This is a genomic window from Pseudoxanthomonas winnipegensis, from assembly GCF_004283755.1.
GTDB classification, from domain to species: Bacteria; Pseudomonadota; Gammaproteobacteria; order Xanthomonadales; family Xanthomonadaceae; genus Pseudoxanthomonas_A; species Pseudoxanthomonas_A winnipegensis.
The window spans coordinates 56,336-170,123 of sequence record NZ_SHMH01000007.1 but is presented as its reverse complement, the minus strand read 5'-3'; the positions used below and the strand labels follow the sequence as shown (position 1 = coordinate 170,123).

General features: G+C 69.8%; 99 protein-coding genes (2 of these 99 cut by a window edge). 49 read left to right on the top strand and 50 right to left on the bottom strand.

Going from position 1 to position 113,788, the window contains the following annotated elements; translation table 11 throughout:
- The 4 genes from EAT51_RS14660 to EAT51_RS14645 all read right to left on the bottom strand — a co-directional run.
- Positions 1-237, bottom strand: partial view of a PepSY-associated TM helix domain-containing protein gene (locus EAT51_RS14660; RefSeq protein ID WP_130520942.1) — the 5' end (the start) only. 399 nt of this gene lie to the left of the window's left edge; only the first 237 of its 636 coding nucleotides appear in the window; its start codon is at positions 235-237; its stop codon lies beyond the left edge, outside the window.
- Positions 238-358: 121 nt separating this feature from the next.
- Positions 359-1,048, bottom strand: a complete 690-nt coding sequence (locus tag EAT51_RS14655) for a Fe2+-dependent dioxygenase (protein WP_130520940.1) — start codon at positions 1,046-1,048, stop codon at positions 359-361.
- Between the two features lie 107 nt (positions 1,049-1,155).
- The gene (locus EAT51_RS14650) at positions 1,156-3,546 is read right to left on the bottom strand and encodes a catecholate siderophore receptor Fiu (protein ID WP_130520938.1); all 2,391 of its coding nucleotides are present in this window, start codon (positions 3,544-3,546) and stop codon (positions 1,156-1,158) included.
- A gap of 270 nt (positions 3,547-3,816) precedes the next feature.
- Entirely contained in the window at positions 3,817-4,725 is a 909-nt protein-coding gene (locus EAT51_RS14645) for a LysR family transcriptional regulator (protein ID WP_130520936.1), read from the bottom strand.
- A 118-nt stretch (positions 4,726-4,843) separates the two neighbouring features.
- On the opposite strand from EAT51_RS14645, the gene EAT51_RS14640 reads away from it, so the two are divergent.
- Positions 4,844-6,028, top strand: a complete 1,185-nt coding sequence (locus EAT51_RS14640; protein ID WP_130520934.1) for an MFS transporter — start codon at positions 4,844-4,846, stop codon at positions 6,026-6,028.
- A 100-nt stretch (positions 6,029-6,128) separates the two neighbouring features.
- Here the strand turns inward: EAT51_RS14640 and EAT51_RS14635 are convergent, their stop codons facing one another.
- The 7 genes from EAT51_RS14635 to EAT51_RS14605 all read right to left on the bottom strand — a co-directional run bounded on the left by EAT51_RS14635 (position 6,129) and on the right by EAT51_RS14605 (position 12,646).
- Positions 6,129-6,464 (bottom strand): non-heme iron oxygenase ferredoxin subunit, encoded by a 336-nt coding sequence (locus EAT51_RS14635; RefSeq protein WP_130520933.1) that lies wholly within the window; start codon positions 6,462-6,464, stop codon positions 6,129-6,131.
- Between the two features lie 9 nt (positions 6,465-6,473).
- The gene (locus EAT51_RS14630) at positions 6,474-7,001 is read right to left on the bottom strand and encodes a GNAT family N-acetyltransferase (RefSeq protein ID WP_130520931.1); all 528 of its coding nucleotides are present in this window, start codon (positions 6,999-7,001) and stop codon (positions 6,474-6,476) included.
- A gap of 234 nt (positions 7,002-7,235) precedes the next feature.
- Positions 7,236-8,426 carry a cysteine desulfurase gene (locus EAT51_RS14625; protein WP_228257957.1) on the bottom strand — a complete coding sequence of 397 codons (1,191 nt, stop codon included), beginning with the start codon at positions 8,424-8,426 and terminating at the stop codon, positions 7,236-7,238.
- Positions 8,427-8,509: 83 nt separating this feature from the next.
- On the bottom strand, positions 8,510-9,817 hold the full coding sequence (gene sufD, locus EAT51_RS14620) for a Fe-S cluster assembly protein SufD (RefSeq protein ID WP_130561777.1): 1,308 nt from the start codon (positions 9,815-9,817) through the stop codon (positions 8,510-8,512).
- Complete coding sequence (sufC, locus tag EAT51_RS14615; protein WP_130520927.1) at positions 9,814-10,578, bottom strand: Fe-S cluster assembly ATPase SufC; 765 nt, start codon at positions 10,576-10,578, stop codon at positions 9,814-9,816. Before sufC ends, sufD begins: the two co-directional genes overlap by 4 nt.
- Positions 10,579-10,695: 117 nt before the next feature.
- Positions 10,696-12,168, bottom strand: coding sequence for a Fe-S cluster assembly protein SufB (gene sufB, locus EAT51_RS14610; RefSeq protein ID WP_130520925.1), 1,473 nt, complete (start codon positions 12,166-12,168; stop codon positions 10,696-10,698).
- Between the two features lie 16 nt (positions 12,169-12,184).
- On the bottom strand, positions 12,185-12,646 hold the full coding sequence (locus EAT51_RS14605; protein WP_130521192.1) for an SUF system Fe-S cluster assembly regulator: 462 nt from the start codon (positions 12,644-12,646) through the stop codon (positions 12,185-12,187).
- Between the two features lie 634 nt (positions 12,647-13,280).
- On the opposite strand from EAT51_RS14605, the gene EAT51_RS14600 reads away from it, so the two are divergent.
- The 4 genes from EAT51_RS14600 to EAT51_RS14585 all read left to right on the top strand — a co-directional run bounded on the left by EAT51_RS14600 (position 13,281) and on the right by EAT51_RS14585 (position 17,695).
- Positions 13,281-13,748, top strand: a complete 468-nt coding sequence (locus EAT51_RS14600; RefSeq protein WP_130520923.1) for an SET domain-containing protein — start codon at positions 13,281-13,283, stop codon at positions 13,746-13,748.
- A 188-nt stretch (positions 13,749-13,936) separates the two neighbouring features.
- Positions 13,937-16,165, top strand: coding sequence for a DUF5916 domain-containing protein (locus tag EAT51_RS14595; RefSeq protein ID WP_130520920.1), 2,229 nt, complete (start codon positions 13,937-13,939; stop codon positions 16,163-16,165).
- 96 nt (positions 16,166-16,261) lie between these two features.
- Positions 16,262-17,047 carry a 3-hydroxybutyrate dehydrogenase gene (locus EAT51_RS14590; protein WP_130520918.1) on the top strand — a complete coding sequence of 262 codons (786 nt, stop codon included), beginning with the start codon at positions 16,262-16,264 and terminating at the stop codon, positions 17,045-17,047.
- 108 nt (positions 17,048-17,155) lie between these two features.
- The gene (locus EAT51_RS14585) at positions 17,156-17,695 is read left to right on the top strand and encodes a type 1 glutamine amidotransferase domain-containing protein (protein ID WP_130520916.1); all 540 of its coding nucleotides are present in this window, start codon (positions 17,156-17,158) and stop codon (positions 17,693-17,695) included.
- A 178-nt stretch (positions 17,696-17,873) separates the two neighbouring features.
- Here the strand turns inward: EAT51_RS14585 and EAT51_RS14580 are convergent, their stop codons facing one another.
- The 6 genes from EAT51_RS14580 to EAT51_RS14555 all read right to left on the bottom strand — a co-directional run bounded on the left by EAT51_RS14580 (position 17,874) and on the right by EAT51_RS14555 (position 21,237).
- Entirely contained in the window at positions 17,874-18,494 is a 621-nt protein-coding gene (locus tag EAT51_RS14580; protein WP_205965176.1) for a superantigen-like protein SSL4, read from the bottom strand.
- A 4-nt stretch (positions 18,495-18,498) separates the two neighbouring features.
- Entirely contained in the window at positions 18,499-19,098 is a 600-nt protein-coding gene (locus tag EAT51_RS14575; protein ID WP_130520913.1) for a DUF1439 domain-containing protein, read from the bottom strand.
- A 64-nt stretch (positions 19,099-19,162) separates the two neighbouring features.
- The gene (locus EAT51_RS20680; RefSeq protein ID WP_228257950.1) at positions 19,163-19,687 is read right to left on the bottom strand and encodes a hypothetical protein; all 525 of its coding nucleotides are present in this window, start codon (positions 19,685-19,687) and stop codon (positions 19,163-19,165) included.
- Positions 19,688-19,735: 48 nt separating this feature from the next.
- On the bottom strand, positions 19,736-20,038 hold the full coding sequence (locus EAT51_RS14565; RefSeq protein ID WP_228257949.1) for a DUF3861 family protein: 303 nt from the start codon (positions 20,036-20,038) through the stop codon (positions 19,736-19,738).
- Positions 20,039-20,112: 74 nt separating this feature from the next.
- Positions 20,113-20,691, bottom strand: a complete 579-nt coding sequence (locus EAT51_RS14560; RefSeq protein WP_130520909.1) for a M23 family metallopeptidase — start codon at positions 20,689-20,691, stop codon at positions 20,113-20,115.
- Positions 20,692-20,850: 159 nt separating this feature from the next.
- The gene (locus tag EAT51_RS14555) at positions 20,851-21,237 is read right to left on the bottom strand and encodes an HU family DNA-binding protein (protein WP_130520907.1); all 387 of its coding nucleotides are present in this window, start codon (positions 21,235-21,237) and stop codon (positions 20,851-20,853) included.
- Positions 21,238-21,629: 392 nt separating this feature from the next.
- Between EAT51_RS14555 and EAT51_RS14550 the strand changes: the two genes are divergently transcribed.
- Complete coding sequence (locus EAT51_RS14550) at positions 21,630-22,064, top strand: OsmC family protein (protein ID WP_130554050.1); 435 nt, start codon at positions 21,630-21,632, stop codon at positions 22,062-22,064.
- A 135-nt stretch (positions 22,065-22,199) separates the two neighbouring features.
- Positions 22,200-22,829 carry a glycine zipper 2TM domain-containing protein gene (locus EAT51_RS14545; RefSeq protein WP_130520902.1) on the top strand — a complete coding sequence of 210 codons (630 nt, stop codon included), beginning with the start codon at positions 22,200-22,202 and terminating at the stop codon, positions 22,827-22,829.
- A gap of 723 nt (positions 22,830-23,552) precedes the next feature.
- On the opposite strand, the gene EAT51_RS14540 is transcribed toward EAT51_RS14545, so the two are convergent.
- From EAT51_RS14540 to EAT51_RS14525, 4 genes are all read right to left on the bottom strand, one after another.
- Positions 23,553-25,148, bottom strand: a complete 1,596-nt coding sequence (locus EAT51_RS14540; protein ID WP_165421994.1) for an IclR family transcriptional regulator domain-containing protein — start codon at positions 25,146-25,148, stop codon at positions 23,553-23,555.
- A gap of 147 nt (positions 25,149-25,295) precedes the next feature.
- Positions 25,296-26,174: a PhzF family phenazine biosynthesis protein gene (locus EAT51_RS14535; RefSeq protein WP_130521213.1), complete on the bottom strand. Its 879-nt coding sequence runs from the start codon at positions 26,172-26,174 to the stop codon at positions 25,296-25,298.
- 52 nt (positions 26,175-26,226) lie between these two features.
- Complete coding sequence (locus tag EAT51_RS14530) at positions 26,227-27,108, bottom strand: PhzF family phenazine biosynthesis protein (RefSeq protein ID WP_130521215.1); 882 nt, start codon at positions 27,106-27,108, stop codon at positions 26,227-26,229.
- Positions 27,105-27,995, bottom strand: a complete 891-nt coding sequence (locus EAT51_RS14525; RefSeq protein ID WP_130521217.1) for a PhzF family phenazine biosynthesis protein — start codon at positions 27,993-27,995, stop codon at positions 27,105-27,107. Before EAT51_RS14525 ends, EAT51_RS14530 begins: the two co-directional genes overlap by 4 nt.
- Before the next feature lie 108 nt (positions 27,996-28,103).
- Here EAT51_RS14525 and EAT51_RS14520 point away from each other — a divergent pair, with 108 nt between their 5' ends.
- From EAT51_RS14520 to EAT51_RS20320, 4 genes are all read left to right on the top strand, one after another.
- A complete protein-coding gene (locus EAT51_RS14520) occupies positions 28,104-30,701 on the top strand; it encodes a bifunctional aspartate kinase/diaminopimelate decarboxylase (protein WP_130521219.1) in 2,598 nt (865 codons plus the stop codon).
- On the top strand, positions 30,694-32,058 hold the full coding sequence (gene murL, locus EAT51_RS14515; protein ID WP_130521221.1) for a UDP-N-acetyl-alpha-D-muramoyl-L-alanyl-L-glutamate epimerase: 1,365 nt from the start codon (positions 30,694-30,696) through the stop codon (positions 32,056-32,058). The genes EAT51_RS14520 and murL overlap by 8 nt, the downstream gene beginning before the upstream one ends.
- Positions 32,039-33,427 carry a UDP-N-acetylmuramoyl-L-alanine--D-glutamate ligase gene (murD, locus tag EAT51_RS14510; RefSeq protein ID WP_130561776.1) on the top strand — a complete coding sequence of 463 codons (1,389 nt, stop codon included), beginning with the start codon at positions 32,039-32,041 and terminating at the stop codon, positions 33,425-33,427. Before murL ends, murD begins: the two co-directional genes overlap by 20 nt.
- Before the next feature lie 124 nt (positions 33,428-33,551).
- Positions 33,552-33,713, top strand: a complete 162-nt coding sequence (locus tag EAT51_RS20320; RefSeq protein WP_165421993.1) for a hypothetical protein — start codon at positions 33,552-33,554, stop codon at positions 33,711-33,713.
- Positions 33,714-34,142: 429 nt separating this feature from the next.
- On the opposite strand, the gene EAT51_RS14505 is transcribed toward EAT51_RS20320, so the two are convergent.
- Positions 34,143-34,970, bottom strand: coding sequence for an inositol monophosphatase family protein (locus EAT51_RS14505; RefSeq protein ID WP_130522947.1), 828 nt, complete (start codon positions 34,968-34,970; stop codon positions 34,143-34,145).
- A 163-nt stretch (positions 34,971-35,133) separates the two neighbouring features.
- On the opposite strand from EAT51_RS14505, the gene EAT51_RS14500 reads away from it, so the two are divergent.
- The 3 genes from EAT51_RS14500 (at position 35,134) to EAT51_RS14490 (ending at position 39,024) form a co-directional block, all read left to right on the top strand.
- Positions 35,134-35,916 (top strand): RNA methyltransferase, encoded by a 783-nt coding sequence (locus EAT51_RS14500; RefSeq protein ID WP_130521228.1) that lies wholly within the window; start codon positions 35,134-35,136, stop codon positions 35,914-35,916.
- 100 nt (positions 35,917-36,016) lie between these two features.
- Positions 36,017-36,901, top strand: a complete 885-nt coding sequence (locus EAT51_RS14495; protein ID WP_130521451.1) for a phosphate/phosphite/phosphonate ABC transporter substrate-binding protein — start codon at positions 36,017-36,019, stop codon at positions 36,899-36,901.
- A gap of 50 nt (positions 36,902-36,951) precedes the next feature.
- Positions 36,952-39,024, top strand: a complete 2,073-nt coding sequence (locus tag EAT51_RS14490; protein WP_130521453.1) for a putative bifunctional diguanylate cyclase/phosphodiesterase — start codon at positions 36,952-36,954, stop codon at positions 39,022-39,024.
- 26 nt (positions 39,025-39,050) lie between these two features.
- Here the strand turns inward: EAT51_RS14490 and EAT51_RS14485 are convergent, their stop codons facing one another.
- Both EAT51_RS14485 and EAT51_RS14480 read right to left on the bottom strand, forming a co-directional pair.
- Positions 39,051-39,680 carry an exopolysaccharide biosynthesis protein gene (locus EAT51_RS14485; RefSeq protein WP_228257948.1) on the bottom strand — a complete coding sequence of 210 codons (630 nt, stop codon included), beginning with the start codon at positions 39,678-39,680 and terminating at the stop codon, positions 39,051-39,053.
- Complete coding sequence (locus tag EAT51_RS14480) at positions 39,661-40,977, bottom strand: hemolysin family protein (protein ID WP_130521230.1); 1,317 nt, start codon at positions 40,975-40,977, stop codon at positions 39,661-39,663. The genes EAT51_RS14485 and EAT51_RS14480 overlap by 20 nt, the downstream gene beginning before the upstream one ends.
- A 274-nt stretch (positions 40,978-41,251) precedes the next feature.
- Between EAT51_RS14480 and EAT51_RS14475 the strand changes: the two genes are divergently transcribed.
- The 4 genes from EAT51_RS14475 to EAT51_RS14460 all read left to right on the top strand — a co-directional run bounded on the left by EAT51_RS14475 (position 41,252) and on the right by EAT51_RS14460 (position 44,911).
- Positions 41,252-41,878 (top strand): DUF47 domain-containing protein, encoded by a 627-nt coding sequence (locus tag EAT51_RS14475; RefSeq protein WP_130521232.1) that lies wholly within the window; start codon positions 41,252-41,254, stop codon positions 41,876-41,878.
- 108 nt (positions 41,879-41,986) lie between these two features.
- The gene (locus tag EAT51_RS14470) at positions 41,987-43,111 is read left to right on the top strand and encodes an inorganic phosphate transporter (RefSeq protein ID WP_130521234.1); all 1,125 of its coding nucleotides are present in this window, start codon (positions 41,987-41,989) and stop codon (positions 43,109-43,111) included.
- Between the two features lie 521 nt (positions 43,112-43,632).
- A complete protein-coding gene (locus EAT51_RS14465; RefSeq protein WP_130531725.1) occupies positions 43,633-43,980 on the top strand; it encodes an MGMT family protein in 348 nt (115 codons plus the stop codon).
- 265 nt (positions 43,981-44,245) lie between these two features.
- Positions 44,246-44,911, top strand: coding sequence for a rhomboid family intramembrane serine protease (locus EAT51_RS14460; RefSeq protein ID WP_130521239.1), 666 nt, complete (start codon positions 44,246-44,248; stop codon positions 44,909-44,911).
- Positions 44,912-44,983: 72 nt separating this feature from the next.
- Here EAT51_RS14460 and EAT51_RS14455 read toward each other — a convergent pair whose 3' ends face one another.
- The gene (locus EAT51_RS14455) at positions 44,984-47,011 is read right to left on the bottom strand and encodes a M13 family metallopeptidase (protein WP_130561775.1); all 2,028 of its coding nucleotides are present in this window, start codon (positions 47,009-47,011) and stop codon (positions 44,984-44,986) included.
- A gap of 168 nt (positions 47,012-47,179) precedes the next feature.
- Here EAT51_RS14455 and EAT51_RS14450 point away from each other — a divergent pair, with 168 nt between their 5' ends.
- Positions 47,180-47,806, top strand: coding sequence for an alpha/beta fold hydrolase (locus EAT51_RS14450; RefSeq protein WP_165422718.1), 627 nt, complete (start codon positions 47,180-47,182; stop codon positions 47,804-47,806).
- Positions 47,807-47,904: 98 nt separating this feature from the next.
- Here EAT51_RS14450 and EAT51_RS14445 read toward each other — a convergent pair whose 3' ends face one another.
- The 3 genes from EAT51_RS14445 to EAT51_RS14435 form a co-directional block, all read right to left on the bottom strand.
- The gene (locus EAT51_RS14445; RefSeq protein ID WP_130561773.1) at positions 47,905-50,031 is read right to left on the bottom strand and encodes a M13 family metallopeptidase; all 2,127 of its coding nucleotides are present in this window, start codon (positions 50,029-50,031) and stop codon (positions 47,905-47,907) included.
- A 72-nt stretch (positions 50,032-50,103) separates the two neighbouring features.
- Entirely contained in the window at positions 50,104-52,221 is a 2,118-nt protein-coding gene (locus tag EAT51_RS14440) for a M13 family metallopeptidase (RefSeq protein WP_165422720.1), read from the bottom strand.
- Positions 52,222-52,347: 126 nt separating this feature from the next.
- A complete protein-coding gene (locus EAT51_RS14435; protein ID WP_165421991.1) occupies positions 52,348-53,988 on the bottom strand; it encodes a sensor domain-containing diguanylate cyclase in 1,641 nt (546 codons plus the stop codon).
- A 123-nt stretch (positions 53,989-54,111) separates the two neighbouring features.
- On the opposite strand from EAT51_RS14435, the gene EAT51_RS14430 reads away from it, so the two are divergent.
- From EAT51_RS14430 to EAT51_RS14420, 3 genes are all read left to right on the top strand, one after another.
- Positions 54,112-55,707: a phytoene desaturase family protein gene (locus tag EAT51_RS14430; RefSeq protein ID WP_425478243.1), complete on the top strand. Its 1,596-nt coding sequence runs from the start codon at positions 54,112-54,114 to the stop codon at positions 55,705-55,707.
- Between the two features lie 107 nt (positions 55,708-55,814).
- Positions 55,815-56,267, top strand: a complete 453-nt coding sequence (locus EAT51_RS14425; protein WP_130521254.1) for a DUF2214 family protein — start codon at positions 55,815-55,817, stop codon at positions 56,265-56,267.
- A 71-nt stretch (positions 56,268-56,338) separates the two neighbouring features.
- Entirely contained in the window at positions 56,339-57,037 is a 699-nt protein-coding gene (locus EAT51_RS14420) for a hypothetical protein (protein ID WP_130521256.1), read from the top strand.
- Between the two features lie 46 nt (positions 57,038-57,083).
- On the opposite strand, the gene EAT51_RS14415 is transcribed toward EAT51_RS14420, so the two are convergent.
- The 6 genes from EAT51_RS14415 to trxA all read right to left on the bottom strand — a co-directional run bounded on the left by EAT51_RS14415 (position 57,084) and on the right by trxA (position 62,186).
- Positions 57,084-58,133, bottom strand: a complete 1,050-nt coding sequence (locus EAT51_RS14415) for a L,D-transpeptidase (protein WP_130561771.1) — start codon at positions 58,131-58,133, stop codon at positions 57,084-57,086.
- 34 nt (positions 58,134-58,167) lie between these two features.
- Positions 58,168-58,932 carry a murein L,D-transpeptidase catalytic domain family protein gene (locus EAT51_RS14410; protein ID WP_425478246.1) on the bottom strand — a complete coding sequence of 255 codons (765 nt, stop codon included), beginning with the start codon at positions 58,930-58,932 and terminating at the stop codon, positions 58,168-58,170.
- Positions 58,933-59,068: 136 nt separating this feature from the next.
- The gene (locus tag EAT51_RS14405) at positions 59,069-59,848 is read right to left on the bottom strand and encodes a queuosine precursor transporter (RefSeq protein ID WP_130521261.1); all 780 of its coding nucleotides are present in this window, start codon (positions 59,846-59,848) and stop codon (positions 59,069-59,071) included.
- On the bottom strand, positions 59,845-60,516 hold the full coding sequence (locus tag EAT51_RS14400; RefSeq protein WP_130521263.1) for a DUF502 domain-containing protein: 672 nt from the start codon (positions 60,514-60,516) through the stop codon (positions 59,845-59,847). The genes EAT51_RS14405 and EAT51_RS14400 overlap by 4 nt, the downstream gene beginning before the upstream one ends.
- A gap of 54 nt (positions 60,517-60,570) precedes the next feature.
- Positions 60,571-61,047 (bottom strand): DUF4442 domain-containing protein, encoded by a 477-nt coding sequence (locus EAT51_RS14395; protein WP_130521265.1) that lies wholly within the window; start codon positions 61,045-61,047, stop codon positions 60,571-60,573.
- A gap of 281 nt (positions 61,048-61,328) precedes the next feature.
- Entirely contained in the window at positions 61,329-62,186 is an 858-nt protein-coding gene (trxA, locus tag EAT51_RS14390; protein WP_130521268.1) for a thioredoxin, read from the bottom strand.
- 168 nt (positions 62,187-62,354) lie between these two features.
- On the opposite strand from trxA, the gene EAT51_RS14385 reads away from it, so the two are divergent.
- The 7 genes from EAT51_RS14385 to rlmH all read left to right on the top strand — a co-directional run bounded on the left by EAT51_RS14385 (position 62,355) and on the right by rlmH (position 69,209).
- Positions 62,355-62,987 (top strand): DUF998 domain-containing protein, encoded by a 633-nt coding sequence (locus EAT51_RS14385; RefSeq protein WP_130521270.1) that lies wholly within the window; start codon positions 62,355-62,357, stop codon positions 62,985-62,987.
- A gap of 94 nt (positions 62,988-63,081) precedes the next feature.
- Positions 63,082-65,715: a leucine--tRNA ligase gene (gene leuS / locus EAT51_RS14380; protein ID WP_130521272.1), complete on the top strand. Its 2,634-nt coding sequence runs from the start codon at positions 63,082-63,084 to the stop codon at positions 65,713-65,715.
- A gap of 98 nt (positions 65,716-65,813) precedes the next feature.
- Entirely contained in the window at positions 65,814-66,356 is a 543-nt protein-coding gene (locus tag EAT51_RS14375; RefSeq protein ID WP_130521457.1) for an LPS-assembly lipoprotein LptE, read from the top strand.
- Positions 66,356-67,387, top strand: a complete 1,032-nt coding sequence (holA, locus tag EAT51_RS14370) for a DNA polymerase III subunit delta (RefSeq protein WP_130521274.1) — start codon at positions 66,356-66,358, stop codon at positions 67,385-67,387. Before EAT51_RS14375 ends, holA begins: the two co-directional genes overlap by 1 nt.
- Entirely contained in the window at positions 67,384-68,214 is an 831-nt protein-coding gene (gene nadD / locus EAT51_RS14365; protein WP_165421990.1) for a nicotinate-nucleotide adenylyltransferase, read from the top strand. The genes holA and nadD overlap by 4 nt, the downstream gene beginning before the upstream one ends.
- A 33-nt stretch (positions 68,215-68,247) precedes the next feature.
- Entirely contained in the window at positions 68,248-68,643 is a 396-nt protein-coding gene (rsfS, locus tag EAT51_RS14360; RefSeq protein WP_130521277.1) for a ribosome silencing factor, read from the top strand.
- Positions 68,644-68,738: 95 nt separating this feature from the next.
- The gene (gene rlmH, locus EAT51_RS14355; RefSeq protein ID WP_130521280.1) at positions 68,739-69,209 is read left to right on the top strand and encodes a 23S rRNA (pseudouridine(1915)-N(3))-methyltransferase RlmH; all 471 of its coding nucleotides are present in this window, start codon (positions 68,739-68,741) and stop codon (positions 69,207-69,209) included.
- Between the two features lie 80 nt (positions 69,210-69,289).
- Here the strand turns inward: rlmH and EAT51_RS14350 are convergent, their stop codons facing one another.
- From EAT51_RS14350 to EAT51_RS14340, 3 genes are all read right to left on the bottom strand, one after another.
- On the bottom strand, positions 69,290-69,964 hold the full coding sequence (locus EAT51_RS14350) for an energy transducer TonB (RefSeq protein ID WP_130521281.1): 675 nt from the start codon (positions 69,962-69,964) through the stop codon (positions 69,290-69,292).
- Between the two features lie 248 nt (positions 69,965-70,212).
- The gene (locus EAT51_RS14345; protein WP_130521460.1) at positions 70,213-73,272 is read right to left on the bottom strand and encodes a TonB-dependent receptor; all 3,060 of its coding nucleotides are present in this window, start codon (positions 73,270-73,272) and stop codon (positions 70,213-70,215) included.
- Positions 73,273-73,513: 241 nt separating this feature from the next.
- Positions 73,514-74,248 carry an SIMPL domain-containing protein gene (locus EAT51_RS14340; protein WP_130521283.1) on the bottom strand — a complete coding sequence of 245 codons (735 nt, stop codon included), beginning with the start codon at positions 74,246-74,248 and terminating at the stop codon, positions 73,514-73,516.
- Positions 74,249-74,384: 136 nt separating this feature from the next.
- Between EAT51_RS14340 and EAT51_RS14335 the strand changes: the two genes are divergently transcribed.
- From EAT51_RS14335 to tldD, 4 genes are all read left to right on the top strand, one after another.
- Complete coding sequence (locus EAT51_RS14335) at positions 74,385-74,951, top strand: Maf family nucleotide pyrophosphatase (protein WP_130521285.1); 567 nt, start codon at positions 74,385-74,387, stop codon at positions 74,949-74,951.
- On the top strand, positions 74,951-76,441 hold the full coding sequence (rng, locus tag EAT51_RS14330; RefSeq protein WP_130521287.1) for a ribonuclease G: 1,491 nt from the start codon (positions 74,951-74,953) through the stop codon (positions 76,439-76,441). The genes EAT51_RS14335 and rng overlap by 1 nt, the downstream gene beginning before the upstream one ends.
- Positions 76,442-76,678: 237 nt before the next feature.
- Positions 76,679-80,611 (top strand): YhdP family protein, encoded by a 3,933-nt coding sequence (locus EAT51_RS14325; RefSeq protein WP_130521289.1) that lies wholly within the window; start codon positions 76,679-76,681, stop codon positions 80,609-80,611.
- 42 nt (positions 80,612-80,653) lie between these two features.
- Positions 80,654-82,099, top strand: coding sequence for a metalloprotease TldD (tldD, locus tag EAT51_RS14320; RefSeq protein ID WP_130521290.1), 1,446 nt, complete (start codon positions 80,654-80,656; stop codon positions 82,097-82,099).
- A 148-nt stretch (positions 82,100-82,247) separates the two neighbouring features.
- Here tldD and yjgA read toward each other — a convergent pair whose 3' ends face one another.
- Positions 82,248-82,805: a ribosome biogenesis factor YjgA gene (yjgA, locus tag EAT51_RS14315; RefSeq protein ID WP_130521292.1), complete on the bottom strand. Its 558-nt coding sequence runs from the start codon at positions 82,803-82,805 to the stop codon at positions 82,248-82,250.
- Between the two features lie 71 nt (positions 82,806-82,876).
- On the opposite strand from yjgA, the gene pmbA reads away from it, so the two are divergent.
- The 6 genes from pmbA (at position 82,877) to EAT51_RS14285 (ending at position 88,460) form a co-directional block, all read left to right on the top strand.
- Entirely contained in the window at positions 82,877-84,238 is a 1,362-nt protein-coding gene (pmbA, locus tag EAT51_RS14310) for a metalloprotease PmbA (RefSeq protein ID WP_130521294.1), read from the top strand.
- Positions 84,239-84,387: 149 nt separating this feature from the next.
- A complete protein-coding gene (locus EAT51_RS14305) occupies positions 84,388-84,831 on the top strand; it encodes a FecR family protein (protein WP_130521296.1) in 444 nt (147 codons plus the stop codon).
- 17 nt (positions 84,832-84,848) lie between these two features.
- Positions 84,849-85,451 carry an OmpA family protein gene (locus EAT51_RS14300; RefSeq protein ID WP_205956275.1) on the top strand — a complete coding sequence of 201 codons (603 nt, stop codon included), beginning with the start codon at positions 84,849-84,851 and terminating at the stop codon, positions 85,449-85,451.
- Between the two features lie 14 nt (positions 85,452-85,465).
- Positions 85,466-87,517: a CHASE2 domain-containing protein gene (locus EAT51_RS14295; protein ID WP_130561770.1), complete on the top strand. Its 2,052-nt coding sequence runs from the start codon at positions 85,466-85,468 to the stop codon at positions 87,515-87,517.
- Positions 87,518-87,583: 66 nt separating this feature from the next.
- A complete protein-coding gene (locus tag EAT51_RS14290; RefSeq protein ID WP_130521301.1) occupies positions 87,584-88,009 on the top strand; it encodes a DUF4870 domain-containing protein in 426 nt (141 codons plus the stop codon).
- Between the two features lie 190 nt (positions 88,010-88,199).
- The gene (locus EAT51_RS14285) at positions 88,200-88,460 is read left to right on the top strand and encodes a putative hemolysin (RefSeq protein ID WP_130521303.1); all 261 of its coding nucleotides are present in this window, start codon (positions 88,200-88,202) and stop codon (positions 88,458-88,460) included.
- Between the two features lie 24 nt (positions 88,461-88,484).
- Here the strand turns inward: EAT51_RS14285 and EAT51_RS14280 are convergent, their stop codons facing one another.
- The 4 genes from EAT51_RS14280 to EAT51_RS14265 form a co-directional block, all read right to left on the bottom strand.
- Positions 88,485-89,363, bottom strand: a complete 879-nt coding sequence (locus tag EAT51_RS14280) for a polyprenyl synthetase family protein (protein ID WP_130521305.1) — start codon at positions 89,361-89,363, stop codon at positions 88,485-88,487.
- Positions 89,353-89,613, bottom strand: coding sequence for an exodeoxyribonuclease VII small subunit (locus EAT51_RS14275; RefSeq protein ID WP_130521307.1), 261 nt, complete (start codon positions 89,611-89,613; stop codon positions 89,353-89,355). Before EAT51_RS14275 ends, EAT51_RS14280 begins: the two co-directional genes overlap by 11 nt.
- Before the next feature lie 35 nt (positions 89,614-89,648).
- Positions 89,649-90,944, bottom strand: a complete 1,296-nt coding sequence (tilS, locus tag EAT51_RS14270; RefSeq protein WP_130521309.1) for a tRNA lysidine(34) synthetase TilS — start codon at positions 90,942-90,944, stop codon at positions 89,649-89,651.
- A gap of 139 nt (positions 90,945-91,083) precedes the next feature.
- Positions 91,084-91,998 (bottom strand): ankyrin repeat domain-containing protein, encoded by a 915-nt coding sequence (locus tag EAT51_RS14265; RefSeq protein ID WP_130521311.1) that lies wholly within the window; start codon positions 91,996-91,998, stop codon positions 91,084-91,086.
- 133 nt (positions 91,999-92,131) lie between these two features.
- Between EAT51_RS14265 and radA the strand changes: the two genes are divergently transcribed.
- Positions 92,132-93,526, top strand: coding sequence for a DNA repair protein RadA (radA, locus tag EAT51_RS14260; RefSeq protein WP_130521313.1), 1,395 nt, complete (start codon positions 92,132-92,134; stop codon positions 93,524-93,526).
- A 255-nt stretch (positions 93,527-93,781) separates the two neighbouring features.
- Here radA and tsf read toward each other — a convergent pair whose 3' ends face one another.
- The 6 genes from tsf to EAT51_RS14230 form a co-directional block, all read right to left on the bottom strand.
- On the bottom strand, positions 93,782-94,660 hold the full coding sequence (gene tsf, locus EAT51_RS14255) for a translation elongation factor Ts (RefSeq protein WP_130521315.1): 879 nt from the start codon (positions 94,658-94,660) through the stop codon (positions 93,782-93,784).
- A gap of 131 nt (positions 94,661-94,791) precedes the next feature.
- Positions 94,792-95,574 carry a 30S ribosomal protein S2 gene (gene rpsB, locus EAT51_RS14250; protein ID WP_130521317.1) on the bottom strand — a complete coding sequence of 261 codons (783 nt, stop codon included), beginning with the start codon at positions 95,572-95,574 and terminating at the stop codon, positions 94,792-94,794.
- Between the two features lie 502 nt (positions 95,575-96,076).
- Positions 96,077-97,096 (bottom strand): Csu type fimbrial protein, encoded by a 1,020-nt coding sequence (locus EAT51_RS14245; RefSeq protein ID WP_130521319.1) that lies wholly within the window; start codon positions 97,094-97,096, stop codon positions 96,077-96,079.
- Positions 97,093-99,510 (bottom strand): fimbria/pilus outer membrane usher protein, encoded by a 2,418-nt coding sequence (locus EAT51_RS14240; RefSeq protein WP_130561769.1) that lies wholly within the window; start codon positions 99,508-99,510, stop codon positions 97,093-97,095. The genes EAT51_RS14245 and EAT51_RS14240 overlap by 4 nt, the downstream gene beginning before the upstream one ends.
- Positions 99,464-100,153: a fimbrial biogenesis chaperone gene (locus EAT51_RS14235; protein ID WP_228257945.1), complete on the bottom strand. Its 690-nt coding sequence runs from the start codon at positions 100,151-100,153 to the stop codon at positions 99,464-99,466. The genes EAT51_RS14240 and EAT51_RS14235 overlap by 47 nt, the downstream gene beginning before the upstream one ends.
- Positions 100,154-100,228: 75 nt before the next feature.
- A complete protein-coding gene (locus EAT51_RS14230) occupies positions 100,229-100,753 on the bottom strand; it encodes a Csu type fimbrial protein (protein ID WP_130521326.1) in 525 nt (174 codons plus the stop codon).
- Positions 100,754-101,088: 335 nt separating this feature from the next.
- Here EAT51_RS14230 and map point away from each other — a divergent pair, with 335 nt between their 5' ends.
- From map to asnB, 8 genes are all read left to right on the top strand, one after another.
- Complete coding sequence (gene map, locus EAT51_RS14225) at positions 101,089-101,865, top strand: type I methionyl aminopeptidase (RefSeq protein ID WP_130521328.1); 777 nt, start codon at positions 101,089-101,091, stop codon at positions 101,863-101,865.
- Positions 101,862-104,489 (top strand): [protein-PII] uridylyltransferase, encoded by a 2,628-nt coding sequence (gene glnD, locus EAT51_RS14220; protein WP_130521330.1) that lies wholly within the window; start codon positions 101,862-101,864, stop codon positions 104,487-104,489. The genes map and glnD overlap by 4 nt, the downstream gene beginning before the upstream one ends.
- A 37-nt stretch (positions 104,490-104,526) precedes the next feature.
- Positions 104,527-105,372 carry a 2,3,4,5-tetrahydropyridine-2,6-dicarboxylate N-succinyltransferase gene (dapD, locus tag EAT51_RS14215; protein WP_130522896.1) on the top strand — a complete coding sequence of 282 codons (846 nt, stop codon included), beginning with the start codon at positions 104,527-104,529 and terminating at the stop codon, positions 105,370-105,372.
- Positions 105,369-106,238 carry a hypothetical protein gene (locus EAT51_RS14210; RefSeq protein ID WP_130561802.1) on the top strand — a complete coding sequence of 290 codons (870 nt, stop codon included), beginning with the start codon at positions 105,369-105,371 and terminating at the stop codon, positions 106,236-106,238. The genes dapD and EAT51_RS14210 overlap by 4 nt, the downstream gene beginning before the upstream one ends.
- A 146-nt stretch (positions 106,239-106,384) precedes the next feature.
- Entirely contained in the window at positions 106,385-107,383 is a 999-nt protein-coding gene (locus EAT51_RS14205) for a glycoside hydrolase family 43 protein (RefSeq protein ID WP_205953635.1), read from the top strand.
- A gap of 44 nt (positions 107,384-107,427) precedes the next feature.
- A complete protein-coding gene (locus tag EAT51_RS14200; protein WP_130521333.1) occupies positions 107,428-107,787 on the top strand; it encodes an arsenate reductase in 360 nt (119 codons plus the stop codon).
- Between the two features lie 149 nt (positions 107,788-107,936).
- Positions 107,937-109,073, top strand: coding sequence for a succinyl-diaminopimelate desuccinylase (dapE, locus tag EAT51_RS14195; protein WP_130521335.1), 1,137 nt, complete (start codon positions 107,937-107,939; stop codon positions 109,071-109,073).
- A 383-nt stretch (positions 109,074-109,456) separates the two neighbouring features.
- Positions 109,457-111,145 carry an asparagine synthase B gene (gene asnB, locus EAT51_RS14190; protein WP_130521337.1) on the top strand — a complete coding sequence of 563 codons (1,689 nt, stop codon included), beginning with the start codon at positions 109,457-109,459 and terminating at the stop codon, positions 111,143-111,145.
- 205 nt (positions 111,146-111,350) lie between these two features.
- Here asnB and EAT51_RS14185 read toward each other — a convergent pair whose 3' ends face one another.
- Entirely contained in the window at positions 111,351-112,397 is a 1,047-nt protein-coding gene (locus tag EAT51_RS14185; protein WP_130561768.1) for a right-handed parallel beta-helix repeat-containing protein, read from the bottom strand.
- Between the two features lie 271 nt (positions 112,398-112,668).
- On the opposite strand from EAT51_RS14185, the gene EAT51_RS20315 reads away from it, so the two are divergent.
- Entirely contained in the window at positions 112,669-113,037 is a 369-nt protein-coding gene (locus tag EAT51_RS20315) for a response regulator (protein ID WP_165394527.1), read from the top strand.
- Positions 113,038-113,044: 7 nt separating this feature from the next.
- Here EAT51_RS20315 and EAT51_RS14175 read toward each other — a convergent pair whose 3' ends face one another.
- A protein-coding gene (locus EAT51_RS14175) for a penicillin acylase family protein (protein ID WP_130561767.1) crosses the window boundary here: on the bottom strand, positions 113,045-113,788 show its final stretch. It continues 1,686 nt past the right edge of the window; 744 of the gene's 2,430 nt are visible here — the last part of the coding sequence; its start codon lies off the right edge, out of view — the gene reads right to left on this strand; it ends in the stop codon at positions 113,045-113,047.

The window sequence follows — 113,788 nt, the reverse complement described above, 5'->3', positions numbered from 1 at the left end:
GCCGTCCTCGCGCGTGCCCAGGGCCTGGCGCAGCGCCGGCGGCAGGGTGGCGCTGCGATGCACGATCTGCGGCTTGGCCTCGATGCTGGCCGCGTGGTTGAGCGTGATGCCGGTGGCGGCGAACAGCAGCATGCCGATCAGGCAGATCGCCGAACTGATCCAGTGCCACTGATGCAGCGTGCGCAGCCAGAAGCCGCGGCGTTGCTGCGTGGAGAGCGGGTCGGCGGCCTGGGCCAAGTGGGGATGTTCCGTTGCAGCGGGAGAGACGAAATGCGCGCGGCATTACACCACGAATGAGAATCGGTCTCAATTAAATCCCGCGCCGCCTCGATGACCTTCCGGCCAGCGTGCAGTCCACTCAGACCTCGGCCCAGCCGCGCAGCAGGTTGTGATACACGCCGGTCAGCTGCACGATCGCCTGCGCATCGCCGCCGCTGGCGGTCAGCCGCTGGATGGCGGTGTCCATCTCCAGCAGCAGCCGGCGCCGGCCTTCGTCGCGCACCATGCTCTGCACCCAGAAGAACGAGGCCAGCCGCGCGCCGCGCGTGACCGGGGTGACCTTGTGCAGGCTGCTGGAGGGATACAGGATCAGGTCGCCGGCCGGCAGCTTGACCTCGTGCTCGCCGTAGGTGTCGCTGATGATCAGTTCGCCGCCGTCGTACTCGTCCGGCTCGCACAGGAACAGCGTGCACGACAGGTCCGAGCGCACCTGCTGGCGCGGCTGCCCCGGGCGGTCCACGGCCATCACCGAACCATCGACGTGGAAGCCGTACTCCCCGCCACCGGTGTAGCGGTTGAAGCGCGGCGGCAGCGTGCGCAGGGGCAGGGCGGCGGCGAAGTACAGCGCATTGCGCTCCAGGGCGGCCAGCACCTGCTGGCCCAGCTGCTCGCGCAGCGGCGAGGCGTCGGGCAGCTGCTGGTTGCGTTTGACCTTCGCGCCCTGCGCGCCGACGGTCTCGCGGCCGTCGGTCCACTCGGCCGCTTCCAGGGCCTGCCGCATGTGGCGGACCTGATCGGCATCGAGAATCTGCGGGATGTGCAGCAGCATGGAAGGGTTCCCTAAAACGACGCACGGGAAGGCGTGCCTTCCCGTGCTGGAGTGCCGGTCGCCCGGCGGTCTTGTGCCATCAGACCAGCGGCGTCAGGCCCGGCCCGTCAGAAGCGGAAGTCCGCGCTGAGCAGGAAGGTGCGCGGCGTGCCGGGAGTGTAGCGGTAGCCGCTCTTGTTGATCGCCGCCACGTAGTCCTTGTCGAACAGGTTGTAGCCGTTCAGGCGCAGGCTGAAGTTGCGCGAGAGGTCGTAGGACACCACCGCGTCGTACACCGTGTAGGACTTGGCGTACTTGGGCGTGCCCACCGCGCCGTCGCTGCCGCGGTGCATCTGGCCCGAGTAGCGCACGCCGCCGCCGATGGTGAGGCCGAACGGAAAGCGATAGCTGGTCCAGCTGGTGAAGGCGTCGTCCGGGGTGTAGCTCAGGTTGGGCGTGCCGTCGGCGCTGATCGACGGGCCCTCGGTGACCTTGGTCGACATGGAGGTGTAGCCGGCCGAGACGCTCCAGTTGTCGGTGATATTGCCCACCGCCGAGAGCTCAACGCCCTTGACCTTCTTCTCGCCGGTCTGGGTCGGATGCCCGAACTCGTCCAGCACGTTGGCATTGATCTCGTTGGTCACATCGGTCTGGAACAGCGCCAGGTTCAGCGCCAGGTTGTCCAGCACGGCCCACTTGGTGCCGACCTCGAAGGTCCTGGCCTTCTGCGGATCGGCATTGATGCTGTTGGCCGCGCCGTCGGCCGCGGCCAGGGCGAAGTTGGCCCCGCCCGGCGGCTGCTGGGACAGCGCCCAGTTGGCGTACAGGCTGACCGCATCGCCGGCCTTGTAGACCGCGCCGAGCTTCCAGTTGAACAGCGTATCGCTGGTGTCGGTGTCCACGGTGGTCACGCCGCTGCCGACCGGCGCGCCGTTGCACGGCACCGCGTTGCGGCCGGTGCCGTTGTTGCAGATGGCGCTGGCCTGGTACTCGGTCTTGTAATGATCCAAGCGCACGCCGCCGGTCAGCAGGAAGTTCTCGCCGAACTTGAGCGTGTCGAAGGCGTACACCGAGGCGGTGTCGGTCTTGCCGTAGCTGCCGGTGCCGTTGTGGTACCAGGCCAGCGTGCCGACGGCATTCCAGTCCGGGTCGTAGAGGTTGGCCGCCGGCAGGCTGCCGGTGGTGCCGAAGTTGCGGTTGAACTGCTCCTCGCGGGTCAGCTCCAGGCCGGTGCTCAGGTTGTGCACGATCGCGCCGGTGGCGAAGTCCGCGCGCAGATTGAGCTGGTCGGTGATGATCTTGTTGCGCTGGTCCTTGAAGGTCGGCAGGCTGCGCGCGACCGTGTAGGTGGACAGGTCGCCCGGATTGGTCCACTTGACGTTGCCGGCCAGGGGATTGGCCGCCGTGCCGCCGGTGGTCATGAAGGCGCTGAGCAGGTAGTCCTGCGTCGTCTCGCCCCAGCGCGCGGTGTTGGTCAGCTTGAGCGTGTCGGAGAAGTCGTGCTCGAGGATGAAGGTCGCCTGCTTGGCTTCCACATCGTCGTGGTCCAGGCGCGTGCCGTAGAAGTTCTCCGGATCGACCGGGTGGCCGGCCAGCTGCGCCAGGCCCGGCTGCGGCGTCCAGCCCGGTAGGCCGATGGTCGGCACGAAGCCGTCCGGCACGTTCTCCTGCTTGACGTAGTACAGGTTCAACCATGCGCGCGTGGCGCCGTCCAGGTTGAAGCCCAGCGAGGGCGCCAGGCCCCAGCGCTTGTTCTCCACGTGGTCGCGGCCGGGCACATCGCTGTCCTGCCACATCGCGTTGAGGCGCAGCGCCAGGCCGCCGGCCAGCGTCTGGCTCCAGTCGGCCGTGCCGCGGCGCTGATCGTCGGTGCCGCCGGAGAGCGTGCCGGAGACCGCATCGTGCAGGGTGGCGCGCTTGCTGACCATGTTGATCGCGCCGGTCGGCGCGCTGCGGCCGTTGTCGGTGCCCGCCGGTCCCTTCTCGACCTCGATCTGATCGATGTTGAACACATCGCGCGAGATCGAACCCAGGTCGCGCACGCCGTCGACGAAGATGCTGCTGGAGCTGTCGAAGCCGCGCATGTAGATGGCGTCGCCGGTGTTGGTGCTGCCGTTTTCGCCGGCATAGAACGCGCCCACGCCGGGCGAGTTGCGCAGCGCCTCGGTCAGGGTGGTGGCGCCCTGCTGGTTGAACAGGTCGCTGGTGATCACCTGGATGGTCTGCGGCGTGTCCTGCAGCGGCTGGGTGAACTTGGGCGAGGCCACGGCCTTGGCCTGGATGCGCGAGCCGTGCACGTCGATCTTGTCCAGGGTGCGCGCGTCGCCGCGGTGATGGCGCTGGCCATCGTGCTCGTCCCGGTCGTGGTCGCGCTGCTGGTCGGCGGACGCGCCCGGCGCGTCGATCCCGTCGGTCGCCAGGGCGGTGCCCGGCAGGGCCAGCGCCAGCGAGGTGGCCAGGGCGGCGGCGGTCAGCGGGCGGGCGCCCGGGAGGTGCTTGCGGGAACGGATGTGCGACATGTCAGCGGTGCTTCCAATGAAGTGAAGATTGGTTCCCCCATTGGCGACGGCTGACGGGAGTGCGGGGCCACACGCGACCAGGCCCCCAAGACCAACCGGGGAGCGAGGGCATCGCGTGAGGCGGAAGGCGGCCCGGGCGAGGCCGGGCACGCAGTCCTTAACGGGTCGTGATTGTAATGAGAACGATTTGTATTCACAACCGTTCAGCTCGGCTTGTCGTGCGTGTGAGCTGCCTCCCCCCGCGCGAAGCAGTCGAGACGCAGCGCGCGATTAGGCGATCCGCAGCTCCGAGGCGAGCACGTCCAGGATGGTGTGCACCTTGGGCAGCAACTGCCGGCCGACTGGCCAGACCAGATTCAGCGGGAGGCCGTCGGTCGTGTAATCCTGCAGGATCGGCACCAGCGCGCCGGAGGCCAGGTCCTCGCGCACCAGCCAGGTCGCCAGCTGCGCGATGCCGCAGCCGGCCTTGACCGCGGCGACCTGGGCCTCGCCGCTGCCCACGACGATCCGGCCTTCCATGGTCCGTCGCTCGACCGCGCCGGCGTCGAGCGCGATCAGCCAGGGGCTGGTGGAGCCGTCGGCCTTGCCGTACAGCACCGTGTCGTGGCGGGACAGGTCCGCCAGCGACGCCGGCGCCCCGCTGCGCGCCAGGTACTCGGGCGAGGCGCAGAAGATCAGGCGCTCGCTGCCGAGGTAGCGGTGCCCCAGCGACGCCGGCCAGTGGTCCGGACCGCCGATGCGGACCGCGACGTCGATGCCTTCCTCCAGCAGATCGACGAAGCGGTCGGTCAACGAGACATGCGGGCGCAGGTGCGGATGCTGCTGCGCGAACCGCAGCAGCAGCGGCCAGACCTGCAGCCGGCCGAACGCCGCCGGCGCATCCAGCCGCAGGCGGCCCACCGGCTCATGGCGCTGGGCCGCCAGGACGGCTTCTGCCTCCTCCAGGTCGGCGAGCACGCGCACGCAGGTGCGATAGAACGCCGTGCCGGCGTCCGTCAGCGCCAGCCGGCGCGTGGTGCGCTCGAACAGGCGGCTGCCCAGCCGGTCTTCCAGGCGCGCCACGCTCTTGCTGACGGCCGAATTGGTCAGGTTCAAACGCTCGGCGGCCGCGGTGAAGCTGCCTGCGTCGGCGGTCGCAACGAAGGCTTCGATGCCCTTGAGGCGCTCGGAAGGAATCATCTGCCGTGCCCGGATTATGGAAATTTAGTCAATATTAGGTTGAAAAATGATCCGGGATTGGAATCTGGTTCGCCAATAAGCTGGCAGGCCCACGTCTGGTACCCGGAGCCTCATCTCCATGTCTTCCCTGTCCGCGCCGAACGCGGCCGTCCCGGCCGGTCGCGGCGGTCTGTCGATCGTCATCCTCGCGGTGGCCGCCTTCGTCATCGTCACCACCGAGTACCTGATCGTCGGGCTGCTGCCGGCGCTCGCCCGCGACCTGGAGATCTCGATTTCCGCCGCCGGTCAGCTCGTGACGCTGTTCGCCTTCACGGTGATGCTGTTCGGCCCGGTGCTGACCGCGCTGCTCTCGCATGTCGAACGCAAGCGGCTGTTCGTCGTCATCCTGCTGATCTTCGCGGCGTCCAATGCCCTGGCGGCGATCGCGCCCAATGTGTGGGTGCTGGCGGTGGCGCGGTTCATTCCGGCGCTGGCGCTGCCGGTGTTCTGGGGCACGGCCAGCGAGACGGCCGGACAGATCGTCGGGCCGCAACGCGCGGGCCGTGCCGTGTCGCAGGTGTATCTGGGCATCTCCGCCGCGCTGCTGTTCGGGATTCCGCTGGGCACGCTTGCCGCCGATGCGATCGGCTGGCGCGGCACCTTCTGGATCCTGGCCGGGCTGTCGCTGCTGATGGCCTTGGCCCTGACCGTCTTCATGCCGAGGGTGGCCAGGCCCGAACGGCTGCGCCTGGCCGAACAGACCCGCATCCTCAAGGACCCGTTCTTCGTCGCCAACGTCGTGCTGTCGGTCGTCGTGTTCACGGCGATGTTCACCGCCTACACCTATCTGGCCGATCTGCTGGAGCGCATCGCCGGGGTGGCGCCGGCGCACGTGGGCTGGTGGCTGATGGGCTTCGGCGCGATCGGCCTGCTCGGCAACTGGCTGGGCGGGCGCCTGGTCGATCGCAGTCCGCTGGGCGCGACCGCGGCCTTCGCGCTGCTGCTCGGCGTAGGCATGGCGGCCAGCGTGCCGCTGGCGGGCTCCGCTGGGCTGCTGGCAGGCGCGCTCGCGCTGTGGGGCATCGCCTACACCGCGCTATTCCCCATCTGCCAGGTGCGGGTGATGCAGTCCGCGTCGCATGCACAGGCGCTGGCCGGCACCTTGAACGTCTCGGCCGCCAACGCCGGGACCGGGCTGGGCGCGGTCATCGGCGGACTGGTGATCCCGCAATGGGGGCTGGGCAGCATCGGCTATGTCGCCACCGGCATCGCCGTCGTTGCGATCCTCATGGTGGCGGTGGTCGCGCGTCTGCGGGAGCGGTGATCGGCTTCGGTGCAGGCCGGCGAAACGCGGGGCCTGCATCACGGTGCAATGAAAAGGCCGGCGCATGGCCGGCCCGGTACGGTGCGGAACCCTGGAGCGGTCAGTCGCGATCGTCGCGCGACCACACGCCGCCGTGTTCGACCTTGACCGGGAACTTGGGCACCGGCGCATAGGCCGGCCCGCACAGCGGCACGCCTTCGCGGATATCGAAGCGCGCGCCGTGCAGCACGCACTCGATGCTGCCGGTCTCGGCGTCGAAGGTGCCCGCCGCCGAAAGCTCGAATTCGGCATGGCTGCAGCGGTCCTCCAGCGCGTAGAGGTCGCCGTCCAGGTTGAACACCACGATCGGCGTGCCGGTGACCTCGTCGAAGCCGCTGCGCATCTCGCCCGGCAGCAGCTCCTCGGTGGCGCAGACGAAGGTCCAGGTCTCGCTCACGGCCGGCTCCTAGACAAGGGACTTCTCCAGCACCTCGAAGCGCAGGTCGTCGCGCAGCGGCGTGCCGAAGCGCGCATCGCCGTACGGGAAGGGCTTGAAGGTGCCGGTGCGCACGTAGCCGCGGCGCTCGTAGAAGGCGATCAGGCTCTGGCGCACATCGATCACGCTCATGCGCATCACCTCCACGCCCAGTTCCTCGCGGGCGATACGTTCGGCCTCGACCATCACGTCCTTGCCGATGCCGGCGCCCTGCAGGGTGGGGCGCACCGAGAACATGCCGAAATAGCCGGCACCGCCCTCGCGGGCCACGTGCGCGCAGGCGACCAGCTCGTCGTCGTGATAGGCCAGCAGCACGCGGCTGTCGGCGCGGCTGAGGTCGTGGGCCAGCACGTCCCGGTCGATGCGCTGGCCGTCGAGCAGGTCGGCTTCGGTGGTCCAGCCGGCGCGGCTGGCCTGCCCGCGATAGGCCGAGGTCACCAGTGCGGTGATCGCCTCGATGTCGTCCAGGGTGGCGTTGCGGAAGGTCAGTGTGGTCATCGGCCCATTGTAAAAGGCCGGCGGCTTCGTGGGAGCCGCCATGGCGGCGATGAGGCTTTACCGGTAGAGCCACTCGCCGCCATGGCGGCTCCCACCTGTAGAGCGGAGCTCGCTCCGCTGGGGCCTTCCCCACGCACCGAACGAAGCGCAGCGGAGTCAGCAAAAGGGGAGTGCCACAAGCTCCGCTCTACAGGCAGGCCGCTGCGAGATTCGAGGAGACAGTTGCTCCCACAGTCACCCCAGCAGCGTGCGGGCCTTCTTCAGCGCGGCCACGAAGGCTTCGATCTCCTCGTGGGTGTTGTAGAAGGCCAGCGAGGCGCGCAGCGTGGCCGCGACGCCAAAGTACTGCAGCAGCGGATGGGCGCAGTGCTGGCCCGAGCGCACGGCGACGCCTTCCAGGTCGAGCAGCGTGGCCAGGTCGTGCGCGTGGGCGCCGTCGATCAGGAACGACACCACCGCGGCCTTGTCCGGCGCGGTGCCGAAGATGCGCAGCCCTTCGATGCGCTGCAGCTCCTCGGTCAGATGCGCCAGCAGCTGCGCCTCGCGCGCGCGGATCGCGGCCATGCCGACGCCGTCGAGATAGTCCAGCGCCGCGCCCAGGCCGACGAAGCCGGCGATGTTGGGCGTGCCGGCCTCGAACTTGTGCGGCACCTCGTTGAAGGTGGTCTTCTCGAAGCTGACCTCCTTGATCATCTCGCCGCCGCCGATGAAGGGCGGCATGGCCTCCAGCAGCTCCCGGCGCGCCCACAGCGCGCCGGTGCCGGTGGGGCCGCAGATCTTGTGGCCGGTGACCGCGTAGAAGTCGCAGCCGATCGAGGCCACATCCAGCGGCATGTGCGGCGCGGCCTGCGAGCCGTCCACCACCGTGACGATCCCGACCTTGCGCGCGGCCTTGCAGATCTCGCGCACCGGGTTGACCGTGCCCAGCACGTTGGACACGTGGGCCACCGCCAGCAGCTTCACCTGCGGGGTCATGGCCTTGTACAGCGCGTCCAGGTCCAGCTGTCCATCGGGCAGGATCTCGGCCACCTGGATCGTCGCGCCGGTGCGCTGGGCGATCAGCTGCCACGGCACGATGTTGGCGTGGTGCTCCATGCGCGAGACCAGGATCACATCGCCGGCCTTGAGCGTGGGCAGCGCCCAGGAATACGCCACCAGGTTGAGCGCGAAGGTGGTGCCGCTGCACAGGATCAACTCGTCGCCGCGCACGCCCAGGAAGCGCGCCAGCGTCTTACGCGCGCCCTCGTAGGCGTCGGTCGCCTCGGTGCCCAGCGCGTGCACGGCGCGGCTGACGTTGGCGTTCTGGCGGCGGTAGAAGCCGTCCACCGCGGCGATCACTTCCACCGGCTTCTGCGCGGTGTTGGCGTTGTCGAAGTAGATCAGCGGCTTGTCGTTGACCGCCCGCGTCAGCAGCGGGAAGTCCATGCGGATGCGGTCCCAGTCCACGCCCTGGGCCTGGCCGGACGCGTCCGGACGCACGCCGGCGCTGCCGCTGTTCTCGTGCATGCTCATGCGGCGCCCGCCTGGCGCAGCGCCAGGTCGAGGATGGCGGTCAGCTGGCCGATCAGCGCGTCGTCCTCGAGCACGGCCAGCGGCTCGCGGCAGAAGGCGGCGGTCAGCAGTCGCTGCGCGTCGGCCTGCGGCAGGCCGCGCGAGCGCAGGTAGAACAGCGCATTGGCGTCGAGCCGGCCGACGGTGGCGCCGTGCGCGGCCTGCACTTCGTCGGCATGGATTTCCAGCACCGGCTGGGTGTCGATCTCGGCGGTGTCGGACAGCAGCAGATTCTTGTTGGACAGGCGCGCGTCGGTGCCGTCGGCGCCCTCGCGGATCAGGATGCCGCCATGGAACACGGCCCGGCCGCGGCCGGCGCCCAGCCCGCGCCAGGTCAGGCCGCAGCTGGTGTCGCGCGCGATATGGTCGATGCCCAGTCGCGTATCGACGTGCCGGCGCCCGCCGGCGAGCAGCACGCCGTTGGCGTCCAGGCCCGCGTTCTCGCCTTCCAGGCGCACGTTGAGCTCGTGCCGCGACAGCGCGGCGCCCAGCTCCAGGTCCACGCGCGTGTAGCGCGCATCGCGCGCCAGCACCGCGTCGGTGCGCAGCAGGCTGGTGGCCTTGTCCGATTCGTGCTGGGCACGGGCGTGGACCAGCTGTGCGCCCTGCGCCAGATGGACATGGGTCAGCGCATTGGCCAGGTGCGCGTGCTCGCCGGCGCCGAGGTGGTGTTCGACCACGCGCAGGCGCGCGCCGGCGCGCAGTTCGATCAGGTTGCGCAGATGCCAGGCGCGGTCGACATGCGCATCCCGCGCAGGCGCCCCCACGTCCAGGTTCGGGCTGTCCAATTCCGCCGCGCCGATGAAGACCAGCTGCAGCGCCGTGTCCGCCTGCACGCCGGCCTCGACGCGCAGCAGCACGCCTTCGCTGGCCAGCGCGGCGTTGAGCCGGGCGAAGACCTCGTCGTTGCGTTCGAAGCGGCGCGCCAGGAAGCGCGCGGCGTCGCTGCCCTCGGCCAGGGCCTCGGACAGGCGCTGCACGCTGACGCCTTCGTCCAGGCCCGCCAGGTCGGACAGCGCCTGGGCGTGGCGACCGTTGACGAACACCAGGCGCGGGGCGGGGATATGCGCCAGCAGCGCGGCATCGACCCGCGGCGCGGCGTCCACCGGCACGAAGCGGCGGCGCTCCAGCGCCCGCAGCGAGGTGTACTTCCAGGCCTCGTCGCGCTGGCTCGGCAGGCCGGCGGCCAGGGCGTCGTCCAGCACCGCGCGGCGCGTGGCATCGCCCTCGAAGGCGGACGCCAGAGAGTCCAGCAGCGTGCTCATGCCGCGGCTTCCGGCGCCACGCGGTCCTTAAGCCATGCATAGCCGTGGGCTTCCAGCTCCAGCGCCAGCTCCGGCCCGCCGGTCTGCACGATCCTGCCGTCGGCCAGCACATGCACCACATCCGGCTTGATGTAGTCCAGCAGGCGCTGGTAGTGGGTGATGACCAGGAACGAGCGCCCGGCGCTGCGCAGCGCGTTGACGCCCTCGGCCACGGCCTTGAGCGCGTCGATGTCCAGGCCCGAGTCGGTCTCGTCCAGGATCGCCAGCTTCGGCTCCAGCACGGCCAGCTGGAAGATCTCGTTGCGCTTCTTCTCACCGCCGGAGAAGCCCTCGTTGACACCGCGATGCAGCAGCTCGTCCTTCAGGTGCAGCACGGCCAGCTTCTCGCGCACCAGCTTGAGGAACTGCATCGAGTCCAGCTCGGATTCGCCGCGCGCCTTGCGCTGGGCGTTGAGCGCGGCGCGCAGGAAGTAGGTGTTGTTCACGCCCGGGATCTCGACCGGGTACTGGAAGGCCAGGAACACGCCGGCCGCGGCACGCTCTTCCGGTTCCAGCGCCAGCAGGTCGGCGCCTTCGAACTGCACGCTGCCTTCGGTGACCTCATAGCCCTCGCGGCCGGCCAGGATGTTGCCCAGCGTGGACTTGCCCGCGCCATTGGGGCCCATGATGGCGTGCACCTGGCCCGGCTTCACCTCCAGCGAGAGGCCTTTGAGGATGTCCTTGCCGGCAACGGCGGCGTGGAGGTTGTCGATCTTGAGCATGGGGATTGGGGATTCGGGATTGGGGATTCGTAAAAGCGGAAGGCAGGCGGGATGCGGGGGAGCGGGAGGCGATCGCCGATCCCGAATCTCCAATCCCGAATCCCGGCTCGACGGGCGTCAGCCCACCGAGCCTTCCAGCGACACTTCCAGCAGCTTCTTGGCTTCCACGGCGAATTCCATGGGCAGCTCGCGGAAGACCTGCTTGCAGAAGCCGTCGACGATCATCGACACGGCGTCTTCCTCACTGATGCCGCGGGCGCGGCAGTAGAACAGCTGGTCGTCGCTGATCTTGGAGGTGGTGGCCTCGTGCTCGACGGTGGCGCCGGGGTTCTTCACCTCGATATAGGGGAAGGTGTGGGCGCCGCACTGCTTGCCGATCAGCAGGCTGTCGCACTGGGTGTAGTTGCGCGCGCCCTCGGCCGAGCGGTCCACGCGCACCAGGCCGCGGTAGGTGTTCTGGCCGCGGCCGGCGCTGATGCCCTTGGAGACGATCTTGGACTTGGTGTTGCGGCCCACGTGGATCATCTTGGTGCCGGTGTCGGCCTGCTGGCGATGGTGGGTCAGCGCGACCGAGTGGAACTCGCCCACCGAGTCGTCGCCCAGCAGCACGCAGGAGGGGTACTTCCAGGTGATGGCCGAACCGGTCTCCACCTGGGTCCAGGTCACCTTGCTGCGCGCGCCCCGGCACTCGGCGCGCTTGGTCACGAAGTTGTAGATGCCGCCGCGACCCTGTTCGTCGCCCGGGTACCAGTTCTGCACGGTCGAATACTTGATCTCGGCATCTTCCAGCGCGACCAGCTCGACCACCGCGGCGTGCAGCTGGTTCTCATCGCGCATCGGCGCGGTGCAGCCTTCCAGATAGGAGACGTAGGCCTTGTCCTCGCACACGATCAGGGTGCGCTCGAACTGGCCGGTGTGGCCGGCATTGATGCGGAAATAGGTGCTCAGCTCCATCGGGCAGCGCACGCCCTTGGGGATGAACACGAAGCTGCCATCGGAGAACACCGCCGAGTTCAGCGCGGCGAAGTAGTTGTCGCCGACCGGCACGACCGAGCCCAGGTACTGCCTGACCAGCTCCGGATGCTCCTTGATGGCCTCGGACATCGAACAGAAGATGATGCCCTTCTCGGCCAGCTCCTTGCGGAAGGTGGTGCCGACCGAGACCGAGTCGAACACCGCATCCACCGCCACGCCGGCCAGCTTGGCGCGCTCATGCAGCGGCACGCCCAGCTTGTCGTAGGTGTCCAGCAGCTCCTGGGGCACCTCGTCCAGCGACTTGTACTTGGGGCCCTTGGGCGCGGAGTAATAACTCAGCGCCTGGAAGTCGATCGGCGCGATCTTCAGCTTGGCCCAGTGCGGCACCGGCATGGTCAGCCAGTGGCGATAGGCGGCCAGCCGCCAGTCGGTCATCCACTGCGGCTCGTCCTTCTTGGCCGACAGCGCGCGGACGATGTCCTCGCTCAGGCCGGGCGGCAGGGAGTCGGACTCGATCTCGGTGATGAAGCCGGCCTCGTAGCGGCGGCCGAGCTGTTCGACGATCTCGGCGTTGCGGACGGGGGCGGCGGGAACCTGGTTTGCTTCGGTGGCCATGGGGGCTGCCTACAGTTCAGTTGTCCACGCGCACGGCGATGGGGCGGCGGCGCGTATCGGGAGTGGGGGAGGGGGCGGCCGGCTGCAGCATCTGCGCCAGCGTCATGCCGCGCAGCGCGTCGGCCACCACATCGTTGATCAGCCGCCAGTTGGCGCGCACGCCGCAGCGCTGGGCGATGCCGCACTGGCTGTCGTGCTGGCTGCATTCGGTGATCGCCAGCGGCCCTTCCATGGCCTCGATGATCTGCACCAGGCTGATGTCGCCGGCCGCATGGGCCAGCCGGTAGCCGCCGTGCACGCCGCGCAGGCCTTCGACCAGCCCGGCCTGGGCCAGCGGCTTGAGTACCTTGCTGACGGTGGTGGCTTCCAGGCCCGAGGCCTCGGCCAGTTCCGTGGCGCTGAGCACTTCGCCGCTGCGGTTGGCCAGGACGGTCAACAGGACGGTGGCGTAATCGGTGAGCTTGGTGACGCGCAGCATGGTGGCGGGGGCGCCCACGCAGGGGCGACGGATGAAATTGGACCGAAATTGTACGCTTTCCCGGTGCGCGACTCAAACCCCTTGGGGCGCGTGGGCCAATGGGCTCGTACAGCTCGGCTGCACCACGGTGAGCAAGGGAGGCTGGGACCGCGGCACCGTCGACCCCTGCAAACCGGAGCCCTGTGACCTGACGCGCGCGGCAGCGGGCCGGCGGGCAGTGGCCGCGACGAGCGAGGCAGGAAGCCGAGCGCCCGAATCAGGGCAGGATGCCCTGATTGAGGGAAAAGCGGCCGCTGCCCGCCGGACCGCTGCCCTTCCGAAGCAGGCGCACTCGCCCCACCGCAGCAGGTGTACTTACATGCAGCAATCTGGAATCGGAAGAAGAGCCAAAGCAACAGCTGCCAATTAGCGTGACGCGCGGACCTCCGTGTCCTGCGCTGTCCGCGAGAAAGTCGCTGGGTTCCCGCGTTCGCTGGAACGACGAGCTTGGGCTCGGCGACGACGCTTGTAAGGGCCTCGCACCGACGGGTGAAGGCCATCCCGATCAGCGCTGCTGCGCAGACGCTCGACATGCAGTGGCACGAACTGCGGCGCGAGGCGACAATGCGGGACGACCCTCTTCATGGATGCCTCGATGCCGCGCAAGATCGCCACCCGCAAGTCCGCCATCCATGGCAACGGCATGTTCGCCGTGGCCCCGATCAAGAAAGGGGAGCGGCTGATCGAGTACCGCGGCGAGCTGCGCACGCACGCGCAGGTGGATGCCGACGAAGGCGGCGATGTCGAGAGCGGCCATACCTTCCTGTTCACGCTCAATGATGAATACGTCATCGACGGCGCCCGCGGCGGCAACAGCGCCCGCTGGATCAACCACAGCTGCAATCCCAACTGCGAGGCCCTGATCGAAGAGGCCGAGGGCGACGACCGCACCAAGGACAAGGTATTCATCGAGGCCATCCGCGCCATCAAGCCCGGCGAAGAGCTGACCTACAACTACGGCATCACCCTGGCCGAGCGGCACACGCCGCGGCTGAAGAAGATCTGGGCCTGCCGCTGCGGCTCGAAGAACTGCACCGGGACCATGCTCCAGCCCAAGCGCTGAAGCAGTCCGCGCGCGGGCCGCAAGCGGCCCGCGCGCGAAGCGGCGCATGCAACGCGCCATGGCCGTGGATGCACGCGGCGGACAAAAGGTTGCAATGACCAATGCCAGTCGGCACGCGCTGACAAGCTTCCCAACATACGCACCCGAAGGCGGCCATCGGCCCCTCAGGCTCAGAAGGAAGCAGGACCATGCGTGGCTCGGTATTGGCGACAAGCGTGTCGATGGCGTTGGCGGTGCCCGCCGGCGCGGTGCAGATCGATGGCCGGATCGATCCGGCGGAATGGGCCGGCGCCCAGCACATCACCGACTTCCGCCAGGTGCAGCCGCTGACCGGCGCACCCGGCAGCCAGCCCACCGAGGCCTGGATCCTGGCCACTCCCGAGGGCCTGGCGGTGGCGGTGCGTGCGGTGCAGCCGCCCGGCGTGCCGCGCACCCTGCAGAAGGTGCGGCGCGACTTCAAGGACCAGGTCGATCGGGTCAACCTGATGGTGGACTTCGACGGCGACGGGCGCACCGGCTACAACTTCGTGGTGTCCTCCACCGACGGCATCAACGACGCGGTGGTCACCAACGAGAACCACTTCAACACCGACTGGGATGGCCACTGGCAGCACGCGGTCAGCGCGGACGAGCAGAGCTGGTCGGTGGAGATGCTGATCCCCTGGTACATCGCGCCGATGCACAAGGCCAGCGGCGGCAAGCGGCGGATGAAGCTCTACCTGGACCGCGTGATCGGCGCAACCGGCGAGCGCGCTGCCTGGCCGGTGGCCAGCTTCGAGCGGCCGCGCTTCCTGTCCGACTTCGCGGTCGTGGAGGTCACCGACTACCAGCAGTCGCTGCTGGCCGTGACGCCGTACATCTCGGGCCTGTACGACAACGTGCACGGCGGCACCGATGTACAGGGCGGGGTGGACGTGTTCTGGAAGCCCAGCGGCCAGTTCCAGATGACCGCCACCCTCAACCCGGACTTCGGCCAGGTCGAAAGCGACGACCTGGTGGTCAACTTCGACGCCACCGAGACCTATGTCAGCGACAAGCGCCCGTTCTTCACCGAGAACCAGGGGCTGTTCGAGTTCACCACACCGTCCGACTTCAGCCAGCTGCTGTATACCCGGCGCATCGGCGGGCCTTCCGACGACGGGCGCGGCGCGGCCGACATCAACGCCGCGGTCAAGGTCAACGGCAGCCTGGGCGCGACCAAGTACGGCGTGTTCGTGGCGGAGGAGGACGGCGAGGCCGGGCGCAGCTTCCGCGCGCTGCGGCTGGTGCGCGACTTCAGCACGCAGAACCTGGGCCTGATGCTGACCCAGGTCGAGCGCCCATGGCTGGATCGCGAGGCGACCGTGCTGGGCGTGGACCACAACTGGCGCCCCAACGCGCGCTGGAACGTGCGCACGCGCCTGCTCGGCAGCCAGATCAGACAGGCCGGCCAGACCACGCGCGATGGCGGCGGCACGCTGTGGGCCGACTACGAGATGGACCACGGCTGGCGCCAGCAGTGGATCGCCATGCACTTCGGCAGCGATCTGCAGCTCAATGACGCCGGCTACCTGTCGCAGAACAGCCTCAACTACGGCCATTGGGAAGTACGCAAGCGCTTCCCCGAACAGCCGGCGCAGTCGCGCTATGCCTCCAAGGACTGGCGCTGGCGCATCAGCCAGGTCAACAACGACCACGGCGAGATGCTCGACCGGCAGCTGCGGATCAGCCGCCAGGGCGAGCTGCGCGACGGCAGCGAGGAGTTCATCCAGGTCAACTTCAACGATGCGGGCGTGGACGACCTGCTCACGCGCGGCCATGGTTCGGTGCAGCAGCCCTTCAACACCCAGCTGGTCTACGAATACAGCCGCCCGCGCAAGGGACGCTGGGCGCACGAGGTGGAGCTGTGGGCGCGGCGCGGCAGCATCACCGACGCAGGCGCGCTCAACTACAGCGCGGACTATACGGCGACCTATTTCGTCAACGACGACTTCAGCCTCTACCTGGGCGGCTATGCGGATCATTCGCCGGCCTGGTCGATCTGGCAGCGCGACAACCTGGTCGGCCTGTACAACGGCCGCGAATGGCATCTCAACGCCGGCCTGACCTGGAACCTGGCCAACCGCCAGGAGCTGCGCGTGAAGCTGCAGGCGCTGGCCATCGAGGCGCAGGCCAAGGGCGCTTACCGCGTGCTGGCCAACACCCAGCCGCTGCGCACCGACGAGGCCGTGCCGGACTTCAGCGTGCGCAACCTGGGTTTCCAGGTGCGCTACCGCTACGAGGTCGCCCCGATGTCGGACTTGTACGTCGTCTACGCGCGCGGCGGCTACCAGGAGACCGACCGCAGCGATCCGGTCGGCCGCCTGCTGGGCGATGCCCTGCGCCTGCGCGAGGACGAGCAGCTGCTGGTCAAGTTCAGCTACCGCTTCACGCTGTAGCCATGAGGCAGGCCCGGCGGAATTGCCCTTTCGACCAACGCTGAAGGGCCCGCGCATGCGGCACACTGGCGGCCCCGTTTCCTGCGAGGTTGCCCCGTGACCCAGTCCCTCCAAGGCCAGGTGGCCGTCATCACCGGCGCGGCCAGCGGCATCGGCAAGGCCCTGGCGCAGACCCTGGCTCGGGCCGGGGCGCGCGTGGCCATCGCCGATCTCAACCAGGCAGGTGCGCAGGCCACCGCCGCGCAGATCCAGGCCGAGGGCGGCCAGGCGCTGGGCGTGGCGATGGACGTCACCGACGAAGCGGCGGTCGATGCCGGCATCGGCCGGGTCGTGCAGGAACTGGGTCCCGTGGACATCCTGATCGCCAATGCCGGTGTGCAGATCGTGCATCCGATCCAGGACTTTCCCTTCGCCGACTGGAAGAAGCTGCTGGCCATCCATCTGGACGGCGCCTTCCTCACCACCAAGGCCGTGCTGCCGGGCATGTATGCGCGCAAGCGCGGCACGGTGATCTACGTGGGCTCGGCCCATTCGCATGAGGCCTCGCCGCTGAAGTCGGCCTATGTGACCGCCAAGCATGGCCTGCTCGGCCTGTCGCGCACGCTGGCCAAGGAGGGCGGGCCGCATGGGGTGCGCAGCCATGTGATCTGCCCGGGCTTCGTGCGCACGCCGCTGGTGGAGAAGCAGATCCCGGAGCAGGCCGCCAGCCTCGGCATCAGCGAGGAAGAAGTGATCAAGCGCGTGATGCTGGGCAATACGGTCGATGCCACCTTCACCACGGTCGAGGACGTGGCCGCGATGGTGAAGTTCCTGTGCGAATACCCGAGCAACGCGTTGACCGGGCAGAGCTTCCTGGTCAGCCATGGCTGGCATATGAGCTGAATGCGGCGCGTGTTCGCGTCGCGTCGAGACATCGCCACCAGGAAACGACAGGCCTCGAATGGCGCGGCGCAGAAGATGGGTTTCCTTTCTTCGACGGAGCCTTCGCTCATGACCACGCTCACCGGCAAGACCATCGCCGTGCTCGCCACCGATGGATTCGAACAGTCCGAACTCACCGAGCCCAAGCGTCGCCTGGAGGAAATGGGCGCCAAGGTCGAGGTGATCTCGCTCAAGGGCAAGGACAGCATCCGCGGCTGGGACCAGAAGGACTGGGGCGACTCGGTCAAGGTCGACAAGCAGCTCGACCAGGCCAAGCCGTCCGATTACGACGCGCTGGTGCTGCCGGGTGGTGTGATCAACCCGGACACGCTGCGCCGCGAGTCGTCCGCGCTGGACTTCATCAAGGCCGTGGCCGCCGACGACAAGCCGGTGGCGGCAATCTGCCATGGCCCCTGGCTGCTGGCGGAGACCGGGTTGGCCAAGGGTCGCAAGCTGACTTCGTGGAGTTCGCTCAAGACCGACCTGTCCAATGCGGGCAGCACCTGGGAAGACCGCGAGGTCGTGGTCGACGGCAACATCATCACCAGCCGCAATCCCGACGATATCCCGGCCTTCAGCAAGGCGATCGCGGAAGCGCTGGCGAACTGATAGCTCGAAATCGAGAAGAAAACGGGGCGCGGCCTTCGGGTCGCGCGCCCGTCTGTAGAGCGGAGCTCGCTCCGCTGAGGCTTTCCTAGGATCCGGCCGAAATGCAGCGGAGCAAGCTCCGCTCTACAACGAGGTCGCGACGTGATTAAAGAAGAGAGCTACTCGCACGATGATGCGATCAGCGTCGATCTTCCCCTGCCGAAGGCTCGTAGCCTTCCAGATCCGCCGAATCCAGATGCCAGGCCCGGTCCTTCGCCGGCGCGCCGTCCGCCATCACGGCACGCAAGGTGAAGCTGCCCCTGTAATGACGCGTACTGCCATCGGCCTGCAATGCGGCCAGGTCGACCGGCACCTGGATATAGCGCGAACCAGCCGCGCCCTCCGCATCGAAGGCCTGGCCGACACGCGCCTCGACCTGGCGAGTCTTGGCATAGCCCTTGGCGAAGACATCGAACGGCTGTCGGCTAGCGGCACCGTCCCGGCTCCAGAGCGCATAGGCGGCCGCGTAGTCGCCTGCATTGATCGCCGCGTAGTACCGACGCACGGTGTCTTGCGCGCTTTCTGCGGTCGGTTCTGCAGGGATAGCGGCGTCTGCGGCCTGCATTGGCGGCGGTTCGGCCAGCGCGTCTTCGGTTTGCGAATCGCTCGGCGCCGACGCCGGCGGCGTGGCGGGTGTCGGCGCGCTGGTGGCGGGAGGGGCGTCGCCAGAACGCGCCTGCCGATCCTTGCCCGGATCGCAGGCGGCCAGCGTCGTGATTCCGGCCGCGAGCAGGCCGAGCATCAGCGTGCGGATGCGCATCGGGTCAGGGCGCATCGCTCAGATCCGGCATGCCCACGGGCTGGTCGAACTGGACCACGATGCGGCCATCGCGCACGCGCGCGGACTGCACACGCACGTCGCCCAGACTGGCCAGCAGTTTGGGATCCAGGCGGTAGAGCGGTTCGCTGCGCGCGTAGTCCTGCAGGAACAGGCTGACCAGCTGGCGATCGCGTTCGTGCAGTTCGCCGCCGTTGGTGGCCGCGACGCGATCCACGGTGGGCGCGTCCAGGTACAGCGTCATCGCCTGCGGGTCGTAGCGCAGCCCACTGCTCAGCCAGACCCGGCCCAGCGGATTGCCACTGGCGCTGGCGTCGAACTGCATCTGGACCCGGTCGCTGCCCGGCGGAATGCGCAGCTGCGGATTGCTGGCGGTCATCGCGACCAGCCCGCCCAGCGCCTGGAAATCGCGCGGGAACTCATGCTCGAGAAAGCCCTGCACCTGTGTCGCGCTGACGGACAGCTCGTTGGAAGGCGCTTGGCTGGAGGACTGCGCCTGGGCCCACGACGCGGCCGTGATCGGTGCGATCACCAGGGCCGTGGCAACGAGGGCGGCGCGCATGCGGTGGGCGAGGAGAGCCTGCATGGAAACGTCCGAGAGAGGCGGCTGGAGGCCAGGCACACCTTAAGCACACCGGGTGAACCGGGCCTCAATCGAGCTGTGGGCGGATCGAGGCGCTGGACAGCGTCCAGCCGTCGTTGCCGATCTTGCGACGCAGGCGGTACCAGCCATCCCAGTGCTGCACACGGCCCTGCGCATCGGCGACCTGCAGATGCACGGGGATTTCCAGACTGCGCGAGGGGTACTGGTCCGGGTCCAGCGGCCTGGGCGCGTCGCTGTTGATGCGCATGGTGCGCGGGCCGAGCGCGCGCAGCGCGGCATCGTCGGGCACCGGCGCGGGCTTGCCGCCGGTCCATTGCGCATCGGCCTGGTCCAGCCGGCCCGAGGCGATGTCGGCCAGGTAGGCGTGGAGCACGCCGGCGGCTTCGAGCAGGTGGGCCTGCTGCTGCGCGTCCAGCGCCTGGCGCTTGGCCAGCGCGGCCTGATCGTCGGCGCGCGCGCCGGCCTGCGGCAGCGCGGCGGTCGTGGCCAGCTCGGCCTGCGGTTCGGGCTTGCGGCTGCAGGAACAGTTGCCCAGCAGCAGACACAGCAGCAAGGGCAGCAGCAGGCGCATGGCGGGGTCGGGCAGTGGCGGTGGCGCGCAGTGTACGCGCGGCCTGCGCTAGCGGTTGGGGTCGATCCCGGCGATGAAGCGGTCCAGCGCAGGCTCCAGCGGCGCGAACGGGTCCTCCTGCGCATCGCGGTGGCGATGGGCCAGATCGCGCAGCACGCGGCTGGCCACCAGGGTGGCGGCGCGCTCGTCCGCGCTGAGCTGACGGTGACGCTGCGACTGGTGCATCAGCCGCAGCCAGTCCTGGCTGGCGCGATGTTCGAATTCGATGCTGCAGCGGTCGCGGCACGGGTAGCCGTCGTCTTCGACTGGCGTGATGGTGATGCGATAGCGGTGCGGGCGAGGGTCCTGCATGGCGGTCACGAGGCGAAGTGCGAGTGGCCAAGGTAGGTATCCGCGCGCCGTCGCGCGAGCCGGTGGGGCGCGACTCAGTGTTCCGGCGGGCGCCAGGCGCGCAATGCCGGCAGCGGATCGCGCGCGCCCTCGGCGCCGTAGATGCCGTAGTGCAGGTGCGGCGGCGTGCCGCGCGCGTTGCCGGTGGTGCCGACGAAACCGAGCAGGTCGCCGGGCAGGACGCTGCGTCCTTCACGCAATCCGGGCGCCCAGTCGTCCAGGTGCGCGTAGTAGTAGCGCTCGCGTCCTGGTCCGAGCACCCACACCTGGCGCCCGCCCAGGCCGCCATCGCGAATCGAGACGATCACGCCCGGTGTGGCGCTGCGCACCGGCGTGCCGCGCGCGGCGAAGATGTCCACGCCGGCATGGGTGCGGTCGCGCCCGCGCGGCGCGCCGAAGGTGGCGGCGATGCGCGTGGCGCGCACGCCTTCGACCGGGATCGGCAGCGCCTGCGCCGGCGGCATGCGCGTCACGCGCCACAGCATGCGCGGGGTCTGCATGAAGGGCTGGTTCCAGGCCCAGCCCGCGGCCCAGGCCAGCAGGGCCAGCGCGATCAGCCAGAGCAGGGCGCGGCGCAGGCGGCGAGCGGGCGTGGTGGCGGACGGTGCGTGCATGTGCCTTGAGCGTGGCGTGCCGCCGATGAGCCTGCGGTCAAGGCGCGCGATGCGAGACGATCGTTCGGGCTGCGCCTTGTCCGCGATGCGGGAAGCCCAGAAACGACTCGGGACGGCCAAGGCCGTCCCGAGCAGTGAAACCGGTGGCGCCTTCAGGAATCAGGCGGCCGCCGAATCCTTCAGCGTCTTCATGAAGGTGGCCTTGAGCTTGGTCGAAGCCGGCTTGGCGGCGAACCACTGCTCTTCCTTGGTGAAGGGGTTGATGCCCTTGCGCTTCGGCTTGGCCGGCACGCTGACGGTCTTGATCTTCAGCAGGCCCGGCAGGGTGAACGTGCCCGCGCCCTTCTTGCTTACCGAGCCCTGGATGGCCGACTGCAGCGCAGCCATGACAGCGCGCACGTCCTTCGGAGCCACGCCACTGGATTCGGCGATGTGGGCGACCAGACCGGACTTGGTCAGGGCCTCCTTGATCGGCTTGGGAGCAGCCGGTTTGGCGGCGGTCTTGGCGGCCTTCTTCGGCGCTACCTTCTTGGTGGTCTTTGCCATATGTGTCCTGTGTACCGTGTTGGTGGATGTACTGGCCGAACGGTCGGCCTGCGGAATGTAGGGCAAGGCGCGGGCCCAGCCAAGAGGAATTCGGCTTTTTTCGCGGTTTTTTCGTGTTTTCTCGACCAAAGGCGCGTGGGCGAGCTTCCGGTGACGCTTTTGAAGGTGTCGAGCCCCAGTGTAGGAGCCGCCATGGCGGCGATGTGGCCTTGCCGATAAAGCCCATCGCCGCCATGGCGGCTCCCACAAAAGAAGCGGGCGATGGTCGGGGGGAAGCAATGTCTCGCGTGTTTTTGCCGCACTGCGCGATGGCCTGTGCGCGGCCGGTACGGTGCGCTTACATCGTGGCGCTTAGGCTGCGGGTCCCTTTCAAGCACACAAGAGCACATCGCATGAGTATCTCGCGTCCGGCCACCGCACATTGGGAAGGCGACCTGAAGTCCGGCAAGGGCAAGCTGTCCACGCCGCAGAGCGGGCTGCTGTCCGACACGCCTTACGGTTTCAACAGCCGCTTCGGTGCCGAGAAGGGCACCAATCCCGAGGAACTGATCGCCGCCGCGCACGCCGGCTGCTTCACCATGGCCCTGTCCAATCTGCTGACCGAGGCCGGCTCGCCGCCGACCTCGCTGGACACGCGTGCCGAAGTGGACCTGTCCATGGACGGTGGTCCGGCGCTCTCGCACATCCGCCTGAAGGTCAAGGGCGTGGTGCCGGGCATCGACGCGGCCAAGTTCAAGGAGATTGCCGAGAACGCCAAGGAGAACTGTCCGGTGTCCAAGGCGCTCAAGGCGGTGCCGGTGAGCCTGGAGACCGAGTTCGCCGGCTGAGTCTGTCTGGCGTTCTAGAGAAGGGCCTGTCGCGCGGTTGAACGCGCGGCCGGCCGCCGGCCGGGTTCAGGACCGGCTCACCGCGGCGGCTTGACGATGCGCGCATGCGCCGATCCGGCGCCGGAGACCGCCCACATGATCCGCTCCACGCTCGGCCTGTTCCTGATCGGTGTGACCTGCATCGCGCCGGCGTCTGCCCAGTCGCGCTATGCGGATTACTACGCGCAGCGCTATGGCGATGGCTACGCCTCCAACAGCCGCGACTATTACGACGGCCGCGACAGCGGCAATTACGACTATGCGCGCGTGGTGCGGGTCGATCCCATCATCGCCGCGCCGCCGCCTCCGCAGCAGCAGTGCTATTACCGCGATGCCGACGATGCCTATGCGCGCGGCGGCGATTACTACGATGGCAATGGTCAGCGCCAGGCTACGCCGGGCGGCCGCATCGCGGCGACCATCGCCGGCGGTGTGCTCGGTGCGGTCGTCGGCAGCCGCTTCGGCGGCGGGACGGGCCGGGTGATCGGCACCGCGGTGGGCACCGCCGCCGGCACCGCGGCCGGTCAGTCGGTTTACGACAACTCGCACACCGAGCGCGGCACGGTGCGCGTCTGCGAGCCGGTGTCCGACCAGCGCTACGAAGGCGAGGTGGAGGGTTACAACGTCACCTACGAATATGCCGGCCGGACCTATCAGACCCGCACTGCCTATAACCCGGGCGATCGCATTCGCGTGCGTGTGGATGTGGTGGCCGCGCAGAACTGAAAACGCTGGATCGACATCAACAAGCGAAAGGGGCCCTTGTGGCCCCTTTTGTTTTTTGGGTGGTCGCTGGACCAAGTAATTGAGGCGGTGTGTGCTTCGGCTTCGGAGGGGCAGCGGTCCGGCGGGCGGGGGCCGCTTATCCCTCGATCAGGGCATCCTGCCCTGACTCGGGCGCTCGGCTTCCTGCCTCGCTCGTCGCGGCCCCCGCTCGCCGGCCCGCTGCTGCGCGCGTCAGGTCACGAGGCTTCGGTTTGCGGGGGAGCGTTAGAACACCCTCCTTCGCGCACAACGCGATCATTGACGGGAAATGATCGACTTGAGGCCCCCTCCCATGCGCGCAGCGCAGGGGAGGGATGGGGAGGGGTCGGGGCTTTACCGGTCAAGCCACCGAAGCGAAGAGCAACAGCACCCCTCCCCGGCCCTCCCCTTCGCCTTCGGCGAAAGGGAGGGGGCAGAGCGCTGCTCGAGGCCTTCAAGTTCGAAGAAGTCCTGATCTATTCGCTGTGGAGCCTCGACCCGGGCGGGCACGCGGAGAGCGGGCCACAGGATGGCCCGCGGCGGCGAGTCCGCCAGGGATGGCGGACCGAGCCGAGGAGCCGCGCCCGACCGGGTCGAAGCTGGGCGGCGAAGTGGTACTCACCGCCACCACACGCGTGACTTCAGCAGATCTGCATGCCCGCACTCCGGCGCAGGACACGGTCGGTGGTGTACTGAAGTGCGCGACTACTTCGCTGGCGCGGGCCGTTCGAGCAGGTAGAGCCCGGTTTCCGGAGCATCGGCGTGCTGCTCGGTGGCATCGGGGCCGGCGGCGATCGTGATCGCCAGCTGCTGGCCATCGCTGCCGCCCACGGCAACGCTGGTCGGCCACGCGAGGGGCAGTCCGACCACTTCCTGCATCATCCCGCCTTCGGCCGAGACGCGCGCTACCGCCCAGCCGCCGTGCAGGGCGACCCAGACATCGCCCTGCGCGTCGGCCGCCAGGCTGCGCACCTCGCCCGAGGCCTTGGGCACCACGGCCAGGCGGCGGATGCGCGCATCGCCCGGGCGCATCTCGTAGAGCGTGCCGGTGGTGGCGCTGGCGGCGAACAGGCGCGTGCCGGCCGGGTTCCAGCACAGCGCGTCGATGCGGTCGTCGATGCGCCAGCCCGGCACGGCGATGCCTGTGTGCAGCCAGGTGGCGATGCGATAGCCGCCAGCCGGGTCCGGCGTGACCTGCCACTCGCGACCGTCGGGCTGCACGCAGGCCGCGATCGGCGCGGGCTGGCCGCGCCGGTCGAGCTGTCGTGCCGCCGGCTGGCCGTCGAAATCCAGTCGCAGGATGCCCTCGGCGTGCACCACTTCCAGGCCCATCGGCGTGGCGTGCAGGCCGCGCGCGGCCACCGTCAGCGTGGCGATGCGCTGGTCCTGTTCCTGAGTGGCGCGGTGCAGGGTGGCCGTGGCGGTGTCGATCCAGTACCAGGCGTTGCGCGCGGCCGACCAGGTGGCGAAATCGCCGCCGGTGGCGGGCGGTCCGGGCACGCGTGCGACCTGGTCGTCATGGGTGACCTCGACGGCGCCGGCCAGGCGTTCGCCGATGCGCTGGGCCGCCTCGGTCAGCTCGGTGCCGAAGGCGGCCATGCGCTCGGGTGTGAAGCGCTCGGTGGCCCCGGACAGGCTCAGCGCGCCGCGCACCACGCCCTGCATGTCGCGGATCACCGCCGCCACGCAGCGCGCGCCCAGGCGGCTCTCCTCGTCGTCGATGGCGTAGCCGCGCTCCTTGACCGTGGCGATCATGGCGTTGACCTGCTCGCGGCTGGTCGCGCTGTTGGGCGTGAACGGCGTCATCGGCAGCCGTGACAGCAGCGGATTGCGTTCGCCGGTGCGCATGGCCGCCAGCAGCGCCTTGCCGGCCGCGGTGACGTGCAGCAGCCGGCCCTGGCCGACATGGGTGTCGGCCTGCGAGCGGTGCGCGCCGCGCGCGCGTTCCAGCGCGATGACTTCCAGGCCGTCGCGCACCCACAGGCTGGTGGTCTCGCCGGTGATGGCGCGCAGATAGTTCAGCTCGATGTTGGCGGCCACGACCAGCTGCGGCGCCGGATGCGATTCGCGGCTCAGCTGCAGCGCGCCGAAACCCAGCCGGTAGGCGCGGCGGGTGGACTCGCGCCGGACCAGGTTGCGCTCGATCAGGCCGCTGAGCATGCGGTAGGCGGTGGTACGCGGCAGCTGCACCTGCTGGGCGATCTCGGCGAAGGTCACGCCCTTGGGCGAGGTGCCGATCGCCTCGAGGACATCCAGCGCGCGTTCGATGGTGCCGGTCGCCTTGCGCGTGTTCTCACTCATGTCGCCGGTCATCCTGGCCCGCTGGCCGATGTGGGGCAGTGAAGATGCCGCGGCCGGGGCGGGCCGCGCGCGGCGCATTGTCCGGCAAACCGGGCCGGGGCGCGGAGTGCGCCGGTGGATCGGTCCGTCCGCTGCGCAAGGTGGGCCTCACCAGTCCAGCGTGCCGCGCACCACGGTCTGCACCTGGCCGCCGGACCAGACCTCGCCGGCGGCGTCGATGGACAGCTCCAGCAGGGCGTCGAAGCCGACCTCGCGGCCCTGGCTTGCGACATAGCGCCCGCCGCTGCCGGGCAGGGCGCCGCGCTGGTCCAGCCAGGCCGCCAGCACCGCGTTGGCCGCGCCGGAGGCCGCGTCCTCGAAGCGCCGGCCGTTGCCGACGAAAGCGCGCACCGCCAGCTGGTAGTCGGGCTGGCCGGTCGCGCGGGCATAGGCGAACACGCCCATCGCGCCGGAGCCTTCCGCCAGGGCGGCGATCGCGTCCCAGTCCGGCGTCAGGCCGCGCAACGCGGCCTCGTCGGCCAGTTCCACCACCCACCACTTGCGGCCGCCGTCCATCAGCGCCGGCGGCAGCGCGCCCAGCGGCCAGCCGGCGATGGCCGGCGCCAGGCGCCCATCGGCCGGGTCGACCACCTCGGCCAGCGAGGCGCGCGGCACGCGGATGGCGATGCGCTGGCGTCCGTCGATGGTCTCCACTCGCAGCGGCAGGCGTCCGGCGATGCCGTCCTGGATCAGCACGCCCTCGCGCGGCACGGCCAGGCCCGCGGCCAGCACCGCGTGCGCGGTGCCCACGCTGGGGTGGCCGGCGAAGGGCACCTCCTTCTGCGGGGCGAACATGCGCAGCCGGTAGCTGGCGCCCTCGTCCTGGGCCGGGAAGACGAAGGTCGTCTCCGGCAGCTTGGTCCAGCGCGCGATGGCCTGCATGGCGGCCTCGTCCAGCCCCTGCGCATCCAGGACCACCGCCAGCGGATTGCCGTTGCCCGCTCGCGCGGAGAAGACATCGACCTGCAGGAAACGACGCGATTGCATGGGCACAGGAGCGGCTGGGAAGGGGCGTGCAGGGTAGCAGCGCGCCGTGGCCTCACCAGTGCAGCGTGCCCTCGACCACGCCCTGAACCTGCCCGCCGATCCAGACCTCGCCGTCGGCGTCCACCTGGAGGTGCACACGGCCGTCGCGGCCGACCTCGCGGCCCTGGCTGGCAACGCAGGCGCCGCCGATGCCCGGCAGCCGGCCCTGTGCGTGCAGCCACACCGCGATGCAGGCGTTGGCGCTGCCGGTGACCGGGTCTTCGGGCGCGTTGGGCGCATCGGCGGGGCAGAACGCGCGCACGACCAGGTCGTGGCCGTCGGCGGCTTCCGCGGCGAAGAGCGCGACGCCCAGGCTGGCCGTGGCGCGGGCCAGCGCGGCGATCGCGCCGAAGTCCGGGCGCGCGCGGCGCACCGCCTGGGCGTCGGCCAGTTCCAGCAGCCACCAGCCCGGGCCGTTGTTCCACAGCGCCGGCGCCGCGGCCAGGGCCCAGCCGCGGTGCGCGGCGTCCAGCAGGGCCTGGGCGTGGGGCGCGGTGGGCAGCGCCCGCGCGCGCGGCGCGCGGATCCGGGCATGCAGCACGCCATCGACCTGCCGCACCTGGGCGGGCAGCAGGCCGGCCGCGCATTGCTGGGTCAGGCGGCCATCGCGCGGGCTCGCCAGGCCCCGCGCGACGGCGGCCCAGGCCGCGCCCACGCTGGGATGGCCGGCGAAGGGCAGCTCGCAGTCGGGTGTGAAGATGCGCACGTGGTAGTCGGCGCCTTCGGCGGCAGGCACGAAGAACACCGTCTCGGGCAGCCCCAGCCAGGCGGCCAGCGCCTGCATCGCGGCGCTGTCCAGGCCGTCGCTGTCGAGGATCACGCCGAGCGGATTGCCGCAGCCCGGACGCGCGGCGAACACGTCCAGTTGCAGATAGCGCCGGCCCGGCGCGCTCACCAGGTGATCTGGCCCTGGATGACCGGCTGCACCAGGCCGCCGATCCAGACCTCGCCCTCGGCATCCACTTCCACCTCGATCAGGCCGTCGCGGCCCAGTTCGCGACCCTGGCTGACCCGGTAGCGGCCGTCGCGGCCGGGCAGGGCCTGGCGCGCGTGCAGCCAGGCGGCGATCAGGCCGTTGGCGCTGCCGGTGACCGGGTCTTCCGGGACGCCGCTGGCCGGGGCGAAGGCGCGCACCACCAGGTCATGGGGGCCGCCATGGCTGCGGGCGAAGGCGGCCAGCTTGCCCTTGCCCGGCAGCAGGGCGATCTGCCCCAGATCCGGCTGCCAGGCGCGCAGCGCGGCCTCGTCGGCCAGTTCAAGCAGCCACCAGTCCGGGCCGTTGTTGTACAGCGCCGGCGGCAGCGGGCCGCGGGCCGCGCCGAACACCTGCGGCGCCAGCAGCCAGGCCGGCGGCGGCACGTCGAAGCGGTGCACCGCGCGCGGGGTGCGCACCGAGATCCTGCGCGCGCCGTCGGCCTGGCGCACCCGCACCGGCAGCATCCCGGCGGCGCACTGCTGGATCAGGTCGACCTCGCCCGCCGCCTGCGCGTGCAGGTGCTCGGACCGCACCAGGCCCAGCGACAGCGCGGCCCAGGCGGCGCCCACGCTGGGGTGACCGGCGAAGGACAGCTCGGTTCTCGGCGAGAAGATGCGCACGTGGTAGTCGGCGCCGTAGCCGCCCAGCGGCTGGAAGAAGACCGTCTCGGACAGGTTCAGCCAGGCGGCCAGCGCCTGCATGGCCGCGGTGTCGAGCGCATGGGCATCGACCACCACGCCCAGTGGGTTGCCCGCGCCGGGGCGGTCGGCGAAGACGTCGAGCTGCAGGTAGCGGCGCTGGATCATGGTCGGGTCCTGGGGCCGCGGGGGCTTGGCTGGGCGTGTTCCATTAGAATTGCAGGTTCCGCCCGCGTGATCGGGTTTTTCCTCCCCATCGTAGACCGCAAAGTCCCCATGTCCGCTTCCCCCCCGAACGATCGCTGGATCGTGCTCAAGTTCGGCGGCACCTCGGTGTCGCGTCGTCATCGCTGGGACACCATCGGGAAGCTGGCCAAAAAACGCGCCGAGGAACACGACGCGCGCGTGCTGGTGGTGGTCTCGGCGCTGTCGGGCGTCACCAACGAGCTGACCGCGATCGCCGACGGCGCCCAGGACGCCGAGGCCCGCGTGGCCGCGCTGGAGCTGCGCCACCGCGAGTTCGTGGCCGAGCTGGAACTGGACGCGCAGGCCGTGCTCGGCCAGCGCCTGGCCGCGCTGCGCGCGCTGGCCACCGACCCGCGCGCGGCCACCCGCGCGCTGGACTGGCAGGCCGAGGTGCTGGGCCAGGGCGAGCTGCTGTCCTCGACCATCGGCGCGGCCTATCTGGCCGCGAACGGTCTGGACATCGGCTGGTGCGATGCGCGCGAGTGGCTCGATGCGATGACCATCCCCAACCAGAGCGCCTGGGCGCAGCGCCTGTCGGTGTCGTGCGATCCGCGCGGCAGCGACGACTGGCGCGCGCGCTTCCGCACCCAGCCCACGCGCGTGCTGATCAGTCAGGGCTTCATCGCCCGCCACGGCGACGGCGGCACCGCGATCCTGGGCCGCGGCGGCTCGGACACCTCGGCGGCGTACTTCGGCGCGCTGCTCAAGGCCCAGCGCGTGGAGATCTGGACCGACGTGCCGGGCATGTTCAGCGCCAACCCGAAGGAAGTGCCGGACGCGCGGCTGCTCACGCGCCTGGACTACTTCGAGGCGCAGGAAATCGCCACCACCGGCGCCAAGGTGCTGCATCCGCGTTCGATCAAGCCGTGCCGCGACGCCGGCGTGCCGATGGCGATCCTGGACACCGAGCGCCCCGAGCTGCCGGGCACCAGCATCGACGGCAACGCGGTCACCATCCCCGGGGTCAAGGCGATCAGCCGCCGCAACGGCATCGTGCTGGTGTCGATGGAAGGCATCGGCATGTGGCAGCAGGTCGGCTTCCTGGCCGATGTGTTCGCGCGCTTCAAGAAGCACGGCCTGTCGGTGGACCTGATCGGTTCGTCGGAGACCAACGTCACCGCGTCGCTGGATCCGTCCGAGAACCTGGTCAGCACCGACGTGCTGGCCGCGCTGTCCTCGGACCTGGCCGAGATCTGCCGGGTCAAGGTGATCGCGCCATGCGCGGCCATCACCCTGGTCGGCCGCGGCATGCGCTCGCTGCTGCACAAGCTGTCGGATGTGTGGGCGACCTTCGGCAAGGAGCGCGTGCACCTGATCTCGCAATCGTCCAACGACCTGAACCTGACCTTCGTCATCGACGAGGCCGACGCCGACGGCCTGCTGCCGATCCTGCACGGTGAGCTGATCGACTCGGGTGCCATGCCGGTGGAGGAGACCAGCGTGTTCGGCCCGCGCTGGCGCGAACTCAACGGCGCGCTGCGCCCGCGCCCCACGCCGTGGTGGCAGGCCCGGCGCGCGCAGCTGCTGGACCTGGCCCAGGCCGGCACGCCGGTCTACGCCTATCACCTGCCGACCGTGCGCGAGCGCGCCCGCGCGCTGGCCGCGATCAAGCAGATCGACCAGCGCTTCTACGCGATCAAGGCCAACTCGCATCCGGCCATCCTGCGCACGCTGGTGGAGGAGGGCTTCGGCCTGGAATGCGTGTCGCTGGGCGAGCTGGAGCACGTCTTCGCCACGCTGCCGCAGCTGGAGCCGCGCCGGGTGCTGTTCACCCCGAGCTTCGCGCCCCGGCACGAGTACGAGGCGGCGCTGGCGCTCGGCGTCAACGTCACCATCGACAGCGTCGAGGCGCTGCAACGCTGGCCCGAGGTCTTCAAGGGCCGCACCCTGTGGCTGCGCGTGGACCTGGGCCACGGCGATGGCCATCACGAGAAGGTCAACACCGGCGGCAAGGCGTCCAAGTTCGGGCTGTCGGCCGCGCGCGTGGACGAGTTCGTCGCGCTGGCGCGCAGCCTCAACATCACCCTGACCGGGCTGCACGCGCACCTGGGCAGCGGCGTGGAGGCCGAGGGCCACTGGCGCCTGATGTGCGACGAGCTGGCCGGCTTCGCCCGCCGCATCGGTACCATCGAGGTGATCGACATCGGCGGCGGCCTGCCCATTCCCTATCACGCCGATGACGAGCCCTTCGACCTGGACGCCTGGTCGCGCGGCCTGGAGGAGGTCAAGGCCGTGCATTCCGCCTTCCGCCTGGCCATCGAGCCGGGCCGCTACCTGGTGGCCGAGGCCGGCGTGCTGCTGGCCCACGCCACCCAGGTGATCGAGAAGGACGGCGTGCTGCGCGTGGGCCTGGATGCGGGCATGAACACCCTGATCCGCCCGGCGCTGTACGACGCCTGGCACGACATCGCCAACCTCAGCCGCCTGGACGACGCGGACACGGCCAGCTTCGACGTGGTCGGCCCGATCTGCGAATCCTCCGACGTGTTCGGCCGCCGCCGCGCGCTGCCGGCGGCGAGCGCGCCGGGCGACGTCATGCTGATCGCCGACGCCGGCGCCTATGGCTACAGCATGGCCAGCACCTACAACCAGCGTGCGTTGCCCAAGGAGACGACCCTCGATGTCTGACTGGACGTTCCAGCGCGAGACGGTCAAGCAGTTCCGTTTCAGCGGCTGCGACTTCGACCCGGCCACCGGCGTGGCGCGCCTGCGCTACGCCTTCGACCAGGGCCCGGAACTGGTGGAGACGGTGAGCTTCCCCGGCGCGCCGTTCGCGCTGGACCCCGCGCGCGAGCACGCGCTGCGGCGCGCGCTGCGCCTGCTGCACCTGATCGCCGGCGTGAGCTACTACAAGGCGGCCGTGCCGCCCGAACTGGTGATCGAGGGCGAGCCCATCGACGCGGACACCGCCGCGCTGATGGAGGACCTCTACACCCACGGCCTGGGCGAGTTCGCCTATCGCAACGGGCTGGACCTGCATGGGCGCATCCGCTTCCCCGCCAGCGAGGCGGCCGATGCCGCGCCGGCGCCCACGCTGGGCCTGGCGCCGCACGCGCTGGTGGCCATCGGCGGCGGCAAGGATTCGCTGGTGTCCATCGAGGCGCTGCGCCAGGCCGGCGTGGCGCAGACGGTGAGCTGGATCGGCGGCTCGCAGCTGATCGCCGCCTGCGCGGCGCGCACCGGCCTGCCCACGCTCAACATCGGCCGCGCGCTGGCGCCGGCGCTGTTCGAACTCAACCGCCAGGGCGCCTACAACGGTCATATCCCGGTGACCGCGATCAACTCGGCCATCCTGGTGGTGGCCGCGCTGCTGCGCGGGGTGGACCAGGTGGTGTTCTCCAACGAGCGCTCGGCCAGCTACGGTAGCCTGATCCCCGGCACCGGCGAGGTGAATCACCAGTGGTCCAAGGGCTGGGCGTTCGAGTCGCTGTTCGGCGCGCACGTGCAGCGCTTCGTCGCCGCCGACCTGCACTACTACTCGCTGCTGCGGCCGCTGTCCGAGCTGGCCGTGGCGCGGCAGTTCGCCAAGACCGACCACTACGACGCCCACTTTTCCAGCTGCAACCGCAACTTCCACATCCTGGGCGAGCGTCCGGTCAACCGCTGGTGCGGGCAGTGCCCCAAGTGCCATTTCGTGTTCCTGGCGCTGAGCAACTTCATGCCCAAGCCGCGCCTGCTGAACATCTTCGGCCGCAACCTGCTGGACGATGCCGCGCAGACCGCCGGCTTCGATGCGTTGCTGGAATACCAGGACCACAAGCCGTTCGAATGCGTGGGCGAGGGGCGCGAGTCGCGCGCAGCGATGGCCGCGCTGGGCCAGCGCCCGGAGTGGCGCGAGGACGCGCTGGTGGCGCGCTTCAACCGCGAGATCGCCCCGCAGCTGGACGCGGCCGATCTGCAGATCGCCCCGCTGCTGCAGCCCGAGGGCGAGCACCGCATCCCGCCCGCCCTGTGGGAGCAGCTGCGTGCGAATTTCGCAGCTTGAGGGCCGGCGCGTCGCGCTGTGGGGTTGGGGGCGCGAGGGGCGCGCCGCCTATGCCTTGCTGCGCAGCCGGCTGCCCGGACAGGCGCTGACCCTGTTCTGCAGCCCGGCCGAGGCGGCGCAGGCCGCGACGCTGGGCGATCCGCTGCTGTTGCCGCAGGTCGAGGTCACCGGCGCGGCGCTGGGCCGCTTCGAGCTGGTGATCAAGTCGCCGGGCATCAGCCCGTATTCGCCCGAGGCGCTGGAAGCGCAGGCCGCCGGCGCGCGTCTGCTGGGTGGCACGGCGCTGTGGTTCGCCGAGCATCCCGACGCGCGCACCGTGTGCGTGACCGGCACCAAGGGCAAGAGCACCACCACCGCGCTGCTGGCCCACCTGCTGCGCGCCGGCGGCCATCGCACCGCGCTGGCCGGCAATATCGGCCTGCCGCTGCTGGAGGTGATGGACCCGCGGCCCGCGCCGGAGCTGTGGGCGATCGAGCTGTCCAGCTACCAGACCGGCGCGGTCGCCGACAGCGGCGTGCGCCCCGAGGTGGCGGTGGTGCTGAATCTGTTCCCCGAGCACCTGGACTGGCACGGCAGCGAGCAGCGCTACATCGAGGACAAGCTCGCGCTGGTCACGCGCGCCGCGCCGCGCACCGCCGTGCTCAACGCGCGCGATCCGGTGCTCTCGCAGCTGGTGCTGCCCGACAGCCGCATCGTCTGGTTCAACCGCGAGGACGGCTGGCACCTGCGCGGCGAGCTGCTGTATCGCGGCGACGTGCAGGTGTTCGACACGCGCGCGGTGCCGCTGCCTGGCCGCCACAACCGCGGCAACCTCTGCGCGGTGCTGGCGGCGATCGAGGCGCTGGGGCTGGATGCAGCGCCGCTGGCGCCGGCCGCGCTGGACTTCCGCCCGCTGCCCAACCGCCTGCAGACGCTCGGCACGCGCGGCGGCCTGACCTACGTCAACGATTCGATCGCCACCACCCCGCACGCCACGCTGGCGGCGCTGGACTGCTTCGCCGGGCAGCGCATCGCGCTGCTGGTAGGTGGGCACGACCGTGGCCTGGACTGGCACGATTTCGCCCAGTCCATGCGCCAGCACGCGCCGCTGGGCATCGTGACCCTGGGGGCCAACGGCCCGCGCATCCATGCGCTGCTGGAGGCGGTGGCGGGCGAGGGCGGCTTCCGGTTGGCCGCCGCGCCTGACCTGTCTTCGGCGGTGCACCAGGCCGAGGCGATGCTGGAGGGGCAGGGCCTCGTGCTGCTGTCGCCGGGCGCGCCGAGTTTCGGCATGTATCGCGACTATGTCGAACGCGGCAAGGATTTCGCGCGGATCGCGGGGTTCGATCCTGAGGCGATTGTGGCGATACCGGGTTTAGGCGTGGCTTGAGGGCTTGCGCGCGGTGTGCGCGTGAGTTGAGGCGAGATCGCCGGGGCCTTTACGCTGTAAGCCGAGCGCTTTCGTGCCGCTCCGCGGACAGATCTACTTTCTTGCTTGTACAAGAGATGCTTGCATGGCCGAGCGCTTTTCAGGCTGGCCTTACGGTAGCGGCTCCTGCCTCTCCGCTTTGCTTTACAACGTGATTGAGAGCGACAGCAACCGCAACCGCAACCGCAACCGCAACCGCAAAGAGCAAAGTCCCTGGATTCCCGCTTTCGCGGGAATGACGATCTGAGAGAGCTGCTTCGGCCGTTGCCGTTGCCGTTGCCGTTGCTACTGCTGTTGCTGTTGCTGTTGCTGTTGCTGTTGCTGTTGCTGTTGCTGTTGCCGTGGTCGTTGTTGTTGCGGTTGCTTTACCTGTCTGAGCCGTAAAGCGAGCCGAGCATCGCAGGAAGTCAGGGCCGAAGAGTCGCCCTGTTTGAGCGAAGCGAGTTTGGGCGACGTGCCCTGACTTCCGAGAAGCGCAGGGGACCGCCGCGCAGCGGCGGCTCGCGTCCCGGCGAGAAGCGGTTTTGGCTACTTTTGACAAGACAAAAGTAGCTCGCGCCCGCAGGCGCGAAAGCTTTGCTCCTGCTTCAAAGCCTTGGCTTCAAAGCCTTGGATTTAGAGCTCTTGCTTCAAAGCGCTTGCTTGAAGCCTTGAAGCGCCAAGGCCGCACACCCCATCAAGCAAACGCCGCCGCATACCCCGACTGCGCCACCACCTTCTGCACCGCATCGGCCACCCGCAGGTTGCCGGCGATGACCTGGCGGCCTTCAGCCTTGGCGCCGTCGTCCATGCGCGCCAGCGCGGCGCCCTTGAAGTCGCTGGCCTTGCCGCCGGCCTCGCGCACCAGCAGCACGCCGGCGGCGATGTCCCAGGCCTTCACGCCGGCCTCGAAGTAGGCGTCGGCGCGGCCGCAGGCCACGTAGGCCAGGTCCAGCGCGGCCGAGCCGGTGCGCCGGATGTCCTCGGCGTGGTTGAGCAGTTCGCGCACGCATTCGAGCTGGGCGCCGACGCGGGCGCGCTCGCGCGGCGGGAAGCCGGTGTGCAGCATCGCGCCGGCCAGCTCCTTGCGGTCCGACACGCGGATCTTGCGCTCGTTGAGCTGCGCACCGGCGCCGCGGCTGGCGGTGAACAGCTCGTTGCGCAGCGGGTCGAAGATCACCGCATCGCTCGGTTCGCCGTTGTCCACCAGCGCGATGGAGACGCAGAAGTGCGGAAAGCCGTGCAGGTAGTTGCTGGTGCCGTCCAGCGGATCGATTACCCAGTGATAGCGGGGGTTCTTGCCGGGCAGCACGCCGCCTTCCTCGCCGATCACGCCGTACTCGGGGTAGGCGCGGCGCAGTTCCTTGATGATCGCCTTCTCGGCATCGGCATCGACTTCGCTGGCGTAGTCCATGCGGTCCTTCTGGACCACGTTGAGGCTCTCGAGCTTGTTCATGCTCCGCAGCAGCACATTGCCCCCGACGCGCGCGGCCTTGGTCATGACGGTGACGACGGGATTGAGCATGCGAAGCGACCTCGGTCAGGCGGGGCGTGTGGTACGCGGCAGATGGAAAGAGCAGGCCGGCGCGGCGGCCGGACCGCGCATTCTAGCACCGCCCTCGGCCGCGGGCCCTGTCCTGGGGTGTGCGGGGAGGACGGATGAGGGCGCGAACACCTAAAATCGCGGCATGGACACCATCGATTCCAGCGCCGCCGCGCGCATCCGCTTCGTGCTGGTCGGCACCCAGCATCCCGGCAACATCGGCGCCGCCGCGCGCGCGCTCAAGACCATGGGCCTGGCCCAGCTGGTCCTGGTGCAGCCGGAGAAGTACCCGCACGAGGAGGCCTTCCGCCGCGCCGCCGGCGCGGACGACCTGCTGGCCGATGCGCTGGTCACCGACGACCTGGCCGCCGCGCTCGCCGACTGTCAGCTGGTGCTGGGCTGCACCGCGCGCAGCCGCCGGGTGCAGCTGGAGGAGCACAGCCCGCGCCAGGCGGCCGCACAGCTGGCGCGGGTCGCGCGGCAGGCGCCGGTGGCGCTGCTGTTTGGCCGCGAGCGTACGGGGCTGACCAACGAGGAGCTGCAGCTGTGTCACGCGGCCGTGCATATCGATGCCAACCCCGATTACAGCTCGCTCAACCTGGCTGCGGCGGTGCAGGTGCTGGCCTACGAGACGCGCCTGGCGCTGCGCGAAGCCCAGGACACCAGCCCGCCGGCGGAAGCGGACCAGGCCGATCCCGGCGCCGCACCGGCCACGCACGCCCAGCTCGAGGGCTTCTTCGCCCAGCTGGCGGACACGCTGGACCAGGTCGACTTCCACAAGGGCCGCGCGCCCGAATCGGCCATGCGCAAGCTGCGCCGCCTGTATCTGCGCGCGGGCCTGGACGAAAAGGAAGTGCGGCTGCTGCGCGGCATCCTGGCCGACTGCCAGCGCATGGCGCGTCTGGCCGGCCAGGCAGGAGCCGCGTGATTGTCCGGTGATGTCAAAGTCAGCTAGGCTGACACGTCTCCATTGCGGAAGTCCCCGTTTGCGCTACTGGCTCCTTGGCGTGCTGCTGGTGTGTGCGGCGATGGCGATGCCCCTGCGGGCCGCCCCGGCACCGGGTGAGGACGATCCGCACGTGCTGGTGCTGGGACGCATCAGCGACAATCCCAAGGCCCATTACGCCCAGCTCAAGCCGCTGCTGGACTACGTGGTGGCGCGCATGGGCGATGTCGGCATCACCGGCGGCCGCATCCTGATGGCGCGCGACGCACGGCAGATGAGCAGCTACCTGCGCCGCGGCCGGGTGGACTGGGTCACCGAGACCTCGGGCACCGGCGTGGAGCTGCAGCGCCGTACCGGCGCGCAGCCGCTGCTGCTGACCGAGCGCGGCGGCGCCAGCCTCTATCACACGCTGATCTTCGCCCGGGCCGACTCGGGCCTGACCTCGCTGGCCGATCTGCGCGGCAAGTCGATCGCGCTGCAGGGCGTGGGCTCGACCAGCTCCTACATCGTGCCGGCCTCGATGCTGCTCGATGCGCACCTGCCGCTGGAAATCCTGCTCTCCCCGCGCGACCGGCCCGACGCGCAGTCGGTCGGCTACGTGTTCGCGCGCTCGGAGTTCAACATCGCCGCCTGGGTCGACAAGGGCATGGTCGAGGCCGGGGCGCTGAACGATCTGGACTGGAACGACGAGCGGCGCATGCCGCTGGCCTTCCGCCGCAACATGCGCGTGCTGGCGCAGTCCCCCGACTTCCCGCGCGCGCTGGAGATGGTCCGGCCGGGTCTAGCCCCGGCGGTGCGCGAGCGCCTGCGCCAGGTGCTGCTGCAGGCCGCGCAGGATCCGCAGGCGCGCGATGCGCTGAAGCGCTTCTTCGGCACCACGCGCTTCCTCGAATTGGATGCCCCGGCGCTCAAGGCGCTCGAGCATGTGCGCCAGGCCGGCGCCCGCGTGCGCGAGCAGGTCGAGTGAACCTGAGCCGGCGCACCCGCTTCGGCCTGCAGACCCAGCTTTCGCTGGCGATGGGCGTGACGCTGCTGATGATCGTGCTGCTGCTGGCGGTGCTGCTGCAGCGGCAGCACGCCATGCAGCAGGAGGTCGATGCGCTGGGCCGCCAGGCGGTGCAGTCGATGGCCGCCGAAGGCCTGACGCGCCGCGGCAGTGCGATGGCCGAGCAGCTGGCCGATTCGCTGGCCAACCCGATGTACTACTCGGACCTGGACGCCATCGGCGTGCTGGTGCGCGAGGCCACCCTGCAGCCGGACGTGGCCTATGTGCTGGTGTTCGACGAAGCCGGCAACGTGGTCAACGACGGCTCCTGGGACATGGCCTCCTACGGCCAGCCGATGCGCGACCCGCTGGCCGCCCGCGCCCTGGCCAGCCGCGCGCAGCTGACCCAGTGGACCGAGAAGGTGGTGGAGATCTCCCGGGTCGTCGAGCTGGGCGATTCGCGCCTGGGCGGCGTGCGCATCGGCTACTCGCTCGATTCGGTGCGCGCCAGCGAGGAGCGCGCCTCCAAGCTGCTGCGCGAGCGCCTGGAGGCGCTGGGCCGGCGCCATGCCGGCTGGATCGTGATGCTGCTCGGCGCGCTGCTGCTGGTCGGCGTGGGCATGGCCTGGTACGTGCAGCGCACGCTGGTCAGGCCGATCCGCGCGCTGGCGCAGTCGGCGCGCGCGATCGGCGTGGGCGACTACGACGTGCCGCGCCCGGTCAGCGCGCGCGAGGACGAGGTCGGCGAACTGGTGCGCGCGTTCTCGGAGATGAGCGACAGCATCTCCCGGCACGACAAGGACGTGCGGCGCATGGCCTATACCGATGCGCTGACCGGGCTGGCCAATCGGCTGGCGTTCCGCGAGAGCCTGGATCACCGCATGCTGCTGGTGCGCGGCGGTGGCCGCCAGCTGGCGCTGCTGTTCGCCGACATCGACGACTTCAAGCGGGTCAACGATTCGCTGGGCCACGAGGCGGGCGACGAGGTGCTGGTGCACTTCGCCACGCGCATCCGCGAGGTGGTCGAGCGCCTGGGCGGCGACGAGGCGATGGTGGCGCGCTTCGGCGGCGACGAGTTCGTGATCCTGATCCAGCACGGCGACGTGCGCGCGGTGGCCGCCGCGCTGGCCGAGGCGATGGTGCAGTCGCTGGGCGAGCCGCTGATGGTGCAGGGCCGGCAGGTGTTCCTGGGCACCTCGGTGGGCATCACCCTGTTCCCCGAGGACGCCGCCGGAGCCACGACGCTGATGAAGAACGGCGATGTGGCCATGTACCAGGCCAAGATGGCCGGCAAGAACTGCTACCGCTTCTACAGCCGCGCCATGGACCAGGCGGTGGAGCGGCGCGTGCGCATGGAATCCGAGCTGCGCGGCGCCTGGGACCGCGACGAGCTGAGCCTGGTCTACCAGCCGATCTACCGCTTGGCCGACAACCGCATCGTCGGCGCCGAAGCGCTGCTGCGCTGGCACCACCCCGAGCTGGGCGCGGTCTCGCCGATGGTCTTCATCGACGTGGCCGAGCAGAGCGGATTGATCGAACAGATCGGCCCGCGCGTGCTGCGCGCGGCCTGCGCGGCGGCGGCGCGCTGGAACGGCATCGCCAGCGGCGAGGCGCCGTTCGTGTCGGTCAACGTCTCCCCGCGCCAGCTGCGCAGCGGCGATCTGCCCGAACTGGTGGCCGAGGTGCTGCGCGAGACCGGTCTGGCCGCCGGCCGCCTGCACCTGGAGCTGACCGAGACCGCGGTGATCGGCGACGAGGCCCATGCCAGCAAGATGCTGGCCAAGCTGCATCGCGCCGGGGTCAAGGTGTGGCTGGACGACTTCGGCACCGGGTTCTCGGGCCTGAGCCATTTGCGCCGCGTGCCGGTGGACGGGGTCAAGATCGACCGAAGCTTCGTGGCCGACCTGCAGCGCAACCACGACGATCTGGCGCTGACCAGCGCGATCATCGCCATGGCCCATTCGCTGGGCATCGCGGTGGTGGCCGAGGGCGTGGAGAAGCAGGGCCAGTTCGACCTGCTGCGCGAGCGCGGCTGCGACCTGGCGCAGGGCTACTGGCTGGGCTACCCCCTCAATGAAAGCGAGTTCGTGCAGCTGCTGGCCTGAGCGTTCCGGGATCCCGCTCAGCGGGGCTAGAACAGCCGCTGCACCTGATGGATCACCATGTGCGCCAGATTGCCCGAGGCCACGCCGAACACCGCGATCGCCACCGCGCCCAGCATCCAGGCCGCCAGCAGCAGCATGCCGTCGCGCTCGAGCAGGGCGAAGACATAGAGCAGCAGGAGCAGGCCGAACAGGTAGTTGGTGAACGGGATCGGCAGCGCCAGCAGCACGCCCAGCAGCAACAGCAGCAGGCCGGTGAAGGCACTGGCCAGGCGGCTGTCGAGCATGCCGGGCCAGCGTGGGCGGACGACCTTCTCCAGCCAGCGCAGCGGCTTGGCCAGCGCGTCGCGGAAGCGCACCACCGAGTGCCGCATCGGGCCGCGGATGGCGATGAAGCGCGGCAGCCACGGCTTGCGCAGGCATAGCAGCAGCTGCGCGCCGACCAGCATCACCAGCGGACCGCTCAGGCCCCCGGCCACGCCGGGGATGGGAATGAAGGAGGGCAGCACGCCGATGAACAACAGCATGCCGAAGGCGCTCTGCTGGAGATCGGCCAGCAGGTCCACCAGGCGCAGGCGTTCGTTCGGATCGCCGCGGGCCATCTCGTCCAGCAGACTGCGCGTGGTGGCGGCCCCCGACTCAGCCGACGATGTCGTCATCGTCGGCGTCGTCCAGCTTCTGCAGCAGCAGCTTGTCCACGCGCGCGCCGTCCAGGTCCACCACCTCGATGCGCCAGCCGGCCCATTCGAAGTGCTCGCCCACGTGCGGGATGCGGCCGAAGTGCTCGATCACCATGCCCGCGGCGGTGTAGTAGTCCTCTTCCTGCTCGTCGGGCAGGGCCACGCCGCCGAGCAGCTCGCGCAGGTCGTCGGTGGACAGCGAGCCGTCGATCAGCAGCGAGCCATCGTCGCGGGTGGTGACCAGGGCCTTGGGATCGGGATTCTCGGCCATCTGGTGGTGGCGGCCGACCACCGCGTTCATCAGGTCGCTCAGGGTCACCATGCCCTGGATCTCGCCGTACTCGTCCACCACCAGCGCCAGGGACTGCTGCTCCTCGCGCAGGATCTCCAGCAGCTTCATGGCATGCGTGGACTCGGACACGAACAGCGCCTTGCGCAGGTCGGTGAACAGCTCCGGCGAGTGGTCGGCGATGCGGTCCAGCAGCGACTTGACCTCCAGCACGCCGACCACGTCCTGGTCATTGTGGCGGTAGACCGGGAAGCGCGAGTACTGCGATTGCCGCATGGTCTGCAGGTTCTGCTCGTAGGGCGCGGCGATGTCCAGCCAGACGATGCGCTTGCGCGGCGTCATCAGGCTGTCGGCGGTGCGGTCGCCCAGGCGCAGCACGCGGTTGACCATGTTGCGTTCGTCGTCGTCGATCACGCCCTGCTCGTGGCTCTCGCTCACCAGCATGCGGATCTCCTCTTCGGTGACCGCCTGGCGCGCGTCGTCCTTGATGCCCAGCAGGCGCAGCACGGCGCGGTTGATCGCGCCGAGCAGGGCCACGATCGGCTTGGAGATGCGCAGCAGCCCGGTCAGCGGCAGGGCCACGACCGCGGCGATCTTCTCGGGGTTGGTCAGCGCCAGGCGCTTGGGGATCAGCTCACCGAAGATCACATAGCCGGCGGTGATCAGGGTGACCGCGGTGGCCACGCCGATGCGGGCGTTGTACTGCGCCAGGCCCGGGAACCAGCCGTCCAGCCAGCCGGCGATGATCGCGCCGATGGCATCGCCACCGAACACGCCGCCCAGGATGCCGATCAGGTTGATGCCGATCTGCACGGTGGACAGCAGGTTGTCGGGATGCTCGGCCAGGGCCAGCGCCGCGCGCGCGCCGCGGCTTTCGATCGCCTGCTGCTTGAGGCGAAGCTTGCGCGAGGTCATCAGCGCCATCTCCGACAGGGCGAAGAAGGCGTTGAGGGCGATCAGGAACAGGACGGTCAGCAGCTCGAGCACGGCTTGCCCTCCACATCAGGTGACAGGGCGGAACGTGTCCGGCGGATGGCCGCGCGGGCGGCGGGGGGATAAGGGTCGTCGTCCATAAGATGCGCCCCGTACAGGGCGCCGGCGCAGTCTAGCAAACCCGACGTGAGTGCCAATAACGACGGTAAGGCAATCGGATCAAGGACTTGCGCCCAGCTGACAAGCTTGTTGCTGCCCGGCCGAAACGAAATTGTCATAATCGCGCCCTGATGGCCGTCCCTCCCGCGACGGTGGGTGCGAGCGACGCATGTTTTCCCTGCAGACGATTTTCGGTTCCGGCCAGCAGTTCTATACCCTGCTCGACGAGGCGGCCGACGCGGCCCACGAAAGCACCCAGGCGCTGCACGCGATGATGAAGAGCAGCGACCGCCAGCCGGCGCTCAACGCCTTCAAGCTCGCCCGCCAGCGCGAGCGCGCGGCCTCGGACAAGATCGGTCAGGCGCTGGTGGACAGCTTCATCACCCCGATCGAGCGCGAGGACATCGAGGCGCTCGGCTCGGCGCTGCACAAGATCCCCAAGCAGGTGGAGAAGTTCGCCGACCGCTATTCGCTGGCGATCAAGCACCTGGAGCAGATCGATTTCGCCCCGCGCGCGGCCATGCTCGAGCAGGCCGCCGGCGTGGTGAAGGACATGGTCGACGTGCTGCCCAAGATGAACCTGGATCGCACCACGGCGCTGTACGAGAAGCTGCGCGCGCTGGAGAACGAGGCCGACCGGCTGATGCTGGAACTGTACCGGGACATTTACTCGGGCCGCCTGGACTACCTGCAGATGTTCCTGCTCAAGGAGTTCTTCGAGATCCTGGAGAAGGCCATCGACCGCTGCCAGGAAGCCGGCGCGGTGGTCTATCAGATCGTGCTGAAGAACTCCTGATCCCATGCGCTCGAACGCCATGCCGCCCGGCTCCGGGACTTCGCACGCCGGCCTCGCCCGCTTGCGCCTGCATCGCCCATTGCGTGCCCCGGCAGGGGAGCGCGCGCCATGCTGACCCTGGTGCTGGTGGTGATCCTGGCCGCGCTGATCTTCGAGTTCATCAACGGCTTCCACGACACGGCCAACTCCATCGCCACGGTGGTCTCCACCAAGGTGCTGGCCCCGGGCTGGGCCGTGGCCCTGGCGGCGGTGACCAACCTGATCGGCGCGCTGACCGGCACCGCGGTGGCGGCCACCATCGCCACCGGCCTGATCGACACCAACGTAGTCGCCGCGTCCTCGCAGGTGATCCTGTGCGCGCTGCTGGGCGGCATCGTCTGGAACCTGATCACCTGGTGGAAGGGCCTGCCGTCCTCGTCCTCGCACGCGCTGATCGGCGGCCTGTGCGGCGCGGCCCTGGCCGCCGCGCACAACAACTGGGACGCGCTGATCTGGTCGGAGAGTGCCGGCACCTGGGTCAAGAACAAGGGCCTGCTGTGGAAGGTGTTCGTGCCGATGGTGACCTCGCCGATCGCCGGCTTCGTGCTGGGCGTGCTGGTGATGCTGCTGCTGTGGGCGATCATCGCCGGCATGGCGCGCGCCGGTGGCACGCTGCGCCGCCTGGCGCGCCCGCGCTGGGTCAATGCGTTCTTCGGCAAGGCGCAGATCGCCTCGGCCGCCTACATGGGCTATGCGCACGGCCACAACGACGCGCAGAAGACCATGGGCATCATCGCCCTGACCCTGATGGGCGCCCAGCAGACCGGCGCGCTGGACGATCTGCCGCCGTGGCTGGCCTTCCTGCATCCGCAGGCGGGCGCCGGCAGCGCCGATGTGGCGCTGTGGATCGTGTTGACCTGTGCGGTGGTGATGGCCGCCGGCACGGCCTCGGGCGGCTGGAAGATCATCAAGACCCTCGGCCACAAGATGGTCAAGCTGCACCCGATCCACGGCTTCGCGGCCGAGACCAGCTCGGCCACGATCCTCACCGTGGCGGCGCATTTCGGCATGCCGGTGTCGACCACGCACAGCATCTCCACCGCGATCATGGGCGTGGGCTTCGCCAAGAATCCGAAGGCGCTGAAGATCGGTGTGATCGAGCGCATCGTGTGGGCCTGGATCCTGACCATCCCGGCCGCCGGGGCGATCGCCTATGGGTTGCTGTGGGGGTTGCAGCGGGTGGGGTGGGCGTAAGCCTGTTGGCCGCTTGTGATTGGAACTGGAAGCCTTGGGGCTTCCCGTTTTTGTTTGAGCGAGGACAACGGCCTTGTACCTTCCACGCGCTTGACGGTGCTTAAGAGCGGTAGCGAAGGCAAAAGCAAAGTCCCTGGATTCCCGCGTTCGCGGGAATGACGATCTGAGGGTTCTGCTTCGGCTCTACAGTTGCTGTTTGCTGTTTGCTGTTTGCTGTTTGCTGTTGCTCTGGCCGTTGTTGTTGCTGTTGTTTTACCTGTCTGAGCCGTAAAGCGAGCCGAGCATCGCAGGAAGACGGGGCCGAAGAGTCGCCCTGTTTGAGCGAAGCGAGTTTGGGCGACGTGCCCCGTCTTCCGAGAAGCGCAGGGGACCGCCGCGCAGCGGCGGCTCGCGTCCCGGCGAGAAGCGGTTTTGGCTACTTTTGACAAGACAAAAGTAGCTCGCGCCCGTAGGCGCGAAAGCTTTTGCTCCAAGAGGGAACAGCACAAGCGCCCAAGCACGACAGGGCTAAACTCCAGCCCATGCCCCCCGACCTCTCCACCCCCGAAGCGCGCGCCACGGCCATCCTCCAGGCCATCCGCGCCGTGCCGGCAGGCCAGGTGGCGGGCTACGGCGAGATCGCGCGGCGGGCCGGGCTGCCGGGCCGGGCGCGGCTGGTCGCGCAGGTGCTGCGCAAGCACGGCGCGCCGGACCTGCCCTGGCATCGCATCCTGCGCTCGGACGGCTCCATCGCCTTCGAGGAAGGCAGCCGCGGCTGGCGCGAGCAGAGCCAACGGCTGCGCGCCGAAGGCGTGCGCGTGGTCAAGGGCAAGGTGGTCGGCCAGCAGGCCGCGGCCAGCGTGGACGAGCAGATCTGGGGCATCGGCTGAGTCCAGGCGCCGCGCCTTCTTCCCGGCCACCCGGCAGTACTGGCTGACCTCGTCCTGGCTGACCTCGTCTTACGCGGGGCTGGCCCTCGCGTGCAGAGGACACACCGCGCGTCTCGAGCCGCTGTCGCGAAGGGCGCCACCGTCGGCGCGACGCATGCCCAAACGACGGTCCGGCCCGGCCCTGGCACCCCACAGGCTTGCGCGAGCGCTCAGCCGGCCGCGCGTATCATGCGTCCCGCTTCCCACTCCCGCTTCGAGGCCTTCGATGTTTCCGCGACTGCAGCCTGCGACCCAGGCGCTTCTGATCGCCAATGTGGCGATGTTCCTGCTGCAGATGGTGATGCCCGATGCGCTCACCGCGCGGCTGCTGCTGTGGCCGATCGGGGCGGGCCAGTTCTACGACGGGGCCGGCTTCATGCCCTGGCAGCTGGTCACCGCCGGCTTCATGCATGCCGGGCTGCCGCATCTGTTCTTCAACATGCTGGCGCTGTGGATGTTCGGCTCGGCGCTGGAGATGGTGTGGGGGCAGAAGCGCTTCTACACCTACTACCTGGTCAGCCTGGTCGGCGCCAACGTGCTGCAGGTGATCGTCGGCACGCTGCTGCTGATGCAGGGCCAGCCGCCGGTGCCGGTGCTGGGCGCATCGGGCGCGGTCTTCGCGCTGCTGCTGGGCTACGGGATGCTGTTCCCCAACCAGCGCATGATCGTGTTTCCCATCCCGATGGAGATCAAGGCGCGCACGCTGGTGATCATCTACGGTGCCGCGGAGCTGTTCTTCGCCTACACCGGGCGCCAGCCGGGCGTGGCGCATTTCGTGCACCTGGGCGGCATGCTGTTCGGCTGGCTGCTGATCCGCTACTGGCGCGGGCAGCCGCCGTTCAAGCGCGGCGGTGGGCGCGGCGGCAACTCGCGCTTCCGCGTGGTGCGATAGCGCCAGGCGTAGATGCAAAAGAAAAACGCGGCCCGAGGGCCGCGTTTTTCATTGCTCAGGAAGCGAAGCCGCTCAGCGCCAGATGCCGATCTGCTCGGCCGCCGGGCGCACCATCGGATTGCCCGCCTTGCACTCGAAGGTCGCACCGAACTCCGGCTGGTTCTGCAGCGTGGCATCGCTGCGCACGGGGCCGGGGGCATGGGTGTCGCTGGCCTGGCGCAGCGTGGCTTCCTGCGGGGCGACCTGCTGGGCCCACAGCTGCGACCAGCTGCGGAAGAAGGTCTGCTTGGCGCCCGGGTTGGCGGCCGGCTGGGCGGCGCTGAAGGCGTCCCAGGCCAGCTCCACGCCGGACAGGTCGGCCAGGTCTTCGTCTCGGGTCAGCGTGCCGTTGACCTTGGTGGCGGTCAGGCCCGGGTAGGCATAGCCGTTGTACTGGCTGGTCACCCGCGCGCCCAGGGCAGTCCAGGCGGTCACATCGGCCGGAGTCCACCAGTCGCGCAGCTGGCCGCTGGCGTCGATCATGCGGCCCTTGGCGTCGAAGCCGCGGGTCATCTCGTGCCCGACCAGCGAACCGAACGCGCCGTACAGCGCCGACACATCGCGCTTGGCGTCGAACACCGGCGGCTGCAGCACCGCGGCGGTGACGATCAGGCGGTTCTGAGCCAGGTCGTAGGCCAGCGCCGGCTGCTGCGGCAGCACGTTCCAGCGGCGCTCGGCGTTGCCGCGACCGATGCGCTTCATCTCCTCGCGGTGGCGCCAGGTGCTGGCGATGAGCATGTTGCCGCCGAAGCTGCCGCGGCCCATCGGCTGCACGGTGTAGTCCAGATCGCGCTTGGGCGCGCCGATCTCGATATCCAGCTTGGCCAGCTTGGCCTTGGCCTCGGTCTTGGCCTGCGGGCTCATCCAGGCGTTGCGGTCCAGGGCGCGATCCAGCGCGTCGCGCGCGCCCTTGGCGATGGCATCGGCCTGCTCGCGGGTGGTCTGCGGCAGGTAGCGCGCGGTGTATTCGCGGCCCAGCATCGGGCCGGCGGCGGTGTTGATCGCCTCCAGGACCGACACCCAGCGCTCGTCGGGCTGGGTCTTTCCTTCCAGCACGCGGCCGCGGAAGTTGTAGGACGCATCGCGCCAGGACTTGGCCAGGTACGGCGCCATGGCATCGCCCACGCGCCAGCGCAGGTAGGCCTTCCACTGCTCCGGCGGCAGGCTCTTGACCAGCGTGTCCAGCTGCGCGAACAGGTTGGGGTCGGCCAGCGAGACGGTGTCGTCCTTCACGCCCTGGGCCTGCAGGAAGTCGGCCAGCTGCAGCGCCTTGTACTGCTTCTTCAGGTCGGCGACCGGGACCGGCGCGTAGTTGTTGAACGGGTTGGCCAGCTGCTCCAGCGGACGCGAGGCGGTGGCCAGGCGGGTCTCCAGGTCGATGACCTGGGCGGACTGCGCGTCGAGCTGGTCGGCCGGGGTGCCGGTCAGGGCCAGGATCTGCTTGACGTAGGCGCGGTAGCGGCCCAGCAGCTCGCGCGTGGGCGCGTCGCCGCGGGTGTAGTAGGCCGGGTCGGGCAGGCCCAGGCCGCCCTGCATGAAGTAGCCGATGTGGCGGTCCAGTGCCTTCAGATCCACGTCCGGGCTGAAGTTGAACGCCACCGGGATGCCGACCTGGTGCAGGGCCGCGATGGCGGCCGGCACGTCCTTGTTCTTCTTGATGCCGTTGATGCGGTCCAGCAGCGGCGCGATCGGCTTGGCGCCGTCGGCCTCGACGGCCGCCTCGTCCAGGCCGCTGGCCCAGAAGTCGCCCAGCAGCTTCTGCACGTTGCCCTGCGGGGACTGCATGGCGCCGTCCAGCAGCGCCTTCTGCTGCTGCAGGCTGTAGTCGCGCATGTTGCCCAGCGCGGAGATGGCGCCCACGCCGGCCGGCAGCGGGTTGGCCTTGAGCCAGTCGGCGTTGGCGGCGGCGTAGAAATCGGTGCACTCGGCGCTGACCGCCGGTGCCTTCTTGGCGGGAGCCTTCTTCGACTTCTTCTGGGCGAAGGCATCGCCGCTGCCCAGCGCGACGAGCAGGGCCAGGGCGAGCAGGGAGGGCGTACGGGCGTGGCGCAAAGGCGTCATCTTGAGACTTCTAGGTGGTCGAAGGCGCGGATTCTAGCAATGCGCCGCCCGGCGCTACGGTGAAAGATGCGGTTGGGTTCATGGAGCCCTCCATTTCAGCGCTCGGCGACCCGATCCCACCGGCATGGAGCTCGGATAATCTGTCGGCAGCGTCAGGCGAGCATGTTCATGCGGCAGTCGGTCTTCACCTCCAGCACGTCCGCGATGCAGGCCCTGGTCTGGGTGCCGTCGTCCGGACCGACGCCCACGCGGACGCTGCTCTATCTGCACGGGGCCGGCGGCTTCGGCAGCGGGCTGGCCGGGCTGTTCGAGCATCCCGATCTGCCGAGCCTGCTGCGCGATGGGCTCGAGATCGATGCCCGCGTCGTGGTCCCGAGTTGCCATCTGGGTACGCAGTGGGAGCTCGCTGTGCTGTGCCGATTCCTGGAAGACCTGGAGGCCGCGCACGGCCGGCCATCGCAAGGGTATGACGTGGTGGGATACAGCCGCGGCGGGCGTGGGGCGCTGGCCTTCGCCGCAGCCCACCCCGAGCGCGTCCGCAGCGTCGCCAGCATTGCCGGGCCGGAGGTCACCGAGCTGGTCGCTCGCCTGACCCACCGGCCGCTCCTGTTCTGTCACGGGCTCGCGGATCCCAAGACACCTGCCGCGCAGGTGCGGCGGATGCATGAAGCGGTGCTCGCCCAGGGCGGCGACAGCCATCTGATGCTGGTGGAGGGCGACCATTTCATCGTGGCGGACCTGTTCCGCGCCGGCCGCATCTTCCAGTGGCACAGGAGCCTCGAAGAAGCACGGTGATGCGTCCCGGCTGGGGCGCTTGGAGAAGCGCGGGCCCAACAAAGCGAAGGCCCGGACGAGCCGGGCCTTCGGTGCAGCGTTGAAGCGGTGACGCAGGCTTACCAGATCACCACGCGCTTGTCGTCCGGGCGGACCATCGCATCGCCGGCCTTGCACTGGAAGGCGCTGGCGAAGGCCGGCATGTTGGACGGGGCGGCGATGGCGCGCAGGGACATCGGCGCGTGCGGATCGGCGTTGAGGTAGACGATCGCCTGCTTCTCGCGCACCGCGCCGCGCCACACGCGGGCCCAGTTGAGGAAGAAGCGCTGGTCCGGGGTGTAGCCGTCGATCTGCTTGCCGGCCTCTTCCGGGTGCTGCTTCAGCGCGGTCTGCAGCGCGTCGTAGGCCACGTTCACGCCGCCCAGGTCGGCGATGTTCTCGCCCAGGGTCAGCTGGCCGTTGACGTGCAGGTCCGGCTTGCCTTCGATCGGGGAGTAGGCGTTGAACTGGTCCACCAGCTTCTTGGTGCGCTCCTCGAATTTGCTGCGGTCTTCCTTGGTCCACCAGTTGACGTTGTTGCCGGCGCCGTCGAACTGGCTGCCTTCGTCGTCGAAGCCGTGGCTGGCCTCGTGGCCGATGACCGCACCGATGCCGCCGTAGTTGAGCGCGTCGTCGGCCTTGGCGTCGAAGAACGGCGGCTGCAGGATCGCGGCCGGGAAGTTGATCGTGTTGTCGGTCGGGTTGTAGTACGCGTTGACCGTCTGCGGGGTCATGCCCCATTCCTTGCGGTCGGTCGGCTTGCCGATCTTGGCGATGTCGTACTGGTAGTTGAACTTCTGCGCGGCCTGCAGGTCGCCGTAGTAGTCACCACCCTTGATCTGCAGCCCGGCCCAGTCGCGCCAGGTGTCGGGGTAGCCGATCTTGGGCAGGAAGGTATCCCACTTGGCGATCGCCTTGGCCTTGGTCTCGGCGCTCATCCAGTCCAGGTTCTCGATGCGCGCCTTGAGCGCGTTGCGCACGTTGTCCACCAGCTCGGTGGCGCGGGCCTTGGCTTCCGGGGTGAACACCTTGGCCACGTACAGCTGGCCCAGGCCCTCGCCCATGGCGTGGTTGACCGAGCCCAGCACGCGCTTCCAGCGCGGCTTCTGCTGCGGCTGGCCGGACAATGTCTTGCCCCAGAAGTCGAAGCTGGCGTCGGCGAACGGCTTGCTCAGCGCGTTGGAGGCGCCATCGATGGCGTGGAAGCGCAGGTAGGCCTGCCACTGCGCGGTCGGCGCGCTGACCAGCAGCTTGTCGAACTGGGCGAAGAACTTGGGCTGGGACAGCGAGAAGCCCTGGTCGATGCTCACGCCCTGGGCGTTGAAGAAGTTCTCCCAGGAGAAGTGCGGGGTGACCTTGTCGGCCTGCGCCACGGTGACGAAGTGGTACTGGTTCTTCGGGTCGCGTGCATCCACCGGCGAGAGCGTGGCGGCGGCCAGCGACTTCTCCAGGTCGAAGACCTGCTGGGCCTGCGCCTTGGCCGCATCGGCCGGCGTGCCGGTCAGCTCGAAGGACTTGGCGATATAGGCCTGGTAGGCCTCGCGGATATCGGCGTACTTGGGATCGGTGTAGTAGTCCTTGGTCGGCAGGCCCAGGCCGCCCTCGTTGGCGTAGGCGATCTGCTTGTCGGCGTGCTGGAAGTCGGCGCCGGCGCCGAACTCGAACACCTGGCCGTCGCCCTGCGCGTAGCGCTCGACGATGTACTTGGCCACGTCCTGGTTGGTCTTCAGCCCGGCGATGGCGTCCAGGGTCGGCTGGATCGGGGTATAGCCCAGCTTGTCGATGGTGGCCTCGTCCATGCCCGCCGCGTACAGCGCGCCGATCTTGTGCTCGACGCTGTCGCTGGCCGCGCTGGTGTTCTTGGCCGCGGCCTCGACCAGCTCGTGCTGGGTGTTGAGGCTGGTCTCGGCCAGCGCGTTGAACGCGCCCCAGCTGGTGCGATCGTCGGGGATCGGGTTGGCCTTGACCCACTTGGCGTTGACGAAGCCGTTGAAGTCGTTGCAGGCGTCGATGTTCTTGTCCAGCTCGGACACGTCGAAGGACGGAGTGGCCGGCGCGGCGGCGGCCGTGGCCGGCGGCGGCGCGGAGGCGGCCGGCTCGGCGGGCTTGTCCTGCTTGCAGGCGGACAGGGCCGTGGCGACGGCCAGGGACAGGGCGATCAGTTTCGGTGCGTTCACGTCGTTGGACTCACAGCCCGCAAGGGGCATTGGAAGGTGCCGCTTGGGCACGAAGAGGGCGAAGAAGCGAGGCGCCTGCGCGCCTCGCCGTGAGGGAAGGGGCTACCAGATCACCACGCGGTGCGCGTCGTCGCGGACCATCGCATCGCCGGCCTTGCAGGCGAAGGCGGCGGCGTAGGCCGGCATGTTCGATGGCGCGCCGATGGCGCGGAACTGGGCCGGGGCGTGCGGGTCGGTCTTCAGGCGCACGGCCAGCTCCTCCGGCTTGAAGTTGCGACGCCACACCGTGGCCCAGTTGAGGAAGAAGCGCTGGTCCTGGGTCAGGCCATCGATCTTGGGATCCTCCTTGCCGGCGTTGGCCGCCTGCATCGCGTCGAAGGCGGTGTTCAGGCCGCCCAGGTCGGCGATGTTCTCGCCCAGGGTCAGCTGGCCGCTAACCTTGCCCTGCGGGGTGGTGTAGCCGTCGAACTGGGCGATCAGCGCGGCGGCGCGCGCCTTGAAGGCCTGGAAATCCTGCTGCGTCCACCAGCCCGGATCGTCGATGAAGTTGCCCGACGGCCCGAAGCGGCTGCCCTGGTCGTCGTAGCCGTGGGTCATCTCGTGGCCGATCACCGCGCCGATGCCGCCGTAGTTGAGCGCCGCGTCGGCCTTGGGATCGAAGAACGGCGGCTGCAGGATCGCGGCCGGGAACACGATCTCGTTCTGCTGCGGGTTGTAGTAGGCGTTGATCGTCTGCGGCGTCATGCCCCACTCGGTGCGGTCCACCGGCTTGCCGATCTTGGACAGCTCGTAGCGGTAGTTGAACGTCTGCGCGGCCAGCACGTTGCCGATGTAGCTGTCGCGGCTGGTATGCAGGCCGGACCAGTCGCGCCACTTGTCCGGATAGCCGATCTTGGGCGTGAAGGTGTTCCACTTCTCGATGGCCTTGGCCTTGGTCGCCTCGCTCATCCAGTCGAGCTTCTCGATGCGCGCCTTCAGCGCGGTGCGCAGGTTGCCCACCAGCGTTTCCATCTGCGCCTTGGCCTCTGCCGGGAAGGCGGCCTTGACGTACAGCTGGCCCAGGGTCTCGCCGGCCTGGCGGTTGAGCGTGGCCAGCACGCGTTTGGGCAGCGGACGGATCTGCTGCTGGCCGCGCAGGGTCTTGTTCCAGAAGGCGAAGTGCTCATCGACGAAGGGCTGGCTCAGGTACGGGCTCGCGTCGTCGATGGCGTGGAAGCGCAGGTAGGCCTGCCAGGTCGCCGGGGCGGTATCGCCCAGCATCGCCGAGACCTCCTGGTGGAAGGCCGGGATGGCCAGCGAGAACTGCTTCGGCGCGGCCACGCCCTGGGACTTGAAGAACGCGCTCCAGGACCAGTTGGGGGTGAGCTTGTCGGCCTGCTCCAGCGTGACCGGGTTGTAGGACAGCTTGGCGTCGCGCGAGAGCTCGGTGCTGGTCTTGGAGACCTTGGCCAGGCGCGTCTCGAAGGCGATGACCTCGCCGGCCTGCGTGGCCGCGGCCTGCGCGGGGACGCCGGCCAGCTCCAGCGTGCGGGCGATGTGCGCCTGGTAGGCCTGCAGCTTGGCCTTGTTGTCGGCCTTGGTGTAGTACTCCGGATCGGGCAGGCCCAGGCCGCCCTGGAAGGCGTAGGCGATGTTGACGCTGGAGTCCTTGAAGTCCGGGCTGGCGCCGAAGCCGAACAGCGGGTTGCGCCCGGCCGCCGCTTCGCTGCGCAGGTAGTCGGTGATGCGTGCGGTGTCGCTCAGCCCGTCGATGGCGGCCAGCGTGTCCTTGAGCGGGTCCAGGCCCTGCGCATCGATCTTGGCCCGGTCCATGCCGGTGGCCCAGAAGTCGCCGACGATCTTGGTCACGCCCGTAGCGTCGGTGCCGGCGGCGGCCTGTTCGGCCAGCTGCTGCTGCACCGCTTCCGAGCGCTCGCTCAGCACCTCGAAGCTGCCCCAGCTGGTGCGGTCGGCCGGCACCGGGTTGGCGGCCAGCCACTTGGCGTTGGCGTAGGCGTTGAGGTCCTTGCACGCCGCATCGGCCGGGCCCAGGTCGGTGGGCTGGAAGGCGTTGAACGCCGGCAGCTTGGAGACATCCACGGCCAGGGCCGGCCGGGTGGCCGGCGCCGCGGCGGCGGGCGCGCCCGCCTCGGTGGCGGGTGCGGTGGGCGGGGCCTTGTTGCAGCCTGCCAGGGCGGCGGCGATGGACAGGGACAGCAGGAGCGGGGTCTTCTGGGACAGGTTCACTGGGGCTTGCGTTCGGGACTGACGATGCCGGTGGCCCCCACGGGGGAGGGCAAGGGGGCGACTGTAGCTCGCCGGTCGGGGAGGCGCGGGGTGTCGAAGGTCATGGCCCGCGCCGCCGCTTCAGCGTGCGAAAGGCTCGCGCACGGCCACCAGGTCGCGGGTGGCGCGCAGCAGCAGGTCGGCGCCCTGCAGGTCCTCGGCCTGCAGGCTGGCCAGGCCCATGCGCAGGGGCTGACCGGCGGTAGCCGGGCCGGCGCGGCCCGGGCGGCCCTCCAGGTCGGCCTGCAGCGCGGTGGCGACCAGCGCGGCCACATGCGCCTGCGCGCCGCCCAGCAGCGCGGCGAAGCGCCCGGCGTCCACGCGCGCGGCCAGGTCGTGCGGTCCCTGCGCGCGCAGGCGCAGGGCGCCGGCCACGGCGGCGGCCAGTTCGCCGCTGTCCTGGGCCGAGGACGCGCCGGGACGGATCTCGACCAGCAACAGCGACAGCGGCGCACGCCGGCGGCGGGCGCGGCGCACCGCCTGCTCCAGGCGCAGGTCGAAGCCGGCGCGGTTGGCCAGGCCGGTCTGCGGATCGGTCAGGCCGCGCTGGCGCACGCGACGCCAGGCGCGCACGCCGCCAGCGGCCAGGCCGACGGCCAGCACCAGCAGCGCCGGCATCGGCGGGAACCACGCCCCGGCCAGCAGCAGCGCCCAGCACAGCAGCGCGGTCACGCCCACGGCCACGACCATCGGCGCCCACAGCCGCCTCAGGCCGGGCAGGCCCAGCAGCAGCAAGGGCAGGGTGACCAGCATGATCGACAGCAGCGCCTGCGCGCCGACCGGCATCGGCCAGATGGCGTTGCCTTCCAGCAACCGCGCCAGCGCATTGGCCTGGACGTCGAGCGCGGGCAGGGTGCGCCCGCCGGGCGCGCGCAGGCGCTCGGTGGGCGCGTCGGGCCGGCCGACCAGCGCCACGCGTCCGGCCAGCGCGTCGGCGCCCACTCGGCCGTCCAGCACGCCGGCCGCCGAGACGTGGGCGATCCGCGTCTGCGCATCGGGGTAGGGCAGCAGCACGGTCTGGCTGCGCACCCAGTGCGCCTGTGCTGGCCAAGCGGCAGGCGGCGCGGCGTTCGCTGGGCTCGTTGCGGCCGGCGTGCGGGCATCGCGCCCGGCCAAGGCCGCGAGCGCGCTGGCGAAGGCGGGCCAGCGCGCGCTGCCCAGGCCGGCGCGCAGCGGCAGGCGCCGGGCGATGCCGTCGCGGTCGACCTCGACGTCCACATGGCCCAGCCCGGCGGCGGCCTGGATCAGTTCGCCGGCCGGCAGCAGCGCGGTCGCCGGCTGCGGCGCCGGCGGCAGGTCCGGCACCACCGGCAGCACGACCGCGCCGTTGCGGGCGATCGCCTCGGCCAGCAGCGCATCGCCCTGCGGATCGAACAGGCTCGGCTGGGCCAGCAGCAGCTGCAGCCCGACCGCGCGGGTGCCGGCGGCCGAGAGCCGGTCCACCAGCGCGGCCAGTTCGCGCCGCGGCCAGGGCCAGGGGCCGAGCTGGCGCTCGCTGTCCGCATCGATGGCGATCACCACCACCCGCGCATCGGCCGGCCGCACGCGCCCGGCGGCCAGGGCGTCGAACAGTGCGGCATCCAGCGGTGCGGTGACCTGCGAGACGGTCAGCAGGACCACCAGCGCCGCGGCGCCCAGCGCCGTCAGCAGGCGCGCGCCGACGCCGGCGCGACCGGCCAGCCACCGCCGCGCGCCACGGCTTGGGACGGAGCGCGTGTTCACGCTACGCTGGATCTTCCGTTGGGGATCGGCATGTCCGGGGGCCTCGCGCGGGGTGTCCCACGATCGGCACGAGTGTATGCAGGCCAGCCACAAACTGTACAAGCCGTCACGGATTTGCGCCGCGTGAGCCCGCCGCCCTGCGACGTGCTGCTGGTCGGCGGTGGCCACAACGGCCTGACCTGCGCGGCCTATCTGGCCCGCGCCGGTCTGCGGGTCACCGTGCTGGAGCGCCGCGGCGTGGTCGGCGGCGCGGCGGTGACCGAGGAGTTCCATCCGGGCTTCCGCAACTCGGTGGCGTCCTACACCGTCTCGCTGCTGCAGCCGCGCGTGATCGAGGACCTCGACCTGCGCGGTCACGGCCTGCGCATCGTCCCGCGCCGGTGCGGCAATTTCCTGCCGCTGCCCGATGGCCAGTACCTGCTCGCCGGCGCCGGCCAGACCCAGGCGCAGGTGGCCAAGTTCTCCGCGCGCGACGCGCAGGCCCTGCCGGCCTACGAGGCACGGCTAGAGGCCATCGCCGACGTGCTGCGCGCGCTGGCGCTGCAGCCGCCGCCCAACGTCACCGACGCGGGCTGGTGGAAGGCGCTGCCCGAACTGCTGCGCGGCGCCCGGCTCGGGCGCCGGCTGATGACGCTGGACGCGACGCTGCGCCAGGAGCTGCTGGACCTGTTCACGCTCTCGGCCGCCGAGTATCTGGACCGCTGGTTCGAGAGCGCGCCGATCAAGGCGCTGTTCGGCTTCGACGGCGTGGTCGGCCACTACGCCAGCCCGTACACGCCGGGCACGGCCTACGTGCTGCTGCATCACGTGTTCGGCGAGGTCGAGGGCGTCAAGGGCGCCTGGGGCCATGCCATCGGCGGCATGGGCGCGATCACCCAGGCCATGGCCGCCGCCGCGCGCGCGGCCGGCGCCACGATCCGTACCGACGCCGGCGTCGAGGAGGTCCTGGTCGAAGGCGGCCGCGCGGTCGGCGTGCGGCTGCACACCGGTGAGGCGCTGCGCGCGCGCTGCGTGGTGGCCAACGTCAACCCGAAGCTGCTCTACCAGCGCCTGCTGCGCGCCGAGCACGTGCCGCCGGCCACCGCCGAGCGCATGGCGCACTGGCGCTGCGGCTCGGGCACCTTCCGCATGAATGTGGCCCTGGCGCGGCTGCCGTCCTTCAGCGCGCTGTCGGGCGAGGGCGACCATCTCACCGCCGGCATCATCCTGGCGCCGTCGCTGGACTACATGGACCGGGCCTACCTCGACGCGCGGGCGCACGGCTGGGCGCGCGCGCCCATCGTCGAACTGCTGATCCCCTCGACCCTGGACGACGCGCTGGCACCGCCCGGCTGCCATGTGGCCAGCCTGTTCTGCCAGCACGTCGCCCCGCAGCTGCCCGACGGCCGCAGCTGGGACGACCATCGCGAGGAAGTGGCCGACCTGATGATCGCCACGGTCGAGCGCTACGCGCCGGGCTTCGCCGCCTCGGTCCTGGGCCGGCAGATCAAGAGCCCGCTGGATCTGGAGCGCGACTTCGGCCTGATCGGCGGCGACATCTTCCATGGCGCGCTGACGCTCAACCAGCTGTTCGCCGCGCGCCCGGCGCTGGGGCAGGCGGACTATCGCGGCGCGATTCCCGGTCTCTATCTGTGCGGTGCCGGCACCCATCCCGGCGGCGGGGTCACCGGCGCGCCCGGCCACAACGCCGCCCAGGTGGTCATCGGCGACCTGCGTTGACCTGCCGCGAGCGCCGCGATGCGTGCATTTGGTGACAACCGGCACTGCCTGGGATGGCCGGCGGCGTCCAGTATCGGCCGACTCCGCCGGAAGCTGCCGCTATGTGGATGGACTTCGCGCTCGCCGCCCTGCATCACCTGCTGCTGTTCGGCCTGATCGCCATGCTCGTGGCCGAATCGGTGCTGCTGTCGCGGCCGCTGGACGCGGCCGGCGTCGGCCGGCTGCTGCGGCTGGATCGGGGCTATGGGCTGACGGCCGGGCTGCTGCTGGGGGCGGGACTGTGGCGGGTGTTCGGCGGCATCAAGGGCGCCGACTTCTATCTGCACAACCCCTGGTTCCACGCCAAGCTGGGCTGCTTCGTCCTGGCCGCGCTGGTGTCGCTGTGGCCGACGCTGCGCTTCCTGCGCTGGCGACGCGCGCTGACCGGCGATGCCGCCTTCCTGCCGTCGCCGGCCGAGACCGCCCGGGTGCGCGGGGCGATCCGTTTCCAGCTGGGGCTGATCGCGCTGATCTTAGTGCTGGCCGCCGGCATGGCGCGCTACGGCGGACTGCGGGTCTGATCGCGCGCGATGGCCTGGTCTGACGTTCCCGCGCGTTGTCGTGGGAGACCTTTGATGAGACGAGGCAGCGCATGCGAGTGACAGGCATCGGCGCCGCGCTGGCGGTCTGGCTGGCGGTGAGCATGCCAGCCCCGGCCGCCGCGCCAACCCCCATGGCGCATCCCATGCCGCCGCAGGGCTGCCGGCCCGTGGCCGAGCGCACCGGTGAGGTCGGGTGCTGGATCATCGGCGAGCAACCGGTCGACCCCCTGCCGCAGTCGCCGTACTGGCAGATCGACCGCTTCCCCGACCGCGCCAGCGCCGAGGCAGCGCGCTCGCCCAACGGTCTGGTGCTCGAATCGCTGGGCGAGGTCTGGCTGATGACCATCGCCGGCAAGGACTGGACGCCGCCGGCCGGGGCGACGCATCGCGCCAGCATCGGGCCGCTGCCGGTCGATCCGCGCCACGCCTATGCGGCGCAGTACATGGAGGCGGTGTTCACGCCCGGCATGGTCTCGCGCACCCATGTGCACTCCGGGCCGGAAGCCTGGTTCACGCTCAGCGGCGAGACCTGCCTGGAGACGCCGCAGGGCATCGTCCTGGACCGGCCGGGCGACACCGGACGGATCATTCCGGGCGGCCCGCCGATGGCGCTGATGGCCACCGGCGATCAGCTGCGCCGGGGGCTGGTGCTGATCCTGCACGACGCCACGCAGCCGGCCACGACCGTGGTCCAGGACTGGACGCCCAAGGGGCTGTGCGAGGCGCGGCTCAAGCCCGCATCGCATTAGTGCCTGGCGTGGGCTTCGCATTTCGACGCGACGCCCGTCGCCCGCATCAGCGCTCCGGCGGATCGGCGTCGATCACCTGCAGATGCACGCCGGTGGTGCGCGGCAGCACGCTGGCATCGGTGGCCACCAGCACGGTGCCCGGCTGCACCAGCGGCAGCACCTGGGCCTTGAACGCCTCGGGGATCACCACCTGTCGCGCCAGGTCCTCGGGCAGCGGCGCGCCGGCGTCGTCCTCGCTGCCGGGCACGCCGATGCCGATCCATTCGGGCATCGGCGTCGTCGGCGTCACGCTGCCGGCGGCCGGCGGCACATAGCCAGCCTTGACCACATAGGCATGCGTGCCGCTGCGCAGGTCCGGGCCTCCCAGCTTGATGCGCGTGCGTCCGATCTCCACCCCGTCGCGGTAGACGAACAGGATCCGGTCGGTGCGGCTGAGCACCACCGACAGCGGGCCCTTGCTCGCCCGCGAGGGATCCCAGCGCCAGGGCTGGCCGTCCTCCAGCAGGGGCATGTCCACGTCCTTGCCGGTGGACGGGTCGATCGGGCTGAGCGCGCCGGGGTGGACCAGATCGGCGGCCGAATGTCCCGCTTCGGCCACGACCACGACCACGACCATGCCCATGGTCGAGGCGTCGAACAGCTTCTGCGCGAAGCCGGTCGGCAGGTGCACGCAGCCGTGCGATTCGGGATAGCCGGGCAGGCCACCGGCGTGCAGGGCCACGCCGTCCCAGGTCAGCCGCTGCTGGTAGGGCATCGGCGCGCTGTTGTACTTGTTGGAGCGGTGGTCCTTGTCCTTCTGCAGGATGGTGAACACCCCGGTCGGCGTCTCGTAGCCGGCCTTGCCGGTGCTCACCGTGCTCCAGGCCATCAGGATGCCGTTGCGGTACACATAGGCGCGCTGTTCGGTCAGGCTGACGATCACCGCCATCGGCCCGGCGCTCTTGTCATCGCCGGCCCACACCCATTGTCCCGGCTTGAGATCGGCCGCGGCCGTATCGATCGGACGCGACTGTTTGTCTCCCCAGAACGGCACCGCCGCCAGCGCCAGCAGCGGCACCAGCGCGATCAGACTTAATATCTTGGCATAGCGCCGCATCGTGGCCTCCTGGCCATCCGAAGTGGCGATCAGCCTAGCGCGCGGCGATCGCGGTGCCGTGATCGGCCTTGGGCGCGCGCTGCAGGCGCGCCATCGCGCACTGCGCCAGCGACGAGCGGGTCAGCCAGGCCTGCTGCGGGTAGTAGGAGAACACGAACTGGCCGTCCTTCATCACATCGATGATCGGCTTGGCCATCGCCGCGCGCACCGCCGGACAGCCCCAGCTGCGGCCCAGGCGGCCCAGCTTCCTGCCGGCCTCGGCGCTGACGTAGGGCGCGCCGTGCATCACGATCGCGCGGCTCATGGCCGCGTCGTTGAAGCCCGCGTCCAGGCCCTGCATGCGCAGGGAATAGCCGTTCTTGCCCTGGTAGGTGTCGCGCGTGACGAACAGTCCCAGGCTGGAGGCGTGCGTGCCGTCGGCGTTGGAGAAGGTGGTCGGCACATCGCCGCCCGAGCCCTGACCGTGCGCCACCAGCTCCTTGTACAGCAGCTTGTGCCTGGCCAGATCGAACACCCACAGCCGCGGCGTCAGCGAGGAGCGGCTGTAGTCGATCACCGCCAGCCGCTGCGCATTCACCCCGGCGCCGTGGGCCTGGGCGCACTGCATCGCCGACAGGCCCAGCGCCAGCACCTGCGGATCGGCATCCGGCGCCAGCGCGGCCAGCGAGGGCGGCGCCTCGGGGGCGGCAGGCAGGGAAGATGCCGGCAGGGCCGATGAGGCCCCACGGGGCGAGGCGATGGTGGGCGAATGCGCGGCACCGGGCAGCGCAGTGACCAGCGCCACCAGCGCCGGAATCAGGACAGGCTTCATGGCGGGCATTCTAGCGAGCCACGGCGGCGCCTTCCTGACTGGGGGGCGCGGGCTCCTGATCCAGCCGCGCGATGCGCTGAGTGGTGGCGCAAGGTTCGGGGCAGCGCTCGGCCAAGCGGGCGGGTCAGCCCTCGGCCGCTTCCAGCCGCAGGCGCTCTTCCAGCGCATGGCCCAGGTAGGCCCGGATGGCGTGGCGCATCAGGTACAGCAGCGGGATCATCGCCACGGCGGCGAGCATCTTGTAGCCGTAGTTGACGGTGCTGATGGCCAGGAAGCGGGACATGGGCCAGTGCTGGGGGCCGAGTACGAAGGCGATGTAGAGCACCACGAAGCTGTCGACCAGCTGCGAGACGGCGGTCGAGCCGGTGGCGCGCAGCCAGACGTACTTTTCGCCGGTGCGGCGGCGGATGTGGTGGAATACCGCCACGTCGATCACCTGGCCCAGCAGGAAGGCCACGATCGAGCCGCCGATCGACCACAGCCCCTGGCCGAAGATCGCGGCGAAGGCCGCCTGATAGTCCGGCACGCCCTGGGCCTGCGCGGCGCCCACCCACCAGCCGGCGGGCGCAACCTGGATGGCGGCGTAGGCGAACAGGAAGCCGTACACGATCAGCGCCACCGCCACCCACGAGACGAAGCGCACGCCGCGGGTGCCGAAGAACTCGTTGATCGTATCGGTCAGCACGAACACGAACGGCCACAGCAGGGTGCCGACGGTGAAACTCAGCGAGCCGGTCTGACCGAACAGATTCCACTGCAGCGGCGCGATGCCGAGCGTGTCCTCCAGCGCGAAGATCTTGACCCCGATGAACTCGGCCAGCACCGCGTTGACGCACAGGAAGGCCGCCAGCCCGATGAACAGCCGCACCGCGCGGTCATCCAGCGTGCGCGGCGGCGCACTCACGCCAGGCGATCGCCGCGCCGGGTGAACGGCATCGAGTCCGGCGCGATCGCGCCGCCAGAGATGATGAAGCTCATCGCCTGGTCCACCGTCCAGTCGGTGGGGGTGAGCTGGTCCACCGGCACGATTTCCAGATAGCCACCGGTTGGATTGGGCGTGGTCGGCACATAGACGGCCGCCAGTTCGCGGCCGGTGCCTTCCTCGCGCATGACCCGCGTCACCAGCCCGACGGTCTTCATGTCCCGGTGCGGGAAGTCGATCAGCACCACGCGCTGGGTGCTGCCCGGCTTGGTCTGCAGCATGTCCAGCAGCTGGCGCGCGCCGGTGTAGATGGTGCTGGCCAGCGGCACGCGCCGGATCAGCGCCTCGAACCACTGCAGCAGCTTCTGCCCGATCACGCGGCGGGTCAGTACGCCGACCAGCAGGATCACCAGCACGGTGGCGACCAGGGCGATCACGGCCTGGACCCAGGCGCCGGTGAACCAGGGCGCGGCCACCGGGAAGTCGCGGGCGATCTGCTGGGCCAGGGGCTCGATCAGCGGCCGGCTGGCATCGGACAACAGCACGAAGACGAACTTGATCACCACCCAGGTCAGCCAGATCGGCAGCAGGGTGAGCAGGCCGGTCAGGAACAGGCTCTGCAGGGAAGGGCGGGGGGCGGGGGTCGACATGCGCGCATTGTAACGGTGCAGCGCCGCTTACCCCCCGCGGGTCGGGCGTTCGCGTCAGTCGGCAGCAGGGGTGGCGGGCGGGCGTGCCGCCGGCTTAAGCCGCACATAGAGCTGCTTGCGCACGCGCGCCACGACCTCGCCGTCCGCATCGGTCACATCGACCTCGAACCAGGGCAGCGACTTCTGCCCGCCCGCGGTGGCCGCGCGCACCTGCGCCAGCGCCTCATCGGTGATGCGGAACTGCGCCGTGACCTTGCCGCGCCCCGGTTTGACGAACTCGATCTCCCCGGCCTTGTCCCACACGTAATAGTCGCGCCCCAGCGCATGCATCATCAGCAGCATCCAGAACGGGTCGGTCATGGCGAACAGGCTGCCGCCGAAATGGGAGCCGACGTAGTTGCGGTTCCACGGCCGCATGCGCAGCTCGACCCGCGCCTGGCGCCAGTCCGGCGCGATCGCGGCCACGTGGATGCCGGTGAACAGGAACGGCGGCCACAGGTTCAGGCCATGGCGCAGCGTGGACGGTTTCATGACAGCCGGGCAGCGGGGATCGGAGCGGGAGGCGAGGCTAACATACGGATGGGTATGGAGCGCAGCCCGACGCAAGGCGAAGTGAAAACCGAGGCGGGAGCAACTGTCTCCTCAAGTCTTAGCGCCTGCCTGTAGAGCGGAGCTTGCTCCGCTGGGGCCTTCCCCACGATCCGAACGAAAAGCAGCGGAGCAAGCTCCGCTCTACAGGTGGGCCGCCATGGCGGCTGCCACCCCGATTCTTCTGAGCCCGACCCCGGCGATCCGCCCAGGGCCGCTGCCGATCAGAACAGCAGCGCCGACATCTTGCGGCGGTAGCGGCCGACCAGGTCCTCGTCCTCGATCACGCGGAAGGCGTCGATCAGCGACTTCTTCGCCAGCCCGTCCTCCCAGGCGCGGTCGCGGCGCAGCAGTTCGATGAACTGCTCCAATGCGCCCTCGGCGTCGCCGGCCACCAGCTTGTGCACGCCCAGCAGGTGGCGCGCGCGCAGGTCGCCCTCGTCCTTGGCCAGGGCCGCCTCGAGCGCCTGCGGGGCCGGCGCGTCCTTGAGCTGGGCGGCGAAGCCCAGCCGCGCCCGCGCCTTGACCGCGCGCTCGTCGGTGGACAGGTTGGCCGGCAGCGCATCGAGCAGGGTCTCGGCCTCGGCCGCCTCGCCGGTGCTCAGCAGGGCCAGCGCCAGATCCAGCTTGAGCTCGTCCTTGTCGGGCTCGGCGGCGATCGCCTCACGCAGTGCGGCGACCTGTTCGGCCGGCGACAGCGGCGCGGCTTCGGCCTGCTCGGCCTCTTCGTTGGCGGCGGGCTGCACGCCGATCTGCTCGAGCACCTTGCGCAGCTCGCCCTCGGGCAGCGCGCCGGGGATGGCGCCCAGCACCTGGCCTTCCTTGAACACGACCATGGTCGGCACCGAGCGCACCTGGAACATGGCGGCCAGCTGCTGCTCCTGGTCGACATCGACCTTGGCCACCTTGAAGGCGCCGTTGTACTCGGCGGCGAGCTTTTCCAGGATCGGCCCCAGCGTCTTGCACGGGCCGCACCAGGTCGCCCAGAAGTCGACGATGATCGGCACCTGCAGCGATTGCTGCAGGACGTCGGCCTCGAAGGTGTCGGTGGTGGCGTCGAAAACGTGCGGCTGGGCGGACATGGAGATTCCTTGCGACGGCAATGGGGGCACAGATGGAGCCGGGGCGGGGAGGATACAAGGCGCGGCCGGCCGCCATTGACAGGGGCGGCACGGCCGCTAGCCTTGCCGGCGCATGTCTGCACCTTCCTGCCTTCCTGCCGCCTTCGACGCGGCCAAGTGCGCCGCCGCGTGACCGCCCGGGTCCGGCGACGCTGGTGGCGCGGGTGCGTGCCGGCCGCGGCCGCGCTGTGGGTCGGCGCACTGCTGGGCTTCGGCGCGGCGCTGCCTGGCTATGTGCAGTCGGTCCATCCGGTGGCGCTGCTGGGCGCGCAGGGGATCGCTGGCGCGATGGCCTTCAACCTGTTCGGCTTCGTGTTGCCCGGCGCCTTGTGCGCGGTGGTCGCCGTGTCGCTGCGCTTGCGCCTGCCGCTGCATACCGGCTGGAGGCAGCGCATCGGCGCGCAGCTGATGTTCCTGTCCACGCTGGGCTTCGTGGCGATGGGCGTGTTCCGGCTCGACCCGGTGCGGCTGGAGGGTACGCAGACCCTGCTGCATGCCACCGCCTGGGGCCTGTGGTGGTCCACGGCGCTGGCCTCGGCGCTGCTGCTGGCCGGCGGATTGCGCCGCGATCCGGCCTGGCGCGGGCTGGTGCGGGGCGGCCCGCCGCTGGCCGGGCTTGCGGTGCTGTTCGCGCTGGTGCTGCCGGCGGTGCTGCCCGATGGCCTGTCCCAGCGCGTGGCGATCCTGGCCTGGCTGGGCTGGTGCGGCCTGGCGGCCGTCAGCGGCCCGGATCGGCCGCTGACCGCGACATTGCGCGGCTGAGCGCCGCGCCGCCGGCGTACCGCGCGGGTGCGCCCGGTGGTGCGCTGCGGTAGGCTTTGCGGCTTTGCAGCCGCTCGCCGCCACGTCCCCGACCATGTCCGCCGTTCCCGAAACCCACGCCTACGACCCCAAGCGGGTCGAAACCTCCGCGCAACAGTTCTGGAATGCGACCAGGGCGTTCGAGGTCAACGAGACGTCCGACAAGCCCAAGTACTACTGCCTGTCCATGCTGCCGTATCCGTCCGGCGCGCTGCACATGGGCCACGTGCGCAACTACACCATCTCCGACGTCATCAGCCGCTACAAGCGCATGACCGGGCACAACGTGCTGCAGCCGATGGGCTGGGACGCGTTCGGCCTGCCGGCCGAGAACGCCGCGATCAAGAACAAGACCGCGCCGGCCAAGTGGACCTACGCCAACATCGCGCACATGCGCGAGCAGCTCAAGTCGCTGGGCTATGCCATCGACTGGACGCGCGAATTCGCCACCTGCGCGCCGGAGTACTACGTGCACGAGCAGCGCATGTTCACCCGCCTGCTGCGCAAGGGCCTGGCCTATCGCAAGGCCTCGGTGGTGAACTGGGACCCGGTGGACCAGACCGTGCTGGCCAACGAGCAGGTCATCGACGGCCGCGGCTGGCGCTCCGGCGCGCTGGTGGAGAAGCGCGAGATCCCGCAGTGGTTCCTGCGCATCACCGATTACGCCCAGGAGCTGCTGGACGGCCTGGACACGCTGGAAGGCTGGCCCGAGTCGGTCAAGACCATGCAGCGCAACTGGATCGGGCGCTCGGAAGGCCTGGAGATCCAGTTCAACGTTGAGGGCGGCCATGAGCCGCTGACGGTGTTCACCACGCGTCCGGACACGCTGATGGGCGTGACCTTCGTGTCCATTGCCGGCGAGCATCCGCTGGCGCTCAAGGCCGCGGCGGACAACCCCGAGCTGGCCGCGTTCCTGGAGCAGCTCAAGCTGGGCGGCGTGTCCGAGGCCGAGCTGGAGACGCAGGAAAAGCGCGGCATGGACACCGGCCTGAAGGCGGTCCATCCGATCACCGGCCAGACCGTGCCGGTGTGGGTGGCCAACTTCGTGCTGATGGGCTACGGCACCGGCGCGGTGATGGCCGTGCCTGGCCACGACCAGCGCGATTTCGAGTTCGCCACCAAGTACGGCCTGCCGATCGTGCAGGTGATCGAGCTGAAGGAGCCGCGCAACGAGGCCGAGGCCAGCTACGACCCCACCGAATGGCGCGACTGGTACTCGGACAAGACCCGCGAGTTCCAGCTGATCAACTCGGCCGAGTTCGACGGCCTGGATTTCCGCGGCGCCTTCGAGGCGCTGGCCGAGCGCTTCGAGCGCAAGGGCCAGGGCCAGCGCCGGATCAACTACCGCCTGCGCGACTGGGGCGTGAGCCGCCAGCGCTACTGGGGTTGCCCGATCCCGGTGATCCACTGCCCGCGCTGCGGCGCGGTGCCGGTGCCCGACGACCAGCTGCCGGTCCTGCTGCCGGAGAACGTGACCCTGGACGGGGTGAAGTCGCCGCTGAAGGCCGACCCGGAATGGCGCAAGACCACCTGCCCGGACTGCGGCGGGGCGGCCGAGCGCGAGACCGACACCTTCGACACCTTCATGGAGTCCAGCTGGTACGTGGCCCGCTACACCAGCCCGGGCGCGGCCACGATGGTGGACAAGCGCGCCAACTACTGGATGCCGGCGGACATGTACGTCGGCGGCATCGAGCACGCGATCCTGCACCTGATGTATTTCCGCTTCTATCACAAGCTCATGCGCGACGCGCGCATGGTCGACAGCGATGAGCCGGCCACCAACCTGCTGACCCAGGGCATGGTGATCGCCGAGACCTACTACCGCGAGAACGCCGACGGCTCGAAGGACTGGATCAATCCGGCCCTGGTGGACGTGCAGCGCGACGAGCGCGGCCGCATCGTCGGCGCCACGCTCGCCGCCGACGGCCTGCCGGTGCAGATCGGCGGCGTGGAGAAGATGTCCAAGTCGAAGAACAACGGCGTGGACCCGCAGGCGATGGTGGACAAGTTCGGCGCCGACACGGTGCGCCTGTTCTCGATGTTCGCCGCCCCGCCCGAGCAGTCGCTGGAATGGAACGAGGCCGGCGTGGAAGGCATGTCGCGCTTCCTGCGCCGCCTGTGGACCCAGGTGCAGCGCCATGCCGACGCCGACACGGCGCCGGCGCTGGACGTGGCCGCGCTGAACGCCGAGCAGAAGGCGCTGCGCCGCAAGACCCACGAGACCATCGCCAAGGTCGGCGACGACTACGGCAAGCGCCACGGCTTCAACACCGCCATCGCCGCGGTGATGGAGCTGTCCAACGCCCTGTCCAAGTTCGACGATGCCAGCGACCCGGGCCGCGCCGTGCGCCAGGAGGCGCTGGAGGCCGCGGTGCTGCTGCTCAACCCGATCACCCCGCACTCCAGCCACGCGCTGTGGCAGCTGCTGGGCCATGCCGAGGCCCTGCTGGAGGACCTCACCTTCCCGCAGGCCGACGCGGCGGCCATGGTGCGCGATTCGGTGACCCTGGCCGTGCAGGTCAACGGCAAGCTGCGCGGCACCATCGAGGTGGCCGCCGACGCGCCGCGCGACCAGATCGAGGCGCTGGCCAAGGCCGAGCCCAATACCGCCAAGTTCCTGGAGGGCACGACCCTGCGCAAGGTGATCGTGGTGCCGGGCAAGATCGTCAACCTGGTGGTGGGATGAGGTCTCAAGCGCTGTTCACGCGGGATCGTGCAGGCTCGCCCGTCCGGTTGCCGCCTGCGCGCGCCTCGTCCAGACTTCCGTCCATGAATGTGACCCCGATGCTGCGCCTGCTGGCCCTGTCCCTGCTCGTGTCCGTGCTGAGCGCCTGCGGTTTCCACCTGCGCAGCAAGATCGCGCTGCCCTCCGACCTGGGCCCGGTGAAGGTCTCGGCCACCGACCAGTACAGCCCGCTGGCGCGCGATCTGTCGGTGGGCCTGAAGGCCGCCGGGGCCATCCCGGCCGATGATCCCAAGGCCAAGGTCGCCACCCTGGACATCATGTCCGAGCGCTGGGGCGACCGCCCGATCGCGCTGGACGAGCAGGGCCGCGCCCAGGAATACAGCCTGCGCTACGCGGTCGTGTTCCGCTTCCTGCGCGCCGACGGCAGCGAGCTGGTGCCGCAGCAGGTGGTCGAGCTCTCGCGCGACTACGTGGCCGAGGCGACCAACCTGACCGGCGCCACCTCCGAGCGCGAGATCCTCGCCGACGAGCTGCGCCGCGACATGTCCGCCTCGATCCTGCGCCGCATCGACAGCGTGGTGCGCGGCGTCGGCCGCCCCGGTGGCGCCACGGTGCGCTCGCCGGTACCGCCCGCACCCTGATGGAACTGGCGCCGGACCGGTTGGTCGCCCAGAGCGCCGAGGGCGAGCTGGCGCCGGCCTACCTGATCGCCGGCCCGGAAACCCTGCTGGTGCTGGAGGCCGCCGACGCGGTGCGCCAGCGGGCGCGCGCGCTGGGCATCGCCGAGCGCGAAGTCTTCGACGTGGAAGGCCGCGACATCGACTGGGCCGGCCTGCAGGCCAGCTTCGACGCCCCCAGCCTGTTCAGCGCCCGCCGCATCGTCGAGGTACGCCTGCCGACCGGCAAGCCGGGCAAGGAGGGCGCCGAGGTCATCAGCGCCTTCTGCGCGCGGCCGCCAAGCGATGTGATCCTGCTGGTCACGGCCGGCGAGTGGAGCAAGGCCCATCGCGGCAAGTGGGCCGACGCGATCGAGCGCATCGGCGTGCTGTCGGTGGCCTGGGCGATCAAGCCGCACGAGCTGTCCGGCTGGGTGCAGGCGCGGCTGCGCGCGCGCGGCCTGCGCGCCGAGCGCGACGCCATCGCCCTGCTGGTCGAGCGCGTGGAAGGCAATCTGCTGGCCGCCGCGCAGGAGATCGACAAGCTGGTCCTGCTGGCCGCCGGGCGCACGCTGGACCTGGCGACGATGGAATCGCTGGTCGCCGACGCGGCGCGCTTCGACGTGTTCCGCCTGATCGAGACCACGCTCTCGGGCCACGCCGCCCAGGCCTCGCGCATGCTCGCCGGCCTGCGCGCCGAGGGCGAGGCCGTGGCGGCGCTGATGCCGATGATCATCCGCAACCTGCTCAGCACCGCGCAGCTGGCCAAGGTGGCCGAGCGCGGCGGCAACCTGGCCGCCGAGATGAAGGGGCAGGGCATCTGGGAGAGCCGGCAGGCACCGTTCAAACGCGCCCTGCAGCGCCACGCCAGCGCCGCGCGCTGGGAGCGCTTCGTCGCGCAGGCCTCGCGCATCGACCGCATCGCCAAGGGCCGCGGCGACGGCGACGCCTGGGTCGCCCTGGAGCGCCTGCTGCTGGCGATCGCCGACGCGGCGGCGGTGCGGTTGGTGGCGTGAAGAGGGGCGGGATTCGGGATTCGGGATTGGGGATTCGTGGGTCGCTTGGATCTGCGGTGCCCGGTGCGTCGCCGGGAACGCGTGATCCCGGGCTGGCTCACGCGGGATCGGAGCAGGGGCAGCCCGCGAACGGCGCAGATGCGCTTGCCTTTACCGAATCCCGAATCCCGAATCCCCAATCCCGGCTTCACATCTACTACGGCGGCACCTTCGACCCCTTCCACAACGGCCATCTGGCCATCGCCCAGCTGGCCGCGGCCGCGCTGGCGGCGCCGGTGACGCTGGTGCCGGCGGCCGATCCGCCGCATCGCCCGCCGCCCGGTGCCAACGCGCCGCAGCGCCTGGCGATGCTGCAGGCGGCGGTCGCCAGCCTGCCCGCGCTGCGCGTGGACCGGCGCGAGCTGGATCGGCCCGGGCATTCCTATACCGTCGACACCTTGAGCAGCCTGCGCGACGAGCTGGGACCGCAGGCGCCTTTGGTCCTGCTGCTCGGCGCCGACAGCTTCCTGGGCCTGCCGGGCTGGCATCGCTGGCAGGAGCTGTTCGCCCTGGCCCACCTGGTGGTCGCCGAACGCGCCGGCAGCGGATTGGGCGAACTGCCGGCCGCGCTTGCGGCGCAGGTGCAGGCGCGCTGGGTGCAGGACCCGTCGGCGCTGCACGCCGCGCCGGCCGGTCAGGTCCTGCGCCTGCACCAGCCGCTGCAGCTGGAGTCGGCCAGCGAGGTCCGGCGGCGGATCGCCGCGGGCGGCGACTGGCAGGCGCTGGTGCCGCCGCCCGTCGCCGCGTTCATCCGTGCCCACGGCCTGTACGGGGTGGCGGGGCTATAATCGCGGCCTGTCCGGCCCCTCCAAGTGCTTCTTTTGTCCAGCCAAGCCCAAGTCATCAAGACCCGTCTGCCCAGCCCGCCCCCGGCCCTGCCGGTGCTGCTCGCCACCGTCCACGATGCCGTCAACGAGCTCAAGGCCAAGGATGTCGTCGAGATCGACGTGCGTGGCAAGTCCAGCGTCGCCGATTTCCTGATCATCGCCTCGGGCACCTCGACCCGGCATGTGAAGTCGATCGCCGACGAAGTGGTGAAGTTCGCCAAGAAGCTCGACGTGATGCCGCTGGGCGTGGAAGGCGAGCGCGAGGCCGAATGGGTGCTGGTGGACCTGGGCGATGTGATCGTCCACGTCATGCTGCCGCGCGTGCGCGAGTTCTACGCGCTGGAGCGCCTGTGGACCGTCGGCGATCAGCCGCCTGAAGAGCAGGAGTGAGTGCGGAAGGATGATCAGGAGCGAATGAAGCTGCTCGATCCTCCTTCCGTCTTCGCTCACTTCCCACTCCTCTCCACTCACACCTCGCCCGAACCATGAAGGCCCGCCTGATCGCCACCGGTGAGCGCGCGCCCGCCTGGGTGGCGCAGGGATTCGCCGAATACCAGAAGCGTCTGTCGCACTGGCTGCCGTTCGAACTGGTCGAGGTCGCGCCCGGACTGCGCGGCAAGCATCGCGACGCCCAGCGCGCCATCGAGGACGAAGGCCAGCGCGTGCTGGCCGCCCTGCCCAAGGGCGCGCACATCGTCGCGCTGGAAGTGACGGGGAAACAGCATTCTTCCGAGCAACTGGCCCAGCGCCTGGAGCACTGGCGCGGGCAGGGGCGTGACCTGGCCTTCCTGATCGGCGGCCCGGAAGGGCATTCGCCGGACGTGCTCGCCGCCGCGCACGAGACCTGGTCGCTCGGCCCGCTGACCCTGCCGCATATGCTGGCCAGACTGCTCGTCGCCGAGCAGCTCTATCGCGCCGCGGCCATGCTGGCCAACCATCCCTACCACCGCGCCTGATCCGGCTTGCCGGTGGTGGGCCGACAGGCGCCGGCGAAGATCGCCGGCGCCGTGGCAAGCGGCGGATGCCGCACGGACGATCAGCGCAGGCTGAAGTCCACCGGAACCCGGCCGTAGGCCTGCACCGCGTGACCGTCCTGCATGGCCGGCTGGAACTTCCACGCCTTGAGTACCTGCATCCGCGCGGCCCGGTCCAGGTCGCGATTGCCGCTGCTGGTCTCGATGGTCGCCTCCAGCGGCGTGCCATCCACGTCGACCAGCACGCGCAGGATCACGGTGCCCTCCGCGTGATTGGCGATCGCGCTGCGCGGGTAGGCCGGCGCCGGCGCATGCACGTAGGACAGCGTGGCCGAGGCCAGCGGGCCGGAGGGCGCCTGGATCGCGCCGGTGTCCACCGCGGTCGGCTCGGCCATCGTGGCCGGCGCAGGATCCGCCATGGTCTGCGTGGCCGCGGCGGGCACATCGACCGGCCGTGACACCATGATCGGCGTCGGCGCCGGCGTGGTGCGCTGGGTCGGCGCGGGGTGCGCGGGCGTGGGCTTGGGCGGCGGCGCCACCGTGGCCTCCACGGGCTTGTGGATCAGCTCGAAATCCGTCTTTGCCTCGTCGTGCACACGCACCGCCAGCGGCGGCAGCGTCGCCGGGATCAGCAGCAGCATGAAGGCCAGCGCGTGCACCAGCATCGCCGCGGCGATGCCGCTGATGCGCGCCACATTGACTCGCCCTTCCGGGCCATAGGGGAGCGTGCGAACCATGGACCACCTCCGTTGTCGGGACATGCTTCACTTCGAACGCGCGGGACGCGGAAAAGGGGTCGACCCTCCGTGACAGCGCCTCACGTCCGACTGTGCTCCTCGGGGGCGCCGCACGCAATGCCTATTGCGCCCACCTCCTGATAGCGAACGCGCAAAATGAAGCGCCCCAGTTCCTTTCGGAGACCGGGGCGCCTTTGCCACAGATTTTTCTACAACGTTACGAGTGTCGTAACGCGACAGCCCCGCTTTTAGAAGTCATAAGAAGCGGAGAACTGCACATAGCGCGGATTCTGATAGAACAGCGGCATGTTGTAGGTGTTCGAAACGGTGTAAGGCGATCCGTTCACGCCGAACTTGGCGTAGGTCTGAAGCGGTTCCTGCGAATTGAGGATGTTGAAGATCTGCGCGCTGAAGGCGAGCTTGGACTCGGCGAAGTTGGGGCGATAGGTAAAGCCGAGATCGATCGTCTTGGTCCAAGGCGTCCGGCCGGCCTTGCCAGGAGCCGAGGGCTCGCCAGCGCAGGTATGGTAGGACGCACCATAACCGACGGGGTCACCCGCGACGCTGCCTTCGTCCGTGCCGTTGGCGCTGAAATACCCCAGGCAGGACTTGGGCGTACCTGACTGAATGCGCATGGTCGCGGACATCGTCCATTCTTCCGCCAACTGGTAGGCGCCGAAGAACTTGAGCTGATGGCGACGGTCATTGGCCATATAACCGCCCGCGTACGCCATCAGGGCAGCGGCGTCCCAGTCCTGGGTCTTGGAGACGTCGGTCTGACCAATGTCAGACTTCAACTGGCCTTCGGTATTACCCTGGCTCTTGGACCACGTGTAATCGACGCGACCCTGCCATTTGCCGTCGAAGGGGTGATCCACGAACAGGTTCACCGCCATGTAATCGCGTTTCGCCTTCTTGTTGAATCCCCAATCCTGGCTGGACATCGAGAATTCGGTGCGGCCGGACCCGTTGGCATTGGCGAGAGAGAACGAATTGGTCTTGCCGGGATTGAACATGACGCAGCCCGGGATGCTGACGCTAGTGGGGTCGATGCCTTCCGATGCCAGCTTGGTTGTCATGCGATCGGGGTCGCAGATGTCGTCGATCGCCGTCTGCAGCTTGCGATACGTGGCCTTGGCACCATAGAACCACTTGTCGCCAATCGTCTTGTCGAACCCGAAGATGATTTCGTCTTGATACTGAGATCTCAGGTCCGAAGCGGCAAAAGCGGTCGCATCCGGCGCCTGCCCATACTCGCCGTTACTCGAAACCGGGCCCGGGCCAAGGGCCGTGAGGCCAGTGGGTGCAGCGTTGGCGTCTATGCCCGTATAGGTGAAGTACTCATTCGTGTAAAGCGACGCGGACGCACCGCGCACGGCGACGCTGTTGGGCAGCGCGAGATAATAACGCCCGAGGTTGCCGTAGATTTTCAGCGAGGAATCGCCAAAAACGTCCCAGCTCGCGCCAAGGCGAGGAGCCCATTGGTCGCCGCTATCGACATAGGCCTGGCCGACATTATTGTAGTTGGTGAACTTGTCGTTACGGACGCCCAGCGTCAGCAGGACGTTATCGGTGACCTGCCAGCGGTCCTCAAGGAAGTAAGCCTTCTGGTCGACCGTCATGTTGGTGGCGGTGATCAGGATGTACTTACTCACGTAATAGCCTTGCCCACCGGGCGCGCCGACTCCCAGTGCTGGGTTGATCGGCTTCAGTGGATTGGAAGACTTGCCGTAAGCCCAGCGATAGCCAATACCTCCCATGCCCTGGCCTTCGTTGATGGCCTCGTAATGCATGTTGTCGATACCGGCCGCGAGGGTATGGTCGCCCAGGCGGTACTCGAGATCGACGCGCAGACCACGCGTTTTGTCCGTGCCGTCGATGATCGCGTCAGAAACGTTCTGATTGACAATCGACTTGCCTCCGGTAATCGCGGGATTCTGAAGGTCGGGGCGAGTGATGTAGGCGAGGTCGGCTCGATTGCCGGCGTTGTATTTCTGGTTGCTGCGCTTGCTGTTGCCGTAGGTCGCGCTCAGCGTCAGATCATCCGTGAGGTAGCCGGTGTATTTGAAGATGTTGTAACGATCATTGATCTTGTAGGTATCAGCAAATTGGCCCGTCGGACCGGAGCCGCTCATCGTGGCGTAATCGAATCCATAATAGTTGCCGCCCTGGCGATCATTGGTGGCGATATGGGTATATTCGAGGGTATTGGAGTCGTTGATATTCCAATCGAGTTTCGTGTAGACCTTGGGGTTGCTGTACTTGTAGTGATTACGCGCCTTGGTCGAACTCTCGATGCTGTTGGTCGAAATACCCTGGGTCTTGTCCTGTTCGCCGGAGAGGAAAATGAACAGCCGATCCTCAATCAGCGGACCACCGACATAGGCACTATAGGTGGACTGCCACTGGGTATCGCCCTTGCGGCTGCGATAGATAGTGCCGGGCTTGGCTGGATTCTGCCAGCCATATGGAGTTCCAGTGCCCGCCTGGGTCGGCAGCTCGAAGTTGGGGTAGTAGGTACTCTTGCGCGATGCGTTCAGGGACCGGGGGGCCCAAGTGACCTGCCCACCAAAATGCCAGTCGTTGGTGCCTCGCTTGCCGATCTGGTTGATGACGCCACCGTCCGAGCGACCATAGCGAGCGCCGTAACCACCCAGGAAAGTCTCCTGCTGATCAATCGACCCGTAGGGAAGACTTGCGCCGCCAATGGCGCTATATGGATTGGTGGTGTTGAACCCGTTGATGTAATAGGCGTTTTCCGAGACGCCCGAACCACCGAACGAGACCGCATTGCTCGGGCGGCCGCCGTTGGTGAAGTAACCGCTGCCGCCGACTGCGCCAGGGGACAGCAAGGCGATTGCTTCTGCGCTGCGACCGAGCGGAAGACGATCGAGATCGGCCGAGGTGATGACGGTACGCGAGTCGACGGTGGTGACGTCAACCTTGGGCATGCTCGACGCCGTTACGGTCACGGTACCAAGATCAGTCGCGCCCGCGCTCGACGACGCGCCGGCAAACGATATGTCAGTACCCGAGTTGACCTTGATCAGAACGTTCTTGCGCTGATCGACCACCTCGTCGCCACGACGCAGCGTGATGGTGTAGGTGCCCACCGGCAAGGAGCCGATGTTGTAACGACCTGAGGAATCGACGGTCGCGGTGCGGGTGATACCCGTGTCGCCTTGGACCTGAACCGTGAGACCCGACTCCGCCGGGACCGAACCATAGATGCTGCCGGTGGTGCTTTGCGCAAGCGCACCCGAGCTGAAGGCCATTGCAAGGGCGACGCTCAACGCGCTGCGGTGCATCGCGCGCTTGGTGCTGGGGTGAAGTGCCACAGTCTCTCTCCTGACGACGAACGAAATAAAAGTTCCCGCGTGGCACGATGACAATAGGCCACACGGTTAACCGGAATTTAGCGGCCTTCTCGATCGAAGTCACGAAAAATTAATGCTTTGCCAACCTCCGTTACCTGCCGGCGCTCCGCTGCAACGCATGTTCAGCTTAGTGAATACACTTCGATGACTGTAATGTCACCTCGAGAAGGGTTCATCGCCCCAGCTCGAACACCACCTCGATGCTCACGCTGAGCGTGGTTTCGCCGGGCGAGACGGGCGTGGCGTCGGCCTTGGCGGCGCGGGCCATCATCATCACCGGGCGGGGCGCGCCGCCGCTGCCGGATTCGGAGATGCTGACGATGCGGCGCACCTTCAGGCCCAGGCCGTTGGCATAGGTCTCGGCGCGGGCCTGGGCCTTCTTCAGCGCGTCCAGGCGGGCCTGGTCGTAGACCGGTTCGGGCTGGTCGATCTCGAAGGTCGGGCCGTTGATCTCGTTGGCGCCCTGGGCGGCCAGCGCGTCCAGCACCTGGCCCAGGTCGGCGATCTTGCGCACCTTCAGGCTGACCGTGTTGGTGGCCTGGTAGCCGGTGATCTTGGGCGCTTCGTTGTCGCGGTAGTTGTACTGGGGGTTGAGCATCACGCCGCTGGTCTGGATGTCGCGCTCGGCGATGCCGGCCTTGCGGATGGCGGCCATGACCTGGGTCATCTGGGTGGCGTTCTGGCGCATGGCGGTGTTGCCGTCGGCAGCCTGGGTCACCACGCCGGCCGAGATCGTGGCGATGTCGGGCGCGCGGCTGGCTTCGGCCTGGGAGGAGATCGACAGCAGCGTGCCGTCGGCGGGCAGGGCGTAGCCGGCAGCGGCGGTCTGCGCGGAAGCGGTCATGGCGGGAGCTCCAAGGGCGAAGGCCAGTGCGATCAGCAGCGGGCGGAGGCGGTGGGTACGCATCGTTGTGGTTCCTCGATGGAAGTGGGTGGAGTGTCGTTGCGGGAAGATGAACGGGCCGTCGGCCGCGATGGGGTTTGCGGGCGCCGGAGGGGTGCGGCCTCCCGTTCAGTTTCGAGGCGCGGGTTATCCTTGGGCGATGCTGTTCCTCGCCTCCCAATCCCCGCGGCGCGCCGAGCTGCTGGCCCGCCTCGGGCTGGCATTCGAGCCCTTGTCCCTGGACATCCCCGAACAGCGCCAGCCTGGCGAGGCCGCGCTGGACTATGTGCGTCGCGTGGCCCTGGAGAAGGCCCGCGCCGGCCTAGAACTGGTGCGTGAGCGCGAGGATGCGATCGTCCTGGGCGCCGATACCGAGGTGATCCTGGACGATGTGGTGTTCGGCAAGCCGGCCGATGCGGCCGATGCCGAGGCGATGCTGGCGCGGCTGTCCGGGCGCATCCACACCGTGGCCAGCGCGGTGGCGGTGGTGACGGCGCGGCGTCAGGCGCAGGTGCTGGACCTGTCGGAGGTGCGCTTCGCCGTGCTGAGCGCGCCGGCCATCGCCGACTACGTGCGCAGCGGCGAGCCGATGGGCAAGGCCGGGGCCTACGCGATCCAGGGGCGCGGCGAGGCCTTTATCGCCCACCTTTCCGGCAGTCATTCGGGTGTAATGGGATTGCCGCTGCATGCGACGGCGAACCTGCTCACGCAATTCGGAGTGCTTTGATGTCGGAGGAGATCCTGGTCAACGTCACCCCGCGGGAAACGCGGGTGGCGGTGATCGAAAACGGGATGCTGCAGGAGCTGCACATCGAGCGTGGCTGGCGCCGCGGCATCGTGGGCAACATCTACAAGGGCCAGATCCAGCGGGTGATGCCGGGCATGCAGGCCGCCTTCGTCGAGATTGGCCACGACCGTGCGGCCTTCCTGCACGCCAGCGACATCGTGCGCGCGGCGCCGCCGGCCGCGGTGGCGGCGGGCGAAGAGGTGCCGCTGCCGCCGGCCGCGCCGGCGGCGATCCACGAGCTGGTGCGCGACGGCCAGGACGTGGTGGTGCAGGTGGTCAAGGACCCGATCGGCACCAAGGGCGCGCGCCTGACCACGCAGATCTCGATCCCGTCGCGCTATCTGGTGCTGATGCCGCAGTCCAAGGTGATCGGGGTGTCGGCGCGGATCGAGGACGAGGCCGAGCGCGCCCGGCTCAAGGGCCTGGTGAGCGATCTGGCCGCCCAGCACGGCCACATGGGCTACATCGTGCGCACCAACGCCGAAGGCCAGCCGGCCGAGGCGCTGGCCGAGGACGTGGCCTATCTGTCGCGCGTGTGGAACGTGATCAACCGCAGGGTCGGCGAGATGGCCCCGCGCGCGCTGCTCTATGAAGACCTCAGCCTGCCGCTGCGCGCGGTGCGCGACCTGATCCGCAAGGACGTGGAGCGGGTCAAGGTGGACTCGCGCGAGACCTACGAGCGCCTGCAGGCGTTCGTGGCCAAGTACATGCCGCCGCTGGCGGAGAAGCTGGAGCTGTACTCGGGCGATCGACCGATCTTCGACCTGTACGGGGTCGAGGACGAGATCGGCCGCGCCCTGGACAAGCAGGTGCCGCTGAAGTCCGGCGGCTATCTGGTCATCGACCAGACCGAGGCGATGACGACCATCGACGTCAACACCGGCTCGTTCCTGGGCCAGCGCAATCTGGAGGAGACCGTCTACCGCACCAATCTGGAGGCGGCGCAGGCGGTGGCCCGGCAGCTGCGGCTGCGCAACCTCGGCGGCATCATCATCATCGATTTCATCGACATGTCCGATGCCGAGCACAAGCGTCAGGTGCTGCGCACGCTGGAGAAGGGCCTGGCGCGCGACCACGCCAAGACCACGGTGTACGACTTCTCCCCGCTGGGCCTGGTGGAGATGACGCGCAAGCGCACCGTCGACAGCCTGGCGCGCCAGCTGTCCGAGCCCTGCGGCGCCTGCGGCGGCCGCGGCATGGTCAAGACGGCCGAGACGGTGACCTACGAGATCTTCCGCGAGATCACCCGTGCCACGCGCCAGTTCGAGGCCGCGCGCCTGCTGGTGATCGCCTCGCCCAAGGTGGTCGCGCGCATCACCGACGAGGAGTCCCAGGCGGTGGCCGAGCTGGAGGAATTCCTGGGCAAGTCGATCCGCCTCCAGGCCGATGCCGAGTATCTGCAGGAACAGTTTGATGTCGTGCTGCTCTGAGGGCGGGACCCGGGACCCGGGACCGGGGACCCGGGAAAGCATGGCGGGTCATGGTGAATTGCAGGTTCGTTGGCTGTCCGGCGTGGCCTCGAGGGTTCCGGCGCTCGCGCCTTTGATTCGTTCGTACCTGGGGCGCTCGCCACGAAGCGCTTGCCGTCGCACTCCTCTGATCCCGAAGCCCCTGCCTTTGCTTGCCCGGGTCCCCGGTCCCCGGTCCCCGGTCCCGGCTCTCACCTGATGCCCTTCGCCTTTCACCATCGCCTGCGCGTGCTGCGCCGGTTGGCGTGGTATGCGCTGGCCGGTGGGCTGGTGCTGGTCGCGCTGGTGCTGGGCGTGCTCAGTCAGCTGCTGCCGCTGGCGCAGCGGCATCCCGACCAGGTGGCGGCCTGGCTGAGCCAGCAGGCCGGCCGCTCGATCAGTTTCGATGCGCTGCACACGGCCTGGACGCGGCGCGGCCCGCTGCTGCAGTTCGACGGCCTGCATGTGGGGCCCAAGGGGCCGGGCGAGGGCGTGGATATCGGCCAGGCCGAGCTGCTGGTCTCGCTGTATGCCGGCCTGCTGCCGGGCCGGGCCTTCACCGAGCTGCGTCTGCGCAATCTGGCGCTGGAGGCCGAGCGTGCCGACGACGGCAGCTGGTCGATCCGCGGCTTTCCGGGGCAGCAGACCCGCGGCGATCCCTTCGATGCGCTCAACGGCCTGGGCGAGCTGCAGGTGGTCGATGGCCGTCTGCGCGTGATCGCGCCGTCGCTGGGCCTGGACCTGCAGCTGCCGCATGTGGATCTGCGCCTGCGGGTGCAGGGCCGCGACGTGCACGCCGGGGCGCGGCTGCGCGAGCGCGTGGGCGGCACCCCGATCGACCTGGCCCTGCTGTTCGACCGCGAGCGCGGCGACGGCCGCGCCTATCTGGAAGCCAGGGCCTTGCGCCTGGCCGACTGGCCGGCGCTGTCCAACCTGGCGGGCCTGCGCCTGCAGGGCGGGCAGGGCGAGGTGCGCGCATGGGCGCGCCTGAAGGCCAAGCGCCTGCAGCAGGCGCAATTCGACCTGGACCTGCGCCAGGTCCGGCTGGGCGCGAATGACCGTCGTGGCGAGGCGGCCTTCGACCAAGTGCGCGGGCTGGCGCGCGTGCAGGTGCAGCCGGACGGCTGGCGACTGGATGTGCCGCAGCTCACGCTGGGCAAGGTCGGCGCCGGGCAGGGCGTGCGCGGGCTGACGCTGGCCGGCGGTGCGCGCTCGGCGCTGCTGGTCGACGCGCTGCAGGCCGAGCCGCTGCTGCAGGTGCTGGCGCTGCATGATCGCGTTGCGCCCGGCTTGCGCGAGTGGCTGCGCCAGGCCCGTCCGCAGGTCGGCCTGTCCCAGGTCAGCGCCGCCGGCACCCTGCAGGGGCCCCTGCGGCTGCAGGCGCGGGTCGATGGCCTGGCGTTCGCGCCGGTCGGGCATGCGCCGGGGCTGTCGGGCCTGGGCGGGGCGCTCACCGGCGATGCGCAGGGCCTGGCGCTGGTGCTGGACCCGAAGCTGCCGTTCAAGTTCGACTGGCCGGCCGGCTTCGGCGTGGTCCATCCGGCCACGCTGCACGGCACGCTGGCGGCCTGGCGCGAGGGCGAGGGCTGGAAGGCCGGCACGCCGTCGCTGGTGGTGGACGGGCCGGACTTCGGCGTGACCGCGCGCGGTGAGGTGTGGTTCCAGAACGATGGCACGCGGCCCTGGCTCAACGTCGCCGCCCAGGTGCACGACACGCCGGTGCCGGCCGCGCGCGGCTTCTGGGTGCGCCACCTGATGTCCAAGCCGGCGCTGGAATGGCTGGATCGGGCGATGCAGGGCGGCATGGTGCGCAACGGTACCGGCCTGGTCGGCGGCGATCTGGACGACTGGCCGTTCGTGCATCAGCAGGGCATCTTCGATGCGCAGGCCGACATCGAGCAGGGGCGCATTCGCTTCCAGCCCGACTGGCCGGACATGACCGAACTGGACGCGCACGTGCGCTTCCTCGGCAATGGGTTCTCGCTGGAGGGCAAGGGCCGCCTGGGCGAGGTGCCGGTCTCGCGCCTGCAGGGCGGTATCGCCGACTGGCATGAGACCGTGCTCAAGATCGAGGCCGAAGGCGGCGACGATGCCGCGCGCCTGCTCTCGCTGCTGCGCCACAGCCCGCTGCAGCAGCGCTACGGCGAGGCGATGAAGGGCCTGAGCGTGTCCGGCCCGGCCAAGGTGCAGTTCGGCATGACCTTGCCGCTGCGCGGCGGCGCGCAGCCCGAGGTCAGCGGCCAGGTGCAGCTGGACCGCGCGCAGGTGGCCGACAGCACCTACGACCTGGCCTTCACCGACGTGCGCGGGACGGCGACGTTCTCGCAGGGCGGCTTCGACGCGCCGCAGCTGGACGCGCTGCGCGCCGGCGCGCCGGCGCAGCTGGCGCTGCGTGCCGGCGATGCGGTGCAGGACGCGGCGCATGTGTTCGAGGCGCGCCTGGCCGCACCGCTGACCGCGGCCGAACTGCTCGCCCGCGTGCCCGAGCTGAACTGGTTGAACAGCTACATGCAGGGCCGCTCGCCGTGGACCATCGACGTCAGCGTGGGGGCGCCCGCGCAGGGCGGCGGCGATCCGCCGGTGAGCGTCACCGCGCAGTCCGACCTGACCGGCACCGCGCTCAAGCTGCCGGCGCCGCTGGACAAGCCGGCCGCGCGCGCGCTGCCGGCCACCGTGGCGGTGCAGATGCCGCTGGAGCAGGGGCGAGTGGACGTGAGCTTCGGCCGGCTGATGGCGCTGCGCGCGCAGCCGCGCGCGGGTGCCACCGGCGTGCGCGTGGACCTGGGCCGCGCGAGCATTTCCCAGCCGGTCCCGGCCAGCGGCCTGAGCGTGGGCGGCACCGCGCCGGTGCTGGATGCGGCCGGCTGGATCGCGGTGGCGCGCGCCTCGGGCAGCGCGCCGGCCGACGATCCGCTGGTCAAGGCCGGCGCGGCCGCCGCGCCGCTGACCAGCCCGCAGGCCGGCGCGCCGCCGCCGCCGCCGGCGAACAGCCAGCCGCTGGCGCTGCGCGGCATCGACCTGACCGCGCAGAAGCTGCTGCTGATCGGCGCCGCCTTCCCCAACACCCGCGTGCAGCTCAGCCCGGCCCGCGCCGCGCTGGATGTCAGGCTCTCCGGCGATGCGCTGGCCGGCCATGTGCACGTGCCCGACGACGCCAATGCCACGATCGAAGGCCAGCTCGACCGGCTCTACTGGACCTCGGCCACGCCGGCGCCGGACCCGGCCACCGCGGCGACCCGGCCGGCGACCTCACCCGACGGCTCGACCCCGGTCGAGGACGACCTGGATCCCACCGCGCTGCCACCGCTGTCGCTGCAGATCGGCGATCTGCGCTTCGGCGATGCCAAGCTGGGCCAGACCACGCTGCGCACGCGCAAGCTGCCGGCCGGCCTGCACATCGACACCCTGCAGATGCGCGCGCCGCAGCAGAAGATCGACATCACCGGCGACTGGACCGGGCGTGGGCGTAGCGCACGCACGCATCTGCAGGTGCAGGTCGACAGCGACGATGTCGGCACCCTGATGGACGGGCTGGGCTTCACCGGCCGGGTGCGCGGCGGCCACGGCAAGGTCGGCCTGGATCTGGCCTGGCCCTCGAGTCCGGCCGGCTTCACCCTGGCCGGGCTGGACGGCAGTGCGCGCTTCGACATCCACGACGGCGCGCTGCTGGAGGTCGAACCCGGCGCCGGCCGCGTGCTGTCCTTGTTCAGCCTGACCCAGCTGCCCAAGCGGCTGATGCTGGATTTCCGCGACTTCTTCTCCAAAGGGCTGGCCTTCAACCAGGTCAAGGGCGAAGTGGAGCTGGGCGGCGGCCAGGCCAGGACCGACGACACGGTCATCAACGGCTCGGCGGCCGAGATCCGCATCACCGGCAGCACCGACCTGAAGGCGCAGACCTTCGACCAGACCATCCACGTGCTGCCGCGCTCGGGCAACCTGCTCACCGTGGTCGGCGCCGTCGCCGGCGGCCCGGTCGGCGCGGCGGTGGGCGCGGCGGCCAACGCCGTCCTGCGCAAGCCGCTGAGCGAGGTCGGCGCCAAGACCTACCACGTCACCGGCCCCTGGAAGGATCCGGACGTGCAGGTGACCGAACACAACGAAGCCGCGCCCGCACCGTCGCCCACGCCAACCGCGCCCACGCCCACGCCGTAAGCGCGGCTTGCAATCGCCCCCCACACCCCGATCATTGCTGCCATGACCTCATCTGCCATCGCCCTCGCCGAATCGCGCCTGCTGCTGCCCGCAGGCCTGGACCAGACCGGACTGGACCGTGCCTTCGGCACGCTGCTCGGACCGGGCATCGACTTCGGCGACCTGTATTTCCAGCACACCCGGCGCGAAAGCTGGACGGTGGAGGACGGCATCGTCAAGGACGGTGCGCATTCGATCGAGCAGGGCGTCGGGGTGCGCGCGATCTCCGGCGAGAAGACCGGCTTCGCCTATTCGGACGACATCAACGCGGCCGCGCTGCTGACCGCCGCCGGCTCGGCGCGGGCGATCGCGCGCGACGGCGCCAGCCACTCCCCGCGCGCCCTGGTGCGCGGCACCGGCCGGGCGCTGTACGCGCCGGAGGATCCGGTCGATGCGATGGACAACGACGCCAAGGTCGCCGCGCTGCGTGCGGTCGACCGGCTACTGCGCGCGGCCGATCCGCGCGTGCAGCAGGTCAGCGTGAGCCTGTCCGGCGGCGTGGACACGGTGCTGGTGGCACGCAGCGACGGCGTGCTCGCCTCGGACGTGCGCCCGCTGGTGCGGCTGAACATCCAGGTGATCGTCGAGCAGAACGGCCGCCGCGAGTCCGGCTATGCCGGCTACGGCGGGCGCTATTCCTATGCGCAGCTGCTGGCCGACGGCAAGCCGGAGGAGTTCGCGCGCGAGGCGCTGCGCCAGGCGCTAGTCAACCTGGAGGCGGTCGACGCGCCGGCCGGGGTGATGCCGGTGGTGCTGGCCTCGGGCTGGCCGGGCGTGCTGCTGCACGAGGCCGTCGGCCACGGTCTGGAAGGCGACTTCAACCGCAAGGGCACCAGCGTCTACGCCGGACGCATCGGCCAGCAGGTCGCCTCGCGCGGCGTGACCATCGTCGACGACGGCACGCTGGAGGGCCGGCGCGGCTCGCTCAACATCGACGACGAGGGCCAGCCGACCCAGTGCACCACGCTGATCGAGGATGGCGTGCTGGTCGGCTACATGCAGGACAGCCTCAACGCGCGCCTGATGGGCATGGCGCCGACCGGCAACGGCCGCCGCGAATCCTTCGCCCACCTGCCGATGCCGCGCATGACCAACACCTACATGCTCGCCGGACAGCACGAGCCGGAGGAGATGATCCGCTCGGTCAAGAAGGGCCTGTATGCGGTCAACTTCGGCGGCGGCCAGGTCGACATCACCAGCGGCAAGTACGTGTTCTCTGCGACCGAGGCCTACCTGATCGAGGACGGCAAGATCACCGCGCCGGTCAAGGGCGCCACGCTGATCGGCAACGGCCCGGAGACCATGCAGAAGGTGCGCATGGTCGGCAACGACCTGGCGCTGGACGCCGGCGTGGGCGTGTGCGGCAAGGATGGCCAGAGCGTGCCGGTGGGCGTGGGCCAGCCGTCCCTGCTGATCGACGGGTTGACCGTGGGCGGCACGCAGGCGTGAGGGAAGCGGCTTGCTTCCCTTTTCTCACCGCGACGGTGGGCTCTCTGAGGAACAGGTGTCCGCAGCGCGGATGAGGGTGCCGGGCGTGCTTCAGGCACTGCGCGCGCGCCGGGCCCTTACCCCGACCCCTCTCCCTGGGGGAGCGGGGCTAGTCTTCGCGCGCGTCGAGCGCATCGGCATCGTTCGCGTCGGCCGCGTCGATCAGGCCGCGGATCTCGCGATACAGCTCGCGGTAGGACGCCGGCGGCTTGTTCTTCTTGCGCTCCTCGGCGACGTTGCGCACCAGCTGGCGCAGGCGCTGGCGGTCCGCGTCGGGGAAGGCATCGACCAGCTGGGTCAGCGCGTCGGGGTCGTCCAGCAGGCGCTCGCGCCAGCTTTCGGCCTGGTGCATCAGGCCGGTCTCACGGCGCGCGGCGTCGCCGCCGGCGTCCAGCGCATCGCGGATCGCCTCCAGCGTCGCGTCGTCCTCCTTGCGCATCTGCTTGGCCAGGTACTGCAGCTGGCGCTTGTGCGCGATGTGCGAGGTGACCTTCTGCGTGTCGCGCACGTGGTCGGCCAACTCCTCGCTCATCGGCAGCTGGGCCAGGCGCGCGGCCGGCAGCGCCACCAGCTGTTCGGCCAGGGCGCGCACCTCCAGCGCGTCCTGCCGCTGCTGGGTGCGGCTGGGGCCGTAGAACTCGCCGGTTTCCGGATCGCGTCCGCGCATCTCACACTTCTCCACGAGTCGGCGCGCGCAGCGCGCCGGATCAATCGAAATCCAATCAATAGGATAAGCCATTGAACGCCATCGCTTCCCCCGTGCATGACGACAGCAACGCGCGCCTGGACCATCTGGCGCGCCTGTCCGAGCGCCTGCTGGACATGGCCCGCGCGCGCGGCGCCAGCCAGGCCGAGGTCAGCTGCAGCGAGGATCGCGGCCTGAACGTCAACGTGCGCCTGGGCGAGGTGGAGACGGTCGAATCCACCCAGGACCGCGCCATCGGCGTGACCGTCTACTTCGGCCAACGCAAGGGCAGCGCCAGCACCGCCGACCTGCGCGAGGACAGCCTGGCCGCCACGGTCGAGCAGGCCTGCGCCATCGCGCGCTACACCGAGGACGATGCGGCCGCCGGCCTGGCCGACGCCGCGCGCATGGCCACGGCCTTCCCGGACCTGGACACCTGGCATCCGTGGGAACTGGACGCCGATACGGCCATCGACCTGGCGCTGGCCTGCGAGGCGGCCGGGCGGCAGGCCGATGCGCGCATCAGCAATTCCGATGGCGCCTCGGTGGGCAGCGGCTACGGGCTGTCGGTGTACGCCAATTCGCACGGCTTCATCGGGCGCGAGCGCGGCACGCATCATTCGATCAGCTGCGCCCTGATCGCCGGCACCGGCGAAGGCATGCAGCGCGACGGCTGGTACACCACCGCGCTGGCGCGCGAGCGGCTGCAGGCGCCGGAGGCCGTCGGCCTGCGCGCCGCGCAGCGCACCGTGGCGCGCCTGGCGCCGCGCGACCTGGCCACCGGCCAGTATCCGGTGCTGTACAGCGCCGAGGTCGCGCGTTCGCTGATCGGGCACCTGCTCGGCGCGGTCAGCGGCGGCGCGCTGTATCGCAAGGCCAGCTTCCTGCTCGATCGCGCCGGCACGCAGGTCTTCCCGGACTGGTTCTCGATCGAGGAGCGGCCGCTGCTGCGCGGCGGCCTGCGGTCGGGCAGCTTCGATGCCGAAGGCGTGGCCACGGTCGATTCGCCGCTCGTCGCCAATGGGGTGCTGCAGCGCTACGTGCTGGGCAGCTATTCGGCGCGCAAGCTCGGCCTGAGCAGCACCGGCAACGCCGGCGGCGTGCACAACCTCATCGTATCCAGCAATGCCGGCGACCTGCCGTCCCTGCTGCGCGAGATGGGCACCGGTCTGCTGGTGACCGAGCTGATGGGGCAGGGCGTCAACGGCGTTACCGGCGATTACTCGCGCGGCGCCGGCGGGTTCTGGATCGAGAACGGTCAGATCGCCTACCCGGTCGACAACGTGACCGTGGCCGGCAACCTCAAGGACATCTTCGCCGCCATCGAGGCGGTGGGCAGCGACATCGACCCGCGCTCGCATATCGCGATGGGCTCGCTGCTGGTGGGCAAAATGACGGTCGCAGGGAGCCAGTAAGCGCCGCGTTTCGCACGTGAACAGGGCGATCCGGGCCGGATCGCCAGAAATCACTTGCCCATCACATCGCTGACGTGCAACGTCGCCAACGCCGGATCGGCGTGACCGAGGCTTCGACCGCACCTGGTCGGCCCGGACAGGGGGACAACATGAAGCGACTTCTCTGCCTGCTGGCCTTCGGCTGGCTGCTAGGCCTTTCGACGACTGCGCTGGCGGCCGATGCGCACGTGGCGCTGGTCAAGCGCGTGGAAGGCAGTGTCAAAGTCGTGCGCGCCTCCGGCAGCGTCGAGGCGAGCGGCGGCACACAGCTGCTGGTGTCCGACCGCCTGATCGCCGCGCCCGGTGCGACGGCCTCGATCGTCTTCCGCGACGGCACGCTGCTCACGCTGGGCTCGGGGGCCGACGTGCTGGTGCGCGATTACCTGTTCGAGCCCAAGGACGACGCGTTCTCCTTCTCGCTGTATCTGAGCAAGGGCTCGGCGATCTACGAGTCCGGCAAGATCGGCAAGCTCAAGCCGGAGGCGGTCAAGATCGACACGCCCACCGCGACGGTCGGCGTGCGCGGCACCCGCCTGCTGATCGAGGCGAACTGAACGCCATGACGTGTTCGATGCGCCACGCCTGGATGCGGGTCGCCGTGCTGTGTGCCGCCCTCGGTCTGGGCGCCTGCGCGTCCACGCCGACCCGGGTGACGCTGCTGCCGGACCACGACGGCAAGGTTGGCGCACTGGTGGTGTCCACCGCACAGGGCCAGCAGCGCATCGAGCAGGCCTACGCCACGGTCAGCGTTGGCGATGCCAAGGCCCGGCCGGGCGCGCCGCGCGGCCAGGACCAGGCGGCGTTCGAGCAGGCCCATCGCGCGCTGCTGGACGCCCAGCCCACGCCGCCGCGCAGCTTCGTGCTGAACTTCAGGTTCGACAGCATGGAGCTGACGCCGGAATCGAAGAAGCAGCTGCCCGGCGTGCTGGAGGTGGTGCGCGGCCGCCTGCCGACCGAGGTCACGGTGTTCGGCTATGCCGACTCGGCCGGCACGGCCAAGTACAACATGGACCTGTCCGAGCAGCGTGCCCGCGCCGTGGCCAGGCTGCTCAAGCAGATCGATCCGGACCTGCCGGTGGAAGTGCGCTGGTTCGGCGACAAGGTGCCGCTGGTGCCGACCCGGCCGGGGGTGCCGGAACAGCGCAACCGGCGCGCCGAGATCTTCGTTCTCTAGACGCGCGTCCGACCATGCAGCTCGCGCCCGCCCTGACCGAATCCTCGCCCCGTCGGCGGCTGGGGTTCCTGCTGCTGGCCGTGCTGGTGGCGGTGCTGGTGGTCGCCAGCGGCCTGTGGAAGGACGCGCCGGTGGCGCGGCTGGACCGCGCGCTGCTGGACGGGCTGCTGGTCCATGCCGCCTCCGGGGTGCAGGCGCCGGACACGGTGGTGGTGGACATCGACGAGGTCAGCCTGGCGGCGGTGGGGCAGTGGCCGTGGCCGCGCTATCGCCTGGCCACCCTGATCGAGCGCGTCGCGGCCGAGCACCCGTCGGCGATCGCGCTGGACATCCTGCTGCCCGAGCCCGATCGCACCTCGCTGACCGACATCCAGCAGACCTTCAAGCGCGACTTCGACCTGGACGTGTCCTTCGCCGGCGTCCCGGCCGGGCTGCTGGACAACGATGGCTACCTGGCCCAGGTGATGGCGCGGCACGAGGTGATCGGCGCACGCTATTTCTACTTCGACCATGCCACCGAGGGCGCCGGGCCGGTGCGGCCCGGGGTGGGCTTCGAGGGGCGCCTGGACCGGCTGCAGTTGCCGCAGGCGCCTGGCGTGCTGGACAACGTGGCGCCGATCGCCGCGCGCACGCGCACGGCGGGCTTCGTCAACATCCGCGCCGACGACGATGGCCAACTGCGGCGCGCGCCGCTGCTGATCGCCCATCGCGGCGTGGTGCACGCCAGCCTGGCGCTGGCCGCGACCATGCAGGCGCTGGGCGTGCGCAGCGGCCAGATCGAACAGGATCGCGACGGCCTGTCGCTGCGCCTGGGCACGCACCGCGTGCCGATCGATGCGGCCGGCCAGGCCAGGCTGCGCTTCAACGGCGGGCCGGCCCAATACACCAGCATTCCTGCGGTGGACGTGCTGGCCGGGCGCGCGCGCGGCCAGGACCTGCGCGGCCGGATCGTGTTCATCGGCTCCTCCGCCGTCGGGCTCAACGATCTGCATCGCACCGCGCTGGATCGCGATTTTTCCGGCGTCAAGCTGCAGGCGGTGCTGGCGCAGAACCTGATGGACGGCAACGCGGTGCGCGCGCCGAGCTGGGGCACGGGTGCGGCGCTGCTGAGCAGCGTGCTGGGCGCGCTGCTGCTGGCCTGGCTGTTTGCCGCCGGACGCGGGCTGGCGCTGCTGGCGGCGCTGGCCGCGCTGCTGGCGGCGGGCCTGCTGGCGTTGGCGGCGGCCGTGTTCGCGCGCACCGGGGTGTACCTGCCGACCGGCGCGGCGCTGCTGACCCTGGGCCTGCTGCTGGCGCTGTGTTGCGGCGCGCGCCTGGTGACCCAGCATCGCCGCGCGCAGCGGTGGCGCCGGCAGCTGGAGAACGCTCGTCAGGTCACGATCGAATCGATGGCCGCGGTGGCCGAGACGCGCGACCCGGAGACCGGCGCGCACATCAAACGCACCCAGCACTACGTGCGCGCCGTGGCCCGGCATCTGCAGCGCAGCGGACACTACACCGACATCCTGACGCGCGAGTACATCGACCTGCTGTTCCTGTCCGCGCCGCTGCACGACATCGGCAAGGTCGGTGTGCCCGACCACATCCTGCTCAAGCCCGGCGCGCTGACGCCGGAGGAGCTGGTGATCATGCGCCGCCACGCCGAATACGGCCGCCAGATCATCCTGAGCACGTCCGGGCGGATCGAGGGCGACAACTTCCTGCAGATCGCCGGCGACATCGCCGCCACCCACCACGAGAAATGGGACGGCAGCGGCTATCCGGCCGGGCTGAAGGGCCAGGATATCCCGCTGTCGGGCCGGATCATGGCCGTGGCCGACATCTACGACGCGCTGATCAGCCGGCGCTGCTACAAGGATCCGTTCCCGCACGAGCGCGCCAAGGCCATGATGCTCGAGCTGCGCGGTACGACCTTCGACCCGGTGGTGCTGGACGCGTTCTTCCAGATCGAGGCCGAGGTGCTGCAGATCGCCGCGCGCTATCGCGACGAGGACGATGCGTCGGACGGGGACTGGGACGACACGCTGGCCGGCCTGGATGGCCGCACCCGGCCTCAGGCCACGTAAGCTGCGCAGGTACCGGCGCACATCGCCGGCCGGCTTCCTTCCACCCTGGACCTGCGAGAAACGCGCATGAACGAATTCGAGAACGTCACCGCACCGCCGCCGCCCCCGCCGGGCACGCCCTCGGCCGAGGACCGGCAGTGGGCGCTGTTCGCCCATCTCTCGGCGCTGCTCGGCGGCCTGCTGACCTCCGGCTGGCTGGCCAGTCTGGGCTGCGTGATCGGCCCGCTGATCATCTGGCAGATCAAGAAGGACACGCTGCCCTTCGCCGCCGACCAGGCCAAGGAGGCGCTGAACTTCAACATCACCGTGGCGATCATCATGCTGGTGCTGACCCTCATCGGTCTGGTCACGCTGGGCATCGGCTTCATCGTCACCGGTCCGCTGATGCTGCTGGTGGGCATCGCCGCGCTGGTGTTCATCATCATCGCCGCGATCAAGTCAAACAACGGCGAGGCCTATCGGTATCCGTTCGCGTTCCGCTTCATCAAGTAGGCGCGCGCGCGGTGACCTGAAAAAGCCCGGCTTCGGCCGGGCTTTTTTCTTGCGGTGGCCAGACAGGCGCCGCCGTGCAGCCGGCCTTCGCTGAACAGGCGGCCACGCGGTGTGGTCCGACGTGTTGTCTGCGGTCTTGGCGAGCCGCTAACTTGATCGCCCGGATATCCCCGGATCCTGGAGCGAAGCGATGAAGAAACGTTGGGAACACGCCGCCGCCTGCGCCGCACTGTCCGCGCTTGCGCTGCTTGCAGGCTGTAAGCCGCAGCCGCAGCCGCAGCCGCCTGCGCCGCAGGCCGCCATCGCCAATCCGGCATCCGAGTACTGCGTCAAGCAGGGCGGACGGCTGGAAACGGTCAACGAGGCGGATGGTGCGAAGGGTGTGTGCCATTTGCCGGATGGCACGGCGATTGAAGAATGGACGCTGTACCGCCGCGATCATCCTGCGTAGTAGCGGGGGGCGTAAGCAGCGGACTCAATGCCCGCGCCGCACCGTCAGCTCGCCCAGCGCGGCCAGTGCATCGGCGCGCTCGGCGAAAGGGGCGAGCAGGTCGCGCATCTGCGCGGCCAGGTCGTCCAGCCTGGCCTTGGCGCCGTCCATGCCAAGCAGGGCGGGATAGGTGGACTTGTCCTGGGCGGCGTCCTTGCCGGCGGTCTTGCCGAGGGTCTCGGAGCTGGCTTCGACGTCGAGGATGTCGTCGCGCACCTGGAAGGCCAGGCCGAGCGCGTCGGCGAAGCGGTCCAGGCGCTGCAGCGTGTCCGCGTCCGCGCCGCCGGCCAGCGCGCCCAGCCGCACGCTGGCGCGGATCAGGGCGCCGGTCTTGAGCGCGTGCATGCGCTGCAGCGCGGCCAGCGACTGCTGCTGGCCGGTGGCGTCGATGTCCAGCGCCTGGCCGCCGCACATGCCGGCCACGCCGCTGGCCCGGGCCAGGGTCTGCAGCCAGGCCACGCGCAGCGCGGGCTCGGCGTGCGCGTCGGCGAGCACTTCGAAGGCGCGCGTCTGCAGCGCGTCGCCGGCCAGGATCGCGGTGGCTTCGTCGAAGGCCACGTGGACGGTCGGCCGGCCGCGGCGCATCGCGTCGTCATCCATCGCCGGCAGGTCGTCGTGCACCAGGGAATAGGCGTGGATCAGTTCCACCGCCGCGGCGGGCGCATCGAGCGTGGCTTCATCGGCGCCGGTCAGCGTGCCGGCCGCGTAGACCAGCAGCGGGCGCATGCGCTTGCCGCCGCCGAGCACGGCGTGACGCATCGCCGCGTGCAGGCGCTGCGGGGCCAGGTCGGGCGCGGGCAGCGCGGCCTCCAGCGCCGCTTCGACGCGCTGTGCCCAGCGCGCGAACGCGGTCTCACTGCCCATCGGGCAGCGGCGCGAAGGGCTCGGCGGTCTCGGGGCGGTCCGGGTCGGTGAGCAGGCGCACGCGCAGCTCTGCCTGCTCCAGCGCGGTGCGGCAACTGCGGTACAGGCCGACGCCGCGTTCGTAGGCGGCCAGGGACTCTTCCAGGCTCAGGTCGCCCTGTTCCATGCGCGCGACCAGCTGCTCCAGCTCGTCCAGCGATTGCTCGAAATGCGCCACGGGCGAGGCGTCGGCGGTGGGTTTGTTAGCCATGGGCAAAGTGTGGGGGCCATGCTGCGAAGGGTCAATCAAACGCGGCTCGGCGGTGTCCAGTGCAATCGGGCGTTCTGCGCCTCAAGCCAGGCCTGGAACGGGCCGGACAGGAGGCGGTCGCCCATCGCCAGCACGCTGCCCTCGGCGTCGCGCAGCAGCGGCAGCTGCGCGCGCTGCCACGGCGGAATGCAGGCCGCCTGCAGCGCGTGCTTGAGCGCGTGCGAATGCGTCCGCCCAGGCAACTGGATGCGTTCGCCGCCCTGGCGCGCGCCGACCTGCACCGGGGGCTCGAACGCCGCGCCCTGCAGCCGGAGTTCGCCGCCGCCGGGCAATGCCAGCGGCGCATCGCCGCGCCAGTGCGTGCGCCATGCGCGGGGCAGCGGCGGCGTTGCGCGGCCGGCGTGCAGCAGGTCGCGCCAGCGCTGCAGGCGCGCATCGCCCCAGTCGAAGCGCGCCTGCGCATCGTGCCCGGCATCGAGCAGGCTGGTCTCCAACTGGACGATGCCCTGCGCCGGCAGCGGCGGCAGGCCCAGCGTGGCGATCCAGCGGCGCACGGCGCGCGCGCGCAGTTCGGGCGACAGCGCCCGCAGCGCGGGAACCGACAGCAGCTGCGCATCGTCGGTGCGCGCGCGGTCCAGCGCGTCCTGGTCCAGCTGCAGCAACAGCGCGTCGGCCTGCGCGCTCAGCGCGGCGCTGCGCGCCAGGGCGGCGTCGGCGTGCGGCCAGCGCTGGCGCAGCAGCGGCAGCACGTGGTGGCGCAGGAAGTTGCGGTCCAGCGCGGCATCGGCATTGCTGGGGTCCTCGACCCAGCGCAGGTTATGGGCCTGGGCGTAGGCCAGGATCGCGCTGCGCGGCAGGTCCAGCCAGGGCCGCCACAGTTGGCCTTGCGCGAACGGGCGCAGCGGCCGCATCGCCGCCAGGCCTTCGGGCCCCGAGGCGCGCAGCGCGCGCAGCAGAAAGGTCTCGGCCTGATCGTCGCGGTGGTGGGCGGCGACCAGCAGGTCGCCAGGTCGCAGGACGCGGGCGAAGGCCGCGTGGCGCGCGCGGCGTGCGGCGGCCTCCAGTCCCTCGCCGGCGCGTTCGACCACGACGCGTTCGACCCGCAGCGGCACCTGCAGCCGCGCGCACAGCGCCACGCAGTGGGCTTCCCAGGCATCGGCGTCGGCATGCAGGCCGTGGTGCACATGGACGGCGCGCACGCGGCCGGGCCAGGTGGCGGCCAGCGCGTGCAGCAGTGCGGTGGAATCCAGGCCGCCGCTCAGCGCCACCCACAGCGCGGCCTCGGGCGTGGTGGCGGGCAGGGCGGCCAGCAGGTCGGTCGGTGAGGCCATCCGGGGATGGTGCCACGCAGGGTGCGGCGCGGCGACGCGCGGACCACCTGCGGTTGCGGCGCAGCGGCTGGCGCATCGAGTGCGGCATGCGCCGGTCCTTCGATCGCGCGCCGTCCGCAGGCAAGGCGCGCGATGCGGGCTACAGCGCGATGCTGCCCGGTCCCGCTTCCTGGTCGGAAGGCAGCGGATCGCGCTGGCGCGGGCGCAGGGTCGGTGGCATCGGCGGGCGGCCGATGCCCTTGTCCAGCAGCCAGGCCTGGCAGGCGCGCTGCCAGTCGCGCATCGCCTCGGGTACGTCGCGGTAGAAGGCGTCCTCCACGATGGGCATGCGCCCGTCGTTGGACTGCGCGGTGCCGAGCAGGCGCGCACCCTCCAGGTCGTGCATGCGCAGGGTCGGGTCGCCGCCGTGTTCCAGCAGCCAGTACAGCCGATCGAAGCGGCCGCTGCGCGCGTACCAGCTCAGCACGGTGTCGTAGTGGTCGGCGCCGTCCAGGACGGTGTCCTGGTTGGCGCCGGACAGGATCAGGTGCTGCACGTTGGCCCAGCGGCCGTGTTTGAAGGCCACGTACAGCAGCGGCTGGCCCTCGGCGTTGCGCGTGTTGGGGTCACCGCCGCGCATCAGCAGTTCGGTCAGGTAGTCGGGATCGGACCGTTCGGCCGCCGGCACCAGCGCCGACTCGAACGCCGCGGCCGTGCCGGCCTGGCCGCGCACATTCGGCGAGGCGCCGGCGTCGAGCAGCAGCCTCAGCCCCTCCGGGTTGGCGGTGAGTACCGGCCAGGCCAGCAGGGGACGGCCGCTGCGATCGAAGACGGTGTTCGGGTCGAGGCCCTGTTCGCGGACCAGCTGGTCGATGCGGCGCGTATCCAGGTGGTCCACCGCTCGCGCCAGCGCCAGACCCGGGCCGGTGAAGTACGCATCCGGGTCCAGCACGTGATTGGCGTTCCGCGGCAGGCTCCGGGCGATGTACACGCAGCCGCAGACCGCCAGCAGCACCAGCGGCAGCAGGAGCAGCAGGGTGCGCAGCGGGCCATGGGGCAGGCGGAGACGGCTCACGGGTGGGCGGCTTGGAGAAGGCTTCACGGGCTAAGGTACGTCGAAAGCGCGCCGTGCCGGCCCGCGCCGGTCTCGTCGGCCGAGACGCCGCCCGGCTACAGTGGCGCCCGGTTTTTTCTCCAGGGAACGCTCCATGGCCAAGGCCGCCTCCAAGGCCCGCACCGCCTATGTCTGCGGCGAATGCGGCGCCGAATACAGCAAGTGGCAGGGCCAGTGCACCGAATGCCACGCCTGGAACAGCCTGAGCCAGGTCGTGCTGGAGCCGGCCGCCGGCGCCGCGCCGGCCGCCGCGCGCCGCACCGGCTGGGCCGGCAAGACCGAGGCGCCGAAGATCACCGCGCTCAAGGACGTGCGCAGCAGCGAGGACGTGCGCGTGTCCACCGGCATCGGCGAGTTCGACCGCGTGCTCGGCGGTGGCCTGGTCGAAGGCGCGGTGGTGCTGGTCGGCGGCGATCCGGGCATCGGCAAGTCGACTCTGCTGCTGCAGGCGCTGGCGCGGATGGCCGCCACCCTGCCGGTGCTGTACGTCACCGGCGAGGAATCGCTGGCCCAGGTCGCCGGACGCGCCGTGCGCTTGGACCTGCCGCTGGACGGCCTGCACGCGCTGGCCGAGACCGGGATCGAATCCATCCTCCAGCATGCCTCCACCGCGCGCCCGAAGCTGATCGTCGCCGACTCGGTGCAGACGCTGTGGACCGAGTCGCTGACCGCCGCGCCCGGTTCGGTGAGCCAGGTGCGCGAGAGCGCCGCGCGCCTGGTGCGCTATGCCAAGGAGACCGGCACGGCGGTATTCCTGGTCGGCCACGTCACCAAGGAAGGCGGCATCGCCGGCCCGCGCGTGCTCGAGCACATGGTCGATGCGGTGCTGTACTTCGAGGGCGAATCGGGCAGCCGTTTCCGCGTGCTGCGCGCGTTCAAGAACCGCTTCGGCGCGGTCAACGAGCTGGGCGTGTTCGCCATGGGCGACAAGGGCCTGAAGGAAGTGCCCAACCCGTCGGCGATCTTCCTGTCCGGCGGCAGCACCCGCCAGCCCGGCAGCTGCGTGATGGTCACCCGCGAGGGCACGCGCCCGCTGCTGGTGGAAGTGCAGGCGCTGGTCGATGCCTCGCCGCTGTCCAACCCGCGCCGCGTCGCCGTGGGTCTGGAAGGCAACCGCCTGGCGATGCTGCTGGCGGTGCTGCATCGCCATGGCGGCATCATGGTCGGCGACCAGGACGTCTTCATCAACGTGGTCGGCGGCATCCGCGTGCAGGAGACCGCGGCCGACCTGCCGGCGCTGCTGGCGGTGCTCTCGTCCCTGCGCGACACGCCGCTGGCCGAGAAGACGATCGCCTTCGGCGAGGTCGGCCTGTCCGGCGAGATCCGCCCGGTGCCCAACGGCGAGGACCGCCTGCGCGAGGCCGCCACCCACGGCTTCAAGCGCGCCATCGTGCCCAAGGGCAACGCACCCAAGGCCAGCGCGATCAAGGGCATGGAAGTCGTCGCCGTCGAACGCCTCGCCGATGCGCTGGAGGCGGCGTTCGGCTGAAGATTCGCCTGGGCTGAGGCTCCCGGACAGGCGAGGCGGCCCGGTGGAAATCCGGCCTTGCGGAAACTTGCCTGGCTGGAGCAACTGTCTCTTCCGGCCCAGTCGCGGTCGCCTTGTAGAGCGGAGCTTGCTCCGCTGCTCTTCGTTCGGTTCGTGGGAAGGCCCAGCGGAGCAAGCTCCGCTCTACGGGGGGCAAAAAAGCGAAAGGCCGCGGTGTCCGCGGCCTTTCGGGTGTTGCTTTGGAGCGTGTGGCGATCAGGCCAGGCCGGCCTGCTTCATCACTTCGGCGGCGTAGTCTTCCACCACCTTCTCGATGCCTTCGCCCACGGCCAGACGCTTGAAGCCGACCACTTCGGCGCCGGCGGCCTTGAGGGCCTGCTCGACGGTCTGGTTGGTGTCCAGCACGTAGGGCTGGCCGTACAGGGTCACTTCGCTGACGATCTTGTTGATCTTGCCGCTGATGATCTTTTCCAGGATCTCGGCCGGCTTGGACTTGTCCTTCTCGGACATCTTGGCCAGTTCGATTTCCTTTTCCTTGGCGACGAAGTCGGCCGGCACGTCGCTGGCCTTGTTGTACGGCGGGTTCATCGCGGCCACGTGCATGGCCAGGCCACGGGCCAGGTCGGCGTCGCCGCCCTTGACCTCGACCAGCACGCCGATCTTGCCGCCGTGGACGTAGGCGGCCACGTTGTTGGCGCTGTCGACGGCGACCAGGCGACGGATCTGCATGTTCTCGCCGAGCTTGGCGATGGCGGCGGCGCGGGACTCCTCGACGGTCTCGCCGGAAGGCAGCTTGGCCGACTTCAGCGCGTCCACGTCGGCGGCGCCGGAGGCCAGGGCGGCCTGGGCGACGGCGTCGGTGAAGGCGACGAAGTTGCTGTCCTTGGCGACGAAGTCGGTCTCGGAGTTGATCTCGACCAGCACGGCCTTGCCGCCGTCCTGCGCCGCGGCGATGCGGCCTTCGGCGGTGACGCGGTCGGCCTTCTTGTCGGCCTTGGCCAGGCCGGACTTGCGCAGCCACTCGGCGGCGGTGTCGATGTTGCCTTCGTTCTCGGTGAGCGCCTTCTTGCACTCCATCATGCCGGCGCCGGTGCGCTCGCGCAGTTCCTTGACCAGGGAAGCGGTGATTTCCACGGTGATGACCTCAGTTGGGAATGGGGTGGACGGCGCAAGCGCCGGTCCTTGAAGCGACAGCGGCGGAGCCTGCGCCCCGCCGCCCTGAGCCGGCGCACAGTGGCGCGCCGGCGTTGCACGGCCGTGACGCCTTAGGCGGCGGCTTCGTCGCTCTTGCGGCCACGACGGGCCGGCTTGGCCTCGGCGTTGCCTTCGCTGAACTCTTCCTCGCGCACGGTGGCCGAGTTCGGCGCGGCGGCCTTGCCTTCCAGCACGGCGTCGGCGGCGGCGCGGGCGTACAGCTGCACGGCGCGGATGGCGTCGTCATTGCCCGGGATGGCGTAGTCCACCAGGGCCGGGTCGTAGTTCGAGTCGACCACGGCGACCACCGGGATGCCGAGCTTCTTGGCTTCCTTGATGGCGATGTCCTCATGGCCGATGTCGATGACGAACAGGGCGTCGGGCAGACGGTTCATCTCCTTGATGCCGCCCAGCGAGGCCTGCAGCTTGTCGCGCTCGCGGCGCAGGCCCAGCACTTCGTGCTTGACCAGCTTCTCGAAGGTGCCGTCGGTCTCGGCCGCTTCCAGCTCCTTCAGGCGGGCGACCGACTTCTTCACGGTGGCGAAGTTGGTCAGCGAGCCGCCCAGCCAGCGCTGGGTCATGTAGGGCATGCCGCAACGCTCGGCTTCTTCCTTGATGGCTTCGCGGGCCGAACGCTTGGTGCCGACGAACAGGATGGTGCCGCGCTTCTGGGCGATGGCGCTGATGAAGTTCATCGCGTCAACGAACAGCGGCAGGGTCTTTTCCAGGTTGATGATGTGGATCTTGCCGCGGGCACCGAAAATGTACGGGGCCATCTTCGGGTTCCAGTAGCGGGTCTGGTGACCGAAGTGCACGCCGGCTTCCAGCATCTGGCGCATGGTGATCTGGGACATCGTGAAAAACTCCAAGGCAGTGGAACCGGCCGCGCGTTTTGGATGCGGCACTGATGGTTCCGGGGTTGGGCCTCCCTGCGGCGTCCGTGGCCGAACCCTCCTGGTAAGGAAGGCACCCCGGCACGGGCTGTGGCAGCAGGTGTGTATTCGCCGGTGACGCCCGGCGTGGGCGGTCTCTACAAGGCCTGGCGGCCTTTCAGAGCCGGCGGATTATAGCCGGCGGGCGCAGGTGGGCGCAAATCGCGCCCTGGCGCGGGTCAGGCCAGCAGCGGGGCGGCGGCGATCAGGATGACGAGCAGCAGCAGACGGCGGGAGGAGGACAGGCGCATGGGGTTTCCGGGGGAGGTGGACGGGCGAGATGCCCGGTCTGCCCGGAGTCATGCAGGCGGCGTGCCAACTCCGGCATGGCGCATGAAGTCGCATCGCAGGGCGTTTTATGAGACCGCGTTCACAAGGAACACGCCCTGGCGTCGCCTGCGCGGGTCGGTTCTGACCTTGCGCGTCAGTAGGTGATGGTCACAGTGATGGTGTCGCTGTAGCTGCCGGCGGCCGCGCTCTGCCCGGACGGCACGCGGCCGTAGACGGTGGCGGTCTGGGCGGCGCCGGTCCCGGTGCCCTGCAAGGTGTCGGTGTTCAGAACGTTGCCCCAGCGCTGGCTGCGCGCGGGGTCGAGGTAGAGGTCGTAGGCGACGTACTGGGCGGTGGCGCCCTGGCGCATGCGCCGCTGGCCGAGCAGGGCGTTGCTGCCATTGTCCAGGCCCAGCTGCCAGGCGGTGCGTCGCGTGCAGGTCAGGCCGATGGCGGAGGTCTGGTCGACATTGGCGGCGATGAAGCCCGCGACGCTGCCGAAGTCCAGATCGCTGGCGCTGTAGGCGTAGCACTGCCCCGGCACGTTGGCGGAGACGACGAAGGGGAAGGCGTCGTTGGCAGTCGTCGCGCCGGAGACATTGCAGGCGGCGGGAAAGCTCGCCGCGGCGCCCAGCAGCGGCGTGTTGGCCGCATAGGTCAGCACGGTGCTGGCGCCGGCGAAGGTGCTGCCATAGCTGCCCGCCGCCAGCGCCTGGTTGGCCGGAATGCGGCCGTAGATGGTCACGGTCTGCGCCTGCGAGCCACCGATGATCAACGGAATCGCGTAATCGAAATCCAGCACCAGCACGGTGCTGACCGCATTGCCCAGCGCGCCCCAGATCTGGCTGCGGGCCGGGTCCAGATAGAGCTGGTAGTTGAGCGTGTCGCCGTCGGCGTTGCGCAGACGACGCGGCGACAGCGAGGTATCGACGCTGCCTGGGCCCAGACCCACGCACAGCCGCACCTTGGTGTTGCTCAGCACGGCCAGCGCGGCGGTGCTGCAGGTCACGGTGAAGGAGGTGACGGTATCGGTGGGTTGTGTGGGCGAGACATTGCCGAAGGCCAGCACCGTCGGCGTGGTGGCGGTGCACACCGTCGCCGCGCGCGCGCTCGGCGCCCAGGCCCAGAGCGCCAGCAGGGCCAGCAGCAGGCAGCACGGCAGGCGGCGGCTCATTGGCGGGTCTCCGGGGCGCAGGTCAGCGGACCGATGCGTGGGATCCGGGCGGAGGCGATCCGGGCGGGATAGTCGAAATCCACCACGCAGGTGCCCGATTCGGCGCCGATCCGCAGACGGTTCCTGAGCTGCAGGTTGTCGAGGTAGGTCTCGCCGTCGTGGCCGACGACGGCGACCGGCTCCTTCGCACCGACCGGCGTCACCGTGCTGCCCACCGCCAGCGGCTGGCCGGCCGGATGGCGCAGGACCAGTGTGGCGGTGCGGACCTGGGTGATGGCGAAGGGCACCTTCAGACCGGCGCCGGCGCGCGGGGTGACCACGCGTTCCACCTCGTCCACGCGCAGGTCGGCGGGCAGGTCGAGGATGTCGATCGAGACCCGGTTGCGCTGCCAGGGTTGCAGCGGGGTCACCAGCAGCAGACCGTCGGCGTTGGTCTGGCCGATCAGGCGGTTCTCCAGCCGGACCGGGATGTGCGGTCGTCCGGTCGAGACCACGCCGAAGGCGTTGTCGACCGAACGCGCGGCCAGCACGCCGCCGCCCAGCCAGGCCAGGCTGCCACTGGCGCTGGCATAGCCGTAGGTGGTGCCGCCCTGGCTGGCCGCGCCCAGGCCGTAGCGGCCGACATCGTTCTGCCAGCCCAGTTCGGCCAGACCGCCGGTGCCGTCGGTCCCGCTGCGGGCCTGCACGCGCCAGCCCAGCCCGTTGGGGCCGCCGTCGCCGGGTACGGCTCGGGAAGCCTCGACCACCTGGGTGTTGAGGTTGCCGTTGCGCTGGGTCGAGACTGAGGCCCGGCGCAGCCCGTCCAGCGCCAGCGAGGCCGACAGATAGAGGCTGCGGTCGGAGGCGTCGTCCAGGTTCTGGTTCACCGACAAGTTGGCCGACCAGTCCTCGCCGAAGGTCTGCGACCAGAACAGGCCCGCATAGCGCAGGCTGGGTTCGTCCTCGTTGCGCAGCCGCACGTAGCTGGCGCTGAGCGAACCGAAGCGGGGCAGGGAGACGCCGAAGATCGCGTGGTCGCTGGCGCTGACCGGGATGCTGCCCTGCAGGCTGCCGATATCGCGATAGCGCCCATGCGTGCGCTGGGTGCCGATGGCCAGGTTGAAGGTGCCGTTGTTCCAGGTGTGCTCGATCGCGGTCTGGCCGCCTGCCTCATCGCCGCGGCGGCTGCGCGCATAGGAGGCCGACAGCACGCCGGCGCCGCCCAGCAGCCACAGTCCGCCCGCGCCGGCGTTGCTGATGTTGCCGCCATGCTCGGCGTGACCCTCGACGGTGAAGCCATCGCTGACGCCATAGCGGAACGTCCCGGTGCCCACCACGGTGTTGCCATAGCGGAACGAGCGCAGGCCGTAGTCCTCGCGCAGCACGCCCACCCCCACGCCGCCCTCGGACAGGCCCTTGGCCAGCAGCTCCTGGGTGCCGTAGAAGGAGAAATCCAGCGTGCGCACCTGGCCGAAGGCATCGGTGACCACCACCTGCGCGTTGCCGGTGCCGTTGATGCCGGGCAGGGTGGAGAGCTGGAACGGCCCGGCGGCGACCTGGCCGCTGTACTGGCGCAGGCCATCGACATACAGCTCCACCTGCGAGGGCACCGCGGCGTCGCCGAGGAAGGCCGGCGGGGGGGGGGGGGGCACGCGATACGGCTGCAGCCCGTAGTTGCGCCCAAGCTGGACGCCGGCCATGCGGATCGAGCGCGTCCAGTCCAGGGCGTCGCTGTAGAAATCTCCCAGCTGCAGGGTCAGCGCCCGGTCCGGCAGGTCCAGCTGCCAGTGGGTGTCCAGGCGCGTCGGTTCGACCCGCCAGCCGTGAGTGCCCTGGCCCTCGTACAGGCGTATGACCGAGGTGTTGCTGAGCACGCCCTGGCCGATGCCGAAGGCGCGCAGTTCCACGGTGGCGGCCAGATTGGTCTGGTCGGCAGTGCGATTGGCGTAGAGGTCGTAGTTGAGCAGCGCCCCCGGCGAGGAGGTGGCCTGCGGGGCGGGCTCCTGCTCGGGTGCGAGCACGGTGGTGTCCAGCTTCAGCGCGGACAGCGGCGCATCGAAGAACAGGCGCTGGACCTCGGGCTCGTAGCGCACCGCGACCTCGGGCAGCGCATCCAGGGCGAGCACATCTTCGGGCGCGCGCCCGTCCAGGCGGAAGCCGATCGCGCGCAGGGTCTGCACGGATCCATGCAGGCGCCCGCGGCGCAGCTCGAAGCGCTCGATCTTGCCCGTGTCGGTCTGGTTGAGGCTCACCTGCAGGTACAGCACCTGGTCGTAGCGCGGGTCGGCCATCGGCGCGGCAGGCGGCGGCGCCAGGTCGAAGGCCGCGACCGGCGGAGCGATCAGCAGGGCCAGCAGCGCAACCCGCGCCAGTGCGGCAGAGCAGCCTTCAGCGGGAGGGCGGCACGAGCGGCAGTGGACGCTTCTCGGCTTCACCGTTGATCCTGGCTTTGAAATGCGCGCCGACGTAGCGGCCGGCGGCGCCCGGGAGCGTCCAGCGCATCGTCTGACCTGGCAGCACATAGCCCACCAGGCCGGGCAGCAGCACGGTGTCCGGCCCGCTTGCCTGGACCATGCCCAGGTCGGCCAGTTGCGCGTGGCCGGTGCCGGTGTTGCGCACTTCCAGCGCGCTGGCGCCATCGGCGGCGGCCACCACCGTGGCGGCCAGGACCGGCTGCGGCGCCGCATCGCCCGGCTGCACGAACACCGGCACCGAGTAGCGCAGCACCAGCTGCAGCCCCTGTCGCGCATTGCCGCTGGGCAATTCGTCGACGAGGACGCGGTAGCTGGCCTGAGCGGCGACGGGCGAGCGGTCCGGACGGATCAGCCGGACCAGCTGGCGCGCGCCGGGGGCGATGGTCTGCATCGGCGGGCTGGCGATCACCTCCTGGGTGGCATCCAGCGACTCAGTGCCGCCGGACTGGGGCCAGCGGAACACGCGCAACTGGACGTGGACCGGCTCGGTCCCGGTGTTGCTCAGCCACAGCGCGTCGGCATTGCGTGCCGGGGTGAGGGTGATCGAGGTGGGAGAAACCTGCAGACTCGTGGCAAAGGCCGTGTTGCCCAGCGTGGTGATCAACGCTATCCAGGTCCATCTGATTAGCCCTCTCCTGTGTTTTGCACGCGCATCCTGGGTTTTCCCCATATCGCTCCTTCAGTAGATGATCGTGGCGGTCACGGTGTCCTGATACGAGCCCGGGGCGGGATTGTTGGCCGCCAGGTTGTTGATCCGGCCGTAGACCGGATAGACCTGATTGATGCCCAGGCCCGTGCTGGCCAGCGTGTTGGTGCCGGTGGTGCCGCCCCACACGGTCGTGCGGCTCAGGTCGGCGTAGAGCTGGTAGCCGACGTAGTTGTTGGTGGTGACGGTGGCGTCGGTGTGCTTCATCCGGCGCGTGGTCACATCCCCGGCCGTGGCGGCATTGGCGCCCGCGTTGAGCGCGATGGCGTACGGGGTCAGCGGCGTGCAGCGAACCGTCAGGCTGCCGGCGTTATCGACGTTGGCGGTCACCGTGGAGGCCTGCGTGCCGAAGTCCACATCGGTCGCGGCGGCGGCCGTGATGGTGCAGGACTTGGTCACCACCAGCTTGACGTTGAAGGTGGTGGTATCTGCCGCCTGGGCGATGCCGCAGGCGGCCAGCAGGGCAACGGCGAGGGTGTTGGAAAGCAGGTAACGCATGGAGTCTCTCCCGGTCCTTGGGACCACAAGTACCGGCGCCTTGGCCGGCTCGGGTTTAAAGAAAGTGACCTTACGAACAGTGCTGACCTGCGCTGAATACAAAAAATTATTCATGCAAATCTGAGACTTGCGTCCTAGTAGGCGGCGTCTTGTGGTCCGTTACTAACGGGGGCGGGGCCTTCGGTGGCGGCGCGTGACCGTCATCGAGATGCGCGGTCCGAGCCTCCCGGGCGGTGGGTGCGAGGGCCTGGCCCCACTGCGGTCGGGCGCCGTTTCCCGGCCGCGAGACCGGACCTGCCCGTTCAGATGCGGACGCAATCGGCGATAATGGGCGCATGAGCATCCAACTGAAATCCGCTGCCGACCTGGAGAAGATGCGCGTGGCCGGCCGCCTGGCCGCCGAAGTGCTGCAAGTGGTCGCCCCGCACGTGAAGCCGGGCGTGACCACCGCCGAGCTGGACCGCATCTGCCACGACCACATCGTCCACGTGCAGGGCGCGATCCCGGCCAATGTCGGCTACCGCGGCTTCCCGGCCACGGTGTGCACCTCGGTCAACAACGTGATCTGCCACGGCATCCCGAGCGAGGGCAAGGTCCTCAAGGAAGGCGACATCGTCAATATCGACGTGACCGTCATCAAGGATGGCTGGCATGGCGACACCAGCCGCATGTACTACGTCGGCACCCCGTCGGTGATGGCCAAGCGTCTAGTCGAGACCACCCGCGAGGCGATGTTCCGCGGCATCCGCGCGGTCAAGCCGGGCGCGACGCTGGGCGATGTGGGCCATGCGATCCAGCAGTACGCCGAGTCCGAGCGCTTCAGCGTGGTGCGCGAGTACTGCGGCCACGGCATCGGGCAGGTCTACCACGACGAGCCGCAGGTGCTGCATTACGGCCGTCCCGGCGATGGCGTGGTGCTCAAGCCCGGCATGACCTTCACCATCGAGCCGATGATCAACGAGGGCACGCGCTACACCAAGACCCTGCCGGACGGCTGGACCGTGGTGACCAAGGACCGCAAGCTCTCGGCGCAGTGGGAGCACACCGTGGCGGTGACCGAGGACGGCGTGGAGATCCTCACCCGCCTGCCAGGCGACGACAACGACCTGTGACCGCCCCGCCGGTTGCCAGCGGCGCGGCGCGCGCGCCGGCGCAGGCCGATCCGGCCACCGATGGCGTCTGGTCGCAACAGGCCCGCGCCGCGCTGGCGGCCACCGACGAGAAGCTGGCGCGCCGCTACGAGGATCTTGACCGCATCGACCACGTGCTGGCGCTGCGCGCGCGCGCGGTCGACCACCTGCTGCGCGAGGCCTGGCGGCGCTGCCTGCCGGCCGAGAGCGGGCTGTCGCTGTTCGCGGTCGGCGGCTACGGGCGCGGCGAACTGTTTCCGCAGTCGGACGTGGACGTGCTGGTGCTGGGCGAACCCGAGGCCCAGCAGCTGCACCACGACGCGCTCGCCCGCTGCCTGGCGCTGGTCTGGGACACCGGCCTGAAGCTCAGCCATGCGGTGCGCTCGCCGGCGCAGTGCAGCGAGGCGGCGCAGGATCAGACCGTGGCCACCGCGCTGCTCGAGGCGCGCCCGCTGATCGCCGACGAGGCCGCGCGCAAGGCCCTGGCCGAGGCCGTGTCGCCGCGGCAGGTGTGGCCGCCGCGCGAGTTCTTCCAGGTCAAGCGCCAGGAGATGGCCCAGCGCCACGCGCGCTTCGGCGACACCTCGGACAATCTGGAGCCGGACATCAAGGACGGCCCGGGCGGCCTGCGCGACCTGCACACGCTGGGCTGGATGGCGCTGCGCACCTTCGGCGTGCGCGACCTGGAGTCGCTGGTGGGCATGGATCAGCTGGGCCCGGACGAGGCCGCCGCGCTGGCGCGCGAGCGCCGCGTCCTGGGGCGGCTGCGCTACGGGCTGCATCTGGTTGCCGGCCGGCCGGAGGAGCGCCTGCGCTTCGATTACCAGAAGGCGCTGGCCACGCGCCTGGGCTACCGGGACGCGCCCGGCAGCCTGGGCGTGGAGCAGATGATGCAGGCCTTCTACCGCAGCGCGGCGATCGTGCGCCGGATCGGCGATCGCCTGCTGCAGCGCTTCGAGGAGCAGTTCGAGGGCGAGGGCACGCCGCAGGCGCTGGATGCGGACTTCGAGCTGCGTCGCAACTACCTGGCCGCGCGCGATCCGCACTGGCCGGCCGACGTCGGCGCGGTGTTCGCGCTGTTCGCCACCTGGGCCGCGCAGGCCGAGGTCCGCGGCCTGCATTCGCAGACCGCGCGCGCGCTGGCCGAGGCGCTGCCGACGCTGCCGGCGTATGCACGCGCCAGCGCCGAGCAGCGGGCGCAGTTCATGGCGCTGCTGCGCGGCCCGCGCGCGGTCGACACGCTGGCGCGCATGGCCCGCCTGGGCGTGCTGGGGCAGTGGCTGCCGGCCTTCGCCCAGGTGTCCGGGCGCATGCAGTTCGACCTGTTCCACGTGTACACGGTCGATCAGCACACGCTGATGGTGCTGCGCAATCTGGCGGCGTTCGCCAACGGCCGCGCCGACGAGCGCTTCTCCATCGCCCACGAAGTCTGGCCGCGCCTGCGCAAGCCCGAGCTGCTGCTGCTGGCCGGGCTGTTCCATGACATCGGCAAGGGCCGCGGCGGCGATCATTCCGAGCTGGGCTCGGCCGATGCGCGCGACTTCTGCGCGGCGCACGGGCTCAGCGAGGCCGACACCGACCTGGTGGCCTGGCTGGTCGAACAGCACCTGCGCATGTCGGTGACCGCGCAGAAGCAGGACATCGCCGATCCGGAGGTGATCCACCGCTTCGCCACATTGGTCGGCGACCGCGAGCATCTGGACTATCTCTACCTGCTGACCTGCGCCGACATCGCCGGCACCAGCCCCAAGCTGTGGAACGCGTGGAAGGACCGGCTGCTGGCCGACCTGTACTTCGCCACGCGCCGTGTGCTGCGCGAGGGCCTGGAGCAGCCGATGGCCGCCGGCCAGCGCGTGGAGGAAGGCCGCGAGGCGACCCGTGCGCTGCTGCTGGCGCAGGGCTTCGACGCCGACACCATCGCGCGCCAGTTCGCCGAGATGCCCGATGAGAGCTTCCTGCGCTTCCGCCCCGAACAGTTGGCCTGGCAGGCGGCGGCGCTGGTGGACGTGCGCCACGGCCAGACCCTGGTGCAGGTGCGCCTGATCGACGACAACACCCGGGCGATGGAGGTGTTCGTGCACTCGCCCGACCGCGACGGCCTGTTCGCCGCGATCCTGGCCACGCTGGACAAGCAGGGCTTCGCCATCCACCAGGCGCGCGTGCTGGTGGGGCCGCACGGGACGGTGTTCGACTCCTTCGAGGTGCTGCCGGCCGACACCTATGCCAGCGACGATCCCGGGCACCTGGCCGATGCGCTGCGTCGCGCGCTGGCCGGCGCGCTGGACCAGGTGCGCGTGGCACAGCGCACCGTGCCGCGCCAGCTGCGGCATTTCCGCTTCCCGCCGCGCTTCGAGTTCGGCAACACGCTCGATGGCCGCTACACGGTGCTGGACCTGGTCGCGCCCGACCGGCCCGGGCTGCTGGCCCAGGTGGCGCAGGTGCTGCGCCGCCAGCATCTGCGCGTGCACGATGCGCGCATCGCCACCTTCGGCGAGCGCGCCGAAGACCTGTTCCACCTCAGCGACGAAGGCGACCAGCCGCTGACCGACGCCGAGCGCGAATCCCTGCGCCAGGCCTTGGCCAGCTGCCTGGAAGCGGCCGCCTGATCTCCCTCACCCTCTGTCTGCAGGAACCCCACGCCCCATGTCCGCCGTCGATCTCGAAACCCTTAAGTCCACCCTGGAAGACGCCTTCGCGCGCCGCGCCGAACTCACCGCCGACGAGATCCAGGCGCAGGTGCGCCCGGCCGTGTACGCGGCCATCGACGGGCTGGAATCCGGTGCGCTGCGCGTGGCCGAGCCGTTGGCAGAGGGCGGCTGGCAGGTCAACGAGTGGCTGAAGAAGGCGGTGCTGCTGTACTTCCGCGTCAACGACATGCGCGTGATCGAGGCCGAGCCGGCGCCGTTCTGGGACAAGGTCGAGGCGCGCTTCGCCGGCTACGACGCGGCGCAGTTCAAGGCCGGCGGCGTGCGCGTGGTGCCCGGCGCGGTGGCGCGCCGTGGCACCTACTTCGGCAAGGACGTGGTGCTGATGCCCAGCTTCACCAACATCGGCGCCTACGTGGGCGAGGGCACCATGGTCGACACCTGGGCCACGGTGGGCTCGTGCGCGCAGATCGGCAAGCACTGCCATCTGTCCGGCGGCGCCGGCATCGGCGGTGTGCTCGAACCGCTGCAGGCCTCGCCCACCATCATCGAGGACCACTGCTTCATCGGCGCCCGCGCCGAGGTGGTCGAAGGCGTGGTGGTCGGCCACCACAGCGTGATCGGCATGGGCGTGTTCCTCAGCCAGTCCACCCGCATCTACAACCGCGCCACCGGCGAGGTGAGCTACGGCTACGTGCCGCCGGGCAGCGTGGTCGTGTCCGGCTCCCTGCCGGCCAAGGACGGCACGCATTCGCTGTACGCCGCGGTGATCGTCAAGCAGGTCGACGAGAAGACCCGCGCCAAGACCAGCGTCAACGACCTGCTGCGCGGACTGGCGGACTGAGCGCCGCGGTGCCGGACCTCGCGCAGGCCGCGGCATACCGGCACCCGTCCGCCGCCTGGTACGGGCGCGCGTTGCCGCGTCTGCTGCACGCCCCCGGCTGGACCCGATGGCGGCGCGCGCTGACGCGCCGCTGGCCGCTGCCGGCGCTGGTCAGCGATGTGCGCGAGGTGATCTATCTGAGCTGGTGGATCGACGTGCGCGCCGCGCCGCCGGCGCCGCCCGGGCACACCTATGTCGTCCATCAGGGGCGCACGCCGTACACCATCCTCAGCTATCGCCACGGCCATTTCGGTCCCGCACTGGCCGGGCCGCTGCGCACGCTGCTGCCCTCGCCGCTGCAGAGCAACTGGCGCTGGTACCTGCGCCGCGAAGACGACCCGGCCGCGACGCCGGTGGTGCTGTTCGATCGCAACACGATGGACCAGATCGCCTACGTCGCCGGCGCGCGCGCCTGGAGCGATGCCATGCAGCCGCACCTGGCCGCCCGCTTCGTCCATGCGCTGCAAGGCGATGGCGGCGGCAGCACGCGGATCGATCCAGGGCAGGGCAGTGCGCCCGCGCTGCGGGTGCAGTGGCAGCCCGCCCATCAGTGGGACGATGCCCAGTGGCAGCCGGCGTTCGGCACGCGCGAGACGCTGCTGCGGTTTCTCACCTGCCAGGATGAGGCGATCGCCCGCACCTGCGACGGGCGCTGGGCCAGCACCCGCATCGCGCTCCCGGTGGATCTGGCCACGCTGCAACCGCTGCAGCTGACCGGCACGCTGGCCTGTCCGCGGCTGCAGGACCTGGGCGTCAGGCTGGAGGAGGGGCTGGCGTTCCGGTTGCCCCGCGTGGCGTTCCGGGTGGTGTCCGAACGCCTGCTGTGAGCGCGGGTCGGCACCCTTGATGTGAGGCTGCTGAACAACGACTCCATGCCAGTCTAGCCGGCGGTTCGCGTTTGACTTTGGTCTTGTTTTGGATCGATCCAGTGCCGCCTAGACTCGGTGCTGGTCTATTGCGGCGGGAGCGGAGCATGCGGGATCGGGGCTGGAAGGCGGCGGCGCTGGGGTTGGTGATGGTCGCGGGCATGTCGGGCGCCTGGGCCGCGGAGCCGGCCGCCAAGGCGCGTGCCGGTAATCCCATCTTCCCGGGTTGGTACGCGGACCCCGAGGCGGCGGTCTTCGACAAGACCTACTGGATCTACCCGACCAGTTCGCTGCCGTACGCGCAGCAGACTTACTTCGATGCGTTCTCCTCGCCGGACCTGGTGACCTGGACCCGGCATCCGGGTGTGCTGAAGATCGATGCGGTGTCCTGGGCGCGCGAGGCGATGTGGGCGCCGGCCGTGGTGGAGAACCGCGGGCGCTATTACTTCTTCTTCGCCGCCAACGACATCAAGAGCGATGCCGAAGTCGGCGGCATCGGCGTGGCCGTGGCCGATGCGCCCGCGGGCCCGTACCGCGACCTGATCGGCAAGCCGCTCATCGGGCAGTTCCACAACGGCGCCCAGCCGATCGACCAGTTCGTGTTCAAGGACGACGACGGCACTTGGTACATGATCTACGGCGGCTGGAAGCACGCCAACATCGTCCGCCTGAAGGACGACTTCACCGGCGTGCGGCCGATGGACGACGGCACGGTGTTCAAGGAGATCACCCCGGCGCCGGAGTACGTCGAGGGTCCGCTGATGTTCAAGCGCGACGGCAAGTACTACTTCCTCTGGTCCGAGGGCGGCTGGACCGGGCCGGACTACGCGGTGGCCTATGCCATCGGCGACTCGCCGCTGGGGCCGTTCAAGCGCATCGGCAAGATCCTGCAGCAGGATCCGAAGATCGGCACCGGCGCGGGCCACAATTCCATTTTCCGCGGCCAAGACGACACCTGGTACATCGTTTACCATCGTCACCCGCTGGGCGACCACGATGGCAATCATCGTCAGGTCGCCATCGACCGCATGGTCTTCGATGCCCAGGGCCACATCCTGCCGGTGAAGATGACCAACGAGGGCGTCGCGCCGCACCCGTTGCGCTGACGCGGCGTCCTCGCAAGCCCCCAGGACTTGTGAGACACGCCTGCATGACCACGACACTCTACGGACTGAAGAACTGCGACACCTGCAAGAAGGCCAGCAAGTGGCTGGATCGCTTCGGGGTGGCCTACACCTTCGTCGACTATCGCGAGCACAAGCCTGCGCCCGAGACGCTGGTGGAATGGGCGGGCAAGGCCGGTGGCTTCGACGCGCTGGTCAACAAGTCCTCGACCACCTGGCGGCAGCTGCCCGAGAACCGCAAGTCGCCCGGCAGCGAGGCCGAATGGAAGCTGCTGCTGCGCGAGCATCCGCAGCTGATCCGGCGGCCGGTGGTGATCACCGACGATGGCACGCTGAGCCAGGGCTTCTCCGACAACGGCTTCAAGGCACGCTTCGGGATCGCGTAGAGCGGAGCTTGCTCCGCTAGGGCTTTCCCGCTGATCTGGTCGCTGGAACTTTCCCTGGGATCCTGACCCAAGAGCAGCGGAGCAAGCTCCGCTCTACGGGGGCGGGGGTCGTCGTATCCTTGTCGCCCGCTCAGCCGATCCGCTTTTCCATGAATGATGTCCTAGCGCTGACCTGCGAACTGGTCTCGCGCGCCTCGGTCACGCCCGAGGATGCCGGCTGCCAGGCCTTGATCGCCGCGCGCCTGCAGGCGGCGGGATTCACCTGCGAACATCTGCGCCTGGGCCAGGTCGACAACCTGTGGGCCACCCACGGCAGCGGCGCGCCGGTGCTGGTGCTGCTGGGCCATACCGACGTGGTGCCGCCGGGCCCGCTGGAGGCGTGGACCAGCGATCCCTTCGACCCGCAGGTGCGCGAGGGCAATCTTTACGGCCGGGGCACCGCCGACATGAAGGGCAGCGTGGCCGCGTTCGTGGTCGCCGCCGAGCAGTACGTGGCCGCGCACCCGGACCATGTCGGCACGCTGGCCGTGCTGGTGACCAGCGACGAGGAGGGCGATGCCATCGACGGCGTGCGCCATGTCGCCAGGCTGTTCGCCGAGCGTGGCCAGCGCATCGACTGGTGCATCACCGGCGAGCCGTCCTCGACCGAGACCCTGGGCGATCTGCTGCGCGTGGGCCGTCGCGGCAGCCTGACCGGCACACTGGTGGTCAAGGGCGTGCAGGGCCATGTGGCCTATCCGCACAAGGCGCGCAACCCGATCCACCAAGCCGCCGCGGCGCTGGCCGAGCTGACCGCGCGGCACTGGGACGATGGCTACGAGAGCTTCCCGCCGACCAGCCTGCAGGTCTCCAACCTGCACGCCGGCACCGGCGCCAGCAACGTGATCCCGGGCGAGCTGCGCATGCAGTTCAACCTGCGCTACACCCCGCACTGGGACGCGCCCAGGCTGGAGGCCGAGATCACCGCGCTGCTGGAGCGCCACGGCCTGGAATACACGCTGAGCTGGCATCGCAGCGGCGAGCCGTTCTACACGCCGGAGGGCCGCCTGCGGCGGGTCGCGCGCGAGGTGCTGGGCGAATTCGCCGGCGCGCCGCCGGAGGAAAGCACGGGCGGCGGCACCTCGGATGCGCGCTTCATCGCGCCGCTGGGCGCGCAGTGCATCGAGGTCGGCCCGGTCAACGCCACCATCCACCAGGTCGACGAGCACGTGCGCGTGGCCGATCTGGAGCGGCTGCCGGCGCTGTACCTGGCCCTGGTCGAGCGGCTGCTGGTGGCGCAGGACTAGCCGGCCATGCCGCCCCGGGCGGTGTGGGCGACGCGTCGGCCGCGCGCCATCGGCGTCTCTCGGAGGCCAGTTTCGTTGCGGCTGAAAGGGTTGCGCCGAGCGCGGAAGCCGGGTTAACGTCGCCCCATGCCGTCCGTCCTGGCCAACGTCGCGAACAACAACAACCGCAATCTGCGCGCGAATAATCGTGCGCGACCGATGCGGGTCTGCGACTAGGCAAAGCAACAACGACGAACGCCTGAGGAACCAGAAAACCCGCATCGGCCGATGCGGGTTTTTTTATGCGTGTGCAGGTCCCTCTGCGAAAAGCCTGGCCCTCCGTGGCCGGGGATCCAACTACAAGCGCCACTTACCCCACGTCAGGTTCCTTCAGGAGTTCTCCCATGTGTTCGATCTTCGGCATCTTCGGTCTGCAACCCGGCGATGATCTGGGCGCGCTGCGCCGGCAAGCGCTGGAGTGCTCGCAGCGTCAGCGCCATCGCGGCCCGGACTGGAGCGGCGTCTACGTCGACGACGGCGCCATCCTGGTGCACGAGCGCCTGGCCATCGTCGATCCAGCCGGCGGCTCGCAGCCGCTGCTGAGCGAGGACGGCGAGCTGGCCCTGGCGGTCAACGGCGAGATCTACAACCACCGCGAACTCAAGGCCGAGCTCCAGCAGCCCTACGCCTTCCAGACCGGCTCGGACTGCGAGGTCATCAACGCCCTCTACCGCGAGGACGAGGTCGAATCCTTCCTCAACCGCCTCAACGGCATCTTCGCCTTCGCGCTGTGGGACCGCGCCGCCGGCCGGGTGATCATCGCCCGCGACACCATCGGCGTGTGCCCGCTGTACTGGGGCCACGACAGCCAGGGCCGCCTGCGCGTGGCCTCGGAGATGAAGTCGCTGTCCGAGCAGTGCGCCGATGTGGCGCAGTTCCCACCGGGCCACTGGTACGACAGCGCCACCGGCGAGCTCAAGCAGTACTACAAGCGCCCCTGGCGCGACTACGACGCCGTGGAGGGCGTCGAGGTCACGCCGACCGAGCTGCGCGAGGCGTTCGAACGCGCCGTGCATCGCCAGCTGATGACCGACGTGCCCTACGGCGTGCTGCTCTCCGGCGGCCTGGATTCCTCGCTGGTGGCTGCGGTGGCCGCGCGCTATGCGCGTCACCGCATCGAGGACGGCGACCGGACCGAGGCGTGGTGGCCGCGCCTGCATTCCTTCGCCATCGGCCTGAGCGGTTCGCCCGACCTGGCCGCGGCCAAGGTCGCCGCCGAATCGCTGGGCACGGTGCACCACGGCTTCGAGTACACCTTCGAGGAAGGCCTGGACGCGCTGCCCGAGGTGATCCGCCACATCGAGACCTACGACGTCACCACCATCCGCGCGTCCACGCCGATGTTCCTGCTGGCGCGGCGGATCAAGGCGATGGGGGTCAAGATGGTGCTCTCGGGCGAGGGCAGCGACGAGATCTTCGGCGGCTATCTGTACTTCCACAAGGCGCCCAACGCGCGTGAGTTCCATGAAGAACTCATCCGCAAGCTGGACGCGCTCTACAACTACGATTGCCTGCGCGCCAACAAGTCGATGATGGCCTGGGGCGTGGAGCCGCGCGTGCCGTTCCTGGACCGCGAGTTCATGGACGTGGCCATGCGCATGGATGCCGCGCACAAGATGATCACGGTCGGCGCCGACGGCAGGAAGCGCATCGAGAAGGCGGTGCTGCGCGAGGCCTTCGCCGGCTATCTGCCCGATTCCATCCTGTGGCGGCAGAAGGAGCAGTTCAGCGATGGCGTGGGCTATGGCTGGATCGACGGGCTCAAGGCGCATGCCGAGGCCCAGGTCACCGACCGCGAGCTGGCCGCGGCCGACAAGCGCTTCCCGGTGAACCCGCCGCAGACCAAGGAGGCCTACTACTACCGCACGCTGTTCGAGCAGGCTTTCCCGTCCACCGCGGCGGCCGAGACCGTGCCGGGCGGCAAGTCGATCGCCTGCTCCTCGCCGGCGGCGATCGCCTGGGACGCGAGCTTCGCCGCGGCCGCCGACCCGTCCGGTCGCGCGATCGCGGGAGTGCATGCGCAGGCGCTGTGATGTCGGTGGGTTGGGCCGCATGCAGTGCGTCTTCCGCAGCCGTTGAGGGAGTCCGGCAAACCGTCGTTCCCGCGAAAGCGGGAACCCATGGACGTCGCGCGATCCGCACGAAAGTCCCTGGATCCCCGCGTTCGCGGGGATGACGGGTGTTGGGTTTGCGGGGGGAAGGCGGCCGCCGCTTCGGCAACTAGCCCCCGCCTACGGCCTACGGCTCGTGCCGCACGCAGTAGCCGTAGCGCTGCGGGTCCATGTCCACGCCCGAGGCGCTGGCCTGGTTGCTGGCCTTCCAGATGTTCGGCTTGAAGGTGGCGCTGGTGCAGTTGGCCGACTTGTCCACGCCGATGGTGTAGGTGAACGGGTCCTTGTCGAAGTGGTTGGCGTCGAAGACGTTGTTCTGGCTGACGCTGTTGTCCCAGCACTGGGTGCTGCCATCGGCGTTGCGGAAGCGGATCGCGCAGGTCAGGAACACGCCCGCGCCGTGGTTGCCGCTGAAGGTGTTGCCGACGAACAGGTTGCCCGAGGAATTGGACAGATACGCGCCCTGGCTGCCGTTGTTCGACAGCACGTTGTCGCGGATCTGGCTGTCGCGCAGCTCCTCCGCGGTGATCCCGGCGGCGACGTTGTCGTGCACGCGGTTGTCGGTCATGGTGACCTTGGAGGTGCTGTTGAAGGACACCCCGTCCCAGACCGCGCCGGAGACATCGTTGTGGTCCAGGGTGATGTCGCGACTGCCCTGTTCGGTCAGCAGGCAGGCGCTGCGGCACTGGCTGGCATGCAGGCCGGTCAGGCGCACGTCGTGGCCGTTGCGCACCACCACCGCGCTGTTGCTCAAGTAGGGACGCTCGGGCATGAACTCGTGCTCGACGTCCTTGGCGCCGATCAGGCTCAGGTCGGCGATGGTGACGCCGGTGATCGGGCGGCGCGGCACCTGCTGCTGATAGTCGCCCACCACCAGCAGGGGCTGCTGCACGTCGGGCGCCATGCGCAGGACGGTGGTCGGGCCGGCACCGCGCAGGGTGAGGTGGTCGCGCTGGATCGAGACCAGGCCCTTGAGCGGATACTCGCCCGCGGCCAAGCACAACGTCACCGGCGCGTCGCCGGCCGGCAGCGCGTCGATGGCCTGCTGCAGGTTGTCGCCGGGCTTGGCGCGCGCCGTGCAGCTGGACGGTTCATCGGCCAGCGCGCGCAGGGAGAGCGCGCCCAGTAGCGCAGCTGCGGTCAGTCGCAATGGGGTCGAGCGATGAATCTTCATGGGGGAGAAGGCAAGGGAATCGACCTTCAAGAGCCTAAGGATCGCCGCTGAACGCCCGGCAGGCGATGCTTCACCGGGCTGTCCCGGCGGTCAGCATGGTCGAAGCCATGTGTGTGCGACGGCCCTTCTCCGACGGCTTTTGCGTATGCATGGTGTGCACGGCACGCACACGCGGTCTTGGCATCGGTCTCGCCATGATCCGCCCCGACAGTCACGAGGCGGCGCGGCAACCCGGACAGCGTGTCGTCTGCAACCGAGAGGACTCGACCGGATGGGCAAGCGCCTGCGAGTACTGATGGTGGACGACAACGCCGAACTGCTGCGCGTGGTGCAGGACGGGCTGTCGATGTACCAGGTGGACGTGGTGACGGCCGGCAGTGCCGGCGAGGCGCTGGACCTGCTGATCCGCGACGGCGGCTTCGACGTGGTGATGAGCGATGTGCTGATGCCGTTGGGCATGTCCGGCGTGCAGCTGGTGGAGATGGTGGCACGCGAGTACCCGCAGATCGCGGTGGTGCTGACCTCGGGCTATCCGCAGGCCAGCCTGCCGGAGATGCCGCGCGGCGTGCGCTTTTTGCCCAAGCCCTATCAGTTCAGCGGCCTGATGGCGGCGCTGAACGAGGAAGTCAGCCTGCACTGAGCACGCGTCAGCGCGCCGGGACCAGTTGCAGCGTGTGCTGCGCCGGACCGGGCAGGAACGGCGTGCCCCGCCCCTGGACCCAGTCGGCATGGCCCGCGCCCCAGAACGGCGACATCGGATGACCGCTCTGCCCGCCGGGCATGTGCACGAAGCCGTCGGCCTCGTGGCCCGGCGAGACCACCATGCGCTCGGACGCGCCGAAGGCCGGCGCCTGCACGCGCGGCATGTCCCCGGCGCCGGGCAGGCGATCCGGCGGCATGCACAGCCACGACTTGAAGCGCGCGGGCAGCGCCGCCGCCAGCGGGTGACAGATCGCCGCCGTGTTCTGCTCGCCCCAGGTGCGCTTGGCCAGCGGACCGATGGCGGTCAGTTCGCGGCGGGTCTCGTCGGCGGCTTCCTCCAGCAGACGCGACCAGCCGGCGGTGTCCTCGCAGGCAGCCCCTTGCTGCTCCGCCGCGCAGGCGAACCGGCGCGGCAACAGGTGCGCGGGTCGCTGCTCCAGCAGCGGCCAGACCACGCCTTCCAGCTGCGGGAACAGCGCGGCCGGCGGCCGATCCAAGGCCACGCCCGCCGGCGCCACCAGCCCCTCGGCAATGCGGTCCTGCACGGCCAGGCGCCAGCGCCGCACCAGGCGGAAGCTGACCGAATCCGCGCTCGCCCGGCCGTCCCAGTGGTCGGCCGCCTTGGCCAGCGCCGCCAGCGCCGACGAGGGCGGCGCGCCCTGGGCTTCGCGCTGCAGCAGCGCCCACCA

What these genes read in the sequence shown, in the direction of transcription:
- EAT51_RS14655 (WP_130520940.1), bottom strand. Translation starts at nt 1,048, where the DNA reads ATGCTGCTGCACATCCCGCAGATTCTCGATGCCGATCAGGTCCGCCAC.
- EAT51_RS14650 (WP_130520938.1), bottom strand. Translation starts at nt 3,546, where the DNA reads ATGTCGCACATCCGTTCCCGCAAGCACCTCCCGGGCGCCCGCCCGCTG.
- EAT51_RS14645 (WP_130520936.1), bottom strand. Translation starts at nt 4,725, where the DNA reads ATGATTCCTTCCGAGCGCCTCAAGGGCATCGAAGCCTTCGTTGCGACC.
- EAT51_RS14640 (WP_130520934.1), top strand. Translation starts at nt 4,844, where the DNA reads ATGTCTTCCCTGTCCGCGCCGAACGCGGCCGTCCCGGCCGGTCGCGGC.
- EAT51_RS14630 (WP_130520931.1), bottom strand. Translation starts at nt 7,001, where the DNA reads ATGACCACACTGACCTTCCGCAACGCCACCCTGGACGACATCGAGGCG.
- EAT51_RS14625 (WP_228257957.1), bottom strand. Translation starts at nt 8,426, where the DNA reads ATGGACTTCCCGCTGCTGACGCGGGCGGTCAACGACAAGCCGCTGATC.
- sufD (WP_130561777.1), bottom strand. Translation starts at nt 9,817, where the DNA reads ATGAGCACGCTGCTGGACTCTCTGGCGTCCGCCTTCGAGGGCGATGCC.
- sufC (WP_130520927.1), bottom strand. Translation starts at nt 10,578, where the DNA reads ATGCTCAAGATCGACAACCTCCACGCCGCCGTTGCCGGCAAGGACATC.
- sufB (WP_130520925.1), bottom strand. Translation starts at nt 12,168, where the DNA reads ATGGCCACCGAAGCAAACCAGGTTCCCGCCGCCCCCGTCCGCAACGCC.
- EAT51_RS14605 (WP_130521192.1), bottom strand. Translation starts at nt 12,646, where the DNA reads ATGCTGCGCGTCACCAAGCTCACCGATTACGCCACCGTCCTGTTGACC.
- EAT51_RS14600 (WP_130520923.1), top strand. Translation starts at nt 13,281, where the DNA reads ATGCCGCGCAAGATCGCCACCCGCAAGTCCGCCATCCATGGCAACGGC.
- EAT51_RS14595 (WP_130520920.1), top strand. Translation starts at nt 13,937, where the DNA reads ATGCGTGGCTCGGTATTGGCGACAAGCGTGTCGATGGCGTTGGCGGTG.
- EAT51_RS14585 (WP_130520916.1), top strand. Translation starts at nt 17,156, where the DNA reads ATGACCACGCTCACCGGCAAGACCATCGCCGTGCTCGCCACCGATGGA.
- EAT51_RS14580 (WP_205965176.1), bottom strand. Translation starts at nt 18,494, where the DNA reads ATGCGCATCCGCACGCTGATGCTCGGCCTGCTCGCGGCCGGAATCACG.
- EAT51_RS14575 (WP_130520913.1), bottom strand. Translation starts at nt 19,098, where the DNA reads ATGCAGGCTCTCCTCGCCCACCGCATGCGCGCCGCCCTCGTTGCCACG.
- EAT51_RS20680 (WP_228257950.1), bottom strand. Translation starts at nt 19,687, where the DNA reads ATGCGCCTGCTGCTGCCCTTGCTGCTGTGTCTGCTGCTGGGCAACTGT.
- EAT51_RS14565 (WP_228257949.1), bottom strand. Translation starts at nt 20,038, where the DNA reads ATGCAGGACCCTCGCCCGCACCGCTATCGCATCACCATCACGCCAGTC.
- EAT51_RS14560 (WP_130520909.1), bottom strand. Translation starts at nt 20,691, where the DNA reads ATGCACGCACCGTCCGCCACCACGCCCGCTCGCCGCCTGCGCCGCGCC.
- EAT51_RS14555 (WP_130520907.1), bottom strand. Translation starts at nt 21,237, where the DNA reads ATGGCAAAGACCACCAAGAAGGTAGCGCCGAAGAAGGCCGCCAAGACC.
- EAT51_RS14550 (WP_130554050.1), top strand. Translation starts at nt 21,630, where the DNA reads ATGAGTATCTCGCGTCCGGCCACCGCACATTGGGAAGGCGACCTGAAG.
- EAT51_RS14545 (WP_130520902.1), top strand. Translation starts at nt 22,200, where the DNA reads ATGATCCGCTCCACGCTCGGCCTGTTCCTGATCGGTGTGACCTGCATC.
- EAT51_RS14540 (WP_165421994.1), bottom strand. Translation starts at nt 25,148, where the DNA reads ATGAGTGAGAACACGCGCAAGGCGACCGGCACCATCGAACGCGCGCTG.
- EAT51_RS14535 (WP_130521213.1), bottom strand. Translation starts at nt 26,174, where the DNA reads ATGCAATCGCGTCGTTTCCTGCAGGTCGATGTCTTCTCCGCGCGAGCG.
- EAT51_RS14525 (WP_130521217.1), bottom strand. Translation starts at nt 27,995, where the DNA reads ATGATCCAGCGCCGCTACCTGCAGCTCGACGTCTTCGCCGACCGCCCC.
- EAT51_RS14520 (WP_130521219.1), top strand. Translation starts at nt 28,104, where the DNA reads ATGTCCGCTTCCCCCCCGAACGATCGCTGGATCGTGCTCAAGTTCGGC.
- murL (WP_130521221.1), top strand. Translation starts at nt 30,694, where the DNA reads ATGTCTGACTGGACGTTCCAGCGCGAGACGGTCAAGCAGTTCCGTTTC.
- EAT51_RS20320 (WP_165421993.1), top strand. Translation starts at nt 33,552, where the DNA reads ATGGCCGAGCGCTTTTCAGGCTGGCCTTACGGTAGCGGCTCCTGCCTC.
- EAT51_RS14505 (WP_130522947.1), bottom strand. Translation starts at nt 34,970, where the DNA reads ATGCTCAATCCCGTCGTCACCGTCATGACCAAGGCCGCGCGCGTCGGG.
- EAT51_RS14500 (WP_130521228.1), top strand. Translation starts at nt 35,134, where the DNA reads ATGGACACCATCGATTCCAGCGCCGCCGCGCGCATCCGCTTCGTGCTG.
- EAT51_RS14495 (WP_130521451.1), top strand. Translation starts at nt 36,017, where the DNA reads ATGGCGATGCCCCTGCGGGCCGCCCCGGCACCGGGTGAGGACGATCCG.
- EAT51_RS14490 (WP_130521453.1), top strand. Translation starts at nt 36,952, where the DNA reads ATGGGCGTGACGCTGCTGATGATCGTGCTGCTGCTGGCGGTGCTGCTG.
- EAT51_RS14485 (WP_228257948.1), bottom strand. Translation starts at nt 39,680, where the DNA reads ATGACGACATCGTCGGCTGAGTCGGGGGCCGCCACCACGCGCAGTCTG.
- EAT51_RS14475 (WP_130521232.1), top strand. Translation starts at nt 41,252, where the DNA reads ATGTTTTCCCTGCAGACGATTTTCGGTTCCGGCCAGCAGTTCTATACC.
- EAT51_RS14470 (WP_130521234.1), top strand. Translation starts at nt 41,987, where the DNA reads ATGCTGACCCTGGTGCTGGTGGTGATCCTGGCCGCGCTGATCTTCGAG.
- EAT51_RS14465 (WP_130531725.1), top strand. Translation starts at nt 43,633, where the DNA reads ATGCCCCCCGACCTCTCCACCCCCGAAGCGCGCGCCACGGCCATCCTC.
- EAT51_RS14460 (WP_130521239.1), top strand. Translation starts at nt 44,246, where the DNA reads ATGTTTCCGCGACTGCAGCCTGCGACCCAGGCGCTTCTGATCGCCAAT.
- EAT51_RS14455 (WP_130561775.1), bottom strand. Translation starts at nt 47,011, where the DNA reads ATGACGCCTTTGCGCCACGCCCGTACGCCCTCCCTGCTCGCCCTGGCC.
- EAT51_RS14450 (WP_165422718.1), top strand. Translation starts at nt 47,180, where the DNA reads ATGCGGCAGTCGGTCTTCACCTCCAGCACGTCCGCGATGCAGGCCCTG.
- EAT51_RS14445 (WP_130561773.1), bottom strand. Translation starts at nt 50,031, where the DNA reads ATGCCCCTTGCGGGCTGTGAGTCCAACGACGTGAACGCACCGAAACTG.
- EAT51_RS14425 (WP_130521254.1), top strand. Translation starts at nt 55,815, where the DNA reads ATGGACTTCGCGCTCGCCGCCCTGCATCACCTGCTGCTGTTCGGCCTG.
- EAT51_RS14420 (WP_130521256.1), top strand. Translation starts at nt 56,339, where the DNA reads ATGCGAGTGACAGGCATCGGCGCCGCGCTGGCGGTCTGGCTGGCGGTG.
- EAT51_RS14415 (WP_130561771.1), bottom strand. Translation starts at nt 58,133, where the DNA reads ATGCGGCGCTATGCCAAGATATTAAGTCTGATCGCGCTGGTGCCGCTG.
- EAT51_RS14400 (WP_130521263.1), bottom strand. Translation starts at nt 60,516, where the DNA reads ATGTCGACCCCCGCCCCCCGCCCTTCCCTGCAGAGCCTGTTCCTGACC.
- EAT51_RS14395 (WP_130521265.1), bottom strand. Translation starts at nt 61,047, where the DNA reads ATGAAACCGTCCACGCTGCGCCATGGCCTGAACCTGTGGCCGCCGTTC.
- trxA (WP_130521268.1), bottom strand. Translation starts at nt 62,186, where the DNA reads ATGTCCGCCCAGCCGCACGTTTTCGACGCCACCACCGACACCTTCGAG.
- leuS (WP_130521272.1), top strand. Translation starts at nt 63,082, where the DNA reads ATGTCCGCCGTTCCCGAAACCCACGCCTACGACCCCAAGCGGGTCGAA.
- EAT51_RS14375 (WP_130521457.1), top strand. Translation starts at nt 65,814, where the DNA reads ATGCTGCGCCTGCTGGCCCTGTCCCTGCTCGTGTCCGTGCTGAGCGCC.
- holA (WP_130521274.1), top strand. Translation starts at nt 66,356, where the DNA reads ATGGAACTGGCGCCGGACCGGTTGGTCGCCCAGAGCGCCGAGGGCGAG.
- rlmH (WP_130521280.1), top strand. Translation starts at nt 68,739, where the DNA reads ATGAAGGCCCGCCTGATCGCCACCGGTGAGCGCGCGCCCGCCTGGGTG.
- EAT51_RS14350 (WP_130521281.1), bottom strand. Translation starts at nt 69,964, where the DNA reads ATGGTTCGCACGCTCCCCTATGGCCCGGAAGGGCGAGTCAATGTGGCG.
- EAT51_RS14345 (WP_130521460.1), bottom strand. Translation starts at nt 73,272, where the DNA reads ATGCACCGCAGCGCGTTGAGCGTCGCCCTTGCAATGGCCTTCAGCTCG.
- EAT51_RS14340 (WP_130521283.1), bottom strand. Translation starts at nt 74,248, where the DNA reads ATGCGTACCCACCGCCTCCGCCCGCTGCTGATCGCACTGGCCTTCGCC.
- EAT51_RS14335 (WP_130521285.1), top strand. Translation starts at nt 74,385, where the DNA reads ATGCTGTTCCTCGCCTCCCAATCCCCGCGGCGCGCCGAGCTGCTGGCC.
- rng (WP_130521287.1), top strand. Translation starts at nt 74,951, where the DNA reads ATGTCGGAGGAGATCCTGGTCAACGTCACCCCGCGGGAAACGCGGGTG.
- EAT51_RS14325 (WP_130521289.1), top strand. Translation starts at nt 76,679, where the DNA reads ATGCCCTTCGCCTTTCACCATCGCCTGCGCGTGCTGCGCCGGTTGGCG.
- tldD (WP_130521290.1), top strand. Translation starts at nt 80,654, where the DNA reads ATGACCTCATCTGCCATCGCCCTCGCCGAATCGCGCCTGCTGCTGCCC.
- yjgA (WP_130521292.1), bottom strand. Translation starts at nt 82,805, where the DNA reads ATGCGCGGACGCGATCCGGAAACCGGCGAGTTCTACGGCCCCAGCCGC.
- EAT51_RS14305 (WP_130521296.1), top strand. Translation starts at nt 84,388, where the DNA reads ATGAAGCGACTTCTCTGCCTGCTGGCCTTCGGCTGGCTGCTAGGCCTT.
- EAT51_RS14300 (WP_205956275.1), top strand. Translation starts at nt 84,849, where the DNA reads ATGCGCCACGCCTGGATGCGGGTCGCCGTGCTGTGTGCCGCCCTCGGT.
- EAT51_RS14295 (WP_130561770.1), top strand. Translation starts at nt 85,466, where the DNA reads ATGCAGCTCGCGCCCGCCCTGACCGAATCCTCGCCCCGTCGGCGGCTG.
- EAT51_RS14290 (WP_130521301.1), top strand. Translation starts at nt 87,584, where the DNA reads ATGAACGAATTCGAGAACGTCACCGCACCGCCGCCGCCCCCGCCGGGC.
- EAT51_RS14285 (WP_130521303.1), top strand. Translation starts at nt 88,200, where the DNA reads ATGAAGAAACGTTGGGAACACGCCGCCGCCTGCGCCGCACTGTCCGCG.
- EAT51_RS14280 (WP_130521305.1), bottom strand. Translation starts at nt 89,363, where the DNA reads ATGGGCAGTGAGACCGCGTTCGCGCGCTGGGCACAGCGCGTCGAAGCG.
- EAT51_RS14275 (WP_130521307.1), bottom strand. Translation starts at nt 89,613, where the DNA reads ATGGCTAACAAACCCACCGCCGACGCCTCGCCCGTGGCGCATTTCGAG.
- tilS (WP_130521309.1), bottom strand. Translation starts at nt 90,944, where the DNA reads ATGGCCTCACCGACCGACCTGCTGGCCGCCCTGCCCGCCACCACGCCC.
- radA (WP_130521313.1), top strand. Translation starts at nt 92,132, where the DNA reads ATGGCCAAGGCCGCCTCCAAGGCCCGCACCGCCTATGTCTGCGGCGAA.
- rpsB (WP_130521317.1), bottom strand. Translation starts at nt 95,574, where the DNA reads ATGTCCCAGATCACCATGCGCCAGATGCTGGAAGCCGGCGTGCACTTC.
- EAT51_RS14245 (WP_130521319.1), bottom strand. Translation starts at nt 97,096, where the DNA reads ATGAGCCGCCGCCTGCCGTGCTGCCTGCTGCTGGCCCTGCTGGCGCTC.
- EAT51_RS14230 (WP_130521326.1), bottom strand. Translation starts at nt 100,753, where the DNA reads ATGCGTTACCTGCTTTCCAACACCCTCGCCGTTGCCCTGCTGGCCGCC.
- map (WP_130521328.1), top strand. Translation starts at nt 101,089, where the DNA reads ATGAGCATCCAACTGAAATCCGCTGCCGACCTGGAGAAGATGCGCGTG.
- dapD (WP_130522896.1), top strand. Translation starts at nt 104,527, where the DNA reads ATGTCCGCCGTCGATCTCGAAACCCTTAAGTCCACCCTGGAAGACGCC.
- EAT51_RS14205 (WP_205953635.1), top strand. Translation starts at nt 106,385, where the DNA reads ATGCGGGATCGGGGCTGGAAGGCGGCGGCGCTGGGGTTGGTGATGGTC.
- EAT51_RS14200 (WP_130521333.1), top strand. Translation starts at nt 107,428, where the DNA reads ATGACCACGACACTCTACGGACTGAAGAACTGCGACACCTGCAAGAAG.
- dapE (WP_130521335.1), top strand. Translation starts at nt 107,937, where the DNA reads ATGAATGATGTCCTAGCGCTGACCTGCGAACTGGTCTCGCGCGCCTCG.
- asnB (WP_130521337.1), top strand. Translation starts at nt 109,457, where the DNA reads ATGTGTTCGATCTTCGGCATCTTCGGTCTGCAACCCGGCGATGATCTG.
- EAT51_RS14185 (WP_130561768.1), bottom strand. Translation starts at nt 112,397, where the DNA reads ATGAAGATTCATCGCTCGACCCCATTGCGACTGACCGCAGCTGCGCTA.
- EAT51_RS20315 (WP_165394527.1), top strand. Translation starts at nt 112,669, where the DNA reads ATGGGCAAGCGCCTGCGAGTACTGATGGTGGACGACAACGCCGAACTG.